This is a genomic window from Streptomyces guryensis (assembly GCF_021261325.1).
GTDB classification, from domain to species: Bacteria; Actinomycetota; Actinomycetes; order Streptomycetales; family Streptomycetaceae; genus Streptomyces; species Streptomyces guryensis.
On sequence record NZ_JAJSBI010000010.1, the window covers coordinates 227,363 to 318,859 of the forward strand.

Consider the following 91,497-nt stretch of genomic DNA (forward strand, 5'->3'; position numbering starts at 1 on the left):
CGGGTCACGCCGACTACATCAAGAACATGATCACCGGTGCTGCCCAGATGGACGGTGCCATCCTCGTGGTCGCCGCCACCGACGGCCCGATGCCGCAGACCAAGGAGCACGTGCTCCTGGCCCGCCAGGTCGGCGTTCCGTACATCGTCGTCGCCCTGAACAAGGCCGACATGGTGGACGACGAGGAGATCCTGGAGCTCGTCGAGCTCGAGGTTCGCGAGCTGCTCTCCGAGTACGAGTTCCCGGGCGACGACCTGCCGGTCGTCAAGGTCTCGGCGCTCAAGGCCCTTGAGGGCGACAAGGAGTGGGGCCAGACCGTCCTCGACCTGATGAAGGCCGTCGACGAGAACATCCCGCAGCCCGAGCGTGACGTCGACAAGCCGTTCCTGATGCCGATCGAGGACGTCTTCACGATCACCGGTCGCGGTACGGTCGTCACCGGCCGTATCGAGCGTGGTGTCCTCAAGGTCAACGAGACCGTCGACATCGTGGGCATCAAGCAGGAGAAGACCACCACCACGGTCACCGGCATCGAGATGTTCCGCAAGCTGCTCGACGAGGGCCAGGCCGGTGAGAACGTCGGTCTGCTCCTCCGTGGCATCAAGCGCGAGGACGTCGAGCGCGGCCAGGTCATCATCAAGCCCGGTTCGGTCACCCCGCACACCGAGTTCGAGGCCCAGGCCTACATCCTGTCCAAGGACGAGGGTGGCCGCCACACGCCGTTCTTCAACAACTACCGTCCGCAGTTCTACTTCCGTACGACGGACGTGACCGGCGTCGTGACCCTCCCCGAGGGCACCGAGATGGTCATGCCGGGTGACAACACCGAGATGAAGGTGGAGCTCATCCAGCCCGTCGCCATGGAAGAGGGCCTGAAGTTCGCCATCCGTGAGGGTGGCCGGACGGTCGGCGCCGGCCAGGTCACCAAGATCAACAAGTAAGTCTGCTGATCTGACCTGGTAGCTCCAGCGCGAGCTCCTGAAGGGGCCCGTACGACTTCGGTCGTACGGGCCCTTTCGCTTGCCCCGCGCCCCTCCCGCGCCGGGAGGGCCGACGCTCGCACGGTGAAGTCTCGGCGAACCTTGCGGGACGACCCATCGAGGCTTGGACCAACTCCGCGTTTCGGATGCCCCGAATGTTCCTGTCTGCTCACTGCGGGGCGGTGGTGACCCCCTAGCGTGAGGGGTCGGAACAGGCAGACACAGGGATGGTCGTTGATGTCCACGATGGTCGACCGGCCGACGCGGCAGTTGCGGACGGCGCAGGTACGCCGTCAGCCGGCCCCGCTCCGCCGCGAGCGCCCTCGCCTGTACGCCATCGACGGCATCCGTCTCGTCGCCGCCCTGATGGTGGCCGTGCACCACTACGCCGGCAGCTGGCGCGTCGACCAGCCGGACAACGCCGTCTGGGGCCGGCCGGTCTCCGACACCATGCCGGCCGTCTTCCACTTCGCCGCCTACGGCTGGATCGGCGTCGAGATCTTCTTCGTGATCAGCGGCTTCGTGATCTGCATGTCCTGCTGGGGGCGCACCCCGCGGGAGTTCTTCGTCTCCCGGGTGATCCGCCTGTACCCGGCGTACTGGTTCGGGATCGTCTTCACCACGGCCGTGCTGGTCGTGGCGCCGGGGGTCTGGAACCGGCTGAGGCTGCGGGACATCCTGCTCAACTTCACCATGCTGCAGTCGGGTTCGGGTGTGGCGAGCGTCGACGGCGTGTACTGGACGCTCTGGTCGGAGCTGCGCTTCTATCTGCTCTTCATGGTCGTCGTCGCCACCGGGCTGACGTACCGCAAGGTCGTGATCTTCTGCTGTGTGTGGGGCGCGGCCGCGATGCTCGCGCCGGTCGCGGACTTCCACCTCCTGACGCTGGCCGCCAACCCTGAAGGCGCCTGGTTCTTCATCGCCGGTCTCGGCCTCTACCTCATGCACCGCTTCGGCCAGGACCTGCTGCTGTGGGGGATCCTCGGGATGGCGTGGCTGATGGGACAGCGGCAGCTGGGTCTGAGGATCGACAACACCGAGCATGTCTCCGGCTGGCGGGGGAGCATGGCGATCTACACCGTGTTCCTGCTCGTCATGGTCGCGATCGCGCTCGGTGCGACGGATCGCGTGCGGTGGAAGTGGCTGGTCACGGCGGGGAGCCTGACGTATCCGCTGTACCTGATCCACTACGTGGCCGGTACGACGCTGATCGGGGAGCTTCGCGGCACGATGGATCCCCGGCTGCTGGTTGCCGGCGTGATCGCCGGATTTCTCGTGCTGAGCTGGCTGGTCCACCGGCTCGTGGAGCGGCCTGTGGCGCGAGTGTTGAAGCGGGGGCTGGATACGTCCTTTGCGCGGTTGCGCACGGCGTAGCGCCCCCGCGGGGCCGCCGTGGTCGGCCTTTTGTCTGCGGGTGCGCTGTGGCTGGTCGCGCAGTTCGCCGCGCCCCTCGGGGGCGGCCGAGCCGTAGCGGACTCCGCGCACCCTGCTCAGCGCTTCAGTCCGCTCACCGCTCGGTCGAACGCCGAGTCCCGGTTCTGTGCGAACTCCTGCCTCGTGAAGACCGGCTCGGTGATCTGGGGTGGGATGCCTGTGCCGTCGAAGGTGTGGCCCGTGTGGGTGAGGAACTCCTCGTTGGGGAGCCAGGCGGTCATGGCGTTCGGGAGCTTGCGGGCCATGACGTCCGAGAAGACGCCCTGTGTGGGCTGCCCGATGCGTGTCGTCCTGCCGGGGCGGTCCATCAGGGCCTGGGTGAAGGTCTCGCCCGCGCTCACCGTGGAGCCGCCGGTCAGGACGGCGACGGGGCCGGTGTAGCGGGGCGCCCGGGCGGGGATCACGGGTACGGGCTCGGGGCGGGTGTGCCGGGTCGGGTCGGCGGGGTCGTTGCGGGCGCGCTTGGCGTAGGCGACGTAGGGCCGGTCGGTGAGGCGCTCGGCGATGTGGATGCCGAGGCTGTCGGAGCCGCCGCCGTTGATGCGCAGGTCGATGATCAGCCCCGGCAGGCGCCGGACGCGCTCCGCGGTGAGGACGGCGTCGAGCGCCCTGTCGAGTTCGGTCAGGTCGGCGGCGTACGAGCCGTTGTCGGCGGCCGTGTACCCGCCGAAGCCGGAGATGCGCAGATATCCGGGCCCGCCGTCGGGCAGATCGGCGTAGGTGATGCGGCCGGCGGCGAAGTCCCGTCGGTAGGGGGCCTTCGCGAGGTCGCGCCCGACGATGAACTTCTTGACCCGGGCGTCCAGCTGCTTGGTGGGTACCTCGGTGCCGGGGCGGCCCTGGGCGAAGACGCGGGCGCCGTCCTGTACGGCGACATGGGCGTCGTGGAGCGGGGCGACCATCCGGGTGAAGACGTCGGAGAGCTCCGAGCGGGTCGTGTCCCGGTGGATCCGCGGTCGGTAACGGTCGCGCACGGTCTGCCAGTCGATGCCCTTGGCGGCGAAGAACGGGTAGTTCTCCTCGAAGGACTGCCAGAAGACGTCGAAGGCGGTACGGGGATCCTTGGGCGTCGGCCGGGTGCATTTCCCGGGCAGCGCCCCGATCCGCCGCAGCTGCCGGTGGCCCACGGAACTGTCCGCCGACAGCTGGGCATGATCGCGGTCGCGCCCCGGGCGTACGGTCAGCACGGTGCCGTCCGCCGTGTACGTCCCCGGGCCCGTCTGCCGCGCGGAGTCACCCTTGAGGCAGCTCACCGAGGTGGTCTGGTACTCCTGGTAGAGGCCGTGGCCGAGGGCGAGGACGGTGCCGTAGCCGTCCATGCGCCACAGGCCGTCCGTACCGGGTGTGCCGGTGTCGGCCACGGCGGCCGGTGCGGCTCCCGCCACCAGGGTCAGGATGACGGCGGTGGCCGTGACGATGCGCACGAGTTGTCCTTCCGGTGGGTGCGGGCTGTGCAGCCACCGTGGCCCGGGCGGCTTCCCCCGGACCATCCGGCGAGCCGGTGTATCGGGGTGGGGGAAGCCCCAGGGAGTTCAGAAGTCCCTGGTCACGGAGTCACCACCTTGCCGCCGAAGGTCACGGCGAGGGAGCCGTTCGAGGCGAAGGACCAGCCCAGTGCGCCCGAGTACGACGCGCAGCGCGAGCCGTTCGTGCCCGTCCAGAACTGGTTGGAGCTGTCGGCGTCACCGGCGGTCTTGTCGTTCGAGCCGCTCACGCCGAACCGGCACGAGGTGTTCGTCCGGAACACGGACGTCCCCTTGTCGAACGAGAAGTTGCGCTCGGCGTTGTCGATGCCGACGTTGTTCGAGATCGCCATCGTGCCCGGATTGCTGTTGTAGGTGAAGCCGTGGTGGCCGTTGCGGTAGGCGATGCTGTGCCGGACCACATGGTTGACGGCGATGTCGTCGCCGCCGAGCTTGTAGCCGTTGCGGTCGCCGTTGGCGTTCTGGGTGCCGTCGGTGAGGGTGCCGTTGCCGTAGGAGAGCGAGTACTCGATGGTCACCGGGCCGATGGCACCCGTGTCGGTTTTGGTGTAGAGGTCCCAGCCGTCGTCGATGTTGTTGTGGGACACGTCGTAGCGGAACACGTTTCCGGTGCCGGTCGTGAGCTTCGCCGCGAAGCCGTCCGCGTTCTCGCCGCCGGAGTCCTCGTTGTCGTGCGACTCCGAGCTGACGATCAGGTTGTTCGACGGCCACTGGCTGCTGGGCGTGCTGGAGGAGATCCGGCCCAGCTGCAGGCCCGTGTCGCGGTTGTACGCCGTCACCGTGCGCTCGATGACGTTGTTGCTGCCGCCGACATAGATCCCGTTGTCGCCTGCGTGTTCGACGGTGAGGCCGTACACGTGCCAGTAGTCGGCATTCAGCTGGAGGCCGCGGTTCGACGAACTCTCGCTCTGCGCCGAGAAGTTGAGCACCGGGGTCTCGCCCGGGTAGGCGGACAGGGTGGTGCGGGCGCCGGAGGTGCCGTTGCTGCCGGCCGGGATCGTGATCGTCGACGAGTAGGTGTAGGTCCCGCCGCGCAGATAGATGGTGCCGCCGGACGCGATGCGGCTGATCGCGGTGGCGAGCGTGGTGGGGGCGGACTGCGTGCCGGCCGCGCCGGCGGTGCCGCTCGGCGACACGTACTGCGTGGTGCTCGCGGCCTGAGCCGGGGTGCCGGACAGCGCGACGAGCGCGCCGGACAGCAGGCTGACACACGCGATGAGGGGTCTCACTTGCATGGTGGTGCCTCCGGGTTCGTCCGTGACCAGGGGTGCCGTGCAAGGGAAAGCGCTTTCCGATGGTGCCGAGTGGGAACGTAAGCGCCTGCTATGAACGCGTCAATAGATAAGAGGTTGATTCTTATTCACGGACATGAACAGGGTGAGGGCTCGTCCGGGGCTCGACCGGCGCGCTTGGAGGGTGCGGGTTTGACCTGCGTCACCCTGGGGGTATTCTCTCCGGCTCGATTGGCCAGGCCCCTGTCCCGTATGGCAGACTAGCGGGGTTGCTCGGTCGAGTGTTGATGCTGCGCGCCTCCCGCCGGGAGGACCGGAAGCGAGTCCCACAGTACTCGTCGCCCTAACTGCCGTAAGGCAGCACTGGGGCGGACGTACGGGAATCTTCCGGGAAGTGTCAGTGCGGCACCGGCCAGGCACCCGGTGGGCCTTTCGCCCCCGGTCTGCGGTTCCGGAAGGGCCGTGTGTATTTCCCGGCAGGGATGTTCGGACAAGGGACATCTGTGTCAGCGGGAGTGCGACACGCCCGACCGCGTGGGTCGGAGAGCGGAAGTCAGGAACGCCGGGTTCCAGAGCGTTACAGAGAACAGGACTACTGAGTAGCCATGGCGGGACAGAAGATCCGCATCCGGCTCAAGGCCTACGACCACGAGGTCATCGACTCCTCGGCGAAGAAGATCGTCGAGACGGTGACCCGCACTGGTGCGTCGGTCGCGGGCCCGGTGCCGCTGCCCACTGAGAAGAACGTGTACTGCGTCATCAAGTCGCCGCACAAGTACAAGGACTCGCGCGAGCACTTCGAGATGCGCACGCACAAGCGCCTGATCGACATCCTCGACCCGACGCCCAAGACCGTTGACTCTCTGATGCGACTCGACCTCCCGGCCGGTGTCGACATCGAGATCAAGCTCTAGGGGCCGGTGATCTGAGAATGGCTAAGCAGATCAAGGGCATCCTGGGCGAGAAGCTCGGCATGACGCAGGTGTGGGACGAGAACAACCGCGTTGTTCCGGTCACCGTCGTCAAGGCCGGCCCCAACGTCGTCACCCAGGTCCGTACGAACGACGCCGACGGCTACGAGTCCGTCCAGATCGCGTTCGGCGAGATCGACCCGCGCAAGGTGAACAAGCCCCTCAAGGGCCACTTCGCCAAGGCCGACGTCACTCCCCGCCGCCACCTCGTCGAGATCCGTACCGCTGACGCCAGCGAGTACACCCTCGGCCAGGAGATCACCGCCGAGGTGTTCGAGGCCGGCATCAAGGTCGACGTGACCGGCAAGAGCAAGGGCAAGGGCTTCGCCGGTGTCATGAAGCGTCACAACTTCAAGGGCCTCGGCGCCGGACACGGCACCCAGCGCAAGCACCGCTCTCCCGGTTCCATCGGTGGCTGCGCCACCCCGGGCCGTGTGTTCAAGGGCCTCCGCATGGCGGGTCGCATGGGCAACGAGCGTGTCACCACCCAGAACCTGACCGTCCACGCCGTTGACGCGGAGAAGGGTCTGCTGCTCATCAAGGGCGCGGTTCCCGGTCCGAACGGCGGCCTCGTCCTGGTCCGCACCGCGGCCAAGGGGGCCTGAGGTACCGATGAGCACTGTTGACATCCTTTCGCCTGCGGGCGAGAAGACCGGTAGCGTCGAGCTCCCCGCGGAGATCTTCGGCGTGGAGAAGGTCAGCATCCCGCTGATCCACCAGGTCGTCGTCGCGCAGAACGCCGCTGCCCGTCAGGGCACGCACAAGACCAAGACCCGTGGCGAGGTTCGCGGTGGCGGCAAGAAGCCGTACCGCCAGAAGGGCACCGGCCGCGCCCGTCAGGGCTCGACCCGCGCCCCGCAGTTCGCCGGTGGTGGCGTCGTGCACGGTCCCGTGCCGCGTGACTACTCGCAGCGGACCCCGAAGAAGATGAAGGCCGCGGCCCTGCGCCACGCCCTCACCGACCGGGCCCGCCACAACCGCATCCACGTCGTCTCCGGCGTGATCGAGGGCGAGAACCCCAGCACCAAGGCCGCTCGCACGCTGTTCGGCAAGATCTCGGAGCGCAAGAACCTGCTCCTGGTCGTCGAGCGCGCCGACGAGGCCGCGTGGCTGTCCGCCCGCAACCTGCCCCAGGTCCACATCCTGGAGCCGGGCCAGCTGAACACGTACGACGTGATCGTCTCGGACGACGTGGTCTTCACCCAGGCCGCTCTCGAGTCCTTCGTCGCCGGCCCGAAGGCCAACGACACCGAAGGGAGCGAGGCCTGATGGCTACGCGTCACCCGAGCATTGCCTCCAAGGCTGCGAAGGCCGCCAAGGCCGCGCGCGTCGCCAAGGCGCGTCGCCACGCCGCCGAGGGCAAGAACACCGTCGAGACCCCGCTGAGCAAGTCGTACACGGACCCCCGTGACGTCCTGCTGAAGCCGGTCGTCTCCGAGAAGAGCTACGCGCTTCTCGACGAGAACAAGTACACGTTCATCGTCGACCCGAGTGCCAACAAGACCCAGATCAAGCAGGCCGTCCAGGCGGTCTTCTCGGTCAAGGTCACCGGGGTCAACACGATCAACCGGATCGGCAAGCGCAAGCGCACCAAGAGCGGTTTCGGTCAGCGCGCGGCCACCAAGCGCGCGATCGTGACCCTCGCCGAGGGCGACCGTATCGACATCTTCGGCGGTCCGACCGCGTAAGCGGGTCGGATCGTCCGATATCGGACGAGGACTGAGAAATGGGAATCCGCAAGTACAAGCCGACTACGCCGGGCCGTCGTGGCTCCAGCGTCGCCGACTTCGTCGAGGTCACGCGGTCCACGCCGGAGAAGTCGCTGGTCCGCCCCCTGCACAGCAAGGGCGGCCGTAACAATTCCGGTCGTGTGACCGTTCGCCACCAGGGTGGCGGACACAAGCGCGCCTACCGCGTGATCGACTTCCGTCGTCACGACAAGGACGGCGTGCCGGCGAAGGTCGCGCACATCGAGTACGACCCCAACCGCACCGCGCGCATCGCGCTGCTCCACTACGCGGACGGCGAGAAGCGCTACATCCTGGCGCCGAAGGGCCTGACGCAGGGCGACCGGATCGAGAACGGTCCCGGCGCCGACATCAAGCCCGGCAACAACCTGGCGCTGCGCAACATCCCGGTCGGTACGACGATCCACTCCGTGGAGCTTCGTCCGGGCGGCGGCGCCAAGTTCGCCCGCTCCGCCGGTGCCTCCGTGCAGCTGCTCGCGAAGGAGGGCTCGATGGCCCACCTCCGCATGCCGTCCGGTGAGGTCCGCCTGGTCGACCAGCGCTGCCGCGCCACGATCGGCGAGGTCGGCAACGCCGAGCAGAGCAACATCAACTGGGGCAAGGCCGGCCGCAAGCGCTGGCTGGGCGTCCGCCCGACCGTTCGTGGTGTGGCGATGAACCCGGTTGACCACCCGCACGGTGGTGGTGAGGGCAAGACCTCCGGTGGTCGCCACCCGGTCAGCCCCTGGGGTCAGAAGGAAGGTCGTACTCGTTCGCCCAAGAAGGCGTCGAACAAGTACATCGTCCGCCGCCGCAAGACGAACAAGAAGCGCTAGGAGCGGGTTTAGATGCCGCGCAGTCTCAAGAAGGGGCCCTTCGTCGACGAGCACCTCGCCAAGAAGGTGGATGCTCAGAACGAAGCCGGTTCCAAGAACGTCATCAAGACCTGGTCCCGTCGCTCGATGATCGTCCCGGCCATGCTCGGCCACACGATCGCGGTGCACAACGGCAAGACCCACATCCCGGTGTTCGTCACCGAGTCGATGGTCGGCCACAAGCTCGGCGAGTTCTCGCCGACCCGCACCTTCCGGGGCCACGTCAAGGACGACCGGAAGTCGAAGCGCCGCTAGTAGCGGATCGCATTCAGACACGTAAGTAACTGAGAGGGACAACCATGGAAGCCAGGGCCCAGGCGCGGTACATCCGCGTTACGCCCATGAAGGCCCGCCGCGTGGTGGACCTTATCCGTGGCATGGACGCCACGGAGGCTCAGGCTGTTCTGCGATTCGCTCCGCAGGCAGCCTCCGTGCCGGTCGGCAAGGTGCTCGACAGCGCCATCGCCAACGCCGCGCACAACTACGACCACACCGACGCCGACAGCCTCTTCATCTCCGAGGCGTACGTCGACGAGGGCCCGACCCTGAAGCGGTTCCGTCCGCGTGCCCAGGGCCGTGCCTACCGGATCCGCAAGCGGACCAGCCACATCACCGTGGTCGTCAGCAGCAAGGAAGGAACCCGGTAATGGGCCAGAAGGTTAACCCGCATGGGTTCCGGCTCGGTGTCACCACGGACTTCAAGTCCCGCTGGTACGCCGACAAGCTGTACAAGGACTACGTCAAGGAAGACGTCGCCATCCGTCGGATGATGACGTCCGGCATGGAGCGCGCCGGTATCTCGAAGGTGGAGATCGAGCGCACCCGTGACCGCGTGCGTGTGGACATCCACACCGCTCGTCCGGGCATCGTCATCGGCCGCCGTGGCGCCGAGGCCGACCGCATCCGCGGTGACCTCGAGAAGCTCACGGGCAAGCAGGTCCAGCTGAACATCCTCGAGGTCAAGAACCCCGAGACGGACGCTCAGCTGGTTGCTCAGGCCGTCGCCGAGCAGCTCTCCTCCCGCGTCTCCTTCCGCCGCGCCATGCGTAAGAGCATGCAGTCGGCGATGAAGGCCGGCGCCAAGGGCATCAAGATCCAGTGCGGTGGCCGCCTCGGTGGCGCCGAGATGTCCCGCTCGGAGTTCTACCGCGAGGGCCGTGTGCCCCTGCACACGCTCCGCGCGAACGTGGACTACGGCTTCTTCGAGGCCAAGACGACCTTCGGCCGCATCGGTGTGAAGGTCTGGATCTACAAGGGCGACGTCAAGAACATCGCCGAGGTCCGCGCCGAGAACGCTGCCGCCCGTGCGGGTAACCGCCCGGCTCGCGGTGGCGGCGGCTCCGACCGCCCGGCCCGTGGTGGCCGTGGTGGCGAGCGGCGCGGTCGCAAGCCGCAGCAGGCTGCCGGCGCCGAGGCCCCCAAGGCCGAGGCCCCCGCCGCCGCTCCGGCTGAGAGCACCGGAACGGAGGCCTGACCGACATGCTGATCCCCCGTAGGGTCAAGCACCGCAAGCAGCACCACCCGGGGCGCTCCGGCGCCGCCAAGGGTGGCACGACGGTTGCGTTCGGCGAGTACGGCATCCAGGCGCTCACCCCGGCGTACGTGACGAACCGTCAGATCGAGGCCGCTCGTATCGCCATGACGCGTCACATCAAGCGTGGTGGCAAGGTCTGGATCAACATCTACCCGGACCGTCCCCTCACCAAGAAGCCCGCCGAGACCCGCATGGGTTCCGGTAAGGGTTCGCCGGAGTGGTGGATCGCCAACGTCAAGCCCGGACGCGTGATGTTCGAGCTGTCGTACCCCAACGAGAAGATTGCGCGTGAGGCCCTCACTCGTGCCGCTCACAAGCTGCCGATGAAGTGCCGGATCGTCAAGCGCGAGGCAGGTGAAGCGTGATGTCGGCCGGTACCAAGGCGTCCGAGCTGCGCGAGCTGGACAACGAGGAGCTTCTTGCGAAGCTCCGCGAGTCCAAGGAAGAGCTGTTCAACCTCCGCTTCCAGGCGGCGACGGGTCAGCTCGAGAACCACGGCCGTCTGAAGGCGGTCCGTAAGGACATCGCGCGGATCTACACCCTGATGCGCGAGCGTGAGCTGGGCATCGAAACGGTGGAGAACGCCTGATGAGCGAGAGCAATGTGACTGAAGAGCAGACGACCGAGGCACGTGGCGCCCGCAAGACCCGTGAGGGTCTCGTCGTCAGCGACAAGATGGACAAGACCGTCGTCGTCGCTGTCGAGGACCGCGTGAAGCACGCGCTGTACGGCAAGGTCATCCGCCGTACGAACAAGCTCAAGGCGCACGACGAGCAGAACGCCGCGGGTGTCGGCGACCGTGTCCTCCTCGCGGAGACCCGGCCGCTGTCCGCCACGAAGCGCTGGCGCGTCGTCGAGATCCTCGAGAAGGCCAAGTAGGTAATTCCCGCAGGGGAATTCCAAAAAGTACGCCTGCGGGCAAACCCGCAGGACAGTTCCGCCAGGCTCGGCAGGGGCCCAACTCCCGTAAGGGACAAGGCCCCTGCCGGGAACCGGCAGACAAACAGGAGATAGACGTGATCCAGCAGGAGTCGCGACTGCGTGTCGCCGACAACACTGGTGCGAAGGAGATCCTTTGCATCCGTGTGCTCGGTGGCTCCGGTCGCCGCTACGCGGGCATCGGTGACGTCATCGTCGCCACCGTCAAGGACGCGATCCCCGGTGGCAACGTGAAGAAGGGTGACGTCGTCAAGGCGGTCATCGTTCGCACCGTCAAGGAGCGCCGCCGTCCGGACGGCTCGTACATCCGCTTCGACGAGAACGCCGCCGTCATTCTGAAGAACGACGGCGACCCTCGCGGCACCCGCATCTTCGGCCCGGTCGGGCGTGAGCTGCGCGAGAAGAAGTTCATGAAGATCATCTCGCTGGCTCCGGAGGTGCTGTAAGCATGAAGATCAAGAAGGGCGACCTGGTCCAGGTCATCACCGGCAAGGACAAGGGCAAGCAGGGCAAGGTCATTGCCGCTTACCCGCGCGACGAGCGCGTCCTGGTCGAGGGTGTCAACCGGGTCAAGAAGCACACCAAGGCCGGTCCGACCGCCAGCGGTTCGCAGGCCGGCGGCATCGTCACGACCGAGGCGCCGATCCACGTCTCCAACGTCCAGCTGGTCGTTGAGAAGGACGGCAACAAGGTCGTCACGCGTGTCGGTTACCGCTTCGACGACGAGGGCAACAAGATCCGCGTTGCCAAGCGGACGGGTGAGGACATCTGATGGCTACCACCACCACTCCGCGTCTCAAGACGAAGTACCGCGAGGAGATCGCGGGCAAGCTGCGTGACGAGTTCAAGTACGAGAACGTCATGCAGATCCCCGGCCTCGTCAAGATCGTGGTCAACATGGGTGTGGGCGACGCCGCCCGCGACTCCAAGCTGATCGAGGGCGCCATCCGCGACCTCACCACGATCACCGGTCAGAAGCCGGCCGTCACCAAGGCCCGCAAGTCCATCGCGCAGTTCAAGCTGCGTGAGGGCCAGCCGATCGGTGCCCACGTCACGCTCCGTGGCGACCGCATGTGGGAGTTCCTGGACCGCACCCTGTCGCTCGCGCTGCCGCGCATCCGCGACTTCCGTGGTCTGTCCCCCAAGCAGTTCGACGGCCGTGGCAACTACACCTTCGGTCTCACGGAGCAGGTCATGTTCCACGAGATCGACCAGGACAAGATCGACCGTACCCGGGGCATGGACATCACCGTGGTCACCACGGCGACCAACGACGCTGAGGGCCGCGCGCTCCTTCGTCACCTCGGCTTCCCGTTCAAGGAGGCGTGAGCGAGATGGCGAAGAAGGCTCTGATTGCCAAGGCTGCTCGCAAGCCCAAGTTCGGTGTGCGTGGCTACACCCGCTGCCAGCGCTGCGGCCGTCCGCACTCCGTGTACCGCAAGTTCGGCCTCTGCCGTGTGTGCCTTCGTGAGATGGCTCACCGTGGCGAGCTGCCGGGCGTGACCAAGAGCTCCTGGTAATCCCCTACTTGGGGATACCTGAAGCTCTCGGTAAGTAAAGGGCTCGGTCAGGTGCCCACCCCTCCATGGCTTAGGCTAGGAGGGTTGGGCGCCTGACGCCCAACCGACTTACTACGCCGTAGGTCCACCGCACCGCACCCGCCTCGTCTCGGATCGAGGAGAGGGATGGGCACCTGGAAACCCCGGCGAGAGAGGCCGAAGGCCAATTCATGACCATGACTGATCCGATCGCAGACATGCTTACGCGTCTGCGGAACGCGAACTCGGCATACCACGACTCCGTGTCGATGCCGGCATCGAAGATCAAGTCGCACATCGCGGAGATCCTCCAGCAGGAGGGCTTCATCACGGGCTGGAAGGTCGAGGACGCCGAGGTCGGCAAGAACCTCGTTCTCGAGCTGAAGTTCGGCCCGAACCGTGAGCGCTCCATCGCGGGCATCAAGCGGATCTCCAAGCCCGGTCTCCGGGTGTACGCGAAGTCCACCAACCTGCCCAAGGTCCTCGGTGGCCTCGGCGTGGCGATCATCTCCACGTCGCACGGTCTCCTGACCGACAAGCAGGCCGGCAAGAAGGGCGTGGGTGGGGAAGTCCTCGCCTACGTCTGGTAGCGGAAGGGAACGGAGGAAACAGCTATGTCGCGTATTGGCAAGCTCCCCATCACGGTTCCCGCCGGCGTGGACGTCACCATCGACGGCCGTACGGTCTCGGTCAAGGGCCCCAAGGGCTCGCTGACCCACACCGTCGCTTCGCCGATCGACATCGCCAAGGGTGAGGACGGCGTTCTCAACGTCACCCGCCCCAACGACGAGCGTCAGAACAAGGCCCTGCACGGCCTGTCCCGCACGCTGGTGGCGAACATGATCACCGGCGTGACCCAGGGTTACGTGAAGAAGCTCGAGATCAGCGGTGTCGGTTACCGCGTCACGGCCAAGGGCTCGAACCTCGAGTTCGCTCTCGGCTACAGCCACCCGATCACCGTCGAGGCCCCCGAGGGCATCACCTTCAAGGTGGAGGCCCCCACCCGGTTCTCGGTCGAGGGCATCGACAAGCAGAAGGTCGGCGAGGTTGCGGCCAACATCCGCAAGCTGCGCAAGCCCGACCCGTACAAGGCCAAGGGCGTCAAGTACGAGGGCGAAGTCATCCGCCGCAAGGTCGGAAAGGCGGGTAAGTAAGCCATGGCATACGGACAGAAGATCCTCAAGGGCGACGCCTACAAGCGCGCCGCGATCAAGCGCCGCCACATCCGGATCCGTAAGAACATCAACGGAACGGCGGAGCGTCCGCGTCTGGTCGTTACCCGCTCCAACCGCCACATCGTGGCCCAGGTGATCGACGACATCAAGGGTCACACCCTGGCGTCGGCGTCCACCCTGGACACCTCGATCCGCGGTGGCGAGGGCGACAAGTCGGCGCAGGCCAAGCAGGTCGGTGCCCTGGTCGCCGAGCGCGCCAAGGCCGCCGGTGTCGAGGCTGTCGTGTTCGACCGTGGTGGCAACCAGTACGCCGGGCGCATCGCCGCCCTGGCGGACGCCGCCCGCGAAGCCGGGCTCAAGTTCTGAGCCGCTCGTAGCTAGCGGAAAGAGAGAGGTAATCCAATGGCTGGACCCCAGCGCCGCGGTGGCGGTGCCGGTGGCGGCGAGCGGCGGGACCGTAAGGGTCGTGACGGTGGCGCAGCCGCCGCCGAGAAGACTGCTTACGTTGAGCGTGTCGTCGCGATCAACCGTGTCGCCAAGGTTGTGAAGGGTGGTCGTCGCTTCAGCTTCACCGCGCTGGTCGTGGTGGGCGACGGTGACGGCACCGTGGGTGTCGGTTACGGCAAGGCCAAGGAGGTGCCGGCCGCCATCGCCAAGGGTGTTGAGGAGGCCAAGAAGCACTTCTTCAAGGTCCCCCGTATCCAGGGCACCATCCCGCACCCGATCACGGGTGAGAAGGCGGCGGGCGTCGTCCTGCTCAAGCCGGCGTCCCCCGGTACCGGCGTTATCGCCGGTGGCCCGGTGCGTGCCGTGCTCGAGTGCGCCGGCGTTCACGACATCCTGTCGAAGTCGCTCGGTTCGTCGAACGCGATCAACATCGTGCACGCGACCGTGGAGGCCCTGAAGGGTCTGCAGCGTCCCGAGGAGATCGCGGCCCGCCGTGGTCTGCCGCTCGAGGACGTCGCTCCCGCGGCTCTGCTGCGTGCGCGTGCCGGGGCTGGTGCTGCGTAATGGCACAGCTCAAGATCACGCAGACGAAGTCGTACATCGGCAGCAAGCAGAACCACCGTGACACCCTGCGCTCCCTTGGTCTCAAGGGCATCAACTCGCAGGTCGTCAAGGAGGACCGCCCCGAGTTCCGCGGCATGGTTCGCCATGTCCGCCACCTCGTGACGGTCGAGGAGGTCGACTGATCATGGCGGAGAACAACCCGCTCAAGATCCACAACCTCCGTCCCGCCCCGGGCGCCAAGACCGCAAAGACCCGTGTCGGTCGTGGTGAGGCGTCGAAGGGTAAGACGGCCGGTCGTGGTACGAAGGGCACGAAGGCCCGCTACCAGGTTCCGGAGCGCTTCGAGGGTGGGCAGATGCCCCTCCACATGCGTCTTCCGAAGCTGAAGGGCTTCAAGAACCCGTTCAAGACCGAGTTCCAGGTCGTGAACCTCGACAAGCTGGCCGCGCTCTACCCCGAGGGTGGCGAGGTCACCGTCGAGGGTCTGGTGGCCAAGGGTGCCGTTCGCAAGAACAGCCTCGTCAAGGTCCTCGGCCAGGGTGAGGTTTCCGTGGCGCTGCAGGTGACGGTCGACGCCGTCTCCGGCTCCGCCAAGGAGAAGATCACCGCTGCCGGCGGCACGGTCACCGAGCTCGTCTGAATTTTTCGGACGTCTCGATGACGTAAGAAGTCCCGACCGGGGATACCTCACAATGAGGTATCCCCGGTCGGTCGTTCCAAGGGGAGCCGTGCCGCCGGTAAGGTAGCCAGCACTGTTCTTTTTTGTATCCGTCGAACCTCAAGACCGTCACCCTTGACGCAGTTGCGCGGGGGTCGCAGGAGGCACCGTGCTCACCGCGTTCGCCCGGGCGTTCAAGACGCCCGACCTGCGCAAGAAACTGCTCTTCACGCTCGCCATCATCGTGGTGTACCGGATCGGCACGCACATCCCGATCCCGGGCGTCGACTACAAGAACGTCCAGCAGTGCATGGATGTGGCCAGCTCGAACCGCGGCCTGTTCAGCCTGATCAACATGTTCAGCGGTGGCGCGCTGCTGCAGATCACGATCTTCGCGCTCGGCATCATGCCGTACATCACGGCGAGCATCATCCTGCAGCTGCTGACAGTGGTGATCCCGCGCCTCGAAGCCCTCAAGAAGGAGGGCCAGGCCGGCACGGCGAAGATCACGCAGTACACCCGGTACCTGACGGTGGCGCTGGCCATCCTCCAGGGCACCGGTCTGGTCGCCACCGCCCGCAGTGGTGCGTTGTTCTCCGGCTGCCCGGTGGCCAGCCAGATCGTTCCGGACCAGTCGATCTTCACCACCATCACCATGGTCGTCACCATGACCGCCGGTACCGGCGTCGTCATGTGGCTCGGTGAGCTCATCACCGACCGCGGCATCGGCAACGGCATGTCGATCCTGATGTTCATCTCGATCGCTGCGACCTTCCCGAGCGCGCTGTGGACGATCAAGCTGCAGGGCAAGCTCGCCGGCGGCTGGATCGAGTTCGGCACGGTGATCGCCGTGGGTCTGGTGATGGTCGGTCTGGTCGTCTTCGTCGAGCAGGCCCAGCGGCGGATCCCGGTGCAGTACGCGAAGCGCATGATCGGACGCCGGTCGTACGGTGGTACGTCCACCTACATCCCGCTGAAGGTCAACCAGGCGGGTGTCATCCCCGTGATCTTCGCCTCGTCGCTGCTCTACATTCCGAGCCTGATCGCCCAGTTCTCGGGCGGCAATTCCGGCTGGAAGACGTGGGTCCAGAGCAACCTGACCAAGGGTGACCACCCGGTCTATGTCGCCACGTACTTCTTGCTGATCGTTTTCTTCGCGTTCTTCTACGTGGCGATCTCCTTCAACCCCGAGGAAGTCGCCGACAACATGAAGAAGTATGGTGGCTTCATCCCGGGCATCCGGGCTGGCCGACCGACCGCTGAGTACCTGAGCTACGTACTCAACCGGATCACCTGGCCGGGTTCGCTGTATCTGGGTCTGATCGCTCTCGTACCGACGATGGCGTTGGTTGGCTTCGGGGCAAGCCAGAACTTCCCGTTCGGTGGTACCAGCATCCTGATCATCGTGGGTGTCGGCCTCGAAACGGTGAAGCAGATTGAGAGCCAGCTTCAGCAGCGCAATTACGAAGGGTTCCTCCGCTGATGCGAATCGTCCTCGTCGGGCCGCCGGGTGCAGGGAAGGGCACGCAGGCCACTCGCCTTGCCGACAAGCTACGCGTTCCGCACATCTCCACGGGCGACCTGTTCCGCGCCAACATCAGCCAGCAGACGGAGCTCGGGAAGCTCGCGAAGTCCTACATGGACGCCGGCAACCTCGTCCCCGACGAGGTCACCATCGCGATGGCCAAGGACCGCATGGAGCAGCCGGACGCCGAGAACGGCTTCCTGCTCGACGGTTTCCCGCGCAACGTCTCGCAGGCCGAGGCGCTGGACGAGCTCCTCAAGACCGAGGGCATCAAGCTGGACGCGGTTCTCGACCTCGAGGTCCCCGAGGAAGAGGTCGTCAAGCGGATCGCCGGCCGGCGCATCTGCCGCAACGACTCGGCGCACGTCTTCCACGTGACGTACAGCCCCGCCAAGAAGGAAGGCGTCTGCGACGTCTGCGGCGGCGAGCTGTACCAGCGTGACGACGACTCCGAGGACACCGTCCGCACGCGGCTGGAGGTCTACCACACGCAGACCGAGCCGATCATCGACTACTACAAGTCGCAGGGCCTGGTCGTGACGATCTCGTCCCTCGGCCCGGTGGGCGAGGTCACGCAGCGGGCGCTGGAAGCCCTGAAGCGCGAGGACGACGGCAAGTAGCCGTCAGCCCAGTTACGGCCGTGGCACCCGACGGGGCGTCACGGCCGTACTGTTGTGTAGGTAACCGGTTGACGTGAGTGACGGAGAGCGCAGGCCATCCATGGTGCAGATCAAGACCCCCGAGCAGATCGCCAAGATGCGTGAGGCGGGGCTGGTCGTGGCCGCCATCCACGCGGCCACTCGTGAGGCCGCGGTGCCCGGGGCCACCACCAAGGACCTGGACCAGGTCGCGCGCAAGGTCCTCGCCGAGCACAACGCCAAGCCGAACTTCCTCGGCTACGGCGGCTTTCCGGCGACCATCTGCACCTCCGTCAACGAGGTCGTCGTCCACGGCATCCCGTCCGACGACGTCGTCCTGAAGGACGGCGACATCATCTCCATCGACTGCGGCGCGATCATCGACGGCTGGCACGGCGACGCCGCGTACACCGCCTTCGTCGGTTCCGGCCACGCCCCCGAGCTGATCGAGCTCTCCCGGGTCACGGAAGAGTCCATGTGGGCCGGCATCGCGGCGATGAAGCAGGGCAACCGGCTCGTCGACGTCTCCCGCGCCATCGAGACGTACATCCGCCGCCAGCCGAAGCCCGGCGGCGGCAAGTACGGGATCATCGAGGACTACGGCGGCCACGGCATCGGCACCGAGATGCATATGGACCCGCACCTGCTGAACTACGTCGAGAAGCGCCGCGGCAAGGGCCCGAAGCTGGTCTCCGGCTTCTGCCTCGCGATCGAGCCGATGGTGTCCCTCGGCACGCCGAAGACGGAGGTCCTCTCCGACGACTGGACGGTCATCACGACCGACGGTACGTGGTCGTCCCACTGGGAGCACTCGGTGGCGCTGACGGAGGAGGGCCCCCTGGTGCTCACGTCTCCCGACGGGGGCAGGGCGAAGCTGGCGGAGCACGGCGTTGCTGCAGCTCCGGACCCGCTGGCGTAGGTCGTATCCGGTCTGCGGGTTCGTGGGGGCTGATCGCGCCCACGCGGCGGAGCCGCACATGGATGCAGCCCCGCGCCCCTTCGGGGCGCTTAGCGATCTCCCTTGCAGGGCATGCTCCCTCGATTCGTCTTTCAGAGTGCTCTGACGTAGACTGACTCGTCGGCTCTCGTGTACCCGCATGTCCGCATGCGCCCGTTAGGGAAACGCACGGAGTCGATCAAGGTAGTCGATTCGAAGGGCGAAGCGTGGCCAAGAAGCAAGGTGCCATCGAGATCGAGGGCACTGTCGTCGAGTCTCTTCCGAACGCCATGTTCAAGGTCGAGCTCCAGAACGGCCACCAGGTCCTGGCACACATCAGCGGCAAGATGCGTATGCACTACATCCGCATCCTCCCTGACGACCGGGTCGTGGTGGAGCTGTCTCCGTACGACCTGACGCGTGGCCGGATCGTCTACCGCTACAAGTAGATCTTGCCCGCATTCCGCTTCGGCGGGGTGGTGGCACTGACCCGGAGAACCTCAATCCCATGAAGGTCAAGCCGAGCGTCAAGAAGATCTGCGACAAGTGCAGGGTGATCCGCCGTCACGGTCGGGTCATGGTCATCTGCGAGAACCCGCGCCACAAGCAGCGCCAGGGCTGACGCACGATCGACCGAACCCTCTGCATCGATATCGCAGAGATTCGCGCGACGCGAGCTGAATATGTTCATACGCAGGACCCAAGCCGACACGGCTTGACACCCCCGGTTCGGAGGCCGGGGACCCGGTTCGTACCTGGTACGGCGGCCGGGAACCGGTTCTGCGGAAGACCTCCGAAGATCACCAGGAGCCATTGAAGTGGCACGCGTTTCCGGTGTTGACATCCCGCGCGAAAAGCGCGTGGAGGTCGCCCTCACCTACGTGTTCGGCATCGGCCGGACCCTTTCGCAGCTGACGCTGGCGGAGACGGGCATCGACCCGAACACCCGTGTTCGTGACCTGAGCGAAGAGCAGCTCGTCGCGATCCGCGAGTACGTCGACAACAACATCAAGACCGAGGGTGACCTCCGTCGCGAGATCCAGGCCGACATCCGCCGCAAGGTCGAGATCGGCTGCTACCAGGGTCTCCGTCACCGTCGCGGTCTGCCCGTCCGCGGTCAGCGCACCAGCACCAACGCTCGTACCCGCAAGGGTCCGCGTCGCGCCATCGCCGGCAAGAAGAAGCCGGGCAAGAAGTAGTCCTCAGCGGACAACGCTTCATCAGCGGTCTTCGCTGTAGGACCGACCACCTCCCCGTAGGAGTTTGTAGATGCCCCCCAAGGGTCGTCAGGGCGCTGCCAAGAAGGTGCGCCGCAAGGAAAAGAAGAACGTCGCTCACGGCCACGCGCACATCAAGAGCACGTTCAACAACACGATCGTCTCCATCACGGACCCGTCCGGCAACGTGATCTCCTGGGCCTCCGCCGGCCACGTCGGCTTCAAGGGCTCCCGGAAGTCCACGCCGTTCGCCGCGCAGATGGCCGCCGAGTCGGCTGCCCGCCGCGCTCAGGAGCACGGCATGCGCAAGGTCGACGTGTTCGTGAAGGGCCCGGGTTCCGGTCGTGAGACCGCGATCCGTTCGCTTCAGGCGACCGGTCTCGAGGTCGGCTCCATCCAGGACGTCACCCCGACCCCGCACAACGGCTGCCGTCCGCCGAAGCGTCGTCGCGTCTGACGCGCGGTTGTCTTGAGGATTCGGGCGGTACGGCTCCGTGAAAAGGGCCGTATCGCCCGTACCCTTGCAGTACCCGTCCCTTTTGCCGGGGGCGGTTCCGTCGGGCGTCAAATAGCGGGCGTCCACGAATGAAGGATCTGATCCACACATGCTGATCGCTCAGCGTCCCTCGTTGACCGAAGAGGTCGTCGACGAGTTCCGCTCCCGGTTCGTGATCGAGCCGCTGGAGCCGGGCTTCGGCTACACCCTCGGCAACTCCCTGCGTCGTACGCTCCTCTCCTCGATCCCGGGTGCGGCGGTCACGTCCATCCGTATCGACGGCGTCCTGCACGAGTTCACCACCGTGCCGGGTGTCAAGGAGGACGTCACCGACCTGATCCTCAACATCAAGCAGCTGGTCGTCTCCTCGGAGCACGACGAGCCGGTCGTGATGTACCTGCGCAAGCAGGGCCCGGGTCTGGTCACCGCCGCCGACATCGCGCCCCCGGCCGGTGTCGAGGTGCACAACCCCGACCTGGTCCTCGCCACGCTCAACGGCAAGGGCAAGCTGGAGATGGAGCTGACGGTCGAGCGCGGCCGCGGTTACGTCTCCGCCGTGCAGAACAAGCAGGTGGGCCAGGAGATCGGCCGTGTCCCGGTCGACTCCATCTACTCGCCGGTGCTGAAGGTCACGTACAAGGTCGAGGCGACCCGTGTCGAGCAGCGCACCGACTTCGACAAGCTGATCGTCGACGTCGAGACCAAGCAGGCGATGCGTCCCCGTGACGCCATGGCCTCCGCCGGTAAGACCCTGGTCGAGCTGTTCGGTCTCGCCCGCGAGCTGAACATCGACGCCGAGGGCATCGACATGGGCCCGTCCCCGACGGACGCCGCCCTGGCCGCTGATCTGGCGCTGCCGATCGAGGAGCTGGAGCTCACCGTTCGGTCCTACAACTGCCTCGAGCGTGAGGGCATCCACTCCGTGGGTGAGCTCGTCGCCCGCTCCGAGGCCGACCTCCTCGACATCCGCAACTTCGGTGCGAAGTCGATCGACGAGGTCAAGGCGAAGCTGGCCGGCATGGGCCTGGCCCTCAAGGACAGCCCGCCCGGATTCGACCCCACGGCCGCCGCCGACGCCTTCGGCGCCGACGACGACGCGGACGCCGGGTTCGTCGAGACCGAGCAGGACTGAGAGTTCGGGACCGACTGCCGGTTCCTGGCTGCGGGTGCGCTGTGCTTGATCGCGCAGTTCCCCGCGCCCCTTCCGGGGCGCCCCTTCGGGGACGCCCCGGATCTCCGACGGGCGACCGCCCGCTCGGATACTGACCCCGGTACCTGATACGGCCGGGGCAGACACACAGGAGAAGAACCATGCCGAAGCCCACCAAGGGTGCCCGTCTGGGCGGCAGCGCCGCGCACGAGAAGCTGCTCCTCGCGAACCTCGCGAAGGCGCTCTTCGAGCACGGCCGTATCACCACCACCGAGGCGAAGGCCCGCCGCCTTCGTCCGTACGCCGAGCGTCTGGTGACCAAGGCGAAGAAGGGCGACCTTCACAACCGCCGCCAGGTGCTGCAGGTCATCACGGACAAGGGCGTCGTCCACACGCTCTTCACCGAGATCGGCCCGCGCTACGAGAACCGTCCGGGTGGCTACACCCGCATCACCAAGATCGGTAACCGCCGTGGCGACAACGCGCCCATGGCTGTCATCGAGCTGGTCGAGGCGCTGACGGTTGCGCAGCAGGCTACGGGTGAGGCGGAGGCGGCGACGAAGCGTGCCGCCAAGGACGCGGAGGCTGCGGCTCCGGTCGAGGACGCCAAGGTCGACACGACCAAGGCCGACGAGGTCGAGGACGCTGCCGAGGAGTCCAAGGACGCGTAAGCGTTCTGCCGGGGGCTGTGCGTCGGCGGCTGCGGGTTCGTTGTGGCTTGTCGCGCAGTTCCCCGCGCCTCTGAAAGCAGGGCGTTGGCGGGTCCGTTCCTTTTTGGAGCGGGCCCGCTTTTTGTTGCTGAGAGGATCTCTGTGTGAGTGACGAAGTAGAGCCCGGTCATGTGCGTGTGCGTCTTGATCTCTCCTACGACGGGAGCGAGTTCTCCGGGTGGGCCAAGCAGGCCGGGGGGCGGCGGACCGTGCAGGGGGAGATCGAGGATGCTCTGCGGACCGTGACGCGGTCGGGTGGGACGACGTACGAGCTGACGGTGGCGGGGCGGACCGATGCCGGGGTGCATGCGCGGGGGCAGGTAGCGCATGTCGATCTGCCGCGGGAGGTCTGGGGCGCGCACCACGACAAGCTGCTGAAGCGGCTTGCCGGGCGGCTGCCCAGGGATGTGCGGGTGTGGGCCCTCCGGGAGGCGCCCAGTGGCTTCAACGCCCGTTTCTCGGCGGTCTGGCGGCGGTACGCGTACCGGGTCACCGACAATCCGGGCGGGGTCGATCCGCTGCTGCGCAACCATGTGCTCTGGCACGACTGGCCGCTCGACGTCGACGCCATGAACGAGGCCGCCGAACGGCTGCTGGGGGAGCACGACTTCGCCGCCTACTGCAAGAAGCGGGAGGGCGCGACCACCATTCGTACGCTGCAGCGGCTGAGCCTGGTGCGCGGGGACGACGGGATCATCACCGCGACCGTGCGGGCCGACGCGTTCTGCCACAACATGGTGCGCTCGCTGATCGGGGCGCTGCTGTTCGTGGGGGACGGGCACCGGGGGCCGGAGTGGCCGGGCAAGGTGCTCGCCGCCGGCGTACGGGACTCGGCCGTGCATGTCGTACGGCCGCACGGGCTGACCCTGGAGGAGGTCGGCTACCCGGCCGACGAGCTGCTCGCCGCGCGCAGCAAGGAGGCGCGGAACAAGCGGACGCTGCCCGGGGCCGGGTGCTGCTAGCTACTGGTTCGCCGCGGCCGACGCCTGCGCCTGGCCGCGGGCGTTGATCTGGCGGAAGGTGTACAGCTGCAGGTCGTTGCCGGCCTTGAAGACGGTCGTGGACTGGTTCGTGACGTCCTTGCCGTTGGTGAAGCCGACGGTGGTGAAGTAGGCGTAGCGGCCGATGGAGTTGGCTGTCGTGAGGCAGGTGGCGGAGTTGCAGAAGGCCTTCACACCATCACCTGCCAGCGCCGTGACGAAGCTCTTCTTGTGTGCCTTGGAGGCTTGGTCCGACTGGGCTCTGGCCTTGGCCGCCTGTGCCTCGGTGTCGAAGACGGCGACGCCTACCGTCACCGCGACGCCGCCCCGGCTGTAGGTGACGCGCAGCAGGCGGGTGCAGCCGTTGCCGGTGAGGATCTTCGGGAGGGCGTCCTGGGCGGCCGAGGCGCAGTTCCTGGTGTCGGCCGTGGCGCCCTTCTTGTAGACGTTCGACTCCATGGGCAGCTGTGCGAGCGGGAAGAGGTTCTGCGCGCTCAGCGGGGCCGTGTCCTTGGCCTTGCTGGCGATGAACTCCTTCGGGTCCAGCGGCGGCGGGGCGCTGGTCGGCGCGAAGGACGGGGCCGTCGCGGTGCTGCCCGGTATGGACGCGCTCGCGGGCAGGTTGGACGGGTTGCCCGAGGCCTCGTTGTTGCCGTTCGCCGAGACGACGGCCATGGCGACGGCGGTGCCGATCGCGATCGTGGCGACCACACCGCCGCCGATGAACAGCAGCCGGCGCCTCTTGTTGCGCGTCTCCGAGGCCTCGGCGAGGGCTGCCCAGTCCGGGGTCTGGCCGTCGTCGCCGCCGCTGGTCCACGGCTGCTGGGAGTGCGGTTTCCAGGGGTCCCACTGGGATTGGGGTCCCCCCTGCTGCCCAAAGCTCATGGGGCGCATCTTAGACGGGAGGCGAAGGGTGCCGGTGTGCCTCCGGTGGAGCCGTCAGGGACCTTTCCGCCCGGGAGGCACATCTCGGTCACCGCGAACGGTGCGTGCCGGAGGTCAGGCCTTGTCCTTCCAGGTGGCGACGAGCTGGTACGTGTCCGGGTTGCCCAGCTTCGTGTACGAGTAGGCGTCGATGGGAGCTTTGAGTACTAGCTCGACGCGGACGCCGTTCCGGCGGTGCACAGCGTGAGTGCGACACCGGCCGTCACGATCGAGGCGACCATGCTCTTGCGGAACTTCATCCGTGCACCCCGTGTTCGTGCAGGTTGTATTGCCTGGTCATGCGCCTCGCGGCGCGTGGGCCGGGTCGTATCGAACCCGCCGGTGGAGTGGATCAAGGGGCGTCGCATCCGGTGGCGGCGGCCTCGTTTTGACCCGTTCGGGGCTGCGCAGGTATTCTGCTTCTTCGTTGTGTATCGGCTTGCTCGCTCTCACGCGAGAGGCCCTTACCTAGGTTCCCTGGAGCAGTTACCAGTGGGCGGCATACGGGCAGTGTCCCCGGCATATTTGTCGTCCCCAGCTGCACGATCGCTTCAGTGATGCCAAGTGTCAGCACCCATCTCTGAAGAAGAAGGCTGCGAAGTGCGTACGTACAGCCCCAAGCCCGGCGATGTGACTCGCCAGTGGCACGTCATTGACGCTCAGGACGTCGTCCTCGGCCGTCTCGCCACCACCGCTGCGTCCCTCCTGCGGGGCAAGCACAAGCCGATCTACGCCCCTCACGTCGACACCGGTGACTTCGTCATCATCATCAACGCCGACAAGGTGCACCTCTCCGGCAACAAGCGGACCCAGAAGATGGCGTACCGCCACTCCGGCTACCCGGGTGGTCTGCGCTCGGTCCGCTACGACGACCTCCTCGCGAACAACCCCGAGAAGGCCGTCGAGAAGGCCGTCAAGGGCATGCTCCCCAAGAACACCCTGGGCCGTCAGATGCTCTCCAAGCTGAAGGTCTACTCGGGCGACCAGCACCCGCACGCTGCCCAGCAGCCGGTGCCGTTCGAGATCACCCAGGTCGCGCAGTAAGTCCGGCCACCCCCTAAGACTGAAGAGAAGCTGAGGAGCATCGTGGCCGAGACCACCGTTGAGCAGCCGGTCGAAGAGACCGAGACCGAGCTTGTCGACATCGACAGCTACACCACCGAGTCCGAGGTCCCCGTCGAGGGTGAGTACACCTCGGAGTCCCTCGCGTCCCGCTTCGGCGAGCCCCAGCCGGCCGCCGGCCTGGGCCGTCGCAAGAACGCCATCGCCCGCGTCCGGATCGTCCCGGGCACCGGCAAGTGGAAGATCAACGGTCGCACCCTCGAGGACTACTTCCCGAACAAGGTGCACCAGCAGGAAGTCAACGAGCCCTTCAAGGTGCTCGAGCTCGAGGGCCGTTACGACGTCATCGCCCGTATCTCGGGTGGCGGTGTCTCCGGTCAGGCCGGTGCGCTCCGTCTCGGTGTCGCCCGTGCGCTGAACGAGGCCGACGTCGACAACAACCGCGGCCCGCTCAAGAAGGCCGGCTTCCTCAAGCGCGACGACCGTGCGGTCGAGCGCAAGAAGGCCGGTCTGAAGAAGGCCCGCAAGGCCCCGCAGTACAGCAAGCGTTAAGCTTCGCTGCCTGCTCTCACGTACGCCCCGGCGGCACGCCTCAGTGCTGTCGGGGCGTTCGTTTATCACCGTCGGGGGCGTATAACGGCACAAGACCCTCGAAGGCTTGTGTGATCGGATGCCCGTACGCTGCAGCAACAGCTGACGCTTCCTCAGGAGGACAAGTGGGACGACTCTTCGGCACGGACGGCGTGCGCGGCGTCGCCAACGCGGACCTGACGGCGGAGATGGCGCTCGGCCTCTCCGTGGCCGCGGCGCACGTACTGGCCGAGGCGGGCACCTTCGAGGGCCACCGGGCGAAGGCGGTCGTCGGACGGGACCCGCGGGCGTCCGGGGAGTTCCTGGAGGCCGCCGTGGTCGCCGGCCTCGCCAGCGCCGGTGTGGACGTCCTGCGCGTCGGTGTGCTGCCCACTCCCGCGGTGGCGTATCTCACGGGCGCGCTCGGCGCCGACCTGGGCGTCATGCTCTCCGCCAGCCACAACGCCATGCCCGACAACGGCGTCAAGTTCTTCGCCCGCGGCGGCCACAAGCTGGCCGACGAGCTGGAGGACAGGATCGAGGCCGTCTACGACTCCCACCGCCACGGTGAGCCCTGGGAGCGGCCCACCGGCGCGGGTGTCGGGCGGGTGCGGTCGTACGACGAGGGGTTCGACCAGTACGTGGCGCATCTGATCGCCGTACTCCCGAACCGGCTCGACGGGCTGAAGATCGTCCTCGACGAGGCGCACGGCGCCGCGGCGCGGGTCTCGCCGGAGGCGTTCTCCCGGGCCGGTGCCGAGGTGATCACGATCGGCGCCGAGCCGGACGGGCTCAACATCAACGACGGCTGCGGATCGACCCATCTGGGCCTGCTGAAGGCCGCCGTCGTCGAGCACGGCGCCGCGCTCGGCATCGCGCACGACGGTGACGCGGACCGGTGCCTCGCCGTGGACCACACCGGTGCGGAGATCGACGGCGACCAGATCCTGGCCGTGCTCGCGCTGGCGATGCGGGAGCGGGGCGTGCTGCGCGAGGACACCGTTGTCGCGACGGTCATGTCCAATCTGGGCTTCAAGCTGGCGCTGGAGCGGGAGGGGCTGCATCTCCTCCAGACGGCGGTCGGGGACCGGTATGTGCTGGAGGAGATGAAGGAGCACGGCTACGCGCTCGGCGGCGAGCAGTCCGGGCACGTGATCATCCTCGACCACGCGACCACCGGTGACGGCACGCTGACCGGGCTGCTGCTGGCGGCCCGGGTCACCGAGACCGGTCGTACGCTCAAGGACCTCGCGGGGGTGATGGAGCGGCTGCCGCAGGTGCTCATCAATGTGCCCGACGTGGACCGGGCGCGGGTGAGGACCTCTGCGGAGCTGGCGGCTGCCGTTGCCGAGGCCGAGCGGGAACTCGGGTCCACCGGGCGGGTGTTGCTGCGGCCGTCGGGGACGGAGCCGTTGGTGCGGGTGATGGTCGAGGCCGCAGACATCGACCAGGCTCGGTCGGTGGCCGGGCGGCTTGCCGACGCGGTGAAGTCGGCGCTTGGCTAGCACCCGCCTGCTTCACCCCACGGACGTAACATAATGTGCCAAATGGGTCACTGATTGTTTCACTGACGTCGAGGCCGCCATGCGTGGCGTGCCCCCGACGGAAGTGAGAAACAGCATGAAGACAGTCAGCAGAACCCTGAAGCGAATGGCCGTTCCGGCCCTGGCCGTGAGTCTCGCCGTTCCCGCGTTCGCCACCCCGGCCGCGGCCGCGACCCCCGGTTCCACCGCGCTCCGTCTCTTCGGCATGGTGTTGCTCAGCGCACGTTCGGGCGCGGCGAACCATGTCACGGCCAGCACCACCAGCGGTCGTGTGATCTTGACGGACACCACGGGTATCGCCCTGGGGCCCGGTTGCGTTCGGCTGTCCGCCACCAGCGTCGACTGCGGCAGCGTCGCCGGCACCTCCCGGCTCTCGGTCGGGCTGGGTGACCTGGACGACAGCTTCGACGGGACGAGCGTCTCGCTGCCCACCCTCGTCGACGCCGGCACGGGCTCGGACACCGTGGCGACCGGCAGCGGCAACGACACGATCGGCGTGAGCGGCGACGCGCCCGCCGTCGACACGGTGAGCTGTGACGGTGGCACGGCGGACGTGGTGTTCGCCGACCCCGGCGACAGCGTCGCCGCGGACTGCGAATCACGCCACTAGACGCCGCCCGCCTTGGCGGTGCGTTCACGCTGCCTGGCCCAGAGCCACTTCTGGGCCAGGAGCGTGAGCGTGCCCGCGAGAACGATGCCGAGCAGGTTCAGCAGCAGTTGCTCCGTGGAGCCCCAGGCCTGTTGGTACTCGTTGTAGGCGAAGGCCACTGCCGCGTTCGCCGCGGCGGGGACCGTCGTCACCGAGATCGCCACGCCCACCAGGGCGCCCGACTTCGCCGAGGTGAGGGAGAGGGTGCCTGCCGCTCCCGCCAGTACCGCGACCACGAACGAGAACGCGTCGGGGCGGTAGATGAAGTTGGTGTTGGGGCGTACGGCTTCCAGCTGGACCCTGGTGAACAGGCCGGCGCCGTCCATGAAGAAGGTGAAGCCGACCGTCACCAGCATGGCGGCGGCGAAGCCGACGAGCAGGGCGGTCAGCGAGCGCAGGGCGAGCCGCGGATGGCGCTGCACCAGCGCCGTGCATATGCCCGCCAGGGGGCCGAACTCCGGGCCCACGGCCATCGCGCCCACGATCAGGATCGCGTTGTCGAGGACGACACCGCAGGCCGCGATCATCGTGGCGAGGGTGATGAAGGCGACGTAGGTGACGGAGAGAGTGGACTCCTCGTGCGTCGCGTCGGTGAGGTGCTCCCAGAGGACCGCGTCCGCGCCTTCGCCGGGTGCCTCCGCCTCGGCCTTGTCGGCACGCCTGGACAGCGACAGGTCGATGTTCTCGACGGCGATGGATCCGGTGCGGTCGAGCTCCAACGCCCTGAGTCCGCCGATGAGTTCGTCGCCCGCCTCGCGCGCGACGTCGCACATGACGACGTCGCCGGCCGGGTTGCGGGCGGCTCCCGGCACCACGACGAGATGCGTGGTGCCGACGGTCCTCTCGATCAGGCGGACCACGTCGTCCGTCTTGTCGGACGGTGTGATCAGGCGCAGGTGCAGCATGGTTCTTTTTAACAGGCGCGTCTACAGCTTGCGCAGCCGCAGGCGCTGGACCTTGTGGTCCGGGCCCTTGCGGACGACCAGGGTGGCGCGGCCGCGGGTCGGGGCGATGTTCTCCACCAGGTTGGGCTTGTTGATGGTGCGCCACTGGGTGCGGGCGTACTCAAGGGCCTCCTCCTCGGACACCTGCGTGTACTTGCGGAAGTACGAGTGCGGGTCCTGGAAGGCCGTCTGACGCAGTTTCTTGAACCGGTTGAGGTACCAGCGTTCGACGTCCTCGGGGCTGGCGTCGATGTAGACGCTGAAGTCGAAGAAGTCGGCGAGACCGACGCGGGTACGGCCGTCCTTGCCGGGGAGGGCGGGCTGCAGGACGTTCAGGCCCTCCACGATCAGGATGTCCGGGCGGCGGACCGTGAGCCTCTGGTCGGGGACGATGTCGTAGATGAGGTGGGAGTAGACGGGGGCCGTCACCTCGTCCTTGCCCGCCTTGATGTCGGCGACGAAGCGGGTCAGCGCGCGGCGGTCGTACGACTCGGGGAAACCCTTGCGCGACATGAGGCCGCGGGCCTGGAGCTCCTTGGTGGGAAGCAGGAAGCCGTCGGTGGTGACCCGCTCGACGCGCGGGTGCTCGGGCCAGCGGGAGAGCAGCGCCTGGAGGAGGCGGGCGACGGTTGACTTGCCCCCGGCCACGGAGCCGGCGACCCCTATGACGAACGGCGTGCCGGACTGGGAGCCCTGTTCGCCGAGGAAGGTGTTCAGGGCGCCTCTGAGGCCGTCGGTGGCCCCGACGTAGAGGTTGAGGAGACGGGACAGCGGGAGATAGATGTCCCGCACCTCGTCGAGGTCGATGACGTCACCGAGGCCACGCAGCTTCTCGACCTCGTCGGCGGTGAGGGGGAGCGGCGTCTTCTCACGCAGCGCGCTCCACTCGGATCGGGTGAGGTCGACGTAGGGAGTCGCCTCCGGCCTGGGCCGGTGGGCGCTCCGGGGCATCGAGGAGACCGGAGAGATCACAGTCCATTGTTAACGGAGTTTGAACGGGGTGGGGGGTGGGGTGGGTCACGTGAAGCGCCTGCCGAACCTACGCGAACCTCTAAAATGGGACTGTGTTCCGGGGTACGAGACGGGGTCTTGTGGCCCTGACGGCGCTCGCGGGCACCCTGCTCGCCGTACTCGTCGGGGTGGGCTTCGGGGTGCTCTTCTGGTCGACCAGCGACATGCGGCAGGCCAACCTGGCGGAGCGGCACGCCGTCGCCGCCCAGGACCAGGCCCGGCTGGTCGATCTGCTGGTGATCGACGAGGAGACGTACCAGCGGGGCTACGTCATCGCGCGGCAGCCCGAGTTCCTCGGGCCGTGGAAGATCGTCCAGGGGCATTTCTCCGCGCAGGCGCAGAAGCTCGTGAACATCAGCACCTCTCCCGCCCAGCGGAAGCGGGCACAGGGGATCATGCGGGCCGGTGAGGCCTACATCCGCGACTATTCGATCCCCGTGGTCCGGCTGGCGCAGCGCGGCGACCCGAGGGCGACCAGTCCGTCGGTGACGCTGGACGGCAAGCACCGCGTCGACGCGATACGGGGCCTGTTCGACACCTATACGACGACCGAGAGCGCCACCGTCGCGGCGCGGGAGGCCACCACCGACGCCGACGCCCAGCACGCGGCCGTCGCGGGGGCGGTCGGCGTCGGCGCGTCGGTGCTGCTCATCGCCGCCTACTCCGGCTACGTCACCCGGGTGATCGTCCTGCCGGTGCGCCGGGCCGCCCGGCTGGCCGGCCGGCTCGCCGAGGGCGACCTCACCGCGCGCATGCCGCTCACCGGCGCGCGGGAGATCGGCCAGCTGGAGACCTCCTTCAACAGCATGGCCGGATCCCTGCAGCACAGCATCGGGCAGGCACAGGAGGCCCATCGCCGGCTGAGGCTGCTGTACGACGCGAGCATGGCCGTCGGCACCACCCTCGACGTGGCGCGCACGGCCCGGGAGCTGGTCGGGGTGGCCGTGCCGCGGTTCGCCGACTTCGCCACCGTCGACCTCGCGGTGTCCGTCCTGCAGGGCGGGGAACCGGCGTCGGCCGGCGCCACCCGGCTGCGGCGCGTGGCCAGGGACGGCGTCCGTGACGACGTACCGCTGGATCCCGTCGGCGTCGTGATCCGGCCGGCGCTGCCCGTGCCGGCGGGGCCGGGCACCGGCTCGGGGGCGCTGTTCGTGCACGACCTGCGGGCTTCCACGGGCTGGCAGGACCGCAGCCCGGAGGAGGCGGGCAGGCTCCTCGACTACGGCATGAACTCGCTGATCATCGCTCCGCTGGTCGAGCAGGGCGTCCTGATGGGCATCGTCTCTTTCTGGCGCGGGCACGCCTCCCAGCCCTTCGAGAAGGAGGACGTCGCCGACGCGGAGGAGCTGGCCCTGAAGGCCGCCGTCGCCATCGACAACGCCCGCCGCTACACCCGCGAGCGCGAGACCGCGCTGACCCTGCAGCGCAGCCTGCTGCCGCAGCGGCTGCCCGAGCAGCCGGCCGTGGAGGTCGCCTACCGCTACCTCCCCGCGAGCACCCGGGCCGGGGTCGGCGGTGACTGGCTCGACGTCATCCCGCTGTCCGGGGCGCGGGTCGCCCTGGTGGTCGGCGACGTCGTCGGCCACGGCATCCACGCCTCCGCCACCATGGGCCGCCTGCGCACGGCGGTACGCACCCTGGCCGACGTCGACCTGCCCCCGGACGAACTGCTCACACAGCTGGACGACCTTGTGATGCATCTTCCTGGGGCGGGGGAGGAGACGGAGGCCGGGGTGCCGGGGGGTGCGGGGGCCGTCGAACCGGGCGTGTCAGCAGGGCAGTCGGGTGCGGGCGTGGGGGAGCCGGGCGGAATGGCGGGACGGCTGGATGCGGCTGCCGAAGAGTTGGGGGCGACCTGTCTCTACGCGGTCTACGACCCCATCTCCCGTCGCTGCACGCTCGCCGACGCCGGCCATCCGCTGCCCTTCGTGATCGCTCCGGACGGTACGGTGACGGCTGTCACCGGGCACACCGGCCCCCCGCTCGGCGTGGGAGGACTGCCCTTCGAGACCACCGAACTGGAACTGGTCCCGGGCAGCACGCTGGCGCTGTACAGCGACGGCCTGGTGCACTCCCGGTACCTCGACGTCGACCAGGGACAGGACCGGCTGCGCGCGGCGCTGGCCTCGGCCGCCGGTTCCGCTGACTCGCTGGACGACGCCTGCGGTGCCGTCGTCGACAGCCTGCTCACCGGTCCACCCGCCGACGACGTCGCCCTGCTGCTGGCCCGGACGCGTGCGTTCTCCACCGAGCAGGTCGTCACGTGGGACATCCCCGCGGACCCGGAGCAGGTTGCCCGCGCCCGCACCCTGACCACCCGGCAGCTGGAGGCCTGGCAGCTGGAGGAGGCGTCCTTCGTCACCGAACTCGTCGTCAGCGAGCTGGTGACGAACGCCATCCGCTACGGGACCCCGCCGATCCAGCTCCGTCTCATCCGCACGATGTCGATCAGCGGCTCCGCTGCGGGCGCCCTCGTCTGCGAGGTCTCGGACGGCAGCAACACCGCACCCCACATGCGCCGGGCCCGCGTCTTCGACGAGGGCGGCCGCGGCCTGCTCCTGGTCGCCCAACTGACCCAGCGCTGGGGCACCCGGCACGGTACGACCGGGAAGACGATCTGGTGCGAGCAGATGTTGCCGACGCCGGGTGGGCTGGGCCGGTGGGAGTGACACCCCCGAACCGACCGCGAAGCAGGACCGGCTGTCAAACTTCTCGCCTTCGTGCTGCTGGGCGTGGATGTCGTACGGCGTTCGGTGGTCGTCGATGAGCCGCCCGAAAGTCTCCAGTTGCCTGATTCCCGTGTCGTCCATTTGGTGGGGAAGCGTGTGCTATTGGTGTGGGCGAGGTGAAGTTGGCCGGTTTCCGCTCCACCTTGGAATTTCCGATTTCGGGCACGCTGAGCCGTGTTCCGGCGGCCCCCGCCGCCTAGGCTGCCGCCCATGTGCGGAATCGTGGGATACGTGGGGTCGCAGTCGGCGCTCGATGTCGTGATGGCCGGACTGAAGCGGCTGGAGTACCGGGGTTACGACTCGGCGGGCGTCGCCGTTCTGGCGGATGGCGGGCTGGCGGCCGTGAAGAAGGCCGGGAAGCTGGTGAACCTGGAGAAGGAGCTGGTGGAACGGCCGCTGCCGACGGGCTCGACGGGGATCGGGCATACGCGGTGGGCCACGCATGGGGGGCCTACGGATGCCAATGCGCATCCGCATCTGGACAACGCGGGGCGGGTCGCCGTCGTCCACAACGGGATCATCGAGAACTTCGCCCTGCTGCGGGCCGAGTTGGCGGAGCGGGGCCATGACCTCGCCTCCGAGACGGACACCGAGGTGGTCGCGCATCTGCTCGCCGAGGAGTTCTCGGCGTGCGCGGATCTCGCGGAGGCGATGCGGCTGGTGTGCCGACGGCTGCAGGGTGCTTTCACCCTGGTCGCGGTGCATGCGGACGAGCCGGACGTGGTGGTCGGCGCGCGGCGGAACTCACCGCTCGTGGTGGGTGTGGGGGACGGCGAGGCGTTCCTGGCTTCCGATGTCGCCGCGTTCATCGACCACACACGGTCGGCGGTCGAGCTGGGGCAGGACCAGGTCGTCGAGCTGCGGCGCGACGGGGTCACGGTGACGGGGTTCGACGGCCGCCCGGCCGACGTGCGCTCGTACCACGTCGACTGGGACGCCTCTGCGGCGGAGAAGGGGGGCTATGACTACTTCATGCTCAAGGAGATCGCCGAGCAGCCCAAGGCGGTCGCCGACACGTTGCTGGGGCGCATCGACGCGGGTGGTTCGCTGACGCTGGACGAGGTCAGGATCAGCGCCGCCGAGCTGCGGGAAGTCGACAAGGTCGTGATCGTGGCGTGCGGCACGGCTTTTCATGCCGGGCTCATCGCCAAGTACGCCATCGAGCACTGGACGCGGATTCCGTGCGAGGTGGAACTCGCGAGTGAGTTCCGGTACCGGGATCCGATCCTGGGCAAGCGGTCGCTCGTGATCGCGATCTCGCAGTCCGGCGAGACCATGGACACGCTGATGGCGCTGCGGCATGCGCGGGAGCAGGGCTCCAAGGTGCTGGCCATCTGCAACACCAACGGGTCGACGATTCCTCGGGAATCGGATGCGGTGCTGTACACGCATGCGGGGCCGGAGGTGGCCGTTGCCTCGACCAAGGCGTTTTTGACGCAGTTGGTGGCCTGTTATCTGGTCGCTCTGTATCTGGGGCAGGTGCGGGGCACCAAGTGGGGTGACGAGATCGGGGCCGTCATCCGGGACCTGTCTCAGATCTCGTGTGAGGTCGAGCGGGTGCTGGAGACCATGGAGCCGGTACGGGAGCTTGCGCGGTCGCTCGCCGACAAGAACACGGTGCTGTTCCTGGGGCGGCATGTGGGGTATCCGGTGGCGCTGGAGGGGGCTCTGAAGCTGAAGGAACTCGCCTACATGCATGCCGAGGGGTTTGCGGCGGGGGAGTTGAAGCACGGACCGATCGCGTTGATCGAGCCCGATCTGCCGGTGGTTGTCGTCGTGCCGTCGCCTCGGGGGCGGTCCGTCCTCCACGACAAGATCGTGTCCAACATCCAGGAGATCCGGGCACGGGGTGCGCGGACGATCGTGATCGCGGAGGAGGGGGACGAGGCGGTGGTGCCGTACGCCGACCATCTCGTACGGATCCCTGCGACACCGACGTTGTTGCAGCCGCTGGTGGCCACGGTGCCGTTGCAGGTGTTCGCGTGCGAGTTGGCGACGGCTCGCGGCAACGAGGTGGATCAGCCGCGGAACCTCGCGAAGTCAGTGACGGTGGAGTGAGCCGGCTTCTGCCTTCAGGGAGTCGAGGAAGGCGGAGAAGGCTCCGGTTGGGAAGGTGAGGGTTGCCCTGGCCGGGGCTTTTGAGTCGCGGACGGCTGCGTGGGTGGGGGAGTTGGCGATCTCCACGCACTCGTTGCCGTCGCCAGGGCCCGAGTGGGACGACTTCCGCCAGTTGTCCATGGGATACCTCACAGCTCTTTCGCCAACTTGTGGATGACTTCGCGAGATCGTTCGGGTTCGAGTGAATCGGACTCCACTTTACGGAAGCTTGTTCGGTAGGTGTTGAGCTGAGCCTCGGAGTCAATGAAGGCTGAGCCGTGTAGCGCGTCGCGGAGCACTGTGTCCAGCTTCGGCAAGGGGCCGCCCACGTACGTCATCGTGCTGGAGGCGCTGGCGAAGCCGTCCAGGTCAAAGGGGATGACGCGCAAGGTGATGTGGTCTGCTTCAGATAGTTCAAGGAGCCGGGCGAGTTGAGCCCTTGAGGTGGTGCGGTCGCTGACCCTGATCCGAAGTGCCGCCTCATGGATCACCGCTTCGTACGGGATGGTGATCCTCTGGCGCGCCTTTCGGTGCTGGATGCGCAACTCAAGTTCGTCGCGGGTCAGTTCTGGCAGCCGGGACGAGAAAACGGCACGGGCGTAGTCCTCCGTCTGTAGCAGGCCGGGCACATGCAAGATGGCCACGTGGCGTTGATACAGGGCGTGATGCTCCAGCTCGGACAGGTCCAGGAATGATGTGGGCAGCAGGCCCCGGTACTCCTCCCACCAGCCGCGCGTTCGGTCGGTGGCCATCGCGACCAGAGCGTTGATGAACTCCTGGTCTGTGCAGGCGTAGTGGGATGCGAGGCGGCGTAGTCGTTGTTCGCTCACGCCCGCGAGCCCGGATTCGATCTGGCTCATCTGGACCCGGTTCACGCCAAGCAGTGCTGCAGCCTCGATGGCGGTGAGTCCTGCCCCCTCGCGGAGCCTGCGCAGCTCGACTCCTAGGCGCATCTGACGCGCAGTTGGTTCGCGCCTCAGGACCATCAACTGCTCCTTGCTTCAACATGCCCGCCGATGCGGCTCGTTCGGGTCAGATTACGCGATCGACTTGCCCCGTATTACGTGAAAGCCCTACCGTCGGTGACGCGACGCACACTCTGCGGAAGTGCACCGCTCCGTCCTGCCACGACGGCTGCGGCAATGCCACCGCCAAATCCCCATCACGGAACCGGAGTTGCCGCATGCTCAAAAACGAACCGAACGAATCGTGGGAGTACTCCCTGTACATCCCGAACGACCCCCGCGCCGTCACGGTCTGCCGCCGAACCCTGCGGCTGATCCTCACCATGCACGGCCTGATCCGCGTCGTGGACACGGCCGAGCTGCTGGCGAGCGAGCTGGTCTCCGACGCCGTATGCCACACCAAGGGGCCCGCGGCCCTACGCGTGCGCTGGTCGGCCAATGTGCTGCGGATCGGGGCGTGGGACGCCGACCCCGAACCTCCCGGGCCCCCAAGGGATTTGGCGCAGCTCACCGATGCGGAGGAAGGGCGTGGGCTCGCTCTGGTGCGCGCCTGTGCCGACCTGTGGGGGTGGCAGCCCCTGGCCAGGAACGGCAACCGGGGCAAGTACGTCTGGTTCGAGCTGGCCTCGGCGGCGTGAACCTTTCCCCGCCGCTCGAATGGGTGAACGCATCCCGATCGCCCGGACAAACCATCCCTTGATCCACCTAGGTTGCGCACATGGTCACATCAGCTCACGAGGGCATGCACCGCATCTTCCAGGAGCGGCCCGAGATCCTGGCTCCCGTGTTCGGGGTGCTGGGTGTCCCGTTGTCCGCGAAGGCGACCGTGGACGCTGTCACGACGGACGTGACGGAGACCCGGCCGTTGGAGCGGCGCGTGGACACCGTGCTGCGTGTCGGACCGTCCGATGGCGAGGATTTCCTGCTTGCCGTTGAGGCGCAGTCGAAGAAAGTGGCGGGCAAGGAGGCTAGTTGGGGGTACTACATCGCCTACCTCCAGGCGAAGTACAGGCTGCCCGTGTTGCTCCTCGTGGTCTGTCAGGACAAGGCCACGGCCAAGTGGGCGTCCGGTCCCTTCGACTGTGGCGCGCGTGGTTGGACGGCTCAGCGGACGTATCCACTGGTCGCCGGGCCGGACAATCTGCCGGTCATCACTGACGTCAGGAGCGTGGCGAAGAACCTCGCGCTCGCCGCGCTGTCAGCCCTGGCGCACGCCCGCAGCGCCGAGTGCGGCGCCATACTGGAGGCAATCGGCAGCGCCCTCCAAGAACTCCAGGAAACGGATCCGGACACCGCCGGGTACTTCTTCGAGTTCCTGGAAATCAATCTGGGGGACACCCCAGCCGGAGAGGAATGGAAGGGAATCATGTCGTTCGTCAGCTACTTCCCCGGCCGGGGGACGGTCCGCGAAACCGCCTACCTGGAAGGCAAGGCAGAAGGCGAGGTCAGAGGCGAGGCCAAGGCGGTCCTGGCTGTCTTGGAGGAGCGCGAAATCTCCGTCTCCGCTGATGTCCGTGAACGCATCACCACCTGCACAGACCTTGACCGCATCGACGGCTGGATCCGCAGGGCCCTTACGGTGGAGCACGCGGAGGACCTGTTCGACGAGGGCCCGAAGGTTCCTGGTACCAGTCCTGAACAGGCGTGAGCGTTGACAGACCTGCAAGACGATCAGCAGAGCCTGAGCCCGGAGCTGCAAGAGGAAGTCTCAGGCGTTTCCATGTCGCTCGTGGCGGCCATGGCCAGTGGGCTCTCACCCGAGAAGGCCATGGCCGAGCTCCACGGAAGGTTCAAGGAGATCCTCAAGCGGGAGGGGCTGTCTCCCTGGGAGATCGCGTATCTGCGGGGCAAGATCGAGAAGTGGCCGCCGGGATACGCCGAGGAGTGGGCCTCCGGGTACGCCGAAGGCAGAGCTGCAGCCAGGGCAGAGGTGATCCTGTCCGCGTTGGAAGCACGAGGCGTCGCCGTTACGGTCAATGTGCGCGAGCGCATCACCTCGTGCACTGACCTCGATACGCTCGCCCTCTGGTGTGACCGCTCCCTGACGATCACGACGGCCGAGGACCTGTTCCGCGAGGGCGCGGAGGCCCCTCAGGAATAGGCTGCCCGGATGAGCATCATCGGCGTCGGTATCGACGTAGCCGAGATCGATCGGTTCCAGGCGGCGCTGAAGCGTACGCCGGGTATGGCCGAACGGCTGTTTCTGGAGCGCGAGTTGCTGCTGCCGAGTGGGGAACGGCGGGGGATTGCCTCGCTTGCCGCCCGGTTCGCCGCCAAGGAGGCCCTCGCCAAGGCGCTCGGTGCGCCGTCCGGGCTGCTCTGGACGGATGCCGAGGTGTTCGTCGAGGGCAGCGGGCAGCCCAGGCTCCGGGTCAAGGGGACGGTTGCGGCTCGGGCGGCGGAGCTCGGGGTGCGGTCCTGGCATGTGTCGCTGAGCCATGACGCCGGGGTGGCGTCGGCGGTGGTGATCGCCGAAGGGTGACGACCCGGCCCACGTGCGGGCGCGCGTCCTTCCGGGGCAGACTCGACCCCATGCGTACTGCGTACAGCGTGGAGACGGTAAGGGCAGCGGAGCGGGAGCTCATGGCGCGGCTTCCCGAGGGGGCGTTGATGCAGCGGGCGGCTGCCGGGCTCGCCGCCGCCTGTGCCGATCTGATCGGGCGCGTCTACGGCAGCCGGGTCGTGCTGCTCGTCGGGAGCGGGGACAACGGGGGCGATGCGCTGTATGCCGGCGCGCGGCTGGCCCGGCGGGGGGCGGCCGTGGCGGCTGTGCTGCTCGCGCCAGAGCGGGTCCACCCCGGGGGACTTGCCGCCCTGTTGCGCGCCGGAGGGCGGATCGCGGGCAGCGGGACGGGCGCCGGGGCTGCTGCCTCCGCCGGGGTCGGTGCCGTCGAAGAGGCGATTCTCCGGGCTGATCTTGTCGTCGACGGGATCGTCGGGATCGGGGGGACGGGTGGACTCCGGCCCGACGCCGCGCGGTTGGCCGCGTGTGTCGGCGAGTCCGGTGCCGCCGTCGTCGCCGTCGATCTGCCCAGTGGCGTCGACGCCGACACGGGAGAGGTGCGCGGTGCCGCCGTTCGGGCCGATCTCACCGTCACCTTCGGGACGCACAAGCCGGGGCTGCTGATCGATCCCGCGCGGGAGTACGCCGGGTCGGTGCGGCTCGTGGACATCGGGCTGGGGGACGTACTTCCTGCTGAGGCCGAGTTGGAGGCCCTGCAGCATGTGGACGTGGCGCGGCTGCTGCCCGTGCCGGGTGCCGAGAGCGACAAGTACCGGCGGGGCGTGGTGGGGATCGCGGCCGGGTCCGCGCGCTATCCCGGGGCCGCCGTCCTCGCCGTGTCCGGAGCGCTCAGGGGCGGCGCCGGAGCCGTGCGGTACGTCGGGCCCGCCGGGGACGCCGTGGTCTCGCGGTTCCCGGAGACGCTCGTATCGGATCAGGGGCCCGCGAAGGCCGGGCGGGTGCAGGCGTGGGTGGTCGGGCCCGGTGCGGGGGACGACGCCTCGACCGTGGCCGAGGTGCTGGAGGCGGACGTGCCCGTGCTCGTCGACGCGGACGGGCTGCGGCTCGCCGACCGGGATGCCGTACGGGCCCGTACCGCGCCGACGTTGATGACTCCGCACGCCGGGGAGGCCGCCGCGCTGCTCGGTGTGGCGCGGGAGGAGGTCGAGGGGGCGCGCTTGGCCTCGGCGCGCGAGCTTGCTTCGCGGTACGGCGCGACCGTGCTGCTCAAGGGGTCGACCACGCTCGTCGCCGATGCGGCGGGCGGGGTCGTGCGGGTCAACGCGACCGGGACGCCGTGGCTCGCCACCGCCGGGAGCGGGGATGTGCTGTCGGGGCTCGCCGGGTCGTTGCTGGCGTCCGGGCTCTCCGCACTGGACGCGGGGAGTGCGGCGGCGTATCTGCACGGGCTGGCCGGGCGGTTCGCGGCCGACGGGGCTCCGGCGGGGGCGCACGACGTGGCCGAGGCGATCCCGGGGGCGTGGCGGGACGTGCGGGACTGACCGGCCCTCTCGGCAGGTGTGGGCCGTACCTCGCGGTGCGCCTACCGGAGGTCCTGCACCACGCTCAGGATGTTCCCCTCGCTGTCCTTGAACCAGGCGCCGCGCATGCCCGCGCCCTCCGCCACACCGTCCACCGTCTTCAGGCCCGGGAGGTCGTACTCCTCGAAGGTCACGCCGTGGCCGCGCAGTTCCGTCATCTCCGCGTCGAGGTCGTCGACGGTCCAGCCGGCCAGGGTGTGGGCGGCCTGGCCGCCGCTCGGTGTCGTGTAGAGGATGAACCGGGCACCGCCGGACTCGAAGAGCGCGGTGTCCTGCCGGTCGTCGATGAGCTTGAGGCCGAGCGTGTCGCCGTAGAAGTGCTTGGCCCTTTCGAGGTCGGTCGCCGGGATGACGGCGTTGAGTGGTGTGTCTGCCAGCATCTCCACCACCTCCGTTTCTCAGGGTAGGCCGGGGGGTGCGAGCCGTCGCCCCGGGCGGCGCTCGTCGGAAAGGGTGACCTCGCCGCGCGCCGCTCCCGGCCTGTCGGCCCCGCACGTTTCTCTTATTGCATGATCAGTAGACATATTGCGCATATCGGGTGCCGGGGTGCCGCGGTCGTGCTCGCCGCCGTCACCGTCCTCCCCGTCGGCGCCGCCTCGGCCACCCCCGTGCCTCCCGCCTCCGGGTCCGAGGTCGAGGCCGGGTTCGTGCGCACCGGAGCCGAGCACGCACCGGTCGAGGACGCCGCCGCGAAGGCGAAGTGCAGCAGGAGGACCGGGCCCTATCAGCGGGCGGTCGAGAAGTGGCTGAAGCTGAAGGTGGACGGGAAGCAGTCGGCGGCCGACTGCCGGGCCATCCGGAAGTTCCAGGTGAAGCACAAGATCAAGGCGAACGGGTTCGCCGGGGCCGCCACCTGGGCCACCATGCAGCTCGTTTCCGCGAAGAAGCATCCGAATGCCCGCAAGAAGTGCCCCGAGCGGAGGTATCGCGTCGCGTGTGTCGATCTCAACCGGCAGCTGACCTGGGTGCAGAAGGGGAGAAAGGTGATCTACGGGCCCGTCCCCATGCGCAGCGGGCGGGCCGGGCACCGCACCCGGACCGGCTGGCACAGGATCTACTGGAAGCACAGGAACCACTGGTCGACGATCTACAACGCGCCCATGCCCTATGCCCAGTTCTTCAGCGGCGGCCAGGCGTTCCACGCCGTCTACGGCAGCATTTACACCACCGTCGGCTCGTGGGGGTGCATCAATCTGCGCCTGCACGACGCCCGGAAGCTGTGGCACGTGCTGAAGAAGGGCGACCGTGTGTATGTGTGGGGACACCGGCCCGGGAAGTAGGCGCCCCCGTGGGGGGCCGGTGCCCCCGGGGGTGTCGGACCCCTCTGAGACACTGGGGGCGCCATGACTGAGACAGCACCTGCCCCGACCGCGCCCCTGCGGGCCCGCGCCGAGATCGACCTGGCCGCCCTGCGCGCCAATGTGCGGACCCTGCGCGCCCTCGCGCCGGGCGCTGCCCTCATGGCCGTGGTCAAGTCCGACGCGTACGGCCACGGGGCCGTGCCGTGCGCCCGGGCCGCCGTCGAGGCGGGGGCCGCATGGCTGGGGACCGCCACGCCCGAGGAGGCGCTCGCGCTGCGGGCCGCCGGGCTGCCCGGACGCATCATGTGCTGGCTGTGGACGCCGGGCGGGCCCTGGCGGGAGGCGATCGAGGCCGACATCGACGTGTCGGTGAGCGGGATGTGGGCGCTGGCGGAGGTCACCGCGGCCGCCCGGGTGGCGGGCATTCCCGCGCGCGTGCAGCTCAAGGCCGACACCGGGCTGGGGCGGGGCGGCTGTCAGCCGGGGGAGGACTGGGCCGAACTGGTCGCGGCCGCCCTGCGCGCCGAGGCCGAAGGGACCGTCCGCATCACCGGCCTCTGGTCGCACTTCGCGTGCGCCGACGAACCCGGGCACCCCTCCATCGCCCTCCAGCTCACCCGCTTCCGGGAGATGCTCGCGTACGCCGAGGGCCGGGGCGTACGCCCCGAGGTCCGGCACATCGCCAACTCGCCCGCCACGCTCACCCTGCCCGAGGCCCACTTCGACCTCGTACGGACCGGCATCGCCCTCTACGGCATCTCGCCCAGCCCCGAGATGGGCGGCCCCGCCGACTTCGGGCTGCGTCCGGTGATGACACTGTCGGCGTCCATCGCGCTCGTGAAGCACGTTCCGGGGGGTCACGGCGTCAGTTACGGGCATCACTACATCACCCCCGGCGCGACCACCCTCGGACTCGTGCCCGTCGGGTACGCCGACGGCGTTCCGCGGCATGCCTCCGGAACCGGTCCGGTGCTGGTCGGGGGCAAGTGGCGGACCGTCGCGGGGCGGGTCGCGATGGACCAGTTCGTCGTCGACCTCGGCGGGGACGAGCCCGAGGCCGGTACCGAAGCGGTGCTGTTCGGACCCGGCGACCGCGGCGAGCCCACCGCCGAGGACTGGGCGCAGGCCGCGGGCACCATCGCTTACGAGATCGTCACGCGGATCGGAACGCGCGTTCCGCGCGTCTACGTGAATGAGCAACAAAGCGGGTAACCGCACAGAGGCCCGACAGTCCACGGACCGGCAGAAGTGCAGCACCCGTAAGCCGAACAACATCGGGCAGTCGATCAGCAGCGGTATCGAACAGGCAACACGAGTAACGCAAGCAACACCTGCATCACACGACCCAGCGAACAGCAGTAGTGATCCGGCGAAGAGGAGCAGTACGTGAGCGAGAGCAGTGCGGAGGCCGTCGCAGCCGTCGTCTCCGCCACGGGGGCGGCCGGGAACTGGCGCAGGGCGACCGGCATCGCGGGCGCCGCGATAGGCGTGGTCGCCGCGGGCGCGGCGGCCGGCGTCGCCATCGAGCGGCTCACCGTCGGCCGCGGGATGAGGATGAAGGCGCGGCTCGCGCTGGACTCGACGGGACCGTACGGGGCGTTGCGCGGCACGCCCGGCAGAGCGACGGCCGACGACGGCACCGAGCTGTACTACGAGGTCGACGACGTCGACCCCGACGCCGTGCCCGCGCTCGGCCCGCGCCGCCGGCGGCTGTTCGGGCGGAAGGCGCCCGCTCCCGTCACCGTCGTCTTCAGCCACGGCTACTGCCTCAGCCAGGACTCCTGGCACTTCCAGCGCGCGGCCCTGCGCGGCGTCGTACGGACCGTGCACTGGGACCAGCGCAGCCACGGCAGGTCCGGGCGGGGCGTGCAGCAGGTGCAGGACGGCGTGCCGGTCAGCATCGACCAGCTGGGGCGCGATCTGAAGGCCGTCATCGACGCCGCCGCGCCGGACGGGCCGATCGTGCTCGTCGGACACTCCATGGGCGGGATGACGGTGATGGCGCTGGCCGACCAGTATCCCGAGCTGATCCGCGACCGGGTGGTCGCCGTCGCCTTCGTCGGTACGTCGTCCGGGCGGCTCGGTGAGGTCAACTTCGGGCTTCCGGTCGCCGGTGTCAACGCGGTGCGCCGGGTGCTCCCCGGAGTGCTGAAGGCCCTGGGGCAGCAGGCGGCGCTGGTGGAGAAGGGGCGGCGGGCCACCGCCGACCTGTTCGCCGGGATCATCAAGCGGTACTCGTTCGCGTCGCGGGACGTGGACCCGGCCGTCGCGCGGTTCGCCGAGCGGATGATCGAGGGCACGCCGATCGACGTGGTCGCCGAGTTCTACCCGGCGTTCACGGAGCACGACAAGACCGAGGCGCTGGTGCACTTCGCGGACCTCCCGGTGCTGGTGCTGGCCGGGATCGGCGATCTCGTCACCCCCAGCGAGCACAGCGAGGCGATCGCAGACCTGCTGCCGGACGCCGAACTGGTGCTGGTCCCGGACGCCGGTCACCTGGTGATGCTGGAACACCCGGAAGTGGTCACCGACCGGCTGGCCGACCTGCTCACCCGTGCGGGTGCCGTGCCGGCAGGGGCTACCGTGGGTGGCTATGGAAGCACCAGCAGCACCGCACAACCCGGCTGAGACCGAGGCCTCCGTGTCCTCCTCCGTGCCTTGTGCGGAGATCACCGTCACGTCCCCCGAGCAGATGCGGGACCTGGGCCGCGGCCTCGCCAAGCTGCTGCGCGCCGGCGACCTCGTGATGCTCGACGGGGAGCTCGGCGCGGGCAAGACGACGCTCACCCGCGGGCTCGGCGAAGGGCTCGGCGTCCGGGGCGCGGTCACCTCGCCGACCTTCGTGATCGCCCGCGTGCATCCCTCGCTGGGCGACGGTCCGCCGCTCGTGCACGTCGACGCGTACCGCCTGGGCGGCGGGCTCGACGAGATGGAGGACCTCGACCTCGACGTCTCGCTGTCCGACTCGGTGATCGTCGTGGAGTGGGGCGAGGGCAAGGTCGAGGAGCTGACGGACGACCGGCTGCACGTCGCCATCCACCGCGCCGTCGGGGACACCACGGACGAGGTGCGGCACATGACCGTGACCGGGCTCGGGGAGCGGTGGTCGACGGTGGACCTGAGCGTGCTGTCCGCCTGACGGCCGCACGGCCGACGCACGATTCCGTGAACGTTCCGACAAGACGTCGGCAAGATATTGCATTCGGCGTCTTGTGCGTGGTCACATGGTATCCAGTTCGTAGTTAGGTCTACCTAACTATGCCCGCCCCCGGGTCCTCAGGAGGCGTCCATGCCGGCCACCGAGAGCAACGCGCAGCAGCAGAACCCGTACGCAGTCGTAGCCGGTGTGTCCATGCGCGAACTGCTGGCGTCGTGTGCCGCGGCGGACGCGGTCTCGACCCCGCCGCGGCTGCCGGACCCCGAGGTGTCCCGGCCCTCGGCCCGGCAACGGGAAGCCGCCTAGGCGACCGGGAGACCGGTCAGGGGATCACGGCGATCTGCGCGCCGATCGTCGCGAACTCCCACAGCGCGGCGCCGTCCTTGCGGGACTCCCGGATGCCCCCCGTGCGCATCGACGGGTCGGGTGCCGCCGTCGAAGTGCGGACCGCGGCGCTGAAGCCGACGGCCACGCCGTCCACGCTGGTGAAACGCACGACGTGCTCGATGGCGGTCCCGTCGGTGCCGACGGCGGAGTTCGAGCGGGACGTGACCCCGTAGACGCCGGGCGCCGGGTCGACGTTGCCCGGGGCGACCGCGAAGCTGCGCATCACCTGGTTGCGCGCGTCGACCAGCCAGACGCGGTCGGCGCCCACCGAGTAGACGACGCGTTCCCCCGCGCCGGACGCGGCGGGCGGCAGGCCGGGGTTCCGCTGGGCCCCGGGCGCTCCCGGGACGGCCGCCGTGGGTGAGGCGCTCGCCTGCGGCTTGCCGAAGCCGGCCGGGGCGGTCGTGGAGGCCCGGAAGCCGAGGAAGCCGACGGCGGCCAGGGCGGCCACGGTGAGCCCGAAGACGAATCCGGAGCTGCTCCTTGCCACGGTGCCCACCTGCCCCATTCGTCTCGTACGTCCTGCTTTTCGGCGACCGTAGCAGTCCGCGCACGCCTGACCGGGGCGGCGATGCCCGAGGTGGGGGCCCGTGTCGGACGCCCGCCTGCTCCGCGACGTCCGGCATGCACGCCCTTGCCGCCCCACGGGCGTGGGGGACCCCCAGCCGCGCTGCCGAACCGCCCACGCGGCTCCTCTCCGCCGAGTGCGCTCCGGCGCGTTGCGATCGCACGCTCCCTCACGCTCGGACAACCTCTCGCGGGGACCCATGACGCCGCGGGCCCGCCCTCCGCTCGGACGACGGGGCGTCCGAGACGGGCCCCGGGAGCCGTAGGCTGTTTGCGTGCTCTTGCTCGCTCTGGATACCGCAACCCCAGCCGTGACCGTCGCCCTGCACGACGGCACGGACGTCATCGCCTCGTCGAGCCAGGTGGACGCACGCCGGCACGGTGAGCTGCTGCTGCCGGCCGTCGACCGCGTGCTCACCGAGGCCGGGCTCAGGCTCGACGCCGTCACCGGCATCGTCGTGGGCATCGGTCCCGGCCCCTACACCGGGCTGCGCGTCGGCCTGATGACCGCGGACACCTTCGGGCTCGCGCTCGGAGTCCCCGTGCACGGCGTGTGCACGCTCGACGGTCTGGCGTACGCGGCCGACATCGAGAAGGGCCCCTTCGTCGTGGCGACCGACGCCCGGCGCAAGGAGGTCTACTGGGCGACCTACGCCGACTCCCGCACCCGGCTGACCGACCCCGCCGTCGACCGGCCCGCCGACATCGCGGACCGGGTGGCGGGACTGCCCGCCGTCGGCGCGGGCGCGCTGCTGTACCCGGAGACCTTCCCGAACGCGCACGAGCCGGAGCATGTGTCGGCCGCCGCGCTCGCGGGTCTGGCCGCCGAGAGACTGGCCAAGGGCGAGGAACTGCCCGAGCCCCGGCCGCTGTATCTGCGCCGCCCGGACGCCCAGGTCCCCAAGAACTACAAGGTGGTCACCCCCAAGTGACCGAACCCGTGACCTCTCGACTGCGCGAGATGCGCTGGTGGGACATCGACCGCGTGCTCGGACTGGAGAAGGACCTCTTCCCCGAGGACGCCTGGTCCCGCGGCATGTTCTGGTCCGAACTGGCCCATGCCCGCGGGCCCGAGGCGACCCGCCGCTATGTCGTCGCCGAGGACGACGAGGGGCAGATCGTCGGGTACGCGGGCCTGGCCGCCTCCGGAGACCTCGCCGACATCCAGACCATCGCCGTCGTCCGCGGCCAGTGGGGCACCGGCCTCGGCGGGCGGCTCCTCACCGAGCTGCTGCGGGCCGCCACCGCCTTCGAGTGCGCCGAAGTGATGCTGGAGTGCCGGATCGACAACATCCGCGCCCAGAAGCTCTACGAGCGCTTCGGCTTCGAGGCCATCGGTTTCCGGCGCGGCTACTACCAGCCGGGCAATGTGGACGCCCTCGTGATGCGCCTGACCACGCAACCCGACAGCGGCTCCGCCGCGGGCTCAACCTCCGAACAAGGAACCGAGATTCATGGCTGACGAACCCCTGGTCCTGGGGATCGAGACCTCCTGCGACGAGACCGGCGTCGGAATCGTCCGCGGCACCACCCTGCTGGCCGACGCCGTCGCGTCCAGTGTCGACGAGCACGCCCGCTTCGGCGGCGTCGTCCCGGAGGTCGCCTCCCGGGCGCACCTGGAAGCCATGGTGCCGACGATCGACCGCGCGCTGAAGGAGGCGGGGGTCAGCGCGAGGGACCTGGACGCCATCGCGGTCACCGCCGGTCCGGGCCTGGCCGGCGCCCTGCTGGTCGGCGTGTCGGCCGCGAAGGCGTACGCCTACGCGTTGGGCAAGCCGCTGTACGGCGTCAACCACCTCGCCTCGCACATCTGCGTGGACCAGTTGGAGCACGGGCCGCTGCCCGAGCCGACGATGGCGCTGCTGGTGTCCGGCGGGCACAGCTCGCTGCTGCTGTCGACTGACATCACTTCGGACGTACGTCCCCTGGGCGCGACCATCGACGACGCGGCGGGCGAGGCCTTCGACAAGATCGCGCGCGTGCTGAACCTCGGCTTCCCGGGCGGCCCGGTCATCGACCGTTACGCACGTGAGGGCGACCCGTCGGCGATCGCGTTCCCACGCGGGCTGACCGGTCCGCGCGACCCGGTGTACGACTTCTCCTTCTCCGGGCTGAAGACGGCCGTGGCCCGCTGGATCGAGGCCAAGCGGGCGGCGGGGGAGGAGGTGCCGGTGCGTGACGTGGCGGCCTCCTTCCAGGAGGCGGTCGTCGACGTGCTGACCCGCAAGGCCGTACGGGCCTGCAAGGACGAGGGCGTCGAGCACCTGATGATCGGCGGCGGTGTGGCCGCCAACTCGCGGCTGCGCGCGCTGGCGCAGGAGCGGTGCGAGGCGGCCGGCATCCGACTGCGCGTGCCGCGGCCGAAGTTGTGCACCGACAACGGGGCGATGGTGGCGGCGCTCGGTGCGGAGCTGGTGGCCCGCGACCGGGCAGTGTCGAGCTGGGACCTGTCCGCCGACTCCTCGCTGCCGGTGACGGAGGCGCATGTGCCCGGGCACCCGCACGACCACGACCATGTGCACGAGGTCAGCAAGGGGAACCTCTACTCGTGACGGTCGCGTTGATGTGGGAGGCACGGTCGGCCGAGGGCCGGGGCGCGGAACTGCTCGCCTGGGCGCGGGCGCAGGAGCTCCCGGCGCGGCCGGTGCGTCGGGAGACCTTCCGGGCCCCGCAGGACCGCGTCCTCGTCATCACCTGGTGGGACGCGGCCCACGACGCCGAGCTGCCCGAACTGCCCGAGCCGGACGGCGAGTTGGTCATGCGGGCGGTGCATCGGTGGCGGTTCGAGTCGGTGGGGGAGGGGTGAGGGGCGAGTACGCCAGCTGCCGCTCCCCGTCCTCGTCGGACACCCGCCACAGCAGCTTGCCGTGCCGTCGTTGCCAGAGGCCGCCGACGGCCGCCTTGGCCAGGTAGTCCGACGCCACCAGCAGAACGAAGACCCAGATGTCGGACCAGACGTAGACGAGGCCGGCGGCCAGCACGAAGAGGAAGACCGAGCGCACCGCGGTCTCTCCGCCGCCGGACGCAAGGCCGGGGTCCGGCAACGGGCCCGCGGACTCGAAGTCCCGGCGGTGGCCGAAACGGGTGGAGCGCACGAGTGCCGCGATGACCAGGAAGGCGACGGCCACGATCGCCGCGTTCTGCGTGTCGGCGGTCGACCACTGCCGGCCCTCCCGCGTGCCGACCGCCACCGCCGTACCGGCCACGGTCCCGGCCAGCTTCGCCGCACCTGACGCCAGTTCGTGGCGCACGTATCTGACCATCGCGTCCCCCGGGTTCCTCGGCCCGGGGTCACCCGGCCCCCGACACCTCCGTCTCGCAGCGCAGGCGCCGCTCGGTGCCGAGCACCCGCACCGGGCCGGTGAGCTGGAGGTGCGCCGTGTGTCGTACCTCTGCGCTCGACGCGGCCAACCGTAGTTCGAGGGCGCCCGGCTCGACCACCCGGCGGCCTGAACGGTCGGTGAATGCCGACAGGTCGGTGTGGAAATGAAAGGTGACCCGGGAGGCCTCTCCCGGCTCCAGCTCCAGCCGCCGGTAGCCGATCAGGCGTACGTCAGGGCGGGTCACCGAGGCCACCGGGTCGTGCAGGTACATCTGTACGACCTCCGCGCCCGCGCGCTCGCCCGTGTTGCGGACGGTGACCGCCACGTCGTACGCGCCGTTCGTGCCGATCTCCGCCCCGGCGGACTCGGACTCCCACGCGAACGTCGTGTACGAGCGGCCGTGGCCGAAGGCGTACAGCGGGGTCGGGTCGAGGTTGCTGACCTCGCCCGCCAGGCCCAGCGGGGGCTGGAGATACGTCCACGGCTGGCCTCCCGGGACCCGCGGGACACTCACCGGCAGGCGGCCCGACGGGTTGACGCGGCCCGACAGCACTCCCGCCACCGCCGGGCCGCCCTCCTCCCCCGGGAAGAACGCCTGCACCACCGCGGCCAGCCGGCCGTGCCAGCGGCCCAGGGCGTACGGGCGGCCGGTGAGCAGGACGAGGACCACGGGAACTCCGGTGGTGACCAGGGCGTCCAACAAGTCGCCCTGTACGCCGGGCAGTTGAAGGTCCGTGACATCGCAGCCCTCGCCCGAGGTGCCCCGGCCGAACAGGCCCGCCCGGTCGCCGAGGACCGCCACGCACACGTCCGCCTCCGAGGTCCGCGCCACCGCCTCCTCGATCCCCGAAGGATCCGGGTCCGAGGTGTCGCAGCCCTGAGCGAACGTCACCTTGGCGTCCGGGAGTTCGGCCCGCAGCGCCTCCAGGACGGTCGCGATCTCCACGCCCGTCGGCACGTCGGGGTGGTGCGCCAGGACGTGGGACGGGAAGGAGTAGCAGCCGAGCATCGCCAGCGCGTCGGACGCCCGCGGGCCGACCACCGCGACACGGGTGTCGGCCGGGAGGGGGAGGACCCCGTCCGGGTTGTCCAGGAGCACCACCGACTCCTCGGCCAGCCGGCGGGCCAGGGCCCGGTTCGCGGCCGAGTCCAGGTCGATCGCGGCGGCGGGCTCGGGGTCCCAGTCCTCGTCGAGGAGGCCCAGCTCGCACTTCTGGAGCAGCACCCGGCGGGCCGCGCGGTCGACCAGCGCCTGCGGGACCACTCCCGCTCGTACCGCCTCCAGCAGGGGCTTTCCGTAGCACTTGAGTGTCGGCAGCTCCACGTCGATACCGGCTGTCAGCGCCGCGTGCGCCGCCTCGGCGGGGGAGCCCGCCACCCGGTGCAGGGTCTGAAGGAATCCGATGCCGAAGTAGTCGGCGACCACCGTGCCGGTGAATCCCCACTGCTCCCGCAGGAGTTCCGTCAGCAGGGACGGGTCCGCGGAGGCCGGGATGCCGTCCGTGTCGGTGTACGCCGCCATGACCGAGCGGGCACCGCCCTCGCGCAGCGCCAGCTCGAACGGCGGCAGGGTCACGTCCGCGAACTCCCGGATCCCGGCCCGGACGGGCGCGAGATTGCGGGCGCCCGCCGAGGACGCGTACCCCGCGAAGTGCTTGAGCGTGGCGACGATCCCGGCGGACTCCAGGCCACGGACGTAGGCCGCGCCGACCGTGCCGACCAGGTACGGGTCCTCGCCGATCGTCTCCTCGACCCGGCCCCAGCGCGGATCCCGTACGACGTCCAGGACCGGGGCGAGGCCCTGGTGGACGCCGGCCGCGCGCAGGTCGGCGCCGATGGCGCGGGCCATCTCCTCGACCAAGGGCGGATCGAAGGTGGCGCCCCAGGCCAGCGGGACGGGGTAGGCGGTGGCGCCCCAGGCGGTGAACCCGGCCAGGCACTCCTCGTGGGCGACGGCCGGGATGCCGAACCGCCCTGCCCCGGCGATACGGCGCTGGGCGCGGGCCAGTGCCTGCGCGCCCAGCGCCGGGTCCACGGGGGCGGTGCCGTAGGAGCGGGTGAGCTGGCCCAGGCCGTAGGTGATCAGCTCCTCCCAGTCGTAGTCGGCGGTCATCTCGCTCTGCAGGGGCGCGACCCCGTCGCCATCCGTGGCGGCGCCCACCCACACGCCGTAGAGCTGGGCGGTCTTCTCCTCGAGGGTCATCCGGGAGAGGAGGTCGTCGACGCGGGCGGCGGCGGGCAGGGCGGGGTCACGCCAGGGGGCGGTGGTCATGAAACTCCTGCTCTGGTCGAGTGGGTGTGGCCCTCTCACGAATGCTGGCAGACTCTGACGACGAATGTTTCGTTATGTAGGTCGAATGTTCCGGGAACCTAAGGCGGTCCGGAGGCTTCGTCAAGAGGTCGTGCAGGGATACGATCGCCGCCATGACACCCCCGGAGCCCGTTGAAACGCGGACGACAACCCCGGCGGCAGGCCGGTCGGCACAGACCGCGACGCTCGCCGAGATCGCCCGCGAGGCCGGCGTGTCCGCGCCGACTGTTTCGAAGGTCCTCAACGGCCGCGCGGACGTGGCCCCGGCCACCCGCAGCCGCGTCGAGGAACTGCTGCGCGCGCACGGCTACCGGCGCCGACGAGCCGAGGCGAGCCGCTCGCCCCTGATCGACCTGGTCTTCCACGAGCTGGAGAGCGCGTGGGCGCTGGAGGTCATCCGGGGCGTCGAGAACGTGGCCCGGGGCGCCGGGCTGAGCGTGGTGCTGAGCGAGAGCGCGGGGCGGCTGACGCCCGGGCGGACCTGGGCGGACCAGGTCGCCGCCCGCCGCCCGCACGGCGTGATCCTGGTGCTGTCCGGGCTCGACGAGTCCCAGCGGGCGCTGCTGACCAGCCGCTCCATCCCGTTCGTGGTGATGGACCCGGCCGGCGACCCCGGCGTCGACGTGCCGTCGATCGGTGCGACCAACTGGCAGGGTGGTCTCGCCGCCACCCGGCACCTGATCGAACTCGGCCACACCCGCATCGGTGCCATAACGGGACCGTCCCGGATGATGTGCAGCCGCGCCCGCGTCGACGGCTACCGGGCCGCGCTGGAGACCGCAGGCCTCCCGGTCGACCCGGCACTGATCGCCACCGGCGACTTTCACCACGAGGCCGGCTACCGGCAGGGACTGGAACTGCTGCGCCGACCGGACCGGCCGACCGCCGTCTTCGCCCTCAACGACCTCCAGGCGCTCGGCCTGTACGAGGCCGCGCGCGAACTGGGCCTGCGCATCCCCGAGGACCTGAGCGTGGTCGGCTTCGACGATCTGCCCGTCGCGCGCTGGGTGGGGCCGCCGCTCACCTCCGTACGGCAGCCGCTGACGGAGATGGCCGAGGCGGCGGCCAGGCTCGTCCTCGACCTGGGGCGGGAGGAGGCGCCGGTGGCGACCCGGGTCGAGCTGGCGACCAGCCTGGTGGTGCGCAGCAGCACGGCGCCGCCACCGGCGTGACGTACGTGTCCTGGGTGGCCGGAAGTTGACGTATTGACGGGTGGTGTGAGCGCCCCCACACTCCTCCGAAGCCAATCGGTTGCACGACCGAAACTTTCGGAGGCAATCCGCGATGAGATCTCTGAGAACACCTCTGAGCACATCTCTGAGAACAGGCTCATTCCTGGCGGCACTCGTCACCGGCGCCGCGCTGCTGTTCACGGCGCCGGTGGCGCACGCAGCCGACACGCCGCTGCGCGACCTCGCCGCCGCCAAGGGCAAGGTCATCGGCACGGCGGTGACCGGCTCCAAACTCACCGGCACGTACGGCGACCTCGCCGGGGCACAGTTCAACTCGCTGACCCCCGGGAACGCCATGAAGTGGGGCTCCGTCGAGCCGACCCGGGGCAGCTTCGACTGGACGGAGGCCGACCAGATCGTCGCCTTCGCGCAGGCCCACAACCAGCAGGTGCGCGGCCACACCCTGGTCTGGCACAACCAGAACCCCGGCTGGCTCACCAACGGCAGCTGGACCTCGGCCCAGCTCAGCAGCCTCCTCCAGAACCACATCTCCACCGAGGTCGGCCGCTACAAGGGGAAGATCACCGCCTGGGACGTGGTCAACGAAGCCTTCAACGAGGACGGCACCTACCGCCCCACCCTCTGGTACGACGGCCTCGGCGCCGACTACATCGCCAACGCCCTGACCTGGGCGCACGCCGCCGACCCGGCCGCCAAGCTGTACATCAACGACTACAACGTCGAGGGCGTCAACGCGAAGTCGACCGCCCTGTACAACCTGGTGAAGGACCTGAAGAGCCGGGGCGTCCCGATCGACGGCGTCGGCCTCCAGGCGCATCTGATCCTCGGTCAGGTGCCCTCGTCGCTGCAGCAGAACATCCAGCGCTTCGCGGACCTCGGCGTCGACGTGTCGATCACCGAGCTGGACGTGCGCATGGCGCTCCCGGCGGACAGCGCGAAGCTCGCCCAGCAGGCCGCCGACTACAAGACGGTGCTGAACGCCTGCGTGGCGGTCACCCGGTGCGCGGGCGTCACCGTCTGGGGCTTCGCCGACTCCGACTCCTGGGTGCCGAGCACCTTCCCCGGCTACGGGGCGGCGACGCCGTACGACGAGAACTACGCGCCGAAACCGGCGTACCACGCGATCGCGGAGGCCCTCGGCGGTACGACGACCACGCCGCCCACCGGTGCCTGCACGGCGACGTACAGCGTGACGAGCCAGTGGGACAGCGGGTTCACGGGCCAGGTGACGCTCGCCTGCTCGGGCGCCTCGCTGTCGTCATGGAAGGCCAACTGGACGTTCGGCGCAGGTCAGCGGATCACCCAGGCCTGGAACGCCACCTGCAGTCAGTCGGGTACGGCGGTGACGTGCACGAACGCCTCCTACAACGGCTCGGTGCCGGACGGCGGTTCGGTCAGCTTCGGGTTCAACGGGTCCTGGAGCGGCAGCAATCCGGTGCCGGCGGTGACGCTGGGCTGAGCGTGAGAATTTCCGAAGAAAACCGTTTCACGCCGTCCTCACTAACAATCCCCTAATAATTCGGACTTACGTTCCTGTCCGTGACGGGACACGATGACAGCGCGGACGCGGGCAGACCCAGGGGCCGGCGGTCGAAGGCACTGAAGATCGCCGGCCTCACCATGGCGGGCCTGCTGGTGCTGGGCGCGGGTACGGCGGGCTGGATCTACTGGCATCTCGACAGCAATATCAAGAGCGTCGACATCAACCAGGCGCTCGGCGACGACCGTCCGGCGAAGGCGGTGGTCACGCCCTCGGCATCCGCCTCCCCGCTCCCCACCGGCTCCCTGAACATCCTGGTGCTGGGCTCGGACTCGCGCAGCGGCAAGGAGAACAAGGCGCTCGGCGGGGGCAGCAGTTCCGGCGCCCGCTCCGACACGGCGATGGTCGTGCACATCGACGCGGGCCGGAAGAAGGCGACCGTCGTCAGCATCCCGCGCGACACACTCGTCACGCGTCCGTCCTGCCCGCTGGAGTCCGGAGGGTCGACCGCGGTGGCGTACCACGCGATGTTCAACAGCGCCTATTCGGTGGGCGGCGCGGTGTGTGCCGTGAAGACGGTCGAGTCGATCACGGACGTCCGCATGGACCACTACCTGGAGATCGACTTCTCGGGCTTCGCGAAGCTGGTGAACGCGCTGGGCGGCGTCACCGTGACGACCGACCAGGACATCAGTGACGACGACAGCCATCTGCACCTCAAGGCCGGCACCCACACCCTGAACGGCAAGCAGGCCCTGGCCCTCGCCCGCACCCGGCACGGCATAGGCGACGGCAGCGACCTCGGCCGCATAGGCCTGCAGCAGAAGCTGGTGAAGGCCCTGCTGGAACAGATCTCCTCGACGAACCTGTTCACCGACCCCGCCAAGCTGTACACCGTGGCCGAGGCGGTCACCAGCAGCCTGACCACCGACACCGGCCTGGACTCGCTGAGCGAACTGGTCGGCCTCGGCGAGAGCCTGAAGAGCCTGTCCGCGGACCGGGTGAAGACCGTGATGATGCCGGTGGTGACCGCGCCCTCGGACCCCAACCGGGTGGTGGCGAAGGAACCGGCGGCGAGCGAGCTGTGGGAGTCCCTGCGCTGAAAGTGAGCAGGGAGCTACAACCATCGGGTGACACCCGGGGTCTCTTGCGGTGACTGCACTGCCGTAACCAGGGGGATTTCAGATGTCCATCTCGCGTTCGTACAAACCTTGGTCCGTGCCGGTGATCGCCGGTGTGCTGGCGCTCGGGGGTATCCCCGCGCTGGCGGGCAGCGCCGCGGCCGCCGCCCCGAAGACCGTCCGGGACGACTTCAACGGCGACGGCTACAAGGATCTCGCCATCGGCGCCCCGGGCGCCACGGCCGGCGGCCAGAAGGGGGCGGGCGAGGTCGTCGTCATGTACGGCGGCCCGCACGGACTGACCAAGGACCGGCGCACGGTCATCAGCCGTGCCACCAGCGGCATTCCGGGCAGCCCCCAGGCGGGCGACAACTTCGGCATCCAGCTGTCCAAGGGCGACCTGGACGGCGACGGGCGCACCGACCTGATCGTCGGGGAGGCCTCCTCGGTACGGGACGCGGTCGTCGTCTGGGGCGGCACGAGCGGCCTGTCCGGTGGGGTGTCCGTGCCCGCCGCGGTCACCCATGCCGGTGACTTCGACGGTGACGGCAGGCAGGACCTCGTCCTGTTCCGCGGGGGCCGCTCCGGGCACGACGACCCCAACGGCACCACGGCCACCGTCTGGACCGGCCCGATCTCCCGCACCGGCAAGCCGGCCGCCACCAGGGCCTTCGGCGCGACCGACCTCCAGTACGACGACGTCCTGGACGCCGCCGCCGGTGACGTCAACGGTGACGGACGCGACGACCTCGCGCTGACCGACTACATCGGCGAGGGGGCCGCCACCTCCCGGTTCTACCTGGCCAACGCCTCCGGAGACGCCTTCACCGCCGCCAAGGCCCCCGAGGGCGACGGCGGGGTGGCCTTCGGCGACATCAACCACGACGGCTACGGCGACATCGTCCGGGGTGCCGAGAACTACTCCACCATCACCGTGGCCCTCGGCTCGGCCTCCGGTCTGAAGCCGCAGTCCACCTGGAAGACGTACAGCCAGAACACCGACGGCGTCCCCGGCGGCAAGGAGACCGTGGACGAGTTCGGCGCCGCGGTGGCGGTCGGTGACATCAACGGCGACGGCTACGACGACGTGGCCGTGGGCGCGCCCGGCGAGGAACTCGGCTACAACGACGGGGCCGGCATGGTCGACGTCCTGTACGGCAGCCGGAGCGGTCTGACCGGCAAGGGCGCCCAGGGCTTCACCCAGAACACCAAGGGCGTCCCCGGGGCCGTCGAGACGAGCGACAACTTCGGCGGCGCGGTCAGCCTCCTCGACATCAACGGCAACGGCTACGCGGACCTCGCGGCGGCGGCGCCCCACGAGAACGCCGGCGACGGCGCGGTCTGGTCCCTGCGGGGGCGCCCCACGGGCATCGTGACGGACGCGGCGTTCACGTTCGGCGGGCGGACGGTCGGGGCGCCGAACGCCAAGCCGGCGTTCGGCTGGGAGCTGTCCTAGCAGGTCCTGGCAGGTCAGGGCTCCGGGAAAAAAACTCCGAAGAAATCCGCGGAGTCTGTCGATCCCGGCCTCTCCCGATCGACGCACCGGTGAGAGGCCGGGAAGGACCGGCCCCGTACTGACCGAGGAGTCACCATGCCCCGTTACCTGTCACTCGTGAAGCTCGACGAGAAGGCCACGCCCGCGGAGGGCCCCAGCCCGGAGCTGATGCAGCGCATGGGCGAGCTGATCGAAGAGATCACCAAGGCCGGAGTCATGCTCGACACGGCCGGGCTCACCCCGTCCGCACAGGGCACCCGCGTGCACTGGGAGGGCGGGCAGATCTCCGTCACCGACGGCCCCTTCACCGAGTCCAAGGAGGTCGTCGGCGGCTACGCGATCATGCAGTGCAAGGACAAGGCCGAGGCGCTGGAGTGGACCAAGCGGTTCCTGAAGGTGCACGAGGAGTTCTGGACGGTGACCTGCGAGGTGCGGGAGATCGCCGAGGGCTGAGCATTCCTTGGCCCGAGGGCGCCGGGGGTGTTCGATGGTGGGCTGTGGAACCACAGCCCACCGCCCCGCACGCCACCGCCGCCCCGCGCGACGCCACCGCCGACCCCCGCCACGCCATCGATACCGTCTTCCGGCTCGAGTCCCCCCGCATCATCGCCGCCGTCGCCCGTCTCGTCCGCGACGTCGGCATCGCCGAGGAGCTCGCTCAGGACGCCCTGGTCGCCGCCCTGGAGCAGTGGCCGCGCGACGGCGTGCCCGACAACCCGGGCGCCTGGCTCATGACCACCGCCCGGCACCGCGCCGTGGACCTGATCCGGCGCCGGGAGAACTACGCCCGCAAGCTGGCGGAGATCGGCCGCACCCTGGAGACGACGGCCCCGCCCGAGGAGCCCGCCGACCCCGACGACATCGACGACGACCTGCTCCGCCTGGTCTTCACCGCCTGCCACCCGGTCCTCTCCGCCGAGGCCCGCATCGCCCTCACCCTGCGCCTGCTCGGCGGCCTGACGACGGCCGAGATCGCCCGCGCGTTCCTGGTCCCCGAACCGACCGTCGCCCAGCGCATCGTCCGCGCGAAGAAGACCCTCGCCACCAGGAACATCGCCTTCGAGGTGCCCTACGGCCCCGAACGCGAGGCCCGGCTCGGCTCCGTCCTGGACGTCATCTACCTGATCTTCAACGAGGGTTACGCCGCCACGGCCGGCGACGACTGGCTGCGCCCCGCACTCTGCGAGGACGCGCTGCGCCTGGCCCGCGTGCTGTCGTCCCTGATGCCCAAGGAGCCCGAGGTGCACGCCCTGACCTCCCTCCTGGAGTTCCAGGCCTCCCGCGCCGCCGCCCGCACCGGCCCGGACGGTGCCCCCGTCCTCCTCAGGGACCAGAACCGCCGCCGCTGGAACCGCATGCTCGTCGCCCGCGGCATCACGGCCCTCCACCGCGCCGACGCCACCTCCACCGGCGCCCCGGGCCCGTACGCCCTCCAGGCCGCCATCGCCGCCTGCCACGCGCACGCCTACACGTACGAGGAGACCGACTGGACGAGCATCGCCACGCTGTACGGCCTGCTCGCCGTCCGGGCTCCCTCCCCGGTCGTCGAGCTCAACCGCGCCGTCGCCGTCTCCATGGCGCACGGCCCGGCGCAGGGGCTGGCGATCGTCGACGCCCTCGCCGCCGAACCCACCCTGCGGGACTACCACTTGCTGCCCAGCGTGCGCGGCGACCTGCTGGCGCGGCTCGGACGTACGGCCGAGGCACGCGAGGAGTTCGTGCGGGCGGCGGAACTCGCGCGCAACGAACGGGAGCGGGAGTTCCTGCTGCGCCGGGCGGCCGATCCGTCCTGATCAGGCGGGGTGCCCGAGGAGCATGGTCGGCGCCCCCGCCACGCGGGTCAGGAACACGGTCGCCGACCCCGTTCCCCGCGGCTTCACCTTCCTCCGCAACTCCTCCGGCTCGACGGCCGACCCCCGCTTCTTCACGGTCAGCGTCCCGATCCCGCGTTCCCGCAGCAGTGCCTTCAACTTCTTCACGTTGAAGGGGAGTTGGCCGGTGATCTCGTACGACGTCGCATACGGCGTCGGCCGCAACTCGTCGGCGGTGACGTACGCGATGGTCGCGTCGACCAGCCCGCCGTCCAGCTGCTCGGCCACCTCGGCGACCAGATGGGCGCGGATGGCGGCGCCGTCCGGCTCGTACAAGTACCGTCCGACGGGCCGGACCCGGGGATCCGGCAATCCCTTGCCGAGCAGTGTGCGCGGCCCCGGGAGCAGCGTCGCCCGGACCGCCCCCGGCTCCGTCCCGAACCAGAGCACGGCCTCCTTCACATCCCCGCCGTCCGAGATCCACTCGGCCTCGGCGTCGGCGGGCACGGCCTCGTGCGGAATGCCGGGCGCGACCTTCAGCGCGGCGGCTCGGGACGCCTTGCGGGCGGCCTCGACCGCCCACGACAGGGGTGGCGAGTAGGCCTCCGGGTCGAAGATGCGGCCGCGCCCGCCGCGCCGGGCGGGGTCGACGAACACGGCGTCGTACCCCTCGGTGCTCACCTCCGTGACGTCCGCCTCCCGCACCTCGATCAGCCCGGCGAGCCCGAGCGCGTCCGCGTTCGCGCGCGCCACGGCCGCCGTCGCCGGATCCCGGTCCACGGCCAGCACCCGGATCCCGGCCCGCGCGAGCGCGACGGCGTCGCCGCCGATCCCGCAGCACAGGTCGGCCACGGAGCTCACCCCGAGCGCCTTCAGCCGCTCCGCCCGATACGACGCCACACTCGCCCGCGTCGACTGCTCGACCCCGTTCGGAGTGAAGAACATCCGCCCGGCGTCCTCGGCCCCGAACTTCGCCGCCGCCCGCTGCCGCAGCCGTGCCTGCCCGATCGCCGCCGAGACCAGTTCGGCGGGGTGTTCGCGGCGCAGCCGGGTGGCGACGGCGAGCTCGTCCGCCGGGGCCGTGCCGCGCACCTCGTCGAGGAGGGCGCGGCCTTCGGGGGTGAGGAGGTCAGCGAGGTCGTTCACCGGCTCATTGTCGGCCAGTCGGTGGATGGTTCGCCTCCGGCCGCGTGGCGGGCCGGGATCCGGACGGCCGCCTGCGATGATCCGGCACCATGCGAGCAGTAGTACAAAACGATAAAAATCGCGCCTATGGGGTGACGTGGCTTCGGGGTGGAATCGCCGTGCTCGCCGTCGCGGCCATCGCCTCGGGCTGCGCACAGTTCGGCGGTCCGCCGGTCCGCCCGGCCCCCGGCCAGGAGCACCCCCTCCAGGCGCCCCCGGCCCGCGCCCTCGACTCGTACGCCACGAAGCTGCACGCCCTGTACACCGCGCGGGCGGCCGCGGCGCGCCACTGGGACCTGGCGAAGGTCCCGCTGGCGGCTCCGCCGCCGCCCGCCGAGAAACCGAGGATCAGGGCCCGCAGGGGCTTCGAGGTGGACGACCAGGAGGAACTGGACCTCCCGCCCGTCTTCACGACCGTCCCCACCAAGCAGAAAGTCGTCTTCCTGACCATCGACGACGGCGCCGAGAAGGACCCCGCGTTCCTGCGGATGATGAGCGACCTGAAGATCCCGTACACCGCCTTCCTCAGCAACTTCCTGGTGAAGGACGACTACGCCTACTTCCGGCGGATGCAGTCCGAGGGCGTGACCCTCAACAACCACACCCTCACCCATCCCTACCTTCCGGGGCTGTCGTACCGGGAACAGAAACACGAGATCTGCGGCATGCAGGCGATCATGAGGAAGCAGTTCGGCAAGCGTCCGACCGTCTTCCGCCCGCCGTACGGCGACTACAACCAGGACACCCTGCGCGCCGCCAAGTCCTGCGGCATCAAGTACGCGCCCATCTGGGACGAGGAGGTCTACGTCGACCACTGGGAGTACCGCGAGGACGACCGGGACCTGCACCCCGGCGACATCGTCCTCACCCACTTCCGCGGCCGAGACGAGTGGAACGGCACGATGGTCGACGACATGCGCCGCTTCCTCGACCGGGTCACGGCGGACGGGTACGCGGTGGCCCGCCTGGAGGACTACCTGTGAGGCTCCGGGGCCTGACGGCCGGCGCCCTGGCGTGCGCGCTGCTCGCCGGCTGCGCCCAGTCCGTCGACCCCATCGAACGGCTGGGCGAGAAGGCGGCCCAGCGCGTACGGCCGCACGGGCCCGCCGGAACACCCCGGCGGCCGTACCGCCGCTGGGGCCTCGCGGCCCCGCTGCGGCCCGCCCCGAAGCCGCGTCGGGCCACGCGGGCGCGTACGGCGGGTTCGGGCCTCCCGCCGGTCGTGTCCCGCGTACGGACCCACGACAAGGTCGTCTTCCTGACCTACGACGACGGCGCCGAGAAGGACCCCGGCTTCGTCGACCTGGTCCGGGAACTGCGGCTGCCCGTCAGCATGTTCCTCACCGACAGCGTCGTGGGAGCGGGGTACGGCCACTTCGCCCGCCTCCGGTCGGCCGGCGCGAGCATCCAGAACCACACCCTCGACCACCCCTCGCTGCGCGGCCTGCCCTACGCCGGCCAGCGCGCCGAGATCTGCGGCCAGCAGGACAGGCTCGGATCCCGCCTCGGCAGCCGTCCCCGACTCTTCCGCCCGCCCTACGGCGCCTACGACACCACGACCCGCCGGGCGGCCGCCGACTGCGGCATCTCGGCCCTGGTGCTGTGGCGCGCGTCGATGACGGCAGGCGGCGAGCTGACGTACCTGCACGGCGCCCGCCGCCTGCACCCCGGCGACATCGTGGCGGTCGACCCGGACGAGGGCTCGGCCCTGCCCCTGAAGGTGCGGACGGTGCGGCTGCTGAAACGGGTCCAGGCGGCCGGCCTGACGGTGGGCCGCCTGGAGGACTACGTCTGACGGCAGTCCCAGCCCGTCCGGCGTGTACGGACGGGGCCGTTCGGGCCGATGAAACAGGCCGACGCGCCGCAGGCATTAGCAGTCCGCTTGACCGAGTGCTAATCGCGGTCATAGTCTCGGCTCTGGCACTCACCACTGGAGAGTGCCAACACAGCGACGGGCAGGTCCGGCACCCGCGACGACGGATCCACCTGGTCGCCACCTCAGACAGTTAACCCCGTGAGATCTCCGAAGGGGGAGGTCGGATCGTGACGACCACCAGCTCCAAGGTTGCCATCAAGCCGCTCGAGGACCGCATCGTGGTCCAGCCGCTCGACGCCGAGCAGACCACCGCCTCTGGCCTGGTCATCCCGGACACCGCCAAGGAGAAGCCCCAGGAGGGCGTCGTCCTGGCCGTGGGCCCGGGCCGCTTCGAGAACGGCGAGCGCCTGCCGCTCGACGTCAAGACCGGCGACATCGTGCTGTACAGCAAGTACGGCGGCACCGAGGTGAAGTACAACGGCGAGGAGTACCTCGTCCTCTCGGCTCGCGACGTGCTCGCGATCATCGAGAAGTAATCCACCTCGAAGCACAGATTGCTTTGAGCTGCGCCCCTGGCCCCCGCGACCATTAACAAGCCGGGCGCCCGGGGCGCAGTGCCTTTTACACCCACAGACATCCGAGAGGGCTCCCGCTGTCATGGCGAAGATCCTGAAGTTCGACGAGGACGCCCGTCGCGCCCTCGAGCGCGGCGTCAACAAGCTGGCCGACACGGTCAAGGTGACGATCGGCCCCAAGGGCCGCAACGTCGTCATCGACAAGAAGTTCGGCGCGCCCACCATCACCAACGACGGCGTCACCATCGCCCGTGAGGTCGAGATCGAGGACCCGTACGAGAACCTCGGCGCGCAGCTGGTGAAGGAGGTGGCGACCAAGACCAACGACATCGCGGGTGACGGCACCACCACCGCCACCGTGCTCGCCCAGGCGCTGGTGCGCGAGGGCCTGAAGAACGTCGCCGCGGGTGCCTCCCCGGCCGCCCTGAAGAAGGGCATCGACGCCGCGGTCGCCGCCATCTCCGAGGACCTCCTCGCGACGGCCCGCCCGATCGACGAGAAGTCCGACATCGCCGCCGTGGCCGCGCTCTCCGCGCAGGACCAGCAGGTCGGCGAGCTCATCGCCGAGGCGATGGACAAGGTCGGCAAGGACGGTGTCATCACCGTCGAGGAGTCCAACACCTTCGGTCTGGAGCTGGACTTCACCGAGGGCATGGCCTTCGACAAGGGCTACCTGTCCCCGTACTTCGTCACCGACCAGGAGCGTATGGAGGCCGTCCTCGACGACCCGTACATCCTGATCAACCAGGGCAAGATCTCCTCGATCGCCGACCTGCTGCCGCTGCTGGAGAAGGTCATCCAGACCAACTCCTCCAAGCCGCTGCTGATCATCGCCGAGGACGTGGACGGCGAGGCCCTGTCCACCCTGGTCGTCAACAAGATCCGCGGCACCTTCAACGCGGTCGCGGTGAAGGCCCCGGGCTTCGGCGACCGTCGCAAGGCGATGCTGCAGGACCTGGCGATCCTCACCGGTGCCACCGTCATCTCCGAGGAGGTCGGCCTCAAGCTCGACCAGGTCGGCCTGGACGTGCTGGGCTCCGCCCGCCGCGTCACCGTCACCAAGGACGACACCACGGTCGTCGACGGCGCCGGCAACTCCGAGGACGTCGTGGGCCGCGTGGCCCAGATCAAGGCCGAGATCGAGAACACGGACTCCGACTGGGACCGCGAGAAGCTCCAGGAGCGCCTCGCGAAGCTGGCCGGCGGCGTGTGCGTGATCAAGGTCGGCGCCGCCACCGAGGTGGAGCTGAAGGAGAAGAAGCACCGTCTGGAGGACGCCATCTCCGCGACCCGCGCCGCGGTCGAGGAGGGCATCGTCTCCGGTGGTGGCTCCGCGCTCGTCCACGCCGCCAAGGTGCTGGAGGGCGGCCTCGGCAAGACCGGCGACGAGGCGACCGGTGTCGCCGTCGTCCGCCGCGCGGTCGTCGAGCCGCTGCGCTGGATCGCCGAGAACGCCGGCCTGGAGGGTTACGTCATCACCTCCAAGGTCGCCGAGCTCGAGAAGGGCCAGGGCTTCAACGCCGCCACCGGCGAGTACGGCGACCTGGTCAAGGCCGGCGTCATCGACCCGGTCAAGGTCACCCGCTCCGCCCTGGAGAACGCCGCCTCCATCGCCTCCCTCCTGCTGACGACCGAGACCCTGGTCGTCGAGAAGAAGGAAGAGGAAGAGCCGGCCGCCGCGGGCCACGGCCACGGCCACGCCCACTGACATCGGTCAGTAGTCAGTACGAAGGCCCGGCACCCCCGAGGTGCCGGGCCTTCGCGTTGCCCTACTGCTCCAGCCCTTCCAGCGCACCCAGTTGCGCCATCAGCCCCAGCCGGTCGTACTCCCACCACGCCTCGACGATCTTCTCGTGCTCGCCGTACCGGTGGATGGTCGTGCCGCTCATGGTGACCTGCTTCCCGGTCGACGGGATCCCCATGAACTCGGCCTTCTGGGTGCCGCGCCAGGTCCACCGGTTGCACACCCGGTCGCCCTGCGTGATCTGGTCGTCGAGGGTGAAGGTGTAGTCGAAGCCGCTCCGCCACATCTCGACCTCGCGCCGCAGCGCGTCCATGCCCATGGTGTCCTGCTCGTTGGCGGGATCGTGGTCGTGGTAGTTCTCGGCGACGAGATCGTCGAGCGGCGGCAGCTCGCCCCCGGTGGCGATGGTCTCGAAGAACCGTCGCGAGGTGTCTGCGTTCAACTGCTCGTCGCGCACGACGTCCAGGTCGGTGAACGTCGGCATCTCGTCACAGAGAGCCACCATCTCGCGGAAGATCTTGTCGGTCTCCGGCAGGTTGGAGTTCCGCATCGCCTCCTCGTACGACGGGAACTCCACGATCTCGATGAAGTGCGACGCGTCGGAGTGGTCCTTGCCGACCACCGCGTGCGTCGCCGTCCGCTTCCCCTTGGTCTGTTCGACCCACGTGTCCATCAGCCGGTTGATGTCGTCGAACCGGCTGGTCCTGCAGTCGATGATCTGAACGAAGGTCATGGTCTCGCCTCCGGTCCCCGGGGTCCGGTCACTGCACTGTTCCGGGGGCTGTGACATCAGCGGCTTCGCCGCGGGCCCCCGGACCCCCAGCAGAAAAGCAGGTCGACAGAGGCGCCCGGCGCGAACCTCGCGAGGCGAACCTCGGTGACAGCACCATTCTCCCACCAGGGCTCCACGGCGCCCGTCGAGCGCCGCAAGGCTACTGCGGCCCGTACTTCCGGCCGGTCCGCGAAGTGATCCCGCCCAGCAGCCCCCGGGGCGTCACTTTCACGATCCCCATCAGCGCCTTGTACCGCGCATCCGGAATGGACAACGACTTCCCCCGCGCCAGATCCGACAGCGCCGCCGCCACCAGCTTGTCGGCGTCGAGCCACATCCACCCGGGGATGTTGTCCGTGCCCATCCCGGCCCGCTGGTGGAACTCGGTCCGCACGAACCCCGGGCACAGCGCCATCAACCGCACGCCACTGCCCGCCAGGTCCTTCGCCGCTCCCTGCGTGAACTGCACGACCCACGCCTTGGAGGCGCCGTACGTGCCGCGCGGCACGAAGGCGGCCACGGACGCGACGTTGACGACCCCGCCGCGGCCGCGCTCGCGCATCGCCTCGGTCGCCGCCGCCGTGAGGCGCAGCACCGCCTCGCAGTGCACCTTGAGCATCGTCAGCTCGTCGGCCATCGACACGTCCAGAAAGCGGCCCTTGTTGCCGAAGCCGGCGTTGTTGACCAGCAGGTCGACGGGGTTCCTGCGGTCGGCCAGGCGGGTGGCCACGGCCTCGATGCCCTCGTCCGTGGCGAGGTCCGCGGTGAGCACCTCCGCCTCGATGCCGTGCCGGTCGTGCAGCTCGGTCGCCTGTTCCCGCAGTCGCTTGGTGTCGCGGGCGACGAGCACCAGATTGTGCCCGTCGGCCGACAGCCGCCGCGCGAACGCGGCGCCGATGCCCGCGGTCGATCCCGTAATCAGAGCCGTTGTCATGGCCCAAGGGTAGTTACCCGGACTGCGGGAATCCGATCTCCGCACAGGGTCCGACGCCGGTGAAGCTCCCGAGCGGGACGCCGAACAGAGGGCATGTCAGGAGCCGTATGTCTCCAGGTACTTCCGCGCCGCCGCCAGACTCTCCGGATGCAGCGCCGCCCCGGCGGGCAGCAGGCGCGGCAGCAGCTCCCGCTCCGTCGTCGACGCACGGAACTGCAGCGCCACCGTCACCTCGTGCTCCGGCCGGTGCACGATCTCGACCGGGTCGCCGGACCGTATCCCACCCGGCTCGATCACCCGCAGGTACGCACCCGGCGCACCCTTCCGCGTGAACCGCTTCACCCACCGCTGCTCACCCAGATGGCCCTGGAAGGTGCCGCAGGGAATCCGGCCGCAGGTCACCTCCAGGACCACCTCCTGGCCGATGCGCCAGCGCTCGCCGATCAGCGCGCCCGAGATGTCCAGGCCCTCGGTCGTGAGGTTCTCGCCGAAGGAGCCGTTCGCCAGTGGGCGCGCCAGCTCGCGCTCCCAGTCGTCCAGGTCCTCGCGCGCCATCGCGTACACGGCCTGGTCGTTCCCGCCGTGGTGCTGTCTCTTGCAGACCGCGTCCCCCGCCAGCCCGCTCCCGCCGATGCCCTTCGGCCCGGGAGCGGCCACCCGCACCGGTCCGTCCACCGGTCGCTTGTCGATACCGGTCAGCCCCTCGGGGTTGTCCGTGTACGGCACGGCCTTCGCACTGCCCAGATTCACCGACAGAAGCTTCATGACGGCACGGTAGGTGACGCCCTCTCAAAACGTCGACGCATTATTCGGAGCGCTGTCAAAGCCTCACTTATCCTGGAAGGGTGATCGAGGCCCGCCATCTGCGCGTCCTGCGCGCCGTCGCCGCCACCGGCTCCTTCTCGGCCGCGGGGCGCGAACTGGGCTGCACGCAGCCCGCCGTCAGCCAGCAGATGAAGGCACTGGAAGCGTCGGTCGGCACGCCGCTGCTCATCCGCGGCGGACGCGAGATGCGGCTGACCCAGGCCGGTGAGGCGCTGGTGCGGCATGCCGCGGGGATCCTGTCCGGCCTCACGGCGGCGGAGGAAGAGGTCGCTGCCATCGCGGGGCTGCGAGCAGGGCGCGTACGGCTCGTCTCGTTCCCGAGCGGCAGCTCGACGCTCGTACCGACCGCCCTCGCGGCCCTGCGCGCCGCGCACCCCGGCACCCGGGTCTCCCTGGAGGAGGCCGAACCGCCCGCCTCCGTGGAGCTGCTGCGCGAGGGCGACTGCGACGTGGCGCTGGCCTTCCGCTACGAGGGCGCGGAAGCCGAGGAGTGGGACGACCTCGTCGTGCGACCGCTGCTGAGCGACCGGCTCGTCGGGCTCGTGCCCGAGCGGCACCGGCTCGCGCAGGCCGGAACCGTGGCCATCGGGGACCTGGCGCGCGAGCCCTGGATCGCCGGATGCCCCCGCTGCCGCGGGCAGTTGGTCGAGGTGTGCGAGAGCGCCGGGTTCACCCCTCGCATCGACTTCGCCACCGACGACTATCCGGCCGTCGTCGGCCTGGTCGGCGCCGGTCTCGGCGTCGCCGTACTACCGCAGCTCGCCATCGAGTCGGTACGGCCGCGGCACGCGCGCGTGCTGACGCTGGAGCCGGCGGTGCGGCGGGAGATCGTGGCGCTGACGCTGCCCGATCTGGCCCAGGTGCCCGCGGTCGCGGCGACCCTGGAGCAACTCGGGCGCGCGGCCGTCCGGCAGTGAAGAAGGGCACGCCGCGCGCGTGCCGCTCTCATCGGGGAGCTCGGGGAGCTCGGGGAGCTCGGGGAGCTCGGGGAGCTCGGGGTCCGGGAGCTCAGGGACCCGGGAACGCAGAAACGTTCCTTCAATTGTTCGAGACGCCGTCCCCGGCGGTCGCCGCTGCCACCAGCCGGTTCCGCGCCCGCCCCATCAGCTCTTCGCGCTCGTCCTCGGTCAGGCCGCCCCACACGCCGTACGGCTCTCTCACCGCCAGCGCGTGCGCCGCGCACTGCGCGCGCACCGGGCACCTCATACAGACCTCCTTGGCCGAGTTCTCGCGAGCGCTCCGGGCCGCACCGCGCTCACCCTCCGGATGAAAGAAGAGCGAGCTGTCCACTCCGCGGCAGGCGGCCAGGAGCTGCCAGTCCCACAGGTCCGCGTTCGGTCCGGGAAGGCGGGAGAAATCTGCCATTACGTGACCCCTTGTAGCCGTTCTGAGCGGATACGGTGCCCATGACCGTATATCTACGATCTAAGGAAATGAAAATATGACTCATTGCGAATCTAGCCTCAGACACCAGTAGATGGGAAGAAAAAGGGCTAAATGGGGCATGGGTTGTGATGAAACGTTGAGGGTCCGCCCTGCATGTCTGCACCGTGTCCGTGCCCTCACGTAGAGTGCCGAAGATGGCACACGGCCCCGTAACTCTTTCGAGTGACCATCGTTGAGAGTGCGGAGGCGGTTGAAGCAACAAGTGCTCGGGCAGGCGCCCGAGACGGTCGACCGCACAGGTGACGATTTCGTACCAGCCTGGAGGCTCAAGGTGACGTGCATCAGCTGCGGAGGACGGCCATGACATCCGTCCTCGTCTGCGACGACTCCCCGCTTGCCCGAGAGGCGCTCCGCCGCGCGGTCGCGACCGTGCCCGGCGTCGAGCGCGTGACGACCGCGGCCAACGGCGAGGAAGTCCTCCGCCGCTGGGGCGCCGACCGTTCGGACCTGATTCTGATGGACGTACGCATGCCCGGACTGGGCGGCGTCGAGACCGTGCGCCGGCTGCTGTCCGCAGACCCCGGTGCGCGCATCATCATGCTCACCGTCGCCGAGGACCTTGACGGCGTGGCCCTCGCGGTCGCCGCGGGTGCCCGGGGCTATCTGCACAAGGACGCCTCGCGTGCGGAGCTGCGCGCGACCGTCACCCAGGCGCTCGCCGACCCGACCTGGCGGCTGGCCCCGCGCCGGCTGCGCTCCGCCGAGATGGGCGCCGCGCCCACGCTCACCGCGCGGGAGATCCAGGTCCTGGAGGGCATGAGCCACGGCCGCTCCAACGCGGAGATCGGCCGCGAGCTGTTCCTCTCCGAGGACACGGTCAAGACACATGCCCGGCGGCTCTTCAAGAAGCTCGGCGCCTCGGACCGGGCGCACGCCGTGGCGCTCGGCTTCCGCTGGGGCCTGGTTCGCTAGGGCAGTCGGGTGTGTTGCAGCGGGGGTTCGGGAACCCCCGCCCACCGCAAGGTGGGTGGGGCCGGGCGACCCCGGGGAAGGTCGGGTACGCCCTCATGCCGCCCGGCGCGCGCGCCTTTTGTCGCACCGGCCGAAGGCCCTGGTGGCTCTGCCGCGGGGGGCCTCGGTCGGCTGGGCGGGAGCGCGTACCCACCGCGATGCCGGCCGCTGCCGCGGTGCGCGGGGACAGGCACTCGTACCCCGTCGGAGCCGCTTGTCAAAAGGCCCCGCCGGGTGCCCGATGCTCGTTTCGGCGCGGATGCCGCATCCTTGAGGTGTGGAGTCTCTCGGGGACGAGTCGGTCGAGCGGAAGGGGAGGGCGCAAGGGATGAGTTCCGGCGCACCTGCTCATAACGCTTCGGTGCACAACATCGGACACGGTGCCACGGCCCGCGCGGCCGCAAGGCACCATGGACCGATGCGCGACGACGAGGCGGCGAGTGCCGCAGGGGCGATCGGTGCACTCGTCCATCGCGCCGTGGACGGGGACGAGCAGGCCACGCACGACCTGCTGGCCCATGTCCACCCCCTGGCGCTGCGCTACTGCCGCACCCGTCTGTCGCGTCTGCCGGGTGACGCCCGGCACTTCGTGGAGGACCTCGCGCAGGAGGTCTGCGTCGCCGTCCTCCTCGCGCTGCCGCGCTACAAGGACACCGGCCGCCCCTTCGAGGCGTTCGTGTTCGCCATCGCCGCGCACAAGGTCGCGGACCTGCAGCGGGCGGCGATGCGGCACCCGGGGTCGACGGCGGTCCCGTCCGACGAGATGCCGGAGCGGCCGGACGACTCGCTCGGTCCGGAGGAGCGGGCGCTGCTCAGCAGCGACGCCGAATGGGCCAAGAAACTGCTGGCCAACCTGCCGGAGAACCAGCGAGAGCTGCTGCTGCTGCGGATCGCGGTGGGCCTCACGGCCGAGGAGACCGGACAGATGTTGGGAATGTCACCCGGAGCGGTGCGGGTCGCACAGCACCGGGCCCTGAGCCGGCTCAGGGCACTCGCGGAGCAGTGACCCCACTGCCGTAAGTGCCTTCCTTGAACAGGTCTCTCGACAATTCCGTACGAACATACGAAGCCCAGGGTCACGCGCAACCGTGGAATTCGAGAGCCGTGCTTCCCGTTAGCATGGACATCCGCACCGATCAAGGCCATTTGGGGAAGGTGTCATGACTGCAAACGTCGACGGAGTGCCCGGTAAATTCGCGACACTCGGGCTGACCTACGACGACGTGCTGCTGCTGCCGGGCGCATCCGAGGTGCTCCCCAACGCGGTCGACACCTCGTCCCGCATCTCCCGCAACGTGCGGGTCAACATCCCGCTGCTCTCCGCGGCCATGGACAAGGTGACCGAGTCCCGCATGGCGATCGCGATGGCCCGCCTCGGCGGCGTCGGCGTGCTGCACCGCAACCTGTCGGTGGAGGACCAGGTCAACCAGGTCGACCTGGTCAAGCGGTCCGAGTCCGGCATGGTCACCGACCCCATCACGGTGCACCCGGAGGCGACGCTCGCCGACGCGGACGCCCTGTGCGCCAAGTTCCGCATCAGCGGTGTCCCCGTCACCGACCCGGCCGGCAAGCTGCTCGGCATCGTCACCAACCGTGACATGGCCTTCGAGTCCGACCGCAGCCGCCAGGTGCGCGAGGTCATGACCCCGATGCCGCTGGTCACCGGCAAGGTCGGCATCTCCGGTGTGGACGCGATGGAGCTGCTGCGCCGCCACAAGATCGAGAAGCTTCCGCTGGTCGACGAGGCCGGTGTCCTCAAGGGCCTGATCACGGTCAAGGACTTCGTCAAGGCCGAGAAGTACCCGAACGCCGCCAAGGACTCCGAGGGCCGCCTGCTGGTCGGTGCCGCCGTGGGCGCCAGCCCCGAGGCACTGGAGCGCGCCCAGGCGCTCGCCGACGCCGGCGTGGACTTCCTGGTCGTCGACACCTCGCACGGCCACAACAGCAACGCCCTCAGCTGGATGTCGAAGATCAAGTCGAGCGTCTCCGTCGACGTGATCGGCGGCAACGTCGCCACCCGTGACGGCGCGCAGGCCCTCATCGACGCCGGTGTCGACGGCATCAAGGTCGGCGTCGGCCCCGGCTCCATCTGTACGACCCGCGTGGTCGCCGGCATCGGCGTACCGCAGGTCACCGCCATCTACGAGGCATCCCTCGCAGCCCGCCCGGCGGGCATCCCGCTGATCGGCGACGGCGGTCTGCAGTACTCCGGTGACATCGGCAAGGCCCTTGCGGCCGGTGCCGACACGGTGATGCTCGGCAGCCTGCTCGCCGGCTGCGAGGAGTCGCCCGGCGAGCTGCTCTTCATCAACGGCAAGCAGTTCAAGTCGTACCGCGGCATGGGCTCGCTCGGTGCCATGCAGTCCCGCGGCCAGGCGAAGTCGTACTCGAAGGACCGCTACTTCCAGGGCGAGGTCTCCTCCGACGACAAGCTCGTGCCCGAGGGCATCGAGGGCCAGGTGCCCTACCGCGGCCCGCTCGCCAACGTGCTGCACCAGCTCGTCGGCGGTCTGCGCCAGACCATGGGCTATGTCGGCGCCGCCACCATCGAGGAGATGGAGACCAAGGGCCGCTTCGTGCGGATCACCTCCGCGGGCCTCAAGGAGAGCCACCCGCACGACATCCAGATGACGGTCGAGGCGCCGAACTACAGCCGCAAGTAGTCACGCAAGCAGCCAGCAGGCTCCTTCAAGGGCGGCCCCGGTAGCACCGGGGCCGCCCTTGTCGTACCCGTCGGCGATACTGGGAGACGCTGAAACGCATCAGGGAAAGGCCACAGACGTGACTGAGATCGAGATCGGGCGCGGCAAGCGCGGCCGCCGGGCGTACGCCTTCGACGACATCGCCGTCGTCCCCAGCCGCCGTACGCGGGACCCGAAGGAGGTCTCGATCGCCTGGCAGATCGACGCCTACCGCTTTGAGCTGCCGTTCCTGGCCGCCCCCATGGACTCCGTGGTCTCCCCGGCCGCCGCGATCCGCATCGGCGAGCTCGGCGGCCTCGGCGTGCTGAACCTCGAGGGCCTGTGGACGAGGTACGAGGACCCGCAGCCGCTGCTCGACGAGATCATCGGGCTGGACGCGGACCGGGCCACGCGGCGGCTCCAGGAGATCTACGCCGCCCCCATCAAGGAGGAGCTGATCGGCGCGCGTCTGAAGGAGGTGCGCGACTCCGGCGTGGTCACCGCGGCCGCGCTCTCCCCGCAGCGCACGGCGCAGTTCTCCAAGGCCGTTGTGGACGCGGGCGTGGACATCTTCGTCATCCGCGGTACGACGGTCTCCGCGGAGCACGTCTCCGGCTCGCACGAGCCGCTGAACCTGAAGCAGTTCATCTACGAGCTCGACGTCCCGGTGATCGTCGGCGGCTGCGCCACGTACACGGCAGCCCTGCACCTGATGCGCACGGGCGCGGCGGGCGTGCTCGTCGGCTTCGGCGGCGGCGCCGCGCACACCACCCGCAACGTGCTGGGCATCCAGGTGCCGATGGCGACCGCGGTCGCGGACGTGGCGGCGGCCCGCCGTGACTACATGGACGAGTCGGGCGGCCGGTACGTGCACGTGATCGCGGACGGCGGCGTGGGCTGGTCCGGCGACATCCCGAAGGCGATCGCCTGCGGCGCGGACGCCGTGATGATGGGCTCCCCGCTCGCGCGCGCCACGGACGCGCCCGGCAAGGGCAACCACTGGGGCATGGAGGCCGTCAACGAGGAGCTCCCGCGCGGCAAGAAGGTCGACCTCGGCACGGTCGGCACCATCGAGGAGGTGCTGACGGGCCCGTCGCACACTCCTGACGGCTCGATGAACCTCTTCGGGGCGCTGCGGCGGGCTATGGCCACGACCGGGTACAGCGAGCTGAAGGAGTTCCAGCGCGTCGAGGTGACGGTGGCGGACTCGCAGCACAAGCGGTAGGGCTTACGGCGTGAAGGGGGCCGGTCACCTGGTGGGGTGACCGGCCCCCTTCGTATGCCCTGGGCTTGCGCGGGGCGCGTGGGGTGGTGCGGGGGCGTGCGGTTGCGTTCGGGGCGAATACGGGCTGGTCAGCCGGGCCGAGGGCGATAACGTCCGTGTCGGCGCCCCAGGTTGCTGGAGCGCCCCCTTCCAAGGACTTGGTTCCGGACCCCGCTCCTCGGGGCCCGGCCCGATTTCCGACGGACCGCCTACCGGGTCAATGGGTGGTGTCGTGGAAGGGGGCGCCCATGGGACGTCACCGCAAGCCCACTCGCTGGGATCGGATCCGTCTGTGGATGGTGAAGTGCCGGAGGAGGTGGATCTTGCGGATTTTCGGAGGGTGAGCGGCCGCCCCTACAAAACCTAGGGGCGGACACTCCGTGAACCATCCAGGAGCCTGCCGCAGTGACCGCTGCGGTGGGCTCCACCTACTGGGGGTGATGGTGAGCGGCCGTCCCTGCGCAAACCAGGGGCGGACACTCCGTGATCCATCCACGAGCCTGCCGCAGCAGCCACTACGACCGACCCCACCTGTCTCCGTAAGGTACCCGCGCCGCGCCCCGCATGCCACCAGCCCCGGAGCCCTCCGCACCCGCGCGCCCCCCTTCACAACCGACGCGCCGCCCCGCCCCGCGCCGACAGCGTCAAACCGCCGCCTTCTTGGCGCCGGTGAACGCGACGTACGCGGCGATCGCGAAGAACACGAACGTCAGCGGGTCGGCGTCCGCCTTCCAGGCCTCCTGGACCACGCTGAGGTGCTGGAAGAAGACCTCGCTGAAGCCGACCTTCACCTGGTCCGCGATGAGCATGGCCTCGCCCACCAGCTGGCCGAGGTAGACGGCGCCCAGGGACAGCACCGCGCTCGCGACCGGCAGGACCGGGTTGCGGCCCCCGAGCCGTCCCGCGGCGAGGCCGATGAGGAAGCCGACGCCGACCGCCGCCCAGCCGATCTCGCGCTTGGTCAGGCCGATGATCACGCCGTAGACGCCCGCGACGACCACGGCGGCACCGAACGCGGCCGCGAGACCGAGCCCGATGTTGTTCTTCACGGGAGCGGGCACGGGAGCGGGCGCGTACGGAACGCCCGGCGCCGGAGGCTGCGGTGCCGCGTCCGGCTGCTGGGCTTCCGCGTTGCCGTCGACCGTCTGGGGCTGCGGCGGCGGCGTTGGAGCTGACTGGCTCATGACAGAGATCCCCCCACGGGATGGAACGAGCGGATGGTGAAGCGAAGAAAGTGTGCGCACGCGTGTGCGACAAGTGGGGGGAGAGCAACAGGTGGGGGTGACAGGGCGACCAGTGAAATATGCGGTCAGAGGCGGTGGGCGGCCCCCGTCGGAACGGCTCCGCGCGTGTCCAGCAGCAACTGCGCCTTCACCGAAAGACCTTGGAGGTCGTACGTCCGGTGCTGCTGGAGCAGGATCGTCAGATCGGCCTCGGCCGCGGCCTCGTAGAAGGAGTCCGCGCGCGGGACCGGGCGGTCCAGGACGCTCCAGGACGGGACGTGCGGGTCGTGATAGCTGATCGAGGCGCCCAGTTCCATGAGGCGGACGGCGATCTCCGGGGCGGTGGTGCCCTGTTGGTCGGCGAGGTCCGGCTTGTAGGTGACGCCCAGGAGCAGCACGCGTGCGCCGCGCGCCGACTTGCCGTGCTCGTTGAGGAGGGCTGCGGCGCGCTGGACGACGTAACGGGGCATCTGGCTGTTGACCTGCTGGGCGAGTTCGACCATGCGCAGGGTGCGGCCCGGGTCGCCGGTCAGGTCCTGGGGGACGGCGTGGCCGCCGACGCCGGGGCCGGGGCGGAAGGCCTCGAAGCCGAACGGTTTGGTCTCCGCACAGCGGATGACGTCCCAGACGTCGACGCCGAGGTGGTTGCAGAGGACGGCCATCTCGTTGACGAGCGCGATGTTGACGTGCCGGAAGTTGGTCTCCAGGAGCTGCACGGTCTCCGCCTCGCGCAGTCCGCGCGCGCGTACCACCTTGTCGGTGAGGCGGCCGTAGAACGCGGCGGCGGACTCGGTGCAGGCGGGGGTGAGGCCGCCGATCACCTTGGGGATGTTGGCCGGGGTGAAGGCGCGGTTGCCGGGGTCGACCCGGCTGGGGGAGTAGGCGAGGTGGAAGTCGCGGCCCGCATGCAGCCCGGAGCCCTCCTCCAGGAGGGGGCACAGGAACTCCTCGGTGGTGCCCGGGGGGACGGGCGACTCCAGGATGACCGTGGTGTGCGGGCGAAGCCGAGCGGCCAGGGCGCGGGCGGCCGCCTCCACCTGGCCGAGGTCGAGCGTGCCGTCCGCTGCGCGCGGGGTCGGCGCGCAGATGACGGCGGTTCGCACCCGGCCGAGCTCGGCCGGGCTGGTGGCGTGCCGGAAGCCCCCCGAGAGCATCCGGCGCAGCTCGGCAGGGCTGAGGGAGCCCTGCTCGGGCCCGGTCCGATAGCCGAGTGTGGGGATGCCGGCCGCGACGGCTGCCTGGGCCAGGGGCAGGCCGAACGGGCCGAGTCCGATGACGGCGAGATCTGCGGGCATGGCGTGGGCCGTCCTCCCAGTAACCGAAGCGGGGCAAGCGCGCAAGTCCTGTGGACAGGACAGGCGAAGCGCAATGTCACACTAGGAGTAAATATGACCGATTTGCGGGATTGGTTGTCCGTGTTTTCCGCAGGTCTCGGGAATGTTGTCCACAGGCTGGGGGTGACTGGTGGCTGAAGCCGGGCAAGCCGGTCAGAATTTGGGCAGGGGGGATAGGAACCGGGCTTCGCCCGACGGGTGCGGCCGACGCTACCGATAGCGGGAGGCAGCGGTGAGGACAGCGACACTGGGACCGGCGCAGCGAGCCGAGTCACTGGCGGGATTGGCCGAGCGCGAGCTGGACGTACTGGTGGTGGGCGGCGGCGTGGTCGGTGCGGGCACCGCGCTGGACGCCGTGACACGAGGGCTGTCCACGGGCCTGGTCGAGGCGCGTGACTGGGCGTCGGGCACATCCAGCAGGTCCAGCAAGCTGATCCACGGCGGACTGCGCTATCTGGAGATGCTCGACTTCGCACTCGTACGGGAGGCGCTGAAGGAACGCGGTCTGCTGCTGGAGCGGCTCGCCCCGCATCTGGTGAAGCCCGTGCCGTTCCTGTACCCGCTGCAGCACAAGGGCTGGGAGCGGCTGTACGCGGGCTCGGGCGTCGCGCTCTACGACGCGATGTCGATGGCCCGCGGACACGGCCGCGGCCTGCCCACGCACCGCCATCTGACCCGCCGCCACGCCCTGCGCGTGGCGCCCGCCTTGAAGAAGGACGCGCTGGTCGGGGCCCTGCAGTACTACGACGCCCAGATGGACGACGCCCGTTATGTGGCCACCCTGGTGCGCACGGCGGCGGCCTACGGCGCGAAGGTCGCCAACCGCGCGCGTGTGACGGGCTTCCTGCGGGAGGGCGAACGGGTCGTCGGCGCGCGCGTACAGGACGTCGAGGCGGGCGGCGAGTACGAGATCCGCGCCAAGCAGATCGTCAACGCGACCGGCGTGTGGACCGACGACACCCAGGCCATGGTGGGTGAGCGCGGCCAGTTCCATGTACGGGCGTCCAAGGGCATCCACCTGGTCGTACCGAAGGACCGCATCAGCTCCTCGTCCGGGCTGATCCTGCGCACCGAGAAGTCCGTGCTGTTCGTCATCCCCTGGGGCCGGCACTGGATCGTCGGCACGACGGACACCGACTGGGACCTCGACAAGGCACACCCGGCCGCGTCCAGCGCGGACATCGACTACCTGCTGGAGCACGTGAACTCCGTCCTTGCAGTACCGCTGACACGGGACGACGTGCAGGGCGTGTACGCGGGGCTGCGCCCGCTGCTGGCCGGCGAGTCGGAGGCCACCAGCAAGCTGTCGCGCGAGCACACCGTGGCGCATCCCGCGCCCGGACTGGTCGTGGTGGCGGGCGGCAAGTACACGACGTACCGGGTGATGGCCAAGGACGCGGTGGACGAGGCGGTGCACGGCCTGGACCTGCGGGTCGCCGAGTGCGTGACGGAGGACGTGCCGCTGCTGGGGGCCGAGGGCTACCGGGCGCTGTGGAACGCTCGGGCGCGGATCGCGGCGCGGACGGGGCTTCATGTCGTGCGCGTGGAGCATCTGCTGAACCGGTACGGGTCGATGGCGGAGGAGGTCCTCGACCTCGTCGCGGCCGACGCCTCCCTCGGGGAGCCCCTGCACGCCGCGGACGACTATCTGCGCGCCGAGATCGTGTACGCCGCCTCGCACGAGGGCGCCCGGCACCTGGACGACGTACTGACCCGGCGCACCCGTATCTCCATCGAGACCTTCGACCGGGGGGCGCGGAGCGCGCGGGAGGCCGCCGAACTCATGGCGCCGGTGCTCGGCTGGGACAAGGACCAGATCGAGCGCGAGATCGAGCACTACGAGAAGCGGGTGGAGGCCGAGCGGGAGTCGCAGCGGCAGCCGGACGATCTGACGGCGGACGCGGCGCGGTTGGGGGCGCCGGACATCGTGCCGTTGTAGGACGCCGGGCATCCGGCAGCCGGGCAGCCGGGCCTCCGGATGTCACCCGAACGAGTGGCGCGAACCGGGATCTTCGTTCGGAACCCGGCCGTTCTATGGAATGCGAGGGCAGAACTCGGCGGCGAGCAGGGCCGGTTCGAGGTCGGGATCTGCGATCGCCGTCGTGTTCACGCGGAAGGTGAGGACACGCCGGCCGTCGATGGTGGCTGCGGTGCGCACGTAGCTGCCGCTGATGCGTCCGTTGTGTCCCCACACCGTGATACCGCACGGCAACTTCTCGGGAAACAGGCCCATGCCGTACAAGCCGTGTGCGGTACGGGTGTCGCGCATCTCGCGCAGCCAGCGCGAGGGCAGGAGCTCGCCGCCCAGCAGGGCCGCGTAGAAGCGGTCCAGGTCGGCGAGCGTGGTCACCAGCTCACCCGCGGCCCCGGCCACCCGCGGGTCGAGTTCGGTGACGTCGGTTCCGTCGGTGGCGTAGGCACGGCCGTGCGGGGAGGGCAGAGAGGTACGGGAGCCGGGGAAGGAGGTGCCCGTCAGACCCAGCGGAGCGATGATGCGGCGCTCGGCCTCGGTGGCGTACGAGCGGCCGGTGACCTGCTGGACGACCATGCCGAGCAGCACGTAGTTGGTGCTTGAGTAGGAGTAGCGGCCGGGGGCGGCCGGGGGGTGGGTGAGTGCTATGCGTACGGCCTGAAGAGGGGAGAGGGGAACGGCGCCTCCGGTCTCCGTGGTGAAGTCGTTCAGGCCGCTGGTGTGGGTGAGCAGGGCGCGCAGGGTCATCGCGCGGCCGTCGTTGCCGGCTCCGCGCACCAGGCCGGGCAGATGCTGCTCGACGGTGTCGGACAGGGACAGCCGGTGTTCCGCCGCGAGTTGCAGGACGACCGTCGCGACGAAGGTCTTCGTGATGCTGCCGGCGCGGAAGTGGTCGGCGCGGGCGATGCCGCGGCCGGCCTGGGCGTAGCGGGTGCCGGACTGCTCGCGGGCCAGGAGGGCCGCGGCGGGAGCCCTGCCCCGGGTGACCAGCATGGGGAGGAGTGTGTCCGTGGCCGGTGCCGCGGGGGCCGAGGAGGCGGTCGGGGACAGGGCGAGGAGCGCAAGCGACACAGGCACGGCCAGTAGCGTCCGGAGCGGCGGCATCGCAAGGTCCTCCCTTGTAGCGGCCCATCATGCAGGGTGGTGCAGCGCATGGTCCGGCGGGGCCCCGGGTACACAGGCTCCTCGTACGGTGCCACAGGCACCCTGGGCGTCGGGCACTTGTCGGGTGAGGGACAATGGAGGCTCTGTCAGGGCGGGTTGCATGAGGGGACGCATGTCGGAGGCGGAGCGGGCGGGGACATCCCGTCAGGACACTCGTCAGGACAACAGCGAGCGTCTTCTCGCCGGGCGTTACCGGCTGGGGAGGGTGCTCGGCCGCGGCGGCATGGGCACGGTGTGGCGGGCCGAGGACGAGACGCTGGGCCGGACGGTCGCCGTCAAGGAACTGCGGTTCCCGTCGAACATCGACGAGGACGAGAAACGCCGGCTGATCACGCGGACGCTGCGCGAGGCCAAGGCGATCGCGCGGATCCGCAACAACAGCGCGGTGACGGTCTTCGACGTGGTCGAAGAGGACGACCGGCCGTGGATCGTGATGGAGCTCGTCGAGGGCAAGTCGCTCGCCGAGGTCATCCGGGAGGACGGCCTCCTGGAGCCCAGGCGCGCGGCCGAGGTCGGGCTGGCGATCCTCGACGTGCTGCGCTCGGCGCACCGCGAGGGCATCCTGCACCGTGACGTGAAGCCGTCGAACGTCCTGCTGGAGTCCGACACCGAGCGGGTCGTGCTGACCGACTTCGGTATCGCCCAGGTCGAGGGCGACCCGTCCATCACGTCGACCGGCATGCTCGTCGGCGCGCCCTCCTACATCTCCCCGGAGCGGGCCCGCGGGCACAAGCCGGGCCCCGCGGCCGACCTGTGGTCGCTCGGCGGACTGCTGTACGCGGCGGTCGAGGGGGTACCGCCGTACGACAAGGGTTCCGCGATCGCCACCCTCACCGCGGTGATGACCGAGCCGATGGAGGAGCCCAAGAACGCGGGGCCGCTGAAGGACGTCATCTACGGGCTGCTGACCAAGGATCCCGCCAAGCGGCTCGACGACGCGGGCGCGCGGGCGATGCTCAACCGTGTGATCCACGCGCCCGAGCCGAAGGAGGCCGAGCCGGAGCCGCCGTCGGACGCGACGAGGGTCGTGCCGTTGCCGGTGCAGCCCGATGCGCCCAAGAGCAAGGGGAGTCCGGGCGGGTCAGGCGGCAAGCGGGGCGAGGAGGCGGCGGACAAGCTGCGCGGGGCGCTGCGTTCCGTGCGGAAGGCCGCCGTGGCGGCGGGGGCGGCGGCCGGTTCGGCGGCCGCGACCCGTGGCAAGTCGGGCAGCGGTACGGCGGGTTCGGCGTCCGGTGACACCAAGTCCGCCGGGGCGGCCGGGGGCGGGGCGTCGGACGCGGCCGGTTCTTCGGCGCCGTCGGCATCTCCCGCTCCTCCTGGACCTCCCGTTCCTCCCCCTCCTCTTGCTCCGACGACTCCGCTGCCTGCGGTGCCTCCGGCTCCGCGGTCGGCCTCGGCGCCGTCGGCTCCGGCGCGGTCCTCGGGTTCGGCGGCAGCTGCGGGGGCCGAGGCGCCTTCCGTCTCCTCCGCCGGTGCCGGCTCGGCGGCGGCTTCGGGTTCTTCGGCCGCTTCGGGTTCCGCGGGTGCCTCGGCCTCGCCGGCAGGCGCCGTTTCCGGGGACCGGGGGAGCGCGGCCCAAGGGGCGAATACGCAGGCCGGTGGGCGCAGTTCGGGGTGGCCGGTCGTGCCGCCGCCGGATCTGCCGCCGCGGCCCGTGCCCAGGGCGCCGCTCACCGACGTGGTGCCCAAGCGGACGCTGGTGATCATCGCGGTGGTGGTCGTGCTCGCCGTGGTCGGGACCGTGCTGGCCATCGTGCTCGGCGGGGGCCACGGCAAGAGTTCGAACGGCGGCAAGAACAGCGGAGGGAAGGCCGCGGCCGGCGTGTCCGCCAGTGCTCACACCAAGGAGGACACGAGCGGCGGCACCCGTGCGGACGGGAGCGACTCGTCCGCGTCGGCGTCGAAGGGCGGAAGCACTCCCAGCAACAGTCCGACCGCGTCCGGCGGCAGCGGGGCGGGAGCGGGCGGCTCGTCCGGGGGCGACGGAGCCGTGCAGACGACGTACAAGGGGAGCCAGGGGTACTCGATCGGGCTGCCCAAGGGCTGGGCGTACCAGTCGGCGAGTTCCGCCGGGGACCGGTTCACCGGGCCCGACGGGCAGAAGCTGCTGGTCGCGTGGACGTCCACGCCCAAGGGCGACCCGGTGACCGACTGGAAGAACCAGGAGCGCTATATGACGCGCTCGCAGTACCAGAAGATCCGGATAGAGCAGGTGGACTACCGCGGCTGGAACACGGCCGACTGGGAGTTCACCTATGTGGAGAGCGGGACGGAGTACCGGACGGTCGACCGGGGGTTCGTCGTCAACGGCCATCTCGGATATGCGCTGATGTACACGGCGAAAGCCGCGGACTGGGACAGCGGCCTCCGTAAGGACACCTGGAAGACGCTCGCGAACACGTTCGAACCCAAGTCGTGAAGTGAGCCGGCCCGCGTTTGAGCCGTGAGATCTGGCATCCCCTCATTGCGAATTGCCTCCGGCACGTATCGTGAGTGTTTGCGGACCGTACGCATCCAGGTATGGGTTCGGAACGGGGCGCAAGGCGAACGGAATTGACCAACCGGGCGGCCGGGGGAGGCAACGTGGACGACTATGCGGGACGGGTTCTTGCCGACCGCTACCGCCTGCCGCTGCCACCCGCCGACGAGTACGAACTCACCGAAACCCGCGCCTTCGACACCTACAGCGGCCAGGAAGTCCTGGTCAGGCAGGTGCCGTTGCCGGAGGTCGTCGAGGCGGAGGTGCTCGACGCGGAGGGGCTGCCGGACGGTTTCACGGCCCGTGACCCGCGGGCGCGGGCGGCCGGGCGGTCCGCGGCGCGCCCCGGAGTGCGGCGGCCCACCGATCCGGCGGTACGGCGTGCGGTCGAGGCCGCGCAGGCCGCGGCGCAGATCCCCGACCATCCGCGGCTCGACCAGGTCTTCGACGTGTTCGCCGAGGGCGGTTCGCTGTGGATCGTCAGCGAGTTGGTGGCGGCGCGGCCGCTCGCGGCGCTGCTCGCCGAGAAGCCGCTCACGCCCTATCGGGCGGCCGAGGTGGCCTCCGACGTCCTCATGGCACTGCGGGTGCTGCACGCCCATGGCTGGGTGCACCGCAACGTCACGGCCCGTACGGTGCTGGTCTGCGACGACGGCCGGGTGATGCTGACCGGCCTCGCGGTCGGGGCGGCGGAGGAGGCGCTGTGCGGGTACGACCCGGTGCCGGCTCCGGAGACCGGCGGGAACGGCGGGTTCGGACCCGCGGGCGGTTCCACTGGTGGGCCGGGTCTGCCGGGCGGCCAGGGGGCGCAGAGCGTCCACAGTCCCCCTGGACTCCAGGGTGCCCAAGGCGCTCCCGGGGGCGCCGACCCCGAGGCCGCTCGGCGTGCCGCCATCCGGGCGCGTACGGCCGGAGGCCTGCCGAGCGCCGGGCCGGACACGGCGAACGGGGCGGGGGCGTCCGGCGCGCTCGCGCCCAGGGCCCTGGAGAGCGGTGGGGACATCCGGGCCGCCCGGGCCGGGGCGATCGCCGCGTACCGGGCGGGCGCCCGGGCAGCGGCCAGGGTTCAGGAGGCGCAGCAGAGCGGGCGGGCGGCGCTGCCCGGTGCCCGTTCCGCGCCGGACGGCGGCCCGGCCCCGCAGGCCAACGGCTCGGCGCAGGCCCAGACTTCCGGCGACGGCGTCGAGGCCTCGCCCCGCACCACCGCGGCACCGGGGCAGATTGCCGACCCGTACGGCACGAGCGCCACCGCCTGGCACGGGGCCGCACCGCGCAGCGGAGTCGGTGGGGCACCGGCCGTCGAGGGCGGTGAAGCAACCGGCCTTGCCAGTCAGGGCGGTCGTACGGCGCTCCCGCCGGGCGACGGCGGCCCGCATACCGGCGCGGGCCCCTACGGCAACGGCGGCACCCACCCGGGGCAGCCCGGCGCAGGTGCCCCGGCAGCGTCCGGCGTTCCGGCACCCCGCCTCGACAAGGCTCCCCCGACGGGCGTTCCGACACCCGGCTCCCACCCTCCCGCCCCGCTCCCGCCCGGCGCCACGCCCCCCAGCCGCTGGGACGACCTCGTGGCCGGCCCGCCCGCGCCGCGCGGTCCCGCCACCCCGCTGGCCGCCGAGCGGGCCCGCCAGGCGCGGATGGCCGTGGTGGGGCCCGTGACGGAGCGGTGGGCGCCGGAGCAGGCCGGGCCCGTGCACGAGAACTGGCAGCTGGCGCCGCCCATCGGACCCGCGACCGACCTGTGGGCGCTCGGCGCGCTGCTCTTCAGGGCCGTACAGGGGCATGCGCCCTATCCGGAGGAGTCGACGGCCGAGCTGGTGCAGATGGTGTGTGCCGAGCCGCCCGCCTTCGCGGAGGAGTGCGGGCCGCTGAGGCCGGTCGTGGAGTCACTGCTGCGTCAGGACCCGACCGAGCGGCTGGACTTCGAGGAGCTCAGGGGCTGGCTGCGGTCGCTCGTGCGGTCCGCGCCCGAGCCCGACGCCGGCGCGCACGTCATAGCGGCGCCGCCCGCCGACGCCAGCCGGCTGCCCGTCGTACGGCGGCGGGGCGAGCTGGTGCGCAGGCGGCGCGCCGGACTGCCCGCGACCAGTGCGCACGGGCGGCACAAGCGGGCCAAGGAGCAGGCGGGTTCGCCACGCAGACTCGGCCGCACCCTGCTTCTGCTGATCCTGCTTCTGCTGGCCGCCGCGGTCGCGTATGCCCTGCTCTTCATGCCGAAGGCCGGGGACAAGGGCGCGGCGGGCAGCGACCGTACCGGCAGTGCGGGGGAGGTCAGCCCCGCTCCCGAGCAGTCGGACAGGGGGGCCGGTAGCCGGCCGCGTCCCGACCAGACCTCGCCCAAGCCCGAGGACAGCCCCTCGAATTCGGCCGGTGCGACCGAGAGCCAGACCACCGGCCCCGTCGTCGCCGACGGTTTCACGCTGCGAAAGGACCCGGAGGGCTTCCGGATCGCCGTGGCCAAGGGCTGGTCCCGGGCCGGAAAGAACAGCTGGAACCAGGTGGTGTACTCGCACGGCGACTTCCAGCTCATCGTCGTGAAGGGACGCGACGGCGCGGTCACCTACGGCAGCGACCCGATGGCGTACCAGCGGGACACGGAGCACGAGTTGCAGCCGTACCGCAGCTCCAGCTGGGCCACCGCGACCGGGCTGCGCACCGTGACGGTGGGGACACGGACCATGGCAGAGGGGCAGTTCACCTGGACCGACGGCAGCGGGAACGACCTGTATGTGCGCAACCTCGCGATGCTCATCGACGGGCGGTACCACATCGTGCAGGTGCGCGGACCCGAGTCGCAGCGGGACGAGGTGACGAGGCTGTACGAGCAGGCGTCGGCCACGTATCAGGTGACCGGCTGATTCCTCCTGTGAAGGGCCCGTGAAGGGCCGTTCGGTTGCGCCTTGCGCACCGAAGCGACAACCGTCACAGTGCGGTCTCCTTGGGACCCCCGTTGTTCCCTGTTTACGGGCCGGTCCTTAGTCTGACCCTGTCAAGAGCATTGCGGGGCAACGTGAATCAGATGCAGGGCCAGCTTGTCGCGGGCCGCTACCGGCTCGCCGACTCGATCGGCAGCGGCGGCATGGGCCGCGTGTGGCGCGCACACGACGAGGTGCTGCACCGGGCCGTCGCGATCAAGGAGTTGACCGCCGCGCTCTACGTGTCCGAGAGCGAACAGGAGCGGCTGCTCGCGCGCACCCGGGCGGAGGCGCGCGCCGCCGCGCGCATCAACCACTCCGCCGTGGTCACCGTGCACGACGTGCTCGAACACGACGGCCGCCCGTGGATCGTGATGGAGCTCGTCGAGGGGTACTCGCTGGCCGACGCGGTCAAGGAGCAGGGGCGGGTCGAGTCCGCCGAGGCCGCGCGGATCGGACTGTGGGTGCTGCGCGCGCTGCGCGCCGCCCACGCCGCCGGAGTGCTGCACCGCGACGTGAAGCCGGGCAACGTCCTCATCGGCCACGACGGCCGCGTCCTGCTCACCGACTTCGGCATCGCCCAGATCGAGGGCGATACGACGATCACCCGCACCGGTGAGGTCGTCGGCTCCGTCGACTACCTCGCCCCCGAGCGGGTCCGCGGCCACGACCCGGGCCCCGCCTCCGACCTGTGGGCGCTCGGCGCCACGCTGTACACGGCGGTGGAGGGCAGGTCTCCGTTCCGCCGCACCTCACCGCTGTCCACCATGCAGGCGGTCGTGGAGGAGAACGCCGCCGATCCGCAGAACGCCGGTCCGCTCGGGCCCGTCATGGCCGCGCTGCTGCACAAGGACCCCGACGCCCGGCCGTCCGCCGCCGAGGCCGAGCAGATGCTCGCCGAGGCGGCGGAGGGACGGCGGTCGAACGCGGCGCAGGCCTATGTGCCGACGCAGCACACGGGCTCCCGCTACGAGACCGGAACCACAGGTTCGGGGCCGCACACCGGCTCCCGCACAGGGCCGCAGACGGGCTCCGCCACGCCGTACCCGCCGATGACCGGGCCGACGTCGATCGGACCGACCGGGATGGGCCCGGAGCACCGGACGACCACCGGCACCGCGCCGAAACGTCGCCGTCTGCGCGCCGTCGTCCTCGCGGTCGCCCTCGCGGCGATCGTCGGCGCGGGCGCGGCCGTGGCGCTCCAGTCGGGGGGCAGGGGAACGCCGAGCGGCACAGCCGGTACGTCCACGACGCAGAGCCCGACGCCCACGCCCAGTCCGGGTGCGAACGGAACCGTTCCTGCCGCGTGGCAGCGTTATGACGACCCCTGGGGCTTCAGCCTCTACCTGCCCAAGGGCTGGACCCGGAAGGTCGTCGGTGTACCCGGCGAGCTCAGGCAGGTCGACTACACACCCGACAACGGCAAGCACTTCGTCCGCATCGCCAAGGACACCTCGCCGGACTTCAAGGACGCCTACTCCCACCAGGTGAACCTGGAGCAGACGCTCAAGCAGCGTTTCGTCGACTACCGTCGGGTGCGGCTGGAGCAGAACATCTACCGCGACCGCCCCGGCTCCGTCTGGGAGTACACCTGGACCGCGCAGGCGAACCAGGCGGGGGTTCCCTTCCCCGGTCCGCGCCGTGCCGTCGAGGAGACGTACATGTCCGGCGACGGTACCGAGTACGCGATCTACATCTCGTCGCCCGCAGCCGACTGGGCCAGGACGAGCAAGCAGTTCAAGTGGGTCCTTCAGGGCTGGCAGGAGAGCACCTCCCCCTAGCCGTTGGGCCGGACGGGGGTTGGCCGGTCGCCGCCCCGGAGCAGGTCCGTCCGGTGCGGCATGATGGGGCGCATGGGGACCGAGGGGGAAGGCGTCCGTGTCATAGCGGGCCGTTACCGGCTTGAGGCGAGACTCGGGCGCGGTGGCATGGGCGTGGTGTGGCGGGCGACCGACGAACTGCTCGGCAGGCAGGTGGCGGTCAAGGAACTCGCCCTCGACCTCGACGAGACGCTCTCCGCCGAGGAGTCCAGGCGGCAGCGCGACCGCACCCTGCGCGAGGCGCGGGCGGTCGCACAGTTGCGCCACCCGCACATCATCGTTGTCCACGATGTCGTCGAGCACGACGAACGCCCGTACATCGTCATGGAGTTGATCGACGGCGGCTCCCTCGCCGACCGCATCTCCCAGCGCGGGCCGATCGCCCCCGGCGAGGCCGCCCGGATCGGCGCCGGCCTGCTCAGCGCGCTGCGCACGGCGCACGAGGCCGGGGTCCTGCACCGCGACATCAAGCCCGCCAACGTCCTGCTGGAGTCCGGCACGGACCGGGTCGTCCTCACCGACTTCGGCATCGCCCAGGTCGCGGGCGCCACCACACTCACCGAGACCGGCTCCTTCGTCGGCTCACCCGAGTACACCGCGCCGGAGCGGATGTCCGGGGCGAGGACCGGCCCCGAGTCCGACCTGTGGTCGCTGGGCGCGCTGCTGTGCACCGTGCTGAGCGGCGAATCGCCCTTCCGGCGCGACTCGCTCGGCGGCATCCTGCACGCGGTCGTGTTCGACGAGATACGGCCGCCCGCACAGGCCGAACCGCTCCTGCCCGTCGTGCTGGGCCTGCTGGAGCGCGATCCCGACCGCCGGCTGGACGCGGCGCAGGCCGAGCGGATGCTGCGCGCCTACCGCGACACCGGCCGCACCCCGGCCCTGCCCCCCGGCTACACCCCGACCGAACGGGACGTCCCCCGCCCGCCCGCGCCGCTGCCCACGCCGCCGCCTTCGCCGTCGACCACGGTGGAGACCAGGCACTCCACCCGGGGCGTGCTGGTGGCCGCGCTGCTGGTCGCCGCGATGGCCGGGGCGGGCGTGTCGGCGGCGGCGCTGCTCATGAACCGGGACGGTGAGGGGCGCGGCGGTACGCCGACGAGTTCGGCGCCCGGGACTTCGGCGAGCGCGTCGCCGTCGCCGTCGCGTTCGCCGTCGCACAGGACCGGTACGCCGAGCCCGTCGCCCACCTCCCCGCCCCCGGCGACGGCGGACCGCCCCTCCGCCCCCTCCGGCTATCGCGTGGCCGACGACCCGGCGGGCTTCTCCCTCGCCGTACCGGAGGACTTCACCCGTGAACCGCAGGGCGAGCGTGTCTTCTACCTGTCGTCGGGGGAGACCTTCCGGCTCGGCATCAAGGCCGGCGACCCCGAACCGGGCGGCCCGCTCGCGGTGATGCGGCGCGCCGCCGCCAAGGGCCCCGACACCAACCCCGGCTACCACGACGGCCGGGTCGTCCCGGCCACCCAGCACGGACACCCGGGCGCCCTCTGGGAGTTCACCTGGAACGGCTTCAGCACGGCCGAGGGCCCCCGGCACACGTACGACCTGTGCTGGGAGGAGGGCGGCCGGGTGTACGACGTGTGGGTGTCGGCGCCGGTCGGCAAGGTGCGAGAGGCGAAGGAGTACTTCGACGTCGCGGTGGACACGTTCGCGGCCCGGTGACGCGACGGGCCGCGGATTCCCGGGGGGACAGGTCACGGGTCTGTGACCGGAACGCGCCAACGCTGGATGCATGAGCGTCTGGCGCGATATGGATGGTCCATGAGCACCAGCGGGGGAGTCGGCCACGAGTCCGACGACACGACGAGTTTTGTTCTGCAACCTCCCAGACCTCGGCAGTCGGAGCCCGGCGCCGGGCGTCTCGTCGCGGGCCGCTACCGGCTGCTGGCCAAGCTCGGCCACGGTGGCATGGGTACGGTGTGGCGCGCCAAGGACGAGACCGTCGACCGTGAGGTCGCCGTCAAGGAACCCCGTGTACCGGACCACCTTCCCGAACGTGAACGCGCCAACGTCTACGAGCGGATGCGCCGCGAGGCCCGCGCCGCGGCCCGTCTCGACCACCCGGCGGTGGTCAACGTCCACGATGTGGCGGTCGTCGACGACCGGCCGTGGATCGTGATGGAGCTGGTGCAGGGCCGTTCGCTCGGCAGCGCGCTGCAGGAGGGCACGCTGGACGCGCGCGAGGCCGCCAGGATCGGCCTGGAGGTGCTGGGCGCGCTGGAGGCCGCGCACGCCGCGGGCATCCTGCACCGCGACGTCAAGCCCGACAACGTCCTCCTCGGCCGGCACGACCGCGTGGTCCTGACCGACTTCGGCATCGCCCGGATCGAGGGCGAGACCAGCCTGACGGACACGGGCGGCTTCGTCGGCTCGCCCGAGTTCATCGCCCCGGAACGGGTGCTGGGCCAGCGCCCAGGGCCGGCCTCCGACCTCTGGTCCCTCGGTGTCGTCCTCTACGCGGCCACGGAGGGCGTCTCCCCGTTCCGCCGCAGCAACACGCCGGCCACGCTCCAGTCGGTCCTCAACGCCACCCCGGCACCGCCCGCCTCGGCGTCGGGACCGCTGGCCGAGCTGATCACGGGCCTGCTGCAGAAGGATCCGGCGAGACGTCCGGGCGCCGGGCAGGTCCGGGCGCTGCTGGAACAGACCGTGAACCCGCCGGTCGCGGCGCCCACGCAGCCCACGCAGTCCGGGCAGATCGTCACCCGGGGGGTCCGGTTCGGGCGCAAGGTGTGGCTCGGGGCCGGCGCGGGCGTCCTGTCGGCGGTGGTGGCGGCGTACCTGCTGATCGTGAACCCCTTCGCGGGGCCGCTGCCGGACGGCTGGAAGACGCACCACGAGAACGATGTGGCCGCGACGCTGGCGGTGCCGGGCGGCTACCAGCGGGCGGTGCCCGACCGGAAGACCGACAAGGGCCACTGGGTCACGTACAGCGACCTGAGCGGTGCGATCGGGATCACCCTGAGCCTGGTGAAGAAGTCCGAGGACACCGGCGGCGCCATCAAGGACTCCGCCGCCGCCCAGATGTACGACGACGACGGCACGTTCAAGCAGAGCGGCGCGTACGAGCTCAACATGCCCGCCGGCCCGAACACCAAGACCAGGCTGACGACGTACCGGAACAAGCCGTCCGCCGAGAACACGGTCGTCTACAAGAGCGACGACAGCCAGCACCCGCTCCCGCGCGAAGTACGGATCTTCTACTACAAGTCCTCGGCCGGCGACCTGTACAAGCTGATCGTGAGCTACCCCGGCAAGGGTGACTTCACCGCGCGCGGACGCGAGGTGGCGCAGGCCACGATCGCGAACCTGGACCTCGACAGGCTCTGACCCACCGTCAGCGCCGCACCGTCGCCCGGTACCTCCCCGGCGTCACCCCGAACTCCCTGCTGAACGCGTGCGACAGGGCGTACGGGCTGCTGTAGCCCGCCGTACGGGCGACCGAGGCCAGCGGGGCATCGGTGTCGCGCAGGAGTGCGGCCGTGCGGGTCAGCCGCCACCAGGTCAGATACGCCATCGGTGGGCGGCCGACCAGTGCGGTGAACCGGCGGGCCAGCGTGGCACGGGAGACGCCCGCCTCCGCGGCCAGGCGGTCGTTCGTCCACGGGGCGGCCGGGTCCGAGTGCAGGGCCCGGAGGGCTGCCGTGGTCACCGGGTCGCCGAGCACGGCCGGCCAGGCACCCGTCGCCGTGTCCGCCTCCGTCGTCCACGCCCGCACCATGTAGATCAGCAGCAGGTCGAGCAGGCTCGGCAGCGCCAGGCAGGAACCCGGGCGGCGCTCGTCGAGCTCGCGGGCCAGCAGGTCCACGGCGGCGCGCAGTTCGGGATGGGAGCCGACCCGGTTCGGCAGATGGACGACCTGCGGCAGCTCCGCCAACAGCGGATGCACGCGGCTGCGGTCCAGCCGGTACTTGCCGCACAGCAACTCCACCTCACGCCCGCCCGGCGCCCCCTCCGGCCGCCTCATCTCCTCGAACGGCACGGCCCGCGCCGTATCGCTCGGCCCGTCCGCCAGCACATGCCCCGCCCCGTGTGGCAGCAGTACGACGTCTCCCGCGCCCAGCGTCACCGGCTCACCGCCCTCGTCGGGCAGCAGCCAACAGCCACCCGCGAGGACCACGTGGAACCCCGCGCCCTCGTACGGCGCGAACCGCGTGCACCAGGTGCCGCCGACCCGCAGCCGGTTCGAGGAGGGCTGTCCGATGCGTACGGCGGAGATCGCGTCACTCACCACGTCCATGAGGCGCAAGCGTATCCGAATGAGGCAGACAGGCATTGGAATGCTCACAGCAGCGCTTCTAGAGTTCCTGGCATGGCTGATGAAAACGCGCGGAGTGACATGCGGAGTGATGTGCTGGATGGCGTGCAGAGCGACGTGCAGGGTGACGTGCGGGGTTTCGTGATCGGCGACGTCGAGGTGTTCCGGGTCGTCGAGTGGCGGGCGCCCTACGCACCGACCCGGGACCTCGTTCCGGGCGTCGGCCCCGAGGTGTGGCGGGACAACCGACAGGCGCTCGTCCCGGACCACTGGGAGCCCGGCGGCGACCGGGCCGTGGTCGCGCTGCAGACCTGGGTGGTCCGCAGCAGCGGCCGGACCGTCCTGGTCGACACGGGGGTGGGCAACGGCCGCGAGCGGCCCGGCAACGCCCTCTTCCATCAGCGGCAGGGCGACTTCCCGGAACGCCTGGCGCGGGCCGGAGTGCGGCCGGAGGACGTCGACGTCGTCGTCAACACCCACATCCACGGCGACCACGTAGGCTGGAACACCCATGAGGTGGAGGGCAGTTGGGTTCCCACCTTCCCTAATGCCACTTACCTCCTCCCGGCCGCCGACGACCACCACTTCGGTCCGGACGGCGGATACGGCGGCGGCGTACGCCCGGACGACCGACTGATCCACGAGGACAGCATCGCGCCCGTGCACAAGTCCGGGCAGGCCGTGCTGTGGGACGGCGAGCACCGCATCGACGAGCACCTCACTCTGGAGTCCGCGCCCGGCCACACCCCGGGCTCGTCCGTCCTGCGCGTCGCCTCACGCGGTGAACGGGCCGTGTTCGTCGGTGACTTGCTGCACAGCCCGGTCCAGATCCTGCACCCCGAGTGCAGCAGCTGCTTCTGCCTGGACCCCGGGCAGGCGGCCACCAGCCGCCGCCGGGTGCTCGAACAGGCCGTGGACGAGGGCGAGTTGCTGATCCCGGCGCACTTCGGCGGATCGGGTGTCGTGGAGGTGCGGCGACGGGGTGACGCGCTCGCCTTCGGCCGCTGGACGCCGTAGCGCGGGCCCCGCGTCGACAACTCCCCGTTCCGCACGGTACTCATGAGGCATGAGTGCAGGCGGCGAACGGACGCGCGAAGGTCGGCTGCTCGGCGGGCGCTACCGGCTGGCCGAGCGCATCGGCTCCGGCGGGATGGGCACCGTCTGGCAGGCGTACGACGAACTCGTGGAGCGGGACGTCGCCGTCAAGCAGCCGCGGCTGCCCGGAGACCCGGAGGACGAGCACCGCCGGCGGGCCGCCCACCGCCTCCACCGCGAGGCCCGCGCCGCCGCCCGCGTCGACCACCCGGCCGCCGTCTCCATCCATGACGTCGTGGTCGAGGAGGACGGACTCCCCTGGATCGTCATGGAGTTGATCCGCGGCGAGTCCCTGCACGAAGTCCTCCGGCGCGGCCCGGTCGAGGCTGCCGAAGCCGCCCGTATCGGCCTCGCCGTCCTCGGTGCCCTGGACGCGGCACACGCCGTCGGCATCGTGCACCGGGACGTCAAGCCGGCCAACGTCCTCCTCGGCGCGCACGGCCGTGTCGTCCTCACCGACTTCGGCATCGCCCATGTCCAGGGCGAGGAATCCCTGACCGTCAGCGGCGAGTTCGTCGGCTCCCTGGAGTTCGTCGCGCCCGAGCGGATGTCGGGCCGGGGCGCCGGGCCCGCCTCCGACCTGTGGTCGCTGGGTGTGCTGTTGTACGCGGCGGTGGAGGGGGTCTCCCCGTTCCGGCGTACGACGGTCGAGTCCACCCTCGCCGCGGTCATCGCCTCCGAACCGCCCGAGCCCCGGCAGGCGGGACCGCTCGGCCCGCTGATCGCACGGCTGCTGGTGAAGGACCCGGAGCAGCGGCCCGGCGCGAAGGAGGCCGGAGCGGTGCTGGAGGCGGTGGCCGAGGGCTGGCCGGTACCGCAGGCCGAGGCCGGTGCGGCCGCGGCCCAGGGCACGGCTGGGCTGCGGGAGTTCGCCGACGACGCGGGGACCGTACGGCTGGGGGCAGCGCCCGCGACGGCCGCGGCGCCCGCGACGGCCGCGACGGCCGCGACGGCCGCGACGGCCGCGACGGCCGCGACGGCCGCGACGGCCGCGACGGCCGCGACGGCCGCCAAGGCCACTGTCCCGGAGACAGCGGTCCCCGGGGCCGTACCGGAGTCCGGCACCGCACGCATCTCCGGGCCCCCGACGACTCGCGAGCCGTCCGCCGAGCCCGAGCCGTCCGCCCCCGCTGGTCGCCGGAAAAGTC

The 91,497-nt window shown here is 69.9% G+C and carries 97 protein-coding genes (1 of these 97 running past the window's edge); 76 read left to right on the forward strand and 21 right to left on the reverse strand.

Going from position 1 to position 91,497, the window contains the following annotated elements:
• Positions 1-941 carry the 3' portion of an elongation factor Tu gene (gene tuf, locus LJ657_RS21675; RefSeq protein WP_062706810.1) on the forward strand. 253 nt of this gene lie to the left of the window's left edge, so only the last 941 of its 1,194 coding nucleotides appear in the window; the start codon falls outside the window, past its left edge; the stop codon is at positions 939-941.
• 276 nt (positions 942-1,217) lie between these two features.
• Positions 1,218-2,354, forward strand: a complete 1,137-nt coding sequence (locus LJ657_RS21680) for an acyltransferase family protein (protein ID WP_232650413.1) — start codon at positions 1,218-1,220, stop codon at positions 2,352-2,354.
• 116 nt (positions 2,355-2,470) lie between these two features.
• On the opposite strand, the gene LJ657_RS21685 is transcribed toward LJ657_RS21680, so the two are convergent.
• Together LJ657_RS21685 and LJ657_RS21690 are read right to left on the reverse strand one after the other, a co-directional pair.
• Positions 2,471-3,838: a S41 family peptidase gene (locus LJ657_RS21685; RefSeq protein WP_232650414.1), complete on the reverse strand. Its 1,368-nt coding sequence runs from the start codon at positions 3,836-3,838 to the stop codon at positions 2,471-2,473.
• Positions 3,839-3,960: 122 nt separating this feature from the next.
• Positions 3,961-5,133 carry a right-handed parallel beta-helix repeat-containing protein gene (locus LJ657_RS21690; protein ID WP_443735562.1) on the reverse strand — a complete coding sequence of 391 codons (1,173 nt, stop codon included), beginning with the start codon at positions 5,131-5,133 and terminating at the stop codon, positions 3,961-3,963.
• A gap of 602 nt (positions 5,134-5,735) precedes the next feature.
• Between LJ657_RS21690 and rpsJ the strand changes: the two genes are divergently transcribed.
• The 31 genes from rpsJ (at position 5,736) to truA (ending at position 23,193) form a co-directional block, all read left to right on the forward strand.
• Positions 5,736-6,044 (forward strand): 30S ribosomal protein S10, encoded by a 309-nt coding sequence (gene rpsJ / locus LJ657_RS21695; RefSeq protein WP_003948644.1) that lies wholly within the window; start codon positions 5,736-5,738, stop codon positions 6,042-6,044.
• A 17-nt stretch (positions 6,045-6,061) separates the two neighbouring features.
• Positions 6,062-6,706, forward strand: a complete 645-nt coding sequence (rplC, locus tag LJ657_RS21700) for a 50S ribosomal protein L3 (protein WP_007384065.1) — start codon at positions 6,062-6,064, stop codon at positions 6,704-6,706.
• Positions 6,707-6,713: 7 nt separating this feature from the next.
• A complete protein-coding gene (gene rplD / locus LJ657_RS21705) occupies positions 6,714-7,370 on the forward strand; it encodes a 50S ribosomal protein L4 (RefSeq protein WP_232650415.1) in 657 nt (218 codons plus the stop codon).
• Complete coding sequence (rplW, locus tag LJ657_RS21710) at positions 7,370-7,789, forward strand: 50S ribosomal protein L23 (RefSeq protein ID WP_232650416.1); 420 nt, start codon at positions 7,370-7,372, stop codon at positions 7,787-7,789. Before rplD ends, rplW begins: the two co-directional genes overlap by 1 nt.
• A 38-nt stretch (positions 7,790-7,827) precedes the next feature.
• A complete protein-coding gene (gene rplB, locus LJ657_RS21715) occupies positions 7,828-8,664 on the forward strand; it encodes a 50S ribosomal protein L2 (RefSeq protein WP_232650417.1) in 837 nt (278 codons plus the stop codon).
• A gap of 12 nt (positions 8,665-8,676) precedes the next feature.
• Positions 8,677-8,958 (forward strand): 30S ribosomal protein S19, encoded by a 282-nt coding sequence (rpsS, locus tag LJ657_RS21720; protein ID WP_030930516.1) that lies wholly within the window; start codon positions 8,677-8,679, stop codon positions 8,956-8,958.
• A 44-nt stretch (positions 8,959-9,002) separates the two neighbouring features.
• Entirely contained in the window at positions 9,003-9,350 is a 348-nt protein-coding gene (rplV, locus tag LJ657_RS21725; RefSeq protein WP_003974262.1) for a 50S ribosomal protein L22, read from the forward strand.
• A complete protein-coding gene (rpsC, locus tag LJ657_RS21730) occupies positions 9,350-10,177 on the forward strand; it encodes a 30S ribosomal protein S3 (protein ID WP_232650418.1) in 828 nt (275 codons plus the stop codon). Before rplV ends, rpsC begins: the two co-directional genes overlap by 1 nt.
• Before the next feature lie 5 nt (positions 10,178-10,182).
• A complete protein-coding gene (gene rplP, locus LJ657_RS21735) occupies positions 10,183-10,602 on the forward strand; it encodes a 50S ribosomal protein L16 (protein WP_007494765.1) in 420 nt (139 codons plus the stop codon).
• Positions 10,602-10,826 (forward strand): 50S ribosomal protein L29, encoded by a 225-nt coding sequence (gene rpmC, locus LJ657_RS21740; RefSeq protein ID WP_232650419.1) that lies wholly within the window; start codon positions 10,602-10,604, stop codon positions 10,824-10,826. The genes rplP and rpmC overlap by 1 nt, the downstream gene beginning before the upstream one ends.
• The gene (gene rpsQ, locus LJ657_RS21745; RefSeq protein ID WP_099930779.1) at positions 10,826-11,116 is read left to right on the forward strand and encodes a 30S ribosomal protein S17; all 291 of its coding nucleotides are present in this window, start codon (positions 10,826-10,828) and stop codon (positions 11,114-11,116) included. The genes rpmC and rpsQ overlap by 1 nt, the downstream gene beginning before the upstream one ends.
• Before the next feature lie 137 nt (positions 11,117-11,253).
• Positions 11,254-11,622 carry a 50S ribosomal protein L14 gene (gene rplN / locus LJ657_RS21750; protein ID WP_003998823.1) on the forward strand — a complete coding sequence of 123 codons (369 nt, stop codon included), beginning with the start codon at positions 11,254-11,256 and terminating at the stop codon, positions 11,620-11,622.
• Positions 11,623-11,624: 2 nt separating this feature from the next.
• The gene (gene rplX, locus LJ657_RS21755) at positions 11,625-11,948 is read left to right on the forward strand and encodes a 50S ribosomal protein L24 (protein ID WP_018543913.1); all 324 of its coding nucleotides are present in this window, start codon (positions 11,625-11,627) and stop codon (positions 11,946-11,948) included.
• Positions 11,948-12,505, forward strand: a complete 558-nt coding sequence (gene rplE, locus LJ657_RS21760; protein WP_020135807.1) for a 50S ribosomal protein L5 — start codon at positions 11,948-11,950, stop codon at positions 12,503-12,505. The genes rplX and rplE overlap by 1 nt, the downstream gene beginning before the upstream one ends.
• Positions 12,506-12,510: 5 nt before the next feature.
• Entirely contained in the window at positions 12,511-12,696 is a 186-nt protein-coding gene (locus LJ657_RS21765; RefSeq protein ID WP_003948630.1) for a type Z 30S ribosomal protein S14, read from the forward strand.
• A gap of 209 nt (positions 12,697-12,905) precedes the next feature.
• On the forward strand, positions 12,906-13,304 hold the full coding sequence (rpsH, locus tag LJ657_RS21770) for a 30S ribosomal protein S8 (protein WP_030930492.1): 399 nt from the start codon (positions 12,906-12,908) through the stop codon (positions 13,302-13,304).
• A 24-nt stretch (positions 13,305-13,328) separates the two neighbouring features.
• Entirely contained in the window at positions 13,329-13,868 is a 540-nt protein-coding gene (rplF, locus tag LJ657_RS21775) for a 50S ribosomal protein L6 (RefSeq protein ID WP_232650420.1), read from the forward strand.
• A 3-nt stretch (positions 13,869-13,871) separates the two neighbouring features.
• Entirely contained in the window at positions 13,872-14,255 is a 384-nt protein-coding gene (gene rplR / locus LJ657_RS21780) for a 50S ribosomal protein L18 (protein ID WP_030930487.1), read from the forward strand.
• A gap of 36 nt (positions 14,256-14,291) precedes the next feature.
• A complete protein-coding gene (rpsE, locus tag LJ657_RS21785; RefSeq protein ID WP_013001409.1) occupies positions 14,292-14,900 on the forward strand; it encodes a 30S ribosomal protein S5 in 609 nt (202 codons plus the stop codon).
• Positions 14,900-15,082 carry a 50S ribosomal protein L30 gene (gene rpmD / locus LJ657_RS21790; RefSeq protein ID WP_232650421.1) on the forward strand — a complete coding sequence of 61 codons (183 nt, stop codon included), beginning with the start codon at positions 14,900-14,902 and terminating at the stop codon, positions 15,080-15,082. Before rpsE ends, rpmD begins: the two co-directional genes overlap by 1 nt.
• Before the next feature lie 2 nt (positions 15,083-15,084).
• Positions 15,085-15,540 (forward strand): 50S ribosomal protein L15, encoded by a 456-nt coding sequence (gene rplO, locus LJ657_RS21795; protein ID WP_007443991.1) that lies wholly within the window; start codon positions 15,085-15,087, stop codon positions 15,538-15,540.
• Between the two features lie 187 nt (positions 15,541-15,727).
• Positions 15,728-17,041 carry a preprotein translocase subunit SecY gene (gene secY / locus LJ657_RS21800; RefSeq protein WP_232650422.1) on the forward strand — a complete coding sequence of 438 codons (1,314 nt, stop codon included), beginning with the start codon at positions 15,728-15,730 and terminating at the stop codon, positions 17,039-17,041.
• Positions 17,041-17,703, forward strand: a complete 663-nt coding sequence (locus LJ657_RS21805) for an adenylate kinase (RefSeq protein ID WP_232650423.1) — start codon at positions 17,041-17,043, stop codon at positions 17,701-17,703. The genes secY and LJ657_RS21805 overlap by 1 nt, the downstream gene beginning before the upstream one ends.
• Positions 17,704-17,803: 100 nt before the next feature.
• Complete coding sequence (map, locus tag LJ657_RS21810; RefSeq protein ID WP_232650424.1) at positions 17,804-18,640, forward strand: type I methionyl aminopeptidase; 837 nt, start codon at positions 17,804-17,806, stop codon at positions 18,638-18,640.
• 245 nt (positions 18,641-18,885) lie between these two features.
• Entirely contained in the window at positions 18,886-19,107 is a 222-nt protein-coding gene (infA, locus tag LJ657_RS21815) for a translation initiation factor IF-1 (RefSeq protein WP_003948620.1), read from the forward strand.
• 59 nt (positions 19,108-19,166) lie between these two features.
• Positions 19,167-19,280 (forward strand): 50S ribosomal protein L36, encoded by a 114-nt coding sequence (gene rpmJ / locus LJ657_RS21820; RefSeq protein WP_003998809.1) that lies wholly within the window; start codon positions 19,167-19,169, stop codon positions 19,278-19,280.
• Positions 19,281-19,476: 196 nt separating this feature from the next.
• Positions 19,477-19,857 (forward strand): 30S ribosomal protein S13, encoded by a 381-nt coding sequence (gene rpsM, locus LJ657_RS21825; RefSeq protein WP_037680379.1) that lies wholly within the window; start codon positions 19,477-19,479, stop codon positions 19,855-19,857.
• Between the two features lie 70 nt (positions 19,858-19,927).
• Positions 19,928-20,332 (forward strand): 30S ribosomal protein S11, encoded by a 405-nt coding sequence (gene rpsK, locus LJ657_RS21830; protein ID WP_003956432.1) that lies wholly within the window; start codon positions 19,928-19,930, stop codon positions 20,330-20,332.
• A 148-nt stretch (positions 20,333-20,480) separates the two neighbouring features.
• The gene (locus LJ657_RS21835) at positions 20,481-21,503 is read left to right on the forward strand and encodes a DNA-directed RNA polymerase subunit alpha (protein WP_232650425.1); all 1,023 of its coding nucleotides are present in this window, start codon (positions 20,481-20,483) and stop codon (positions 21,501-21,503) included.
• A gap of 179 nt (positions 21,504-21,682) precedes the next feature.
• Positions 21,683-22,192 carry a 50S ribosomal protein L17 gene (gene rplQ, locus LJ657_RS21840; RefSeq protein ID WP_232650426.1) on the forward strand — a complete coding sequence of 170 codons (510 nt, stop codon included), beginning with the start codon at positions 21,683-21,685 and terminating at the stop codon, positions 22,190-22,192.
• Positions 22,193-22,335: 143 nt separating this feature from the next.
• On the forward strand, positions 22,336-23,193 hold the full coding sequence (truA, locus tag LJ657_RS21845; RefSeq protein ID WP_232650427.1) for a tRNA pseudouridine(38-40) synthase TruA: 858 nt from the start codon (positions 22,336-22,338) through the stop codon (positions 23,191-23,193).
• Here the strand turns inward: truA and LJ657_RS21850 are convergent, their stop codons facing one another.
• A complete protein-coding gene (locus tag LJ657_RS21850) occupies positions 23,194-24,096 on the reverse strand; it encodes a hypothetical protein (protein ID WP_232650428.1) in 903 nt (300 codons plus the stop codon). It abuts the gene before it with no gap.
• A gap of 114 nt (positions 24,097-24,210) precedes the next feature.
• Positions 24,211-24,336 (reverse strand): hypothetical protein, encoded by a 126-nt coding sequence (locus LJ657_RS48170; RefSeq protein ID WP_269786736.1) that lies wholly within the window; start codon positions 24,334-24,336, stop codon positions 24,211-24,213.
• A 399-nt stretch (positions 24,337-24,735) separates the two neighbouring features.
• Between LJ657_RS48170 and rplM the strand changes: the two genes are divergently transcribed.
• From rplM to LJ657_RS21870, 4 genes are all read left to right on the forward strand, one after another.
• Positions 24,736-25,179, forward strand: coding sequence for a 50S ribosomal protein L13 (gene rplM / locus LJ657_RS21855; protein ID WP_030930458.1), 444 nt, complete (start codon positions 24,736-24,738; stop codon positions 25,177-25,179).
• A 42-nt stretch (positions 25,180-25,221) separates the two neighbouring features.
• Positions 25,222-25,749, forward strand: coding sequence for a 30S ribosomal protein S9 (gene rpsI / locus LJ657_RS21860; protein WP_030930455.1), 528 nt, complete (start codon positions 25,222-25,224; stop codon positions 25,747-25,749).
• Positions 25,750-25,913: 164 nt separating this feature from the next.
• Positions 25,914-27,272, forward strand: coding sequence for a phosphoglucosamine mutase (glmM, locus tag LJ657_RS21865; protein ID WP_232650429.1), 1,359 nt, complete (start codon positions 25,914-25,916; stop codon positions 27,270-27,272).
• 145 nt (positions 27,273-27,417) lie between these two features.
• Entirely contained in the window at positions 27,418-27,921 is a 504-nt protein-coding gene (locus LJ657_RS21870; RefSeq protein WP_232650430.1) for a hypothetical protein, read from the forward strand.
• On the opposite strand, the gene LJ657_RS21875 is transcribed toward LJ657_RS21870, so the two are convergent.
• Both LJ657_RS21875 and coaA read right to left on the reverse strand, forming a co-directional pair.
• Positions 27,918-28,865 (reverse strand): DUF389 domain-containing protein, encoded by a 948-nt coding sequence (locus tag LJ657_RS21875; protein WP_232650431.1) that lies wholly within the window; start codon positions 28,863-28,865, stop codon positions 27,918-27,920. The two genes, LJ657_RS21870 and LJ657_RS21875, sit on opposite strands and share 4 nt — an antisense overlap.
• Positions 28,866-28,886: 21 nt before the next feature.
• On the reverse strand, positions 28,887-29,855 hold the full coding sequence (coaA, locus tag LJ657_RS21880; protein WP_232650432.1) for a type I pantothenate kinase: 969 nt from the start codon (positions 29,853-29,855) through the stop codon (positions 28,887-28,889).
• Positions 29,856-29,968: 113 nt separating this feature from the next.
• Here coaA and LJ657_RS21885 point away from each other — a divergent pair, with 113 nt between their 5' ends.
• The gene (locus LJ657_RS21885) at positions 29,969-32,584 is read left to right on the forward strand and encodes a SpoIIE family protein phosphatase (RefSeq protein ID WP_232650433.1); all 2,616 of its coding nucleotides are present in this window, start codon (positions 29,969-29,971) and stop codon (positions 32,582-32,584) included.
• Between the two features lie 270 nt (positions 32,585-32,854).
• Positions 32,855-34,702: a glutamine--fructose-6-phosphate transaminase (isomerizing) gene (glmS, locus tag LJ657_RS21890; RefSeq protein ID WP_232650434.1), complete on the forward strand. Its 1,848-nt coding sequence runs from the start codon at positions 32,855-32,857 to the stop codon at positions 34,700-34,702.
• On the opposite strand, the gene LJ657_RS21895 is transcribed toward glmS, so the two are convergent.
• Positions 34,685-34,882, reverse strand: a complete 198-nt coding sequence (locus LJ657_RS21895; RefSeq protein ID WP_232650435.1) for a DUF397 domain-containing protein — start codon at positions 34,880-34,882, stop codon at positions 34,685-34,687. The genes glmS and LJ657_RS21895 overlap by 18 nt on opposite strands.
• Before the next feature lie 8 nt (positions 34,883-34,890).
• Entirely contained in the window at positions 34,891-35,727 is an 837-nt protein-coding gene (locus LJ657_RS21900) for a helix-turn-helix domain-containing protein (RefSeq protein WP_232650436.1), read from the reverse strand.
• 197 nt (positions 35,728-35,924) lie between these two features.
• Here LJ657_RS21900 and LJ657_RS21905 point away from each other — a divergent pair, with 197 nt between their 5' ends.
• The 5 genes from LJ657_RS21905 (at position 35,925) to LJ657_RS21925 (ending at position 39,711) form a co-directional block, all read left to right on the forward strand.
• Positions 35,925-36,344 carry an ATP-binding protein gene (locus LJ657_RS21905; protein ID WP_232650437.1) on the forward strand — a complete coding sequence of 140 codons (420 nt, stop codon included), beginning with the start codon at positions 35,925-35,927 and terminating at the stop codon, positions 36,342-36,344.
• A gap of 104 nt (positions 36,345-36,448) precedes the next feature.
• Positions 36,449-37,354: a hypothetical protein gene (locus LJ657_RS21910; protein ID WP_232650438.1), complete on the forward strand. Its 906-nt coding sequence runs from the start codon at positions 36,449-36,451 to the stop codon at positions 37,352-37,354.
• A gap of 3 nt (positions 37,355-37,357) precedes the next feature.
• On the forward strand, positions 37,358-37,807 hold the full coding sequence (locus LJ657_RS21915) for a hypothetical protein (RefSeq protein ID WP_232650439.1): 450 nt from the start codon (positions 37,358-37,360) through the stop codon (positions 37,805-37,807).
• 9 nt (positions 37,808-37,816) lie between these two features.
• Positions 37,817-38,188, forward strand: a complete 372-nt coding sequence (locus LJ657_RS21920; RefSeq protein WP_232650440.1) for a holo-ACP synthase — start codon at positions 37,817-37,819, stop codon at positions 38,186-38,188.
• A 50-nt stretch (positions 38,189-38,238) separates the two neighbouring features.
• Positions 38,239-39,711, forward strand: coding sequence for an NAD(P)H-hydrate dehydratase (locus LJ657_RS21925; protein ID WP_232650441.1), 1,473 nt, complete (start codon positions 38,239-38,241; stop codon positions 39,709-39,711).
• Positions 39,712-39,752: 41 nt separating this feature from the next.
• On the opposite strand, the gene LJ657_RS21930 is transcribed toward LJ657_RS21925, so the two are convergent.
• Complete coding sequence (locus LJ657_RS21930) at positions 39,753-40,130, reverse strand: VOC family protein (protein ID WP_232650442.1); 378 nt, start codon at positions 40,128-40,130, stop codon at positions 39,753-39,755.
• Between the two features lie 129 nt (positions 40,131-40,259).
• Between LJ657_RS21930 and LJ657_RS21935 the strand changes: the two genes are divergently transcribed.
• The 5 genes from LJ657_RS21935 to LJ657_RS21955 all read left to right on the forward strand — a co-directional run bounded on the left by LJ657_RS21935 (position 40,260) and on the right by LJ657_RS21955 (position 44,514).
• Positions 40,260-41,030, forward strand: a complete 771-nt coding sequence (locus LJ657_RS21935; protein ID WP_269786737.1) for a L,D-transpeptidase family protein — start codon at positions 40,260-40,262, stop codon at positions 41,028-41,030.
• A 63-nt stretch (positions 41,031-41,093) separates the two neighbouring features.
• A complete protein-coding gene (gene alr / locus LJ657_RS21940) occupies positions 41,094-42,263 on the forward strand; it encodes an alanine racemase (protein WP_232650444.1) in 1,170 nt (389 codons plus the stop codon).
• Positions 42,264-42,437: 174 nt separating this feature from the next.
• Positions 42,438-43,679, forward strand: coding sequence for an alpha/beta fold hydrolase (locus LJ657_RS21945; protein WP_232650445.1), 1,242 nt, complete (start codon positions 42,438-42,440; stop codon positions 43,677-43,679).
• Positions 43,645-44,190 (forward strand): tRNA (adenosine(37)-N6)-threonylcarbamoyltransferase complex ATPase subunit type 1 TsaE, encoded by a 546-nt coding sequence (gene tsaE / locus LJ657_RS21950; RefSeq protein WP_232650446.1) that lies wholly within the window; start codon positions 43,645-43,647, stop codon positions 44,188-44,190. The genes LJ657_RS21945 and tsaE overlap by 35 nt, the downstream gene beginning before the upstream one ends.
• Before the next feature lie 150 nt (positions 44,191-44,340).
• Complete coding sequence (locus LJ657_RS21955) at positions 44,341-44,514, forward strand: hypothetical protein (RefSeq protein ID WP_232650447.1); 174 nt, start codon at positions 44,341-44,343, stop codon at positions 44,512-44,514.
• A gap of 16 nt (positions 44,515-44,530) precedes the next feature.
• Here LJ657_RS21955 and LJ657_RS21960 read toward each other — a convergent pair whose 3' ends face one another.
• Positions 44,531-45,085, reverse strand: coding sequence for a hypothetical protein (locus tag LJ657_RS21960; protein WP_232650448.1), 555 nt, complete (start codon positions 45,083-45,085; stop codon positions 44,531-44,533).
• Between the two features lie 352 nt (positions 45,086-45,437).
• Here LJ657_RS21960 and tsaB point away from each other — a divergent pair, with 352 nt between their 5' ends.
• The 4 genes from tsaB to LJ657_RS21980 are packed head-to-tail and all read left to right on the forward strand — an operon-like array spanning position 45,438 to position 47,968.
• Positions 45,438-46,094 carry a tRNA (adenosine(37)-N6)-threonylcarbamoyltransferase complex dimerization subunit type 1 TsaB gene (gene tsaB, locus LJ657_RS21965; protein WP_232650449.1) on the forward strand — a complete coding sequence of 219 codons (657 nt, stop codon included), beginning with the start codon at positions 45,438-45,440 and terminating at the stop codon, positions 46,092-46,094.
• A 29-nt stretch (positions 46,095-46,123) separates the two neighbouring features.
• Positions 46,124-46,624 (forward strand): ribosomal protein S18-alanine N-acetyltransferase, encoded by a 501-nt coding sequence (rimI, locus tag LJ657_RS21970; RefSeq protein ID WP_232650489.1) that lies wholly within the window; start codon positions 46,124-46,126, stop codon positions 46,622-46,624.
• Positions 46,617-47,714: a tRNA (adenosine(37)-N6)-threonylcarbamoyltransferase complex transferase subunit TsaD gene (gene tsaD / locus LJ657_RS21975; protein WP_232650450.1), complete on the forward strand. Its 1,098-nt coding sequence runs from the start codon at positions 46,617-46,619 to the stop codon at positions 47,712-47,714. Before rimI ends, tsaD begins: the two co-directional genes overlap by 8 nt.
• Positions 47,711-47,968 carry a hypothetical protein gene (locus LJ657_RS21980; RefSeq protein WP_232650451.1) on the forward strand — a complete coding sequence of 86 codons (258 nt, stop codon included), beginning with the start codon at positions 47,711-47,713 and terminating at the stop codon, positions 47,966-47,968. Before tsaD ends, LJ657_RS21980 begins: the two co-directional genes overlap by 4 nt.
• Here the strand turns inward: LJ657_RS21980 and LJ657_RS21985 are convergent.
• Positions 47,919-48,413, reverse strand: coding sequence for a hypothetical protein (locus LJ657_RS21985; RefSeq protein ID WP_232650452.1), 495 nt, complete (start codon positions 48,411-48,413; stop codon positions 47,919-47,921). The genes LJ657_RS21980 and LJ657_RS21985 overlap by 50 nt on opposite strands.
• Before the next feature lie 40 nt (positions 48,414-48,453).
• Entirely contained in the window at positions 48,454-50,757 is a 2,304-nt protein-coding gene (locus LJ657_RS21990) for a beta-xylosidase/alpha-l-arabinosidase (protein WP_232650453.1), read from the reverse strand.
• A gap of 152 nt (positions 50,758-50,909) precedes the next feature.
• Between LJ657_RS21990 and LJ657_RS21995 the strand changes: the two genes are divergently transcribed.
• The 6 genes from LJ657_RS21995 to LJ657_RS22020 all read left to right on the forward strand — a co-directional run bounded on the left by LJ657_RS21995 (position 50,910) and on the right by LJ657_RS22020 (position 57,878).
• Complete coding sequence (locus LJ657_RS21995; RefSeq protein ID WP_232650454.1) at positions 50,910-51,968, forward strand: LacI family DNA-binding transcriptional regulator; 1,059 nt, start codon at positions 50,910-50,912, stop codon at positions 51,966-51,968.
• 112 nt (positions 51,969-52,080) lie between these two features.
• Positions 52,081-53,448, forward strand: a complete 1,368-nt coding sequence (locus LJ657_RS22000) for an endo-1,4-beta-xylanase (protein ID WP_232650455.1) — start codon at positions 52,081-52,083, stop codon at positions 53,446-53,448.
• 161 nt (positions 53,449-53,609) lie between these two features.
• Positions 53,610-54,572 carry an LCP family protein gene (locus tag LJ657_RS22005; RefSeq protein WP_232650490.1) on the forward strand — a complete coding sequence of 321 codons (963 nt, stop codon included), beginning with the start codon at positions 53,610-53,612 and terminating at the stop codon, positions 54,570-54,572.
• A gap of 82 nt (positions 54,573-54,654) precedes the next feature.
• Complete coding sequence (locus tag LJ657_RS22010) at positions 54,655-56,046, forward strand: FG-GAP-like repeat-containing protein (RefSeq protein WP_232650456.1); 1,392 nt, start codon at positions 54,655-54,657, stop codon at positions 56,044-56,046.
• Between the two features lie 135 nt (positions 56,047-56,181).
• Entirely contained in the window at positions 56,182-56,538 is a 357-nt protein-coding gene (locus LJ657_RS22015) for a YciI family protein (protein WP_232650457.1), read from the forward strand.
• A 44-nt stretch (positions 56,539-56,582) separates the two neighbouring features.
• Positions 56,583-57,878 (forward strand): RNA polymerase sigma factor, encoded by a 1,296-nt coding sequence (locus tag LJ657_RS22020; RefSeq protein ID WP_372487949.1) that lies wholly within the window; start codon positions 56,583-56,585, stop codon positions 57,876-57,878.
• Here the strand turns inward: LJ657_RS22020 and LJ657_RS22025 are convergent, their stop codons facing one another.
• Positions 57,879-59,042, reverse strand: a complete 1,164-nt coding sequence (locus tag LJ657_RS22025) for a class I SAM-dependent methyltransferase (RefSeq protein WP_232650458.1) — start codon at positions 59,040-59,042, stop codon at positions 57,879-57,881.
• Positions 59,043-59,131: 89 nt separating this feature from the next.
• On the opposite strand from LJ657_RS22025, the gene LJ657_RS22030 reads away from it, so the two are divergent.
• The 4 genes from LJ657_RS22030 to groL all read left to right on the forward strand — a co-directional run bounded on the left by LJ657_RS22030 (position 59,132) and on the right by groL (position 63,180).
• Entirely contained in the window at positions 59,132-60,064 is a 933-nt protein-coding gene (locus tag LJ657_RS22030) for a polysaccharide deacetylase family protein (protein ID WP_232650459.1), read from the forward strand.
• Complete coding sequence (locus LJ657_RS22035) at positions 60,061-60,876, forward strand: polysaccharide deacetylase family protein (protein WP_232650460.1); 816 nt, start codon at positions 60,061-60,063, stop codon at positions 60,874-60,876. The genes LJ657_RS22030 and LJ657_RS22035 overlap by 4 nt, the downstream gene beginning before the upstream one ends.
• A gap of 248 nt (positions 60,877-61,124) precedes the next feature.
• On the forward strand, positions 61,125-61,433 hold the full coding sequence (gene groES / locus LJ657_RS22040; RefSeq protein ID WP_003998759.1) for a co-chaperone GroES: 309 nt from the start codon (positions 61,125-61,127) through the stop codon (positions 61,431-61,433).
• 121 nt (positions 61,434-61,554) lie between these two features.
• Complete coding sequence (gene groL, locus LJ657_RS22045; protein WP_232650461.1) at positions 61,555-63,180, forward strand: chaperonin GroEL; 1,626 nt, start codon at positions 61,555-61,557, stop codon at positions 63,178-63,180.
• 61 nt (positions 63,181-63,241) lie between these two features.
• Here the strand turns inward: groL and LJ657_RS22050 are convergent, their stop codons facing one another.
• From LJ657_RS22050 to LJ657_RS22060, 3 genes are all read right to left on the reverse strand, one after another.
• Positions 63,242-63,949 carry an ester cyclase gene (locus LJ657_RS22050; protein WP_232650462.1) on the reverse strand — a complete coding sequence of 236 codons (708 nt, stop codon included), beginning with the start codon at positions 63,947-63,949 and terminating at the stop codon, positions 63,242-63,244.
• Positions 63,950-64,148: 199 nt separating this feature from the next.
• Positions 64,149-64,922 (reverse strand): SDR family NAD(P)-dependent oxidoreductase, encoded by a 774-nt coding sequence (locus LJ657_RS22055; protein ID WP_232650463.1) that lies wholly within the window; start codon positions 64,920-64,922, stop codon positions 64,149-64,151.
• A gap of 96 nt (positions 64,923-65,018) precedes the next feature.
• The gene (locus LJ657_RS22060) at positions 65,019-65,687 is read right to left on the reverse strand and encodes an MOSC domain-containing protein (protein WP_232650464.1); all 669 of its coding nucleotides are present in this window, start codon (positions 65,685-65,687) and stop codon (positions 65,019-65,021) included.
• An 80-nt stretch (positions 65,688-65,767) separates the two neighbouring features.
• Here LJ657_RS22060 and LJ657_RS22065 point away from each other — a divergent pair, with 80 nt between their 5' ends.
• Positions 65,768-66,664 (forward strand): LysR family transcriptional regulator, encoded by an 897-nt coding sequence (locus LJ657_RS22065; protein WP_232650465.1) that lies wholly within the window; start codon positions 65,768-65,770, stop codon positions 66,662-66,664.
• A 121-nt stretch (positions 66,665-66,785) separates the two neighbouring features.
• Here LJ657_RS22065 and LJ657_RS22070 read toward each other — a convergent pair whose 3' ends face one another.
• Positions 66,786-67,112: a WhiB family transcriptional regulator gene (locus LJ657_RS22070; RefSeq protein WP_115906403.1), complete on the reverse strand. Its 327-nt coding sequence runs from the start codon at positions 67,110-67,112 to the stop codon at positions 66,786-66,788.
• Positions 67,113-67,493: 381 nt separating this feature from the next.
• On the opposite strand from LJ657_RS22070, the gene LJ657_RS22075 reads away from it, so the two are divergent.
• The 4 genes from LJ657_RS22075 (at position 67,494) to LJ657_RS22090 (ending at position 72,050) form a co-directional block, all read left to right on the forward strand.
• A complete protein-coding gene (locus LJ657_RS22075) occupies positions 67,494-68,105 on the forward strand; it encodes a response regulator transcription factor (protein ID WP_003948568.1) in 612 nt (203 codons plus the stop codon).
• 457 nt (positions 68,106-68,562) lie between these two features.
• Complete coding sequence (locus LJ657_RS22080; protein ID WP_030930346.1) at positions 68,563-69,150, forward strand: sigma-70 family RNA polymerase sigma factor; 588 nt, start codon at positions 68,563-68,565, stop codon at positions 69,148-69,150.
• 154 nt (positions 69,151-69,304) lie between these two features.
• Positions 69,305-70,807: an IMP dehydrogenase gene (guaB, locus tag LJ657_RS22085; protein WP_232650466.1), complete on the forward strand. Its 1,503-nt coding sequence runs from the start codon at positions 69,305-69,307 to the stop codon at positions 70,805-70,807.
• A gap of 118 nt (positions 70,808-70,925) precedes the next feature.
• Complete coding sequence (locus LJ657_RS22090; RefSeq protein ID WP_232650467.1) at positions 70,926-72,050, forward strand: GuaB3 family IMP dehydrogenase-related protein; 1,125 nt, start codon at positions 70,926-70,928, stop codon at positions 72,048-72,050.
• Between the two features lie 683 nt (positions 72,051-72,733).
• Here LJ657_RS22090 and LJ657_RS22095 read toward each other — a convergent pair.
• Positions 72,734-73,273 carry a hypothetical protein gene (locus LJ657_RS22095; RefSeq protein WP_232650468.1) on the reverse strand — a complete coding sequence of 180 codons (540 nt, stop codon included), beginning with the start codon at positions 73,271-73,273 and terminating at the stop codon, positions 72,734-72,736.
• 125 nt (positions 73,274-73,398) lie between these two features.
• Positions 73,399-74,607, reverse strand: a complete 1,209-nt coding sequence (locus LJ657_RS22100) for a nucleotide sugar dehydrogenase (protein ID WP_232650469.1) — start codon at positions 74,605-74,607, stop codon at positions 73,399-73,401.
• A gap of 271 nt (positions 74,608-74,878) precedes the next feature.
• Between LJ657_RS22100 and LJ657_RS22105 the strand changes: the two genes are divergently transcribed.
• Positions 74,879-76,585, forward strand: a complete 1,707-nt coding sequence (locus LJ657_RS22105; RefSeq protein WP_232650470.1) for a glycerol-3-phosphate dehydrogenase/oxidase — start codon at positions 74,879-74,881, stop codon at positions 76,583-76,585.
• Between the two features lie 93 nt (positions 76,586-76,678).
• Here the strand turns inward: LJ657_RS22105 and LJ657_RS22110 are convergent, their stop codons facing one another.
• Positions 76,679-77,722, reverse strand: coding sequence for a serine hydrolase domain-containing protein (locus LJ657_RS22110; RefSeq protein ID WP_232650471.1), 1,044 nt, complete (start codon positions 77,720-77,722; stop codon positions 76,679-76,681).
• A 172-nt stretch (positions 77,723-77,894) separates the two neighbouring features.
• Between LJ657_RS22110 and LJ657_RS22115 the strand changes: the two genes are divergently transcribed.
• From LJ657_RS22115 to LJ657_RS22135, 5 genes are all read left to right on the forward strand, one after another.
• Positions 77,895-80,201 (forward strand): serine/threonine-protein kinase, encoded by a 2,307-nt coding sequence (locus LJ657_RS22115; protein WP_232650492.1) that lies wholly within the window; start codon positions 77,895-77,897, stop codon positions 80,199-80,201.
• A gap of 164 nt (positions 80,202-80,365) precedes the next feature.
• Positions 80,366-83,116, forward strand: a complete 2,751-nt coding sequence (locus LJ657_RS22120; protein ID WP_232650472.1) for a serine/threonine kinase C-terminal domain-containing protein — start codon at positions 80,366-80,368, stop codon at positions 83,114-83,116.
• A 161-nt stretch (positions 83,117-83,277) separates the two neighbouring features.
• Positions 83,278-84,954, forward strand: coding sequence for a serine/threonine-protein kinase (locus tag LJ657_RS22125; protein WP_232650473.1), 1,677 nt, complete (start codon positions 83,278-83,280; stop codon positions 84,952-84,954).
• Positions 84,955-85,026: 72 nt separating this feature from the next.
• Complete coding sequence (locus LJ657_RS22130; RefSeq protein WP_232650474.1) at positions 85,027-86,658, forward strand: protein kinase domain-containing protein; 1,632 nt, start codon at positions 85,027-85,029, stop codon at positions 86,656-86,658.
• A gap of 99 nt (positions 86,659-86,757) precedes the next feature.
• A complete protein-coding gene (locus tag LJ657_RS22135; RefSeq protein WP_232650475.1) occupies positions 86,758-88,326 on the forward strand; it encodes a serine/threonine-protein kinase in 1,569 nt (522 codons plus the stop codon).
• A 7-nt stretch (positions 88,327-88,333) separates the two neighbouring features.
• Here LJ657_RS22135 and LJ657_RS22140 read toward each other — a convergent pair whose 3' ends face one another.
• Positions 88,334-89,236, reverse strand: coding sequence for an AraC family transcriptional regulator (locus LJ657_RS22140; protein WP_232650476.1), 903 nt, complete (start codon positions 89,234-89,236; stop codon positions 88,334-88,336).
• Between the two features lie 99 nt (positions 89,237-89,335).
• Here LJ657_RS22140 and LJ657_RS22145 point away from each other — a divergent pair, with 99 nt between their 5' ends.
• Together LJ657_RS22145 and LJ657_RS22150 are read left to right on the forward strand one after the other, a co-directional pair.
• The gene (locus LJ657_RS22145) at positions 89,336-90,271 is read left to right on the forward strand and encodes an MBL fold metallo-hydrolase (protein WP_232650493.1); all 936 of its coding nucleotides are present in this window, start codon (positions 89,336-89,338) and stop codon (positions 90,269-90,271) included.
• Between the two features lie 49 nt (positions 90,272-90,320).
• The coding region (locus LJ657_RS22150; protein ID WP_232650477.1) for a serine/threonine-protein kinase at positions 90,321-91,497 on the forward strand (1,177 nt) is incomplete at its 3' end.

What these genes read in the sequence shown, in the direction of transcription:
- LJ657_RS22075 (WP_003948568.1), top strand. Translation starts at nt 67,494, where the DNA reads ATGACATCCGTCCTCGTCTGCGACGACTCCCCGCTTGCCCGAGAGGCG.
- LJ657_RS22095 (WP_232650468.1), bottom strand. Translation starts at nt 73,273, where the DNA reads ATGAGCCAGTCAGCTCCAACGCCGCCGCCGCAGCCCCAGACGGTCGAC.
- tsaD (WP_232650450.1), top strand. Translation starts at nt 46,617, where the DNA reads ATGGCTGACGAACCCCTGGTCCTGGGGATCGAGACCTCCTGCGACGAG.
- LJ657_RS21955 (WP_232650447.1), top strand. Translation starts at nt 44,341, where the DNA reads ATGCCGGCCACCGAGAGCAACGCGCAGCAGCAGAACCCGTACGCAGTC.
- glmS (WP_232650434.1), top strand. Translation starts at nt 32,855, where the DNA reads ATGTGCGGAATCGTGGGATACGTGGGGTCGCAGTCGGCGCTCGATGTC.
- LJ657_RS22145 (WP_232650493.1), top strand. Translation starts at nt 89,336, where the DNA reads ATGCGGAGTGATGTGCTGGATGGCGTGCAGAGCGACGTGCAGGGTGAC.
- LJ657_RS22030 (WP_232650459.1), top strand. Translation starts at nt 59,132, where the DNA reads ATGCGAGCAGTAGTACAAAACGATAAAAATCGCGCCTATGGGGTGACG.
- LJ657_RS22100 (WP_232650469.1), bottom strand. Translation starts at nt 74,607, where the DNA reads ATGCCCGCAGATCTCGCCGTCATCGGACTCGGCCCGTTCGGCCTGCCC.
- LJ657_RS21870 (WP_232650430.1), top strand. Translation starts at nt 27,418, where the DNA reads ATGGCCGTTCCGGCCCTGGCCGTGAGTCTCGCCGTTCCCGCGTTCGCC.
- LJ657_RS21765 (WP_003948630.1), top strand. Translation starts at nt 12,511, where the DNA reads ATGGCGAAGAAGGCTCTGATTGCCAAGGCTGCTCGCAAGCCCAAGTTC.
- LJ657_RS22140 (WP_232650476.1), bottom strand. Translation starts at nt 89,236, where the DNA reads ATGGACGTGGTGAGTGACGCGATCTCCGCCGTACGCATCGGACAGCCC.
- LJ657_RS22005 (WP_232650490.1), top strand. Translation starts at nt 53,610, where the DNA reads ATGGCGGGCCTGCTGGTGCTGGGCGCGGGTACGGCGGGCTGGATCTAC.
- guaB (WP_232650466.1), top strand. Translation starts at nt 69,305, where the DNA reads ATGACTGCAAACGTCGACGGAGTGCCCGGTAAATTCGCGACACTCGGG.
- LJ657_RS21910 (WP_232650438.1), top strand. Translation starts at nt 36,449, where the DNA reads ATGCACCGCATCTTCCAGGAGCGGCCCGAGATCCTGGCTCCCGTGTTC.
- rplV (WP_003974262.1), top strand. Translation starts at nt 9,003, where the DNA reads ATGGAAGCCAGGGCCCAGGCGCGGTACATCCGCGTTACGCCCATGAAG.
- rplD (WP_232650415.1), top strand. Translation starts at nt 6,714, where the DNA reads ATGAGCACTGTTGACATCCTTTCGCCTGCGGGCGAGAAGACCGGTAGC.
- LJ657_RS22055 (WP_232650463.1), bottom strand. Translation starts at nt 64,922, where the DNA reads ATGACAACGGCTCTGATTACGGGATCGACCGCGGGCATCGGCGCCGCG.
- LJ657_RS21925 (WP_232650441.1), top strand. Translation starts at nt 38,239, where the DNA reads ATGCGTACTGCGTACAGCGTGGAGACGGTAAGGGCAGCGGAGCGGGAG.
- LJ657_RS21995 (WP_232650454.1), top strand. Translation starts at nt 50,910, where the DNA reads ATGACACCCCCGGAGCCCGTTGAAACGCGGACGACAACCCCGGCGGCA.
- LJ657_RS21680 (WP_232650413.1), top strand. Translation starts at nt 1,218, where the DNA reads ATGTCCACGATGGTCGACCGGCCGACGCGGCAGTTGCGGACGGCGCAG.
- rpsQ (WP_099930779.1), top strand. Translation starts at nt 10,826, where the DNA reads ATGAGCGAGAGCAATGTGACTGAAGAGCAGACGACCGAGGCACGTGGC.
- LJ657_RS22115 (WP_232650492.1), top strand. Translation starts at nt 77,895, where the DNA reads ATGTCGGAGGCGGAGCGGGCGGGGACATCCCGTCAGGACACTCGTCAG.
- LJ657_RS21930 (WP_232650442.1), bottom strand. Translation starts at nt 40,130, where the DNA reads ATGCTGGCAGACACACCACTCAACGCCGTCATCCCGGCGACCGACCTC.
- rpmJ (WP_003998809.1), top strand. Translation starts at nt 19,167, where the DNA reads ATGAAGGTCAAGCCGAGCGTCAAGAAGATCTGCGACAAGTGCAGGGTG.
- LJ657_RS21905 (WP_232650437.1), top strand. Translation starts at nt 35,925, where the DNA reads ATGCTCAAAAACGAACCGAACGAATCGTGGGAGTACTCCCTGTACATC.
- rimI (WP_232650489.1), top strand. Translation starts at nt 46,124, where the DNA reads ATGCGCTGGTGGGACATCGACCGCGTGCTCGGACTGGAGAAGGACCTC.
- LJ657_RS21850 (WP_232650428.1), bottom strand. Translation starts at nt 24,096, where the DNA reads ATGAGCTTTGGGCAGCAGGGGGGACCCCAATCCCAGTGGGACCCCTGG.
- rplP (WP_007494765.1), top strand. Translation starts at nt 10,183, where the DNA reads ATGCTGATCCCCCGTAGGGTCAAGCACCGCAAGCAGCACCACCCGGGG.
- LJ657_RS22060 (WP_232650464.1), bottom strand. Translation starts at nt 65,687, where the DNA reads ATGAAGCTTCTGTCGGTGAATCTGGGCAGTGCGAAGGCCGTGCCGTAC.
- rplO (WP_007443991.1), top strand. Translation starts at nt 15,085, where the DNA reads ATGGCGGAGAACAACCCGCTCAAGATCCACAACCTCCGTCCCGCCCCG.
- LJ657_RS21920 (WP_232650440.1), top strand. Translation starts at nt 37,817, where the DNA reads ATGAGCATCATCGGCGTCGGTATCGACGTAGCCGAGATCGATCGGTTC.
- LJ657_RS21690 (WP_443735562.1), bottom strand. Translation starts at nt 5,133, where the DNA reads ATGCAAGTGAGACCCCTCATCGCGTGTGTCAGCCTGCTGTCCGGCGCG.
- rplF (WP_232650420.1), top strand. Translation starts at nt 13,329, where the DNA reads ATGTCGCGTATTGGCAAGCTCCCCATCACGGTTCCCGCCGGCGTGGAC.
- rpsS (WP_030930516.1), top strand. Translation starts at nt 8,677, where the DNA reads ATGCCGCGCAGTCTCAAGAAGGGGCCCTTCGTCGACGAGCACCTCGCC.
- LJ657_RS21895 (WP_232650435.1), bottom strand. Translation starts at nt 34,882, where the DNA reads ATGGACAACTGGCGGAAGTCGTCCCACTCGGGCCCTGGCGACGGCAAC.
- LJ657_RS22010 (WP_232650456.1), top strand. Translation starts at nt 54,655, where the DNA reads ATGTCCATCTCGCGTTCGTACAAACCTTGGTCCGTGCCGGTGATCGCC.
- LJ657_RS21805 (WP_232650423.1), top strand. Translation starts at nt 17,041, where the DNA reads ATGCGAATCGTCCTCGTCGGGCCGCCGGGTGCAGGGAAGGGCACGCAG.
- LJ657_RS22125 (WP_232650473.1), top strand. Translation starts at nt 83,278, where the DNA reads ATGCAGGGCCAGCTTGTCGCGGGCCGCTACCGGCTCGCCGACTCGATC.
- LJ657_RS22080 (WP_030930346.1), top strand. Translation starts at nt 68,563, where the DNA reads ATGCGCGACGACGAGGCGGCGAGTGCCGCAGGGGCGATCGGTGCACTC.
- rpsK (WP_003956432.1), top strand. Translation starts at nt 19,928, where the DNA reads ATGCCCCCCAAGGGTCGTCAGGGCGCTGCCAAGAAGGTGCGCCGCAAG.
- rpsE (WP_013001409.1), top strand. Translation starts at nt 14,292, where the DNA reads ATGGCTGGACCCCAGCGCCGCGGTGGCGGTGCCGGTGGCGGCGAGCGG.
- LJ657_RS21935 (WP_269786737.1), top strand. Translation starts at nt 40,260, where the DNA reads ATGATCAGTAGACATATTGCGCATATCGGGTGCCGGGGTGCCGCGGTC.
- LJ657_RS22110 (WP_232650471.1), bottom strand. Translation starts at nt 77,722, where the DNA reads ATGCCGCCGCTCCGGACGCTACTGGCCGTGCCTGTGTCGCTTGCGCTC.
- LJ657_RS22135 (WP_232650475.1), top strand. Translation starts at nt 86,758, where the DNA reads ATGAGCACCAGCGGGGGAGTCGGCCACGAGTCCGACGACACGACGAGT.
- rpsH (WP_030930492.1), top strand. Translation starts at nt 12,906, where the DNA reads ATGACCATGACTGATCCGATCGCAGACATGCTTACGCGTCTGCGGAAC.
- LJ657_RS22015 (WP_232650457.1), top strand. Translation starts at nt 56,182, where the DNA reads ATGCCCCGTTACCTGTCACTCGTGAAGCTCGACGAGAAGGCCACGCCC.
- LJ657_RS21835 (WP_232650425.1), top strand. Translation starts at nt 20,481, where the DNA reads ATGCTGATCGCTCAGCGTCCCTCGTTGACCGAAGAGGTCGTCGACGAG.
- coaA (WP_232650432.1), bottom strand. Translation starts at nt 29,855, where the DNA reads ATGCCCCGGAGCGCCCACCGGCCCAGGCCGGAGGCGACTCCCTACGTC.
- LJ657_RS22050 (WP_232650462.1), bottom strand. Translation starts at nt 63,949, where the DNA reads ATGACCTTCGTTCAGATCATCGACTGCAGGACCAGCCGGTTCGACGAC.
- LJ657_RS21900 (WP_232650436.1), bottom strand. Translation starts at nt 35,727, where the DNA reads ATGGTCCTGAGGCGCGAACCAACTGCGCGTCAGATGCGCCTAGGAGTC.
- LJ657_RS22130 (WP_232650474.1), top strand. Translation starts at nt 85,027, where the DNA reads ATGGGGACCGAGGGGGAAGGCGTCCGTGTCATAGCGGGCCGTTACCGG.
- rplX (WP_018543913.1), top strand. Translation starts at nt 11,625, where the DNA reads ATGAAGATCAAGAAGGGCGACCTGGTCCAGGTCATCACCGGCAAGGAC.
- rplQ (WP_232650426.1), top strand. Translation starts at nt 21,683, where the DNA reads ATGCCGAAGCCCACCAAGGGTGCCCGTCTGGGCGGCAGCGCCGCGCAC.
- rplR (WP_030930487.1), top strand. Translation starts at nt 13,872, where the DNA reads ATGGCATACGGACAGAAGATCCTCAAGGGCGACGCCTACAAGCGCGCC.
- LJ657_RS21990 (WP_232650453.1), bottom strand. Translation starts at nt 50,757, where the DNA reads ATGACCACCGCCCCCTGGCGTGACCCCGCCCTGCCCGCCGCCGCCCGC.
- rplW (WP_232650416.1), top strand. Translation starts at nt 7,370, where the DNA reads ATGGCTACGCGTCACCCGAGCATTGCCTCCAAGGCTGCGAAGGCCGCC.
- rplE (WP_020135807.1), top strand. Translation starts at nt 11,948, where the DNA reads ATGGCTACCACCACCACTCCGCGTCTCAAGACGAAGTACCGCGAGGAG.
- map (WP_232650424.1), top strand. Translation starts at nt 17,804, where the DNA reads ATGGTGCAGATCAAGACCCCCGAGCAGATCGCCAAGATGCGTGAGGCG.
- rpmC (WP_232650419.1), top strand. Translation starts at nt 10,602, where the DNA reads ATGTCGGCCGGTACCAAGGCGTCCGAGCTGCGCGAGCTGGACAACGAG.
- LJ657_RS22000 (WP_232650455.1), top strand. Translation starts at nt 52,081, where the DNA reads ATGAGATCTCTGAGAACACCTCTGAGCACATCTCTGAGAACAGGCTCA.
- groL (WP_232650461.1), top strand. Translation starts at nt 61,555, where the DNA reads ATGGCGAAGATCCTGAAGTTCGACGAGGACGCCCGTCGCGCCCTCGAG.
- LJ657_RS22070 (WP_115906403.1), bottom strand. Translation starts at nt 67,112, where the DNA reads ATGGCAGATTTCTCCCGCCTTCCCGGACCGAACGCGGACCTGTGGGAC.
- rpsC (WP_232650418.1), top strand. Translation starts at nt 9,350, where the DNA reads ATGGGCCAGAAGGTTAACCCGCATGGGTTCCGGCTCGGTGTCACCACG.
- rpmD (WP_232650421.1), top strand. Translation starts at nt 14,900, where the DNA reads ATGGCACAGCTCAAGATCACGCAGACGAAGTCGTACATCGGCAGCAAG.
- rplC (WP_007384065.1), top strand. Translation starts at nt 6,062, where the DNA reads ATGGCTAAGCAGATCAAGGGCATCCTGGGCGAGAAGCTCGGCATGACG.
- tsaE (WP_232650446.1), top strand. Translation starts at nt 43,645, where the DNA reads ATGGAAGCACCAGCAGCACCGCACAACCCGGCTGAGACCGAGGCCTCC.
- rpsJ (WP_003948644.1), top strand. Translation starts at nt 5,736, where the DNA reads ATGGCGGGACAGAAGATCCGCATCCGGCTCAAGGCCTACGACCACGAG.
- alr (WP_232650444.1), top strand. Translation starts at nt 41,094, where the DNA reads ATGACTGAGACAGCACCTGCCCCGACCGCGCCCCTGCGGGCCCGCGCC.
- rplB (WP_232650417.1), top strand. Translation starts at nt 7,828, where the DNA reads ATGGGAATCCGCAAGTACAAGCCGACTACGCCGGGCCGTCGTGGCTCC.
- LJ657_RS21875 (WP_232650431.1), bottom strand. Translation starts at nt 28,865, where the DNA reads ATGCTGCACCTGCGCCTGATCACACCGTCCGACAAGACGGACGACGTG.